Source organism: Rhizobium herbae (assembly GCF_019511375.1).
Classification (GTDB): Bacteria; Pseudomonadota; Alphaproteobacteria; order Rhizobiales; family Rhizobiaceae; genus Pararhizobium; species Pararhizobium herbae_A.
In genome coordinates this window covers 1-115,343 of sequence record NZ_JAEUAO010000003.1, presented here as the reverse complement: position 1 = coordinate 115,343, position 115,343 = coordinate 1, and the positions used below count along the sequence as shown (strand labels likewise).

Genomic DNA, 115,343 nt, shown 5'->3' with positions numbered 1-115,343 from the left:
TGTCCGCGCACGGCTGCAAACCAAGTGACAACACAGGAGTGGGAGACGACCAAGACAGGCGCGGCGGCAACGAGCCCGGCCGCCTGCGAGGGCAGATTAAGATGAAGTAGATCTACCCCCTCCCGCTCGGCAAGGTTTGCGACAAGAGCCGGAACGGCGGCAACGGCGCTTTCCTCTTCGCTCATCCAATCGAGCGGCATATGCATCCAGACGACGCGGCCGATGGATTCCGCTTGCCGCAATTGTTGTGCCGACGGCTCTGGCCCGAAACCGGCGAAGATGGTTTCGCATCCCTCTTGGCGAAGACCGGTTGCGAGATCCAGCGCGTATTGCCATACACCGCCGACAGCGTCGAGCGTCATCAAGATACGCCAGGGTGGAGACTTATGCTGCGTCATGCGGACACCTTGCGCCTTTCCCCGAGGACCGACTTGTCGCCGAATCGCTTGGTCGCAAGCCACTCCGCCAGATCGCGAACGCCCTCGCGCCACTTTATCGAGGCTTGCCAACCGAAGGTCCCCTTCAGCCGCCCTGTGTCGGCGACAAAGTAATACTGGTCGCCAGCGCGCCATTCGTGGAAGCGGGTCTGGACCGGGCGGCCGGTCAGCTTCTCGATCTCACGAAGAACTGCCAGAATGCTCACTGCATTCAGCGGGCCGCCGCCGAGGTTGAAGGCGTGCCCTTTCACCCTATCGATATTTTCAAACACCGCCCGGTACGCCGCCACCGCGTCTTCGACATGCAGGATGTCGCGCACCTGCTTTCCGTTGCCGTAGATGGAAACTGGCTCTCCGGAGAGTGCCTGGATTAGAAAGTGCGCCACCCACCCTTGGTCCTCTGTCCCAAACTGGCGCGGGCCATAGATGCAGCTCATGCGAAGAACTGCAGTCGGCAGTCCATAGGACTTGGCGTAGTCCAGGACATATTGGTCGGCGACACCCTTGGAACAGCCATAAGGGGTGCACAAGTCGAGGGGCCTGCCCTCTCCGACGCCCCTCAAGCGCAGGGCATTGTCGGCAGGGACATAGCGGTCGTTCAGTTCCAACAACTCAAGGTCAGTCAATGCTCCGTAGACCTTGTTGGTGCTCGCGAAGATAATCGGCGCCTTTTTGCCAGCCTTGCGGACGGCTTCGAGTACATTGACTGTACCGCGGGCATTGACTTCGAAATCGTCAACAGGCTGGATGAGGCTGGTCGTCACCGCGGTCTGAGCCGCGAAGTGGAACACGGCCTTGGCATCCTTGAAGGCAGCTTCGATCCCGGCGTAGTCCCTGACGTCGGCAAATGCGGGATGGACATGCTTGCCATGGCGATCGATCAGCCATGCAAGGTTTTGATCAACGCCAGGCCGACAGAGATTGTCGAGGACCACGACATCTTCTCCGTTTTGAAGGAAGCTATCGGCAAGATTGGTGCCGATAAAGCCACAGCCGCCAGTCACCAGGATCGGCGCGGACTTGCAGGCAACATTGGGCATCGCCAGGCGCGTGAACTTCGCAAGTCCTTCCGCCCCGCCCTCGGTCAAGATCCGCGCAAGCAGCTTCGGCTCGTGGTTGAATTTGACCGCGCCGAGATGATAGTGGTGCGGCTCCCGCGACAGCCCTTCGGGCAGAGCCGCGTCGGACGGAAGGTCGCACCAGGAGCACCAGTACATGCGCTCGGCCGGCGCACTAAGTGCAGCCAGGAAGCGTCTTGCCTGCTCGATCTCATCGCCACCCCATGTGGAATAGCCGGTTTCCGTTATCCAGACTTCCGCTCCCGGGTTGTAGCGGTCGAGAATACTGCGCATTTCACCCAAATGCCGGTGCCAGCCATCCGAACGCCCTTTCTGACTACCCCCGGTGCCGGGAAAACCATGAAGGCCGACGGCATCAATCACGTTCAGAACACCGCGCTCGCCCATCACGTTCAGCCAGTACGAATCAAAGGGGCAAGGGACGCCAAGAATGGGTTTCCAACCGCGGTGCTTTGCCCGATGTGCAGCATCGCCGACCATTTCGCAGAAGAGCTGGAGGTCTCCATCTTCTCTCCAGTTCCAATCCAGCAAGTTACTCGGCTCGTTCCATAGCTCGATATGGGTGAAATGGCTGCCGTGGCGCGTGAGGACATGATCGACGAAATCCGCATGGAACCTGAGGTCTTGCGGAGGACCTGACGAGCACTCTGGGCGCGAAAGCGATGGTGTGGTGAAGTGGATGCAGGGCAGGACCTCAATCTCGCGCGCGAGGCGCGGGATCAGCCAATCGAACCAGGCTTCGCCTGCCGATCCCAGATATTCGGCCGATGAAAGGTCCGTGCGCAGATAACTCGCGCGGCTTGCGAGAATATTGGACAGGCTGCGTTCGGTTCGCTCATGATCGCCGGGATGAAACCGCTCGACGAAGCCGTAAGGTTTAGCGGCAGATATGGTCATGATACCAGCCCCTTCTCCTCCAGATGCCGCTTCATCTCGGCAGCACGGTCCACCGCTGCGGTCTGACGAACCCATTCGGCAAACGGTGTCAGGGAATGCTCCAGCCTGTGCTTCGGCTCAAAACCGAGCAATTCGCGAGCCTTGGAAATGTTGGCGAAGCAATTTCGAATGTCGCCGGAGCGCGCCTTGTTCATGATCTCCGGCAGGACTTCCGGGACGCCCATAGCCGCCGCCAGAAGTGTGGCGACCTGCGCGATCGCATAGGCCTGGCCGCTGCCGACATTGATGATATGGCCCGCGGCATTCGGCTTTTCCACCGACAGGCGAAAGGCACGCGCGACGTCACGAACATCTACGAAATCGCGACGCTGCTCGCCGTCTTCGAAAATCATGGGCGCTTGACCGTTGGCGAGCCGGCAGGCGAAATTCGCAAGCACGCCGGTATAGGGGTTTGAAAGAGCCTGCCCCACACCGAAGACGTTGAAGAGCCGCAGTGCCACGGCCTCGACACCATAGGCTTCGCCGAAGATCAGCACCTGCTTTTCCTGCGCATATTTCGTCAGTGCATAGATCGAGGCGAGGTCTACGGGTTTTTCTTCATCCGTTGCAACGGGGATTAGCGGTTTGCCATCGCCACCCACGGGATTCCACTGGCCCGCCTTGATGTTTGCGGGACTGCGCCGCACGTGCTCGATCTGTCGGCCATCCCTTGTCTGGTAGCGACCTTCGCCATAGACGCTCATGGATGATGCAACGACGATCCGGCGAATGGATTGGCCGATCATGGCCTCGAGCAGAACGGCGGTGCCAAGATCGTTGCAGCTCACGTAGCGGGCGATCTCGTACATGGACTGACCGACGCCAACCTCGGCCGCGAGATGGATGACACAGTCGACACCATCAAGCGCCTTCAGCACCGTTGCCTTGTCCCTGACGTCGCCACGAATGACCTCCGCCGCCTCGGGTACATCGATGTCAGCATCGCCGTGGACCTGATCGATGAACGCATCGAGGATACGGACGTTGTACCCGCTTCCAAGCAATTCCTGGGTTACATGTCGGCCGATGAAGCCGCATCCGCCCGACACAAGTACCGATTTCATTGCCTTCCTCGTCCGTTGGAGGTGAAGATGGTTTGCCCAACCGGCGCGGAGCGTAAAAGTTCCTGCATCAATGACATCTTTGTGTCCTTGCCATCATCAATGGCGTCCTCCCCCGGAACCTCGCGACGTTGGTTTGGTTAGTCATGCGGTGACCAAGTTCACATCATGGGAGATCGCCGGTGGCTCAAGAGACGCGAGAGAACAAAGAGGTGCCAGAGCCCAAGGAGGAGAACGGCCCGCTCATTCATGTTCTCGACCGCAATATATCGACGCTGATCAGCCGCCGCGCGAAAGAGGAGAAAGAGCTCGGCGTGCAGGAGCGGATGAGCCTGGCGATTACTCGCTTTACCGGCAGCATGCCGTTTGCTTACCTTCACGTCGCCGTGTTCGGCCTGTGGATCGCCGTCAACAAGGGGTGGCTGCCGCTCGTGCAGGCTTGGGACCCCTCGCTCGTCGTTCTCGCGATGGCAGCCTCTGTTGAAGCGATCTTCATCACGACTTTCGTGTTGATCAGCCAGAATCGGATGGCTGAGGAGGACGGCAAGCGCGCCGATCTTGCCCTGCAGATAGCTCTGCTCAACGAACACGAGACGACCAAGCTCGTGGAGATCACGTCAGCGATCGCTGCCGTTGTTGGCGCACGTCCGGACGTGAGTACCGAAGACGTAGAAGAGATGAAGAAAAGCGTCTCTCCCGAGGCCGTGCTCGAAGAGATCGAGCGTCAAAAAACGCAAACATGAGGGGGAGTTTCTTCATCATCTTCTTCAATGACTATTTTCTTGCGTTTTCCGGAACTCGCCTGCGCGGTTGCAGTTCTGAGGGCTGCATTTCCGCATAGGCAATCGTTCGGTCGTCGCCTGCCTGCATCGCCCGGTGGCAGCCGACGCAGCCGTCCGATGGAAGGAGAAACCGAATGGACAGGCCGCAGACGCCGTGCCGCACGCAAATGATGGCAGCCATTGTCACCGAACCGGGAAAAATCGCTGTACAGGCGCTCCCGCTACCGGAGCCGGGAAGGGGGCAGGTGCGGGTCAGGTTGGAAGGATGCGGCGTCTGTGCCTCGAACCTCGGCCCCTGGGCAGGCCCCGATTGGATGACTTTTCCCACCGAGCCGGGGGGACTCGGTCATGAAGGCTGGGGTTATGTCGATGCCGTAGGCCAGGACGTCCGAAACGTTGCGGTGGGCGATCGCGTGGCAGCGCTGTCTTTTCATGCCTATGCCACCCATGACATAGCCGACGAAAACATGGTGGTCCGGCTTCCGGCCGAACTTAACGACCAACCCTTTCCTGCTGAACCTCTTGGGTGCGCAATGAACATATTCCGCCGCAGCGGCATTGAGGCGGGTCAGACTGTGGCAATCATCGGCGTCGGCTTCCTGGGCGCCTTGTTGACCCAGCTGGCAGCCAAGGCCGGCGCACGGGTTATTGCCATCTCGCGCCGTCTGGTTTCCCTCGACGTCGCCAAGCGCATGGGAGCGTCCGAAACAATCGTCATGGACGACTATTGGCGCGTCATCGAAGACGTCCGCACCTTGACTGGTGGCCGCTTCTGCGATCGAGTGATAGAAGCCGTGGGAAAACAATGGCCCCTCGATCTGGCCAGCGAGCTGACGGCCGAGCGGGGCCGGCTGATCATCGCCGGTTACCACCAGGATGGGCCGCGGCAAGTCAACCTGCAGCTCTGGAACTGGCGCGGGCTCGATGTCGTCAACGCCCATGAGCGGGATCCGCAAATCTATGTGAGAGGGATGAACGAAGCAATCGAGGCGGTGGTGTCGGGTCGGCTGGATCCCTCCACCCTTTATACCCACACCTATTGTCTGGAACAGCTTGATCAGGCGTTGGACGCGACGCGCGATCATCCCGAAAACTTTCTCAAGGCCCTGGTGCTGTACCTATGATTATCTGAGGAAATGCAGCAACAATGGCGGGGCCTGCTCTTGTCGCCGGAAGGCTTGACCTCAAATACCTATCTTGGAGAAGAATCATGTGGGTGAGTTTCGCAGCGGCACTTAACGTGTCGATCTGGCGGCGCAACCGCTTAAAACTACTATCGCAGAGCGCCCGATGAGGCCCCGGTGGATTGTCGTGAATGATCGGATGCAGCAAGGCTACCGCTACGCTCTCGTTGCACCAATCGGACGTGACTATCATCCGGATTTCCGGCCAGACTTGACGCCCGCCGAGATGCTCGCACTCGGCGTGTTCGGCGGCAAGTACATGACCGATTGTCGCGACGAATTCCCCAGCAGCTGGTTTGCAGAGGCCCGGCTGTCGTCGCTGCGAAAAGATCCGTCACTGAACTGGTTCGGTGTCGACGCAAGCCAGCCGCTTAGCGTCTGGCGAGCCAAAGGATGGATACATCCCGACGATCCGCGTGGCTGGTTCCAGTGGTACTGCCGCTACCACCAAGGTCGCCGCATGCGCGGCGAGGACGAGCGACAGATCGCCCGCTGGAAAGCTATCCGCCGCCATGTCATTCAGCTTCGTCGAGCCTGCGAGCCTGGGGATTGCTGGTGCCGGCCGCGTCAGCGCCAGGCTCTGCTGCACTGGGCCTATGACAGCCGTACGATTTAACATTCTGTCCGGAAAAGCGTCCGGTATGTTGGTTGCGGGCTAGAAGCTGCCGGGCAGCACCGAGCCGCTTGCGCGACTTTCCGATGCCCGTTACGCAACGCCGTGCTTTGTCGGCGACTGAAACTTGATTGTGTATTCCCCCGCGCCCGTAGATTTTTTCGCGGAACGAACGCACTCCGCGGACGTTTGCTAATGCAAGGAGTGCAAGCGATGAAAAAGAAGATGGTTGAAGCGACGGTAAAGGTCGGCGGTAAACGCGTGGCTCTTGGAATCATGAATACCGAACAAGCGCTCGATATGCCGGCAGAAAAAGGTATGAAATTCAGCCACCCCGGCGGAAAGCCTGGAGAAACGGATGTACTTCTTACTCCCAAGGCGCTCAAGCAGGCTCTGAGACAACGGCCCGATCAGCGGCCTCCAGACGCAACAACGCCGCCCGAGATGGAATTTGAACCGATCAATGAACTCCTCGAAGAGATGGAGCAGGAGGATATCCCAGAGCGCAAGGAGGAAAAAACTCGGAAGTCGTAATCTGAAAAGACGTGTCCGCGAGAGCGCGTGCCATTATCGCGAAGTTGGCATGGATGCATTTGTAAGATTTCGAACCCAGTAATGCCTTAAGTGATCGCTCATCGAGAAACTACTCAGGGGCCCGACCGCCTGGCAGTCGAATCGGGCCCTGTAGGCCTCCCCATGAAGGGGGCCATTTTCTGTTCCCTGTCGGCAAGTTCGAGCGATCAAGCGTTGCCGACAATGCGATCTCTCGCGCAAGCCCCCACGCTAGCTAATGGGCGGTATAGGCTCCATCCACCAGATGGAAGCTTCCAGAGATGAAACTGGCCTGTTCCGACAAGAGGAAGCAAACAAGAGCGGCGGCCTCTTGCGGCGTGCCGCGCCTGGCCATCGGCTGAAGGGCGTTCATGCGACGGGTGCTCGCTGTGTCTGAATGGTCCGATAGAAGTGGCGTTTCGATCCAGCCAGGACCCACCGCATTGATGCGAACGCCCATCCTGGCGTATTCGATTGCCGCTACCTTCGTGAGCCCGACAACGCCATGTTTGGCGGCGGTGTAGGCCGATGCCGTTGGCAATCCCACACAGCCCAGGATGGAGGACATGTTAACGATTGAGCCTCCGCCGTTTTGCACCATTGCGGCGATTTCATGCTTCATGCAGTAGAAAACGCCGTTGAGATTGACATTCAGCAATCTGTGCCACTCGTCAAGCGGGTAGTCCGCCGTCGCTTTTCTGACTCCATCGGTGCCCGCATTGTTCACCGCCAAATGCAGCGCGCCGCATCTGTCGATAACGAATTCGACGAGCCTTTCCACGGCATCAGGGTCGCTGACATCGACTGCAAGGTGTTGAGCCTGCCCGCCGAGCGAGCGTATTTCGGCGGCAACAGTCTGCGCAGCGTCTCCGTTGATATCGGCAACAACGACTTCGGCCCCTTCTTCTGCGAGTTGTCTCGATACAGCCGCGCCTATGCCAGAACCTGCTCCGGTTACAAGTGCCACTTTCCCGTCGAAGCCAAGCTTCATCATGTCCACCCTTCTTGTTTGTTTTGGTCCAATCGAGCAGACGAAGAAGGCGGGTGCAAGAAGTTTTCATCAGGCAGCGGGCGGGCTCCTCATCTCTTGGAGAACCTCAGTCGTCTCTCGGATCTGTGCCGCGCGCGTTTACGCGACCGTTGAACCGTGTGCCCGCGAAGCCGCCCAATGCAACGTTCCACCGGAGCGAGAGACTTGGTTCATCGGCGCTGGGGTGTTAAAGACGAAATCGATGAGCCACAGCTGGGCAGGTGAAAATGAACAGTGATGATATCGCACGCCGGGCGTTCGTGCTCGGCGGTCTCGCCTTGATGGCCTCCGGATGTACCCCAGCAATAAGGCGACTGGGGGAGCCTGTTTCGACGGCGTTCGCGGCGGCGCCTGATCGTCGTTACCGTCGCCGGTATGTGCGCTATGAGGGAAACGAGCCGCCCGGAACAATCGTTGTCGATACATCGCAACGCTATCTTTATGCCGTTGAGCCAGGCGGCTGGGCCATGCGCTACGGCATTGGCGTCGGGGAGGAGGGGCGCACACTGAAGGGTAAAGCAACCATCGGACGCAAGGCCGTATGGCCCTCGTGGACGCCCACCGCCAATATGATAAGGCGCAAACCTCATTTGCAGCAATATGCCTCCGGCGTGCCCGGCGGTCCGCACAACCCGCTTGGTGCCTCCGCACTTTACCTCTACCGCGGCGGGCAGGACACGATGTTCCGGCTGCACGGAACAAACGAGCCGTGGACCATAGGCCAGGCGGTGTCAAGCGGATGCATTCGACTGACAAATGAAGACATCGTGGATCTTTACGAGCGTACCCCTGTGGGAACGGCGGTATTGGTGATCTGATAATGTGTGCGTCTGCAGATTCAGTATTGAAAGCGATGCAATGTGTCCTAGTTGTCGTGGGGTAGCTCGGTAAGGGCAACCCGGCGCCAACTGTGTTTTTTTTGCACTATGCGCCGGTGTAATTCGACCGTATTACTATAAGCGTTGCCTTCGATAACCTGATTCCGTGCTGAGGAGAGGAGTACTTGATGAGCAGAATTCTGATCGTGATTGTAGCCTTGTTTTCCGTCGCCAGTCTGAGTGCATGCGGAACAATTGGCAAAGGCAAGGGGAAAGCCCCGCCGCCGGCCGTCGACACAGTGGAGCCGGCACCGGTCTACAAGTGATCGCGAGTTTGATCCGCGGGGAAGGGCTTCTTGCCCTTCCCCGTCTGCAATCCGTTGAACGGACACGGTCGCATGCGGCACGGTCCCTAGATCGGAGAAAGCTTGCTGCGTAGGGGTTCGGGAGACAGCGCGTGGCGATAGCGCTCACAACACGACGAATAGCGATCGCAGTCATGCTGGTACTATCGGCCGCAGCCTGCCAGACGCAAGACAAGCACCCTGAACCTCGTTTTGTTTCGGATGCCCGCCCCGCCCTCGAGGCCAAGGAGAGCCGGTATTTCATCGAATTCCGCTCTCGCTATGCCCTCAGCTATGGTCATTCCTATGTGATCTTCGGGCGCGAAGGTGCGGCTGGGGAGATGATTGATCCCGAGGTCGCAGGCCTTGCCCCTGCCACGGCTAGCACGACACCCTATGTCCTGGGCCATTTTTTGCCGGTGCCGGCCGAGACTGGTGCAAGCGATGGCGACTTGGAAGAGGAATATCGGTCGGCAAGCTGGCGCGTTATGTTGACCGAAGCCCAATACAAAAAAACCGTTGCCCACATACGGCAGCTAAAGGCCAAATCCCGGTTCTGGCAGGCGTCGATCTACAATTGCAACGCTTTTGTCGCGGACATTGCACGCTCCATGGGGTATAAGACCCCCAGCATCTGGCTCAGGCCCCAACAATTCATTACGAAACTTCGAGAGATGAACGTGGGGTGAGCGCAGGCGCGCTGACACCTTGTGCGCCACGTTGACGGCAGATGACAGAAAGGCCGGTGACCAAATTGAACGTGTCCGTAGCTGCGGCTGGCGAGATCGTCTGGATGATCGGCATCGTCGTCTGGTACGTAATTCGGTATCCTTTCGAACGCCGCGCAAAGCGCGTGCGGATCGTCAGTCACCGCCGTTCTGGTCTTGACCGGTTTGCGCTTGCGGCGGCCCTTTTCGGCCTCGCCATCTTGCCAGCATTTTATGTCGTGACTGGTATCCCGAGGGCTGCCGACTATCCGGCCCGCTCCTGGGCGATCTTTGTCGGCGCCTCGATGTTTGCTCTTGCAATGTGGATCTTTCGGCGAACCCACAAGGAACTTGGCCGGAACTGGTCCATCACGCTGGAAATCCGTGACCGGCACGAACTGGTGTGTGGCGGGCCATACGCTCTCATCCGCCACCCCATGTATACTTCATTCCTGCTCATGGGGCTTGGACAGGCGTTTCTGCTTTCAAATTGGATTGCCGGGCCAGCAGGCATTATCGGCTTCGCAGTGCTTTTTTTTGCTCGAGCCGACAAGGAGGAGCGTATGATGTTGGAGATTTTCGGCTCACGCTATAGCGACTATATGCGCAGGACCAAGCGAATCATCCCCTATTTGTATTAGAGGTAAACTGATGCGAGGACGAGCCCTCAAGCTTTCCGCACCACGGCGCCTTGTCGGGGATCTGATGCGATTCTCGATCGGGATCCCCCGTGTCACGGTGCAGCGCCAGATGAACCTTCGCCCTCTTCAAGTGGCGCGAATGACGGGGCCGAGCAAACCATCCTGGACGGTTCTTTTCCTAAAGGGATACGCGCTTCTTGCCCGAGAGGTACCGGATCTTCGGCGCGCTTACGTGAAGTTCCCCCGACCCCAGCTCTATGAATACCCGGTCAGCGTAGCCTCCGTTGCCCATGAACGCGAGTATGACGGGGAGCGAGTCGTGCTCTTAAGTACCGTCAAGTGTCCGGAGCGCTTATCCGTCACGGAACTGGAGACGTTGATGCAAGCGACCCGAACCCGTCCAGTCCTTGAGATCAAGGAGTTCCGGCGCGCGTTGAAAATCGCTCATGCGCCGGGACCAATCCGATGGCTTCTCATGTGGCTCGGCTTGAATATCGCACGCAAGCGCGGGCACTATTTCGGCACTTTCCAGCTGTCGGTTTATTCGGGCCTCGGCGCAGAGTCGCTCAATCCCCTTACGCCTTTGACCACCCTTCTCAATTATGGTCCGATCTGCGAAGACGGGTCGGTAAACGTTCGCATTCACTATGATCACAGGGTGATGGATGGTGCGAACGTGGCGCGTGCGTTGGAGCGCTTCGAACAAATTTTAAACAACGAGGTCGCGGGTGAAATCACGAACCTTGCTCAAAGTGAAGCCCTATCCGAGGCAATGCTCCCGGGCGCAGCATTATGACGGCGCACAGCAATGTTCGCATGGCCGTCGTTGTCGTGGGCGCGTCCCAGGGCATCGGCAAGGAAGTCGCCAAAATTGCTGCTAAGGAGGGCACTCCGGTCGTCCTCGTCGCACGTTCGCCTGAAGCGCTGTCGGCGGCCGCTTCGGAGGCGCGCCAGAGGGGAGGCGACGTTTTCACGCTGGAGCTTGATATTGTGGCGGGCGATGCGACCGCGCGCCTTCAGGATTTTCTCACCAATAACGGCTTGGTCTGCGATGTATTGGTCAACAGCGCCGGGTACGGCTTGCGTGGAGCAGCCACGGCACTTCCGCTGAAGGATCAGCTTGGCATCATCGACCTCAACGTCCGCGCTCTCAGTGACCTGACACTCTACTTTCTCCCAGGGATGGTTGCCCGCGGTCGAGGTGGCGTGCTCAACCTTGCTTCTGTAGCCAGTTTCACACCCGGGCCTAATATGGCTGTTTACTACGCCAGCAAAAGCTTCGTGCGATCTTTTTCGGAGGCATTACATCAGGAGCTGCGCGGCACCGGCGTGACGGTCACATGTGTTGCTCCGGGCCCTGTCGCCACAGAATTCCTCCAAAGGTCCGGCGCCAATAAAGCGCCGCTGTTTAAGATATTGCCCCAGCTGAAGCCGGAATATGTAGCCGAACGGGCGTGGAAGGGCTTCAAATCCCGTCGTCGCCTTGTCGTGCCAAGCCTGTCAGCCAAGCTGGTAGCACTTGCCGCTAACCTGATTCCACATGCATTGATGCTTCCGCTTATCGCCCGATTGCAACGAAGAAGCACGGATCCCTGCCCATGTGGCTCGGGTAAGCAATACAGAAAATGCTGTGGTGCGGCGCGCTGACGCACGACAAGATATGAGCGTAGCCAGTTACGCCCATAAGCCGTCGACAATGAAGGTTAGTATCCTGTCATTTCCAGGTAGCCCGACCCCTTTGCACTTCCTTCGAATGTAATTGGTCCCTCCCAGTATGGGGTCGTGGTTGCCATCCATGCCTGGTCATTCAAAGGCCTGGTCGTCACGTCGAACCCGCGTGCCGGGATCTGGACGCGCCAGGCCACTGGAATGTCCTTGTTCCCCACACGGGCAATGCGGACTGGCGTGATCTGCAGTGATCCGACTGGCAGGGGAGTAGGATTACCCGCCGGGGAAATCCAGTTCGCGGATGTGTAGCCGCCGCGAGCGCTGCGAAGCCGAAACGCCATCAGCTTCTCGCCGGAGTTCAGATGGAGAGAAAACCACTCCCACCCGGTCTGGTCCTTGGCCAGGGGCTGCGAGGACCATTCCCGATCAAGCCACGCCTTCCCGCGGACGCGAACAGCCTTGCCGTCGATATCGACCGACCCGGAGACTTCGTAAAAAGGTTGCGAATAATAGTAACTCGCCTGCCCCTCCGCCGATTTCACCGAATAGCCCTGGTCTCCCTGCAGCACAAGGGGACCCTTGGCCGAGAGTTCGAGCCTGTAGCTGAAATCCTTACCGGTCGCGCGCAAGCTGACTTTGTCGAGCTGATCGGCTCCCGAATGTGGTAGGCCCTTCATTTCCCAATCGTCAATCCAGGCGAAAAACGGCTCGGCCACGACACCTGCCTGGCCGACGCCTCCACGGGCAAGCCGTTCGGCTACGAAATGCTTGTCTTTCGTGGTAATCGCGGCATGGCCCATCCAGATCTGCGGGTCCAACCAACCGCTCTCGGTCCTCGGCGCAAGCGCCGAACGAAAGAGTGTCCATTGAACGCCGAATACCGTCCCGTCCTCTGCCTGAAGGTTCGCCGTGGCGTACCACCATTCGATCCGGAAATCGGGATGGGGACCGTGATCGGCGGGAAACGCAAGTCGACCGCCTGGATGGGGGATGGCGAAACTGTCCGCGGTCGAGCCAAGCCCGGCAAACCCTTGCGGGATGCCGGCTTTCGGAAGGACGAGAACCAAGGTTGCGGTCAGCACGCTCGCCACGATACGCCTAACGTTCATTGGCAAACACCCTCAGCAGATCCGACGGTGCGATCGTTGCCAGGCGTCTGAGTGGCACGAAGATGGACACGATCGCCGCCGACAGAGCCACTATCGCAAGGATTAACCAATCCCTCGGGAAAATCCGCATCGGGAGACGCCAGCCGAAGGCTTCGACATTAACAATTGACAGCAGCACCCAGGCCAGCGCCAGGCCGACAGGTACGGCGGCAATGAAGGTGGCGAGCCAGAGCGCCAGAGTGCGCAGCACTTCAAGCAAGGCGAGGTCGCGCCGCCTGATCCCCATGGCCCAGAGAGGCGCAAGCTGAGGCAGCCGAATGCCCGAAAGAGTCAGCAGGCTGGAAAACATCGCAAAGCCCGCAACGCCGAGTGTGAAGGCATTGAGCGCACCGGTCACCACAAATGTCCGATCGAAGACGGCGCGCGATTGCCGTTTCAAGGTGGTTTGGTCGATGACGTTCTGGGCCGGCAGGCCAAATTCGGATATCAGGCGCTCCTTCAAGCCCGCGGCATCAGCCGGCGGAACACGCACGCCGTATCGCAGTTTCGAAACTTGGGGGTAGTGTGCGGCGAACGCGTCTATTCCCACAATAACCTGCCCTTTCGGATTGCCGTAGTCGGAATAGACCCCGACGATCGGCACCTCCCATCCGCCGGGTAATACGAGACCAGTCCCAATACCAACACCCTTCCGACGCCAGAACTGCTCGTTGACAAGGACACCCCGCCCTGCCGCAATACGATCCCACACATCGACAGTACCGGACAGGAGTGGCCAGTTGTCCCGGTAAGTGGGATCGTCTGCCGCCGCGCCGAAGATCTCCAGCCTTTCGCCAAGCACCTCGCCTGCCACGCTCCAGATGGGAAGCACCGATGTCGAACGGGCCGGCAGCCATGCCCGCAACCGAGATGCCTCGCTTTCGTCGCGCGCCATGACATAAAGCTCTGCCGCGAGCCGCTGGTCGAGCCACCCGATGAAGGTCATGCGGAAGCTGGACACCATCGTGCCGACGCCGACATTGGCTGCCAAAGCGAGCAGGAGCGCCATAAGAGCCAGGCTGAGCCCCGGCAGTTGCTGGCGTGTATCGGCCCAGAACCAGGTGACGAGTGCCCTCGACGAGCGCTTCTGCAGGACTGCAAGACAAGCAGACAGCACCCCGGGAAGCATCAGGGCTGCCCCCAGCAGCAGACATCCCAATACAGCGAACCCTGCCATCAGCCCGTGCCCGAACGTGGCCAAAGCGCCTGACATGATCAGCAATAGCAGGCCGACCGTAAGTTGCAGCCGGATGCCGACTGTCGTCGCACGTAACCAGGCGCGTGGCTGCGCTGCGGTCAGCAACGGCATGCTGCGGACCCGCCAGAGGCTCTCAGCCGACGAGACGATCGTTCCGGCAATCGCCATTGCGAGACCGGTTGCCCACCATGAAGGCCGGATGGACAGCGCCGATGGCACGCTCGCTCCGTAGAGGCCCTGCAGAGTTGCCGCCACGTCCGGCAGCAACAGGGAGGCGACAATATATCCTATTCCCACGCCGACCACCCCGGCAACGAACGCCAGCACCAGAAGCTCCGCCACCAGCAGCAGGGTCAGCGACGACAGAGGGAGCCCGAGCGAGCGCAAGGTCCGAAAGGTCGTTCGGCGCTGCTCGAAGGCAAGACCGACCGTCGCGTAGACGATGAAAAGCCCGACAACAAAGGCGAGGAACCCGAATGCGGTCAGGTTGAGGTGAAAACTATCGGTGAGTTGCGCGACATCGGGTCGATCTCCCGGCTCCCTCAGTGCGATCTCGGGTGCGAGCGTGCCGAGCGACGGCAGATCCGGGCGTTGTTCCACAGCAACAAGGAGCCGGCTCAGTTCGCCCCGCCTGTCAAGAACGCTTTCGGCGATGCCTATATCCGTGAATGCGGCTCCATCCGGCATATCCGGCGAAATCTGGAGTTGCATCCGGGTCTGACCCTTGAGCTTCAGAGCCGTCCCCTGCGAGACGATGAGGACGCCGGGCTGCGACATGAAGGCGGTGAGATTGCTTGTGTCTCCGGTTTTGAAGCCGCCCGCTTTCGCCGGCATTGTCAGCGGATCGATGCCGATCAGCCGCACACGCGTGTTTCCGATGCGATGGTCACCCTCGATAACAGGAGAAACATTCCAGCCGGCTCGTCTCAATTTCGTGTAGGTCCCTTGCGGGATGGAGTCGCCGCGGCGTGGCACGAGTTGCGTCAACTCCTTCTGATCAAGCACCGAGGAAGCCCGCGCGTAGCTCGCCCGGGCCTCCGCGTTGATCGCCTGGACCCCCGACCACAGCGCGGTCGCCAGAGAGAGCCCGAGGACAAGCGTAGCGAGTTGCAGGGGTCGACGACGCCAATGCGAGAGGAGAGCCGTAGCGGCGGTCCAGAGCATCAGACGATCTTTCCGCCACTGAGATGAACCTTGCGGTCGAGCATCTGCGCCAACCTTGAAGAATGCGTCACCATCAGCAGCGCGGCGCCGGCACTCTTCGTCAGCGAAAGCATGATGCCGATGACGGCGTCTCCGGTCGATTCGTCGAGATTTCCGGTCGGTTCGTCGGCGAGAACCAGGGGCGGCCGGGCGGCCAGTGTCCTGCCGATGGCCACCCTCTGCTGTTGTCCTCCGGACAACTGCTCGGGGTATCGAGAAAGAAGGGCCTCGACCCCGAGCCGCCCCACAAGCTCCCTTTCCCACTCCCGGTCGTGCCGCCCGGCGAGCTTCGCATGAAAGGAAATGTTGGCTGCGACGTCGAGCGACGGAATCAGATTGAACTGTTGGAACACCAGCCCGACCGCCGCACGCCGATATTCGGCCCTTCCCCGATCATCCAGTGCGGCGATATCCCGACCGGCCGAAAGGATCTGCCCGGTATCGGGATGGTCAAGGCCGCCGGCGAGGTGGAGTAGCGTGCTCTTGCCGCTTCCTGACTCTCCCGTCAGCGCGACACTCTCGCCGGCGTCGAGATCGAAATCGATGGCCTTCAGGATGTCGAGTCGTCCCTCGGCGGTCGTGTACGATTTGCTGACGTTTCGCAGAGAGAGAAGCATTAGGCACAGATCGATCAATGCAGGGACGTGAATGTATGTAGGCTTGGGGACGAGGTTTGTAACCCGTGTTGGGGGGCAATTTTTAGCAAAGACCAGCGACGCCACATCAAGATCTTCGAACGGGCCCCTCGGGAACTTCTTGGTGGAAAGAGAACAATCGACAATTTGAACCGGACATCAAGTGGCAGCGGCGATTGCGCGCCGCTTAGCGGTATCGGGACAATCGAATGTCGCTCGTCACCAAGTCCGTTCCGGTTTTGAGATCCCTGTCGATGGTACGCAGCCTGAGGCGATTGCCGCCGACCTTTTCGATTGTCATCCTGGCGAAGCGGTCGCCGTTAATTTCACGGCCCCAGCGTATCGCAAGGGCGATTGAATTCCCGGTGCGCGTCCCGGACAGCTTCGACGGCACTCCTGATGGCCCAAGATAAGTTCCGCTATATCTTGGGCCGGTGGCCTGAATGTCCGCGGAAACTGTTCGGTGCACAACCACAAGGCCACGGCACGAGCCCCTCATCGCGAGCGATGTGCCGGCGGTGTTGGTTTTGAAATCGCAAAATACATTCAGCGGGGAAGACCCGATCCTCAATGTGACCGTGCCCGTGCCTGACCACGCACCACGCAGCGACCGCAGGAACCCGGCTTCGTCGGCCAGGGCAGGGTGGGGCAGAGCGATCAAGGCCACGGTCGCGGCACGGATCCATGATGTCTTCATTGGACTTCGCCTTTGCTAAGGTGGAAGCCAACAGCCTGAATCGCCACTGCGCGCTGAGGCTGCGGAACACGTCCGTCGTACGCACGGCCTGGTTGGTTGTCTCGGTCAGAAGGGCTCCGGCTCCCGGATGTGACTGCAAGCTGCTTCACATGGACGATCTTGCTGCCTTGGCCCCGGCTGATTCGTGAGCCGCACAACTGATCCGTCCACCGTCCTGGCCAGCATGAACCAAAGTCCGCCACCAATTGTTCCGGAGCGAGGAAAATTTCGGGCTGTGCCGCTTGTGCGAGGGCAAGGTGATCATGTTCCTCGCAATCGACCGGTCGTGCAGCGTCCCAAAAAGGTGGCCCGTTGCGGGATCGCAGCGGGCCAGGAGAAGGGGCATTCACATGAGCCGCTTCGGGGGAGGCGGCAAGTCTCCAACCATGAAAATAGGGTTTCGTTCCCGCTTAAAAAGGCATGCGACCTATGCCGCAAACCGTCAGACCAAAGTCCATCCGTGGATAGGACCTATGGCTGATCCGGCGGGCCTATGGGGGGAGCGCATCGCTCGAATCCACAGTTTACCATCGCACGGTCGACAAGGGCGGCGCGCTTGCGAAACCATCCGATCCGTTCGCGCGTGGCTTCCCAACGGCACGCGCAGATATGACTCGCGTTCTCCCGGGCTTGAGCGTTAACTGGTTTGTTCTGAAGGAGGAGGCAAACCATGGCCATGTATCTCACGCGTTTCAGCTACACGCCCGAGACTTGGGCACGCATGATCGAAAAGCCCGAGGATCGTCGAGAGGCGGCACGTACCTACATTGAATCCGTGGGCGGCAAGCTTCACGGGTTCTGGTACGCCTTTGGCGAGCATGATGGTTGGAATTTATGGGAAGCTGCTGACAACGTATCGATGGCGGCTGTCGCGGTTGCTATTGGCGCCGGAGGTGCGCTCAGCTCTTTTGAGACCACTGTCCTGCTGACGGTGGAGGATACGATGGACGCCCTGGGAAAGGCAAAGTCCATTCGCTATCGTCCACCGGCAGCATAGGCGCAGCCACTTCCTTCATGGATAAAAGCCGCCGATCGAAAATTCTCAAGTGGTCGCTGATGCTACCGGCGTTTCCGTGGAGGATGGTCCGCCGTTTTCGAGGGCGGGGACTACGGATCCAAGACCGGTGCGTTCGAGGGTGTGAGCGTGTTTCACGCCTTCCACCACCGGAGCCGCCTGGGTTGCAAAGAAGCGCCCCGCTGACCTCGCAGCCAAAGAGCAACGCAAGGCGGGTGCCAATTTGCTTGCGGGCAAACAATCGTCGCAAATGCGGAAATTTCATTGACCTCGCTCAAAGACCGGTAGGCGGCCGTGTCTTAGGTTTGCGGCACGATGAACAGCAAAGAGAGCCCGATGGCCCAGGCAATCATGGAAAAATACGGCGAGGCGCGTCTGCCTCGTTACACCAGCTATCCGACAGCTCCGCACTTTGCCGCGATGCCCGACAAGACGATCTATGCCGACTGGATCGCATCCATTCCCACCGGCGAGCCCACGTCGCTCTATCTTCATATTCCGTTCTGCCGCTCGATGTGCTGGTACTGCGGCTGCCACACGACAATCACCCAACGCGATCGGCCGATCCTGGATTATCTCGATGTTCTGCATCGTGAGATCGAACTGGTTGCACAGTTACGCAACCAGAGCCTCTCGGTCGGAGAAATCCATTTTGGCGGCGGTACGCCGACGATTATTCAACCCGGCGAATTCATCGCGCTGATGGACGCCATCCGAAGCAAGCTCGGATGTGCGCCGGCACTCAATACGGCGGTTGAAATCGACCCGCGAACCCTGTCTGGCGAGATGGCCGCTGCTCTTGGCCAGGCGGGTGTCACGCGCGCAAGCCTTGGCGTGCAGAGCTTCGACCCGGTCGTCCAGAAAGCGATCAACCGCATTCAAAGCCTCGAGGTTTCCGCGCTGGCAGTGGAGCGTCTGAGAGATGCAGGTGTTACACGTCTGAATTTCGACCTGATTTACGGGCTGCCTCATCAAACGGTCGATTCCTGCGTCGCAACGGTCGAGGCGGCGATTGCCATGCGTCCGGACCGGTTTGCCGTGTTCGGCTATGCCCATATCCCGGCCTTCAAGAAACATCAGCGGATGATCGACGAAGCCGTATTGCCGGATGCGCATGCGCGAGGTGAGCAGCAGCAAGCCATCGCGAAGGCACTCGTTGCCGCCGGATACGCAAGGATAGGACTGGATCACTTCGCCTTGCTGGATGACGAACTCTCGGTGGCGCGGATGAGCGGCCGACTCCATCGTAATTTCCAGGGTTACACCACGGACGATTGCACCGCGCTCATCGGCCTTGGTGCCTCGGCGATCGGAAAATTTGCGCAAGGCTATGCCCAGAACGAAGTACCCACGGGGCTCTATGCCGACCGCGTTGCCGCTGGCGAGCTTGCCATCGCCAAGGGATATCATCTGACACCTGAAGACCGGTTCCGGGCAGAACTTATTGAGCGGGTCATGTGTGATTTCTCCGTCGATGTCGCGGCGATCGCCGCAAGGCATGGCTTCGATCCCGGGCTTGTCCTCGAAAACAACCCGAAGCTGGACGAGCTGCTTGGCGACGGTCTTGTTCTCATGGCAGGAGGTGCAGTTCGTGTGAACGAGCAATATCGCTTCATCGTCCGGTCCGTCGCTGCGGCTTTCGACGCCTATCTTGGCAGGGAAGGACGAACCTTCAGCAAAGCCGCCTGAAGCCGTCCCTGTAAGCTGCCGATTGCTGGCCTCTCGGCTGACGCAATCGCCCTGGCCGCCGGCTCTACATCAGCTTTTTTCGCTGTTGGAACGAGGGATCGGTGCAGAACCTTCGCCGCAACAATCGTCGCCTCGCGGCCTGCGCGGCGATTGATCGCTCGCAGGGTTGAACACCGAGCACACAGCCCGGGACCCTCAGATCTGGACGGGCTTGATGGTGTCGACGCTGATGTTGCCCTTGAGGACCCCACGTGTGAGATCTGGTCGCGAATGCGCCACCTCAATGACGGTGTAGAGCTTTTCCGACCTGAACGCGCTCGCGTTTCTTGTGGTCACATCCTCGGCGGGAGCTGAGTCAATTTCCATGAAATCGAGCTCACGTTCGGCGGCAACGATGCGCGCATCGCCTGGTGTTCGCGCGGCGACCACCACTTCACCCTGACACGGCGAGTTGTCCCACCGGGGATCGTCGGCTTGCGCTATGGGAACGAGGCGATAGATATTCAGAAGTTCGCGTTCATTGCCCGCTGCGGTCGTCGAGTCGCGGATTTGGGCCCGGCTCTCAACAGACTGACCGAATTCTGTGGGGCTGGTTCCAGGGTCAACATGCTTCTCTTCGTTTCGATTACCTGTGGAGCTCATCGTGTAATCCCGTACAAAAAGCCCAGAAAGCCCGCGGCTATCGCGGCCATGATTGGCTTCGCCTGTGCCTTGCGGCGAAACTCTTTGATCGCCAGACGCCCAGCTCCCGAGGCCGCTTCGCGCAGCGAATCCTGCAACCGCGCGACTTCTGCTCGCAGCGCGCTGAGCTCCTCCTGATTGTGCGCTTTCCGGTCGGTCGCTGCTAGCGCTTCATCAACGAGCGGTGTTGCCTCTTCGATCCGGTTGTCCGTTGCAATCTCGTCATCCGTCATGTCCAACTCCTGGGTGAGGTCGTCCATCGTGTCTTCTCAGTCTCCGCCGTCGCGGCCTGGCCGGCGTAGCCTCCACCACCTTCTGCGCACTCGAAACCGTATCACCGCGTTCGTAACCACTGGCGCGCATGAATGTTCCGCCCAGGTTGGACGAGCGACATCGGCGGGCAGAGTTTCTGCTGGCCCGGCGCGCAGCGGGCGCTCCAAGATGATCCGTCATGGCTCCTCCCACTCGGCATGGAGGCATCACTGCCCGAGCGCTCAAAAGCCCTCAACGCGCGAATGATCATACAACTGGTCTATTTTGGTATGTTGACATGATCTATTTTCCGCCCTAGTCATCGGGCAGCCGAAGAATACGCCACGGGTCGCGGCGTGCATTTCGTTGCCCGTGCCGTCGGCAAGCTGTCGGTGTGGGAAGCCATGCGTCGATCTGGCCTTTTTAGGCGCTGGTATCGTTGTGCTGCAGCTGGTCACATATATTCCGGCACTCTCTCTGGCTGCCGAGCGTTGTTAAACAGGAGATCCATATGGGTGGAAATCCATCTGATATGAGGGTCGAGCGCAAGCCGAAGCTCTTCGAGAACGTCGCGCAAGCCTTGCGGGCGCGAATTCTCGCCGGCGATTTCGACGTTGGGGAAAGGTTGCCGACAGAGCATCGTATGACGGAAATGTTTGGTGTCAGCCGGACGGTTGTTCGCGAAGCCGTTGCGGCTCTTGCGGCCGACAATCTCGTGGAAGCCAGACATGGCGCAGGGGTCTTCGTGCTGGATCATCCGACGCGCAAGATTAGCGCCTTCACCGCGGATATGGGTAACCGCATCAGCCAGGCGGTCAATGTGCTTGAGGTCCGCATGGGCGTCGAGATCGAGAGCGCGGGCCTCGCTGCCCAGCGGCGCAGCCCCTCGCAAGAGGCCCGTATCCAGGAGGCATTCTTCGAGTTCGAACATCTGCTGAAGCTGGCCGAGCCGACAGGCAAAGCTGATTTCGCCTTTCATCGGGAGATCGCTTCAGCAACCAACAACCCGTTTTACGTCGAGATCCTGGACGCCTTGGGTGACCGCACCATTCCATGCGATCCGAATTCCCCCTTGTATTCCGTCGAGGTTCTTTCCCAAGAATATCTCCGCGGCCTGCAACGCGAACATCTGCGCATTCTGCAGGCAATCTCTGCTGGTGATCCCGATGGCGCGCGTGATGCCATGCGCGCGCATCTGGCTGCCGCTCAGGAACGCTACCGCAAGCGCCTTTCGGGCCAGCAGGCAGATTATACCCTACAGGCTTCGCCACCCGCTCGCATCCGAACATTTTGAACGATGGAAGAAGTGACATGACAATTGAATATACTACCCGTTTCGCGATCGACCCCTTCGCCACCGCTGCAATGAGTACGGATGAACTGCGTCACAATTTTCACATCGGCAATCTCTTCGAACCGGGACGGATAAATCTCACCTACACGCACTACGATCGCATGATCGTCGGCGGTGCTGTTCCCACCGATGGTCCGCTCAAGCTCGAGACTATCAAGCCGGTCGGCACGAAATCCTTCCTTGAGCGCCGGGAGCTTGTGGTCGTCAATATTGGCGGCCCGGGTGACGTCGCCGTGGGCGACGGCGCCCATGCGCTCGGCACGCGCGATATGCTCTACGTCGGCCTGGGCGAGGAGGTGGCCTTCACCTCGCAGAGCGCCGCAGCGCCCGCGAAATTCTACTTCCTGTCGGCACCCGCCCATCGCAAGTACCCGACTCGGCTGATTACGCTCGACAACGCCAAGCGTCTCGATCTCGGAAGCCAGGAGACGTCGAACGAGCGCTCCATATTCCAGTTCACCTCCACGATCGAAACCTGCCAGATCGTTGTCGGCATGACGCAGCTTGCAAAGGGGTCGGTGTGGAACACCATGCCCGCCCATGTGCATGACCGCCGCATGGAGGCCTATCTCTACTTCGACCTCGCAGACAACGCCCGCGTCTTCCACTTCATGGGCGAACCTTCGGAGACGCGGCATATCGTGATGGCGAACGATGAGGCGGTCCTGTCGCCGGGCTGGTCGATCCATTCGGGTTGCGGTACTTCCAACTATGCCTTCATCTGGGCCATGGCAGGCGATAATGTCGACTATACAGACGTCGATGCCGTTGCGATCGGAGACATGCGATGAGTGATCTTTCCGCCTTCAGCCTTGCCGGGAAGCGCATCGCAGTGACCGGGGCCAATACGGGCATCGGGCAAGGTATCGCCGTTGCCGTCGCTCGCGCCGGCGGCACCGTGATCGGCATTGGCCGCTCGGCCATGGACGAGACGGCGCGGCTTGTCGAGGCTCAGGGCGCGAGCTTCCTGCCGGCAATGGCGGACATCGCCGATTGCGGAGCCGCGGTTTCCCTGCTCAATGAACTGATGGCGTCCGCTCCGCTCGACGGACTGGTCAACAATGCCGGGATTATCCGCCGCGCCGATGCGATCGATTTTACCGAAGATGACTGGGATGACGTCATGGACGTCAATCTGCGGTCGATGTTCTTTCTCTGCCAGGCCTATGGCCGTAATTGCATCGAGACGCAACGCCCCGGCCGCATCGTCAATATCGCCTCGCTTCTGTCTTTGCAGGGCGGTATCCGGGTAGCGTCCTACACCGCGTCGAAGCACGGCGTGCTCGGCATCACGCGCCTGCTCGCCAACGAGTGGGCAGCCAGTGGCGTCAACGTGAATGCCATTGCTCCCGGCTATATCGAAACCAACAACACCGAAGCGCTACGCAACGATCCGGGCAGGAGCAAGGCCATCCTCGAGCGCATTCCGGCCGGGCGCTGGGGCGTGTCTGATGACATTGGCGATGCGGCAGTCTTTCTGCTCGCCCGGGCATCGAACTACATGCATGGTGTCATCCTTCCCGTAGACGGCGGATGGCTGGCGAGGTGATCACCGTTCAAAGTGCCGATATTTTCGTGCGCGCATCCGAGGCGTCTGGGACAAGACGCCCGACGGAAATCTGCGCCGAATCTTGGGCTACACGGCTGAACTGATGATGGTCGACGGGAAGCCTATCCTCGTCCAAGCGGACTTAATGGGAACGTTCGAGGTTGGATGAGCTGACCTCGGTCATCGACGTTTCAACGCTCGGACCAGGCGCCGCAAAGGCTTCGCCATGCCCAGGAAACAAATCATCTAACCATTCTTATCGCAGGCTGTCGACCGGCTTTCCTGGCAACCAGAATGTGGCCCTAGCTTAAGGTTGCTTGAGGGTGCCCATGCGTCGGCTGTTCAGGTAGTTGAGGCAATCGACCATGTCATCGACTTCATCGAAGTCCAGACAGTCGAGCTGGATGTTTTTATAAAAGGTCGGCTGTCCGGTGAAGATATCGATTACGGACCAGTACTCGTCTCTGTCATTTTTCCTTGCGCTGTACCTGAGGTTACGCATGGGTCATCCTAACATGAGCCTGAAGGTGATACGGTTCGGGCGCCGATTCTGGCGCCGTCCCAGTACCCTGCTGTCGGTCAGAAACGTGAGGATGACCTAATTTGTTCCTTTGAGCCGGACCGTTCACTTTCACGGGTGGGATAGCCCAGCCCAGTAGCCTGCGGAGGCACCATCCGCAAGCACCGGCACCTGTCCGAACGAATTCTTTTGGCCGCGTCCGTTCCGCATGCCGAAGGTGCGACAGGCGGCCGCCAATGAGAACGGCCGCGTTGCACCGTTCATAATTGCAGTTGACGCGATAATTCCAAGGTCCTGGCGAAGTGGCCGCGGCCGCCGCGAAGATCCGCGGCTCGAAGATCAATCACTCGAGCACCCCTTGGAACTCGGCCCGTGCTCCATCGTTGACTGCAACAGGTTCGTGACCGTGGCCGCGGTGCAACGCCCGCCAATGGCGCTATAACCGTTTGTGAAGGAGGCCGAGACAATGGACGTCGATGACAAGAACATTTCTGGAGTGGCTTCCGAAGAAGACCGGGCCAGGGGGCGGGACGCGGAAAAACCACATGAGATCCCGGCCAAAGGGTTCAGGGACGTATTCTGGCGATTGGTGAGCGAAGTGAGCGAGGACCGGGTTACGCTGATCGCCGCGGGAGTGACGTTCTATATTCTGCTTTCACTCTTTCCCGCTCTCGGCGCGCTTGTTTCGCTCTATGGACTCATAGCGGACCCGAGCACGATGGCGAAACAGATCGAGTTCATCTCCGATATACTTCCGCCCGGGGCATTCGACATCATCCTTAACCAGCTCAACGCGCTTGTCCAACAGAAGGCATCTTCGCTAAGCATTAGCTTTGTGATGGGGTTGGCAATAGCGATCTGGAGCGCGAACAACGGGATGAAGGCGACCTTCGATGCGATGAACGTTGCCTACGGCGAGGCCGAAAAAAGAGGTATCGTACGACTGAACCTGATCTCCCTGACCTTAACGCTCGGAGCGCTGATCTTCGCCGCAATTCTGATCGCGGCGATTGGAGGTGTTCCGGCGGTACTTGCCTACGTATGGCTGGACGGTTGGCAGGAAACCCTAATTCGCTTCCTGCGGTGGCCAGTCCTGCTGATCCTGGTCGCCGGAGGGATCAGCCTGATCTATCACTACGGCCCAAGCAGGGAGCCCGCGAAGTTCCGGTGGCTGAGTTGGGGAGCCGTGTTCAGTACCCTTCTTTGGCTGGCGGGCTCCATACTGTTCTCCTATTATCTCGAGACATTTGCCGACTATCAGGCGACCTATGGGGCGTTGGGCGCATTAATCGGCTTCATGGTTTGGACCTGGATCTCGGTCATCGCACTGATCGTCGGAGCGGAGCTGAACGCCGAACTGGAGCACCAGACGGCGCGCGATACGACGACCGGAGCACCCTTGCCAATGGGCGAACGGGGGGCATATGTCGCGGACACGATCGGGCCGCCGGTGGACTGACGCCTATGCCTGAAGTTGGCGGCATCGACTCCAGGAGCGTTGCCGGTCGCCGAAAGCACAGGCAAAGCTGAATGAATGCGCTGCGGTGGGTACATTCCTCCCCGCCTCAACAGATGCGCTCTTCTCATCCGCCCTTGATCTCGCTTCGGGAACAATTCCTCCACGTGCAAGTTCTGCCAGCTAAGTTAGTGGCCGCTAATTAAGTGGAGGTAGACACGATGTCTCAGGATTTTCCCGCCGGCGGGACACAGCCCCCTGATAACAGAAACAGCACTTCAGACGACCCCGCCGCTGCTACAACGGTGGGCTTCAGCGAACTTAAAGACAAGGTCGCTGACGACCTTGATGCAGCTCGGGGTATGATCAACGACGGCGCTGAAGCAGCGGTCGCAAAGGTGAAGGAGTCGGTTTCAACACAGACGAACTTCGCCGCGCGCCAAGCCCAGGGAATCGCCAGCGCACTCGAAAAAGTCGGCGCCGAACTTGAACACGGCGAGCAGCCCCAAGTCGGCCGATATGCCAGGCAGATTGGCGGTAGCATTCAAAGGTTCGCCAGGGAGATCGAAGATCGGGACATTGGCGAGGTTGCCGGCATGGCCGAAGATTTCGGGCGCAGACAGCCGCTCGCCTTTCTCGGTGTCGCGGCAATCGCGGGCTTCGCTGCCAGTCGGTTTCTCATGGCCTCTGCGAAGCGCGGCTCCGGACCGGAGATGGATGTGACCGGGCCGACGATGGTCCCATCGGACACTCAGTCCGGCCGAGCTTCCGGGATCGCGACGGGAGGACAAATCAATGGTTAAGCCAAATGACGATGCACCACTTTCTCAACTTGTGACCGGCCTGCTTTCCGATGTCACGGGATTGCTTCGCAAAGAGATAGACCTTGCGAAAACCGAGGTTTCGGAGAAGCTTTCAAAAGCGATCGGCGGCATTGAAGTGCTGCTCGCAGGTGTTGTCCTGGCAATTGGCGCGATTGGCGTTCTGCTCGGTGCGCTTGTCGGCGTCCTTGCCGCAGTCATGGTCAATCAGGGGATGACCGAGGTGAACGCCGACGCAGCCGCGGCAGTGATGGTTGGCTTGCTTGTCGCCGTGGTTGCCTGGGCGCTGGTCGCGCGGGGCCTCGCGGTATTGCGAGGATCCAGCTTGAATCTGGATCGGACGACCGCATCTCTGCGCCGTGACATGAACGTCGTCAAGGAGAAGATGTGATGGACCATCCTGTCGAAAAAACCTCCGCCGACATCCAGAGAGAAATAGATGTCGATCGCCAGCGAATTGAGGAACGTATCGGCGCAATTCAGGACCGAATGTCGCCGGGGCAAATGCTGGACGAAGTGCTTGCCTACGCAAAGGCAAGCGGGGGCGGAGAATATGTGAGCAATCTTGGCCGGGCGATAAAGTCGAACCCGCTACCCGTTGCATTGATGGGCGTCAGCCTTGCCTGGCTTATGGCAAAGCAGGGGGATACGTCATCGTCGCTGAACACGTCGACCTCCGAGCGCGCCGATGCATATCCACTCTATCCCGCAAAAGGCGACGTTCGCCGGGTCGGTCCGGCCGTGCTCGAAGATGGGGCGAGATACAGCCGGTTCACCGATGAAACCGGTCGGCAGTTCAAGGCCCTGACGGATGCCGAGGGTCGTCGTGCGGGGCACTTCGTGGATGAGGCCGGCAATATGTATCGCGGCTTCGTTGATGCTGGTGGAAGACATATCGAACGTATACTCGACGAGACGGGGAAGATCCTTGATCAGGCTACAGGATGGGGTTCGCAAGCCTGGTCGAGCGTCAAGGAGGCTGTTGGCGAAGCTGGCGAAAAGGCCTCGAGCCTCGCAAGCTCGATCTCTCAAGGTTCCGGAGCCGCTGCCGCGACAATTCAGCACCGTGTCGACGACCTCAATCGCACAATTCTCACCCACTTCCGCAATCAACCGCTCGTGGGAGGGGCATTGGCGTTTGCAGTTGGCGCGGCAATAGGCGCGGCCCTTCCTCCCACCGAACAGGAAGACAGCGCACTGGGAGAATCCTCTGACAAATTGAAAAAAGACGTGACGACCCAGGCTGTGGACGCATTTGATCAGGGCAAGGAGGCTGCTTCAGAAGCTTTTGAAAAGGCAATGGCTGTGGCGTCAGATGTTCATGATGCCGCCAAGGATCGGGTAATGCAGGAGGTAGAACACAGCCGGGATATTGGGGGGGATCATCGCTAGCAAGCTCGATCGCGTTCACGAGAAAAGAACGGAGAGGGTGTTCAAGAGGATGCCGCAACTGCGATTGTACGTCTGCGCCAGTCTCGTCGGCCGGGCTTGGCGCCGGCCTTGCGTCGCAATGACGAAGGATTTTCCGAAACACAATTGTGTCAAGCTGGCCAAGCGTTCGTCAAGACGAGCGTCGTTAAAGCGAGTGCGAGACACGCACCGGGCTCTCGGCCATGGCGGCATCGAGTTTCCGCCGCAGCAGCGCGCGATAGAGCTTGAGGTGTTCGCGCGCGCAGCCGAGGCGGTCGGCGGGTTGTCGCATGGAGACGCGTAGCCGCTCCCAGATTTGGGTGTCACCCAATACTTCGACGATACGGTCAGCAAGATCCTGACTGCTGCCTGCGCGGAAGTGCAGGCCGTCCTTTCCGTCACGCACCTTCTCGGCCATCCCGCCGATGTCGGAGCAGATCATCGGCCTGCCATGGAGCAGGGCCTCCTGGATTACGACGGGCGAGTTTTCCCACCAGACGGACGGCAAAACCACCCAGTCGACCGAACGCATCAGGCGTGGCATGTCCGCATTCTGGTAGGCGCCGTAGAATCGGACGCGGTCGCCGGCGTCGGCGATGAGCTTCTTCATCCGTTCCTGGAATTCGATCGGCTGTCGCTCGAGGTTGCCGCCGAAGATCATCAAGCAGGAGTCTTCACCCCATATCTCCTTCGGGATGCGCGAAACAGCGTCGATCAGGACATCGACCCCCTTGAACGGGGTCATCTGGCCGAAATAGGCAAAGCGGTTGCGGCGCGGGTTGGGACCTTGCAACTCTCGCGGGGGCACAGCTGCTTCCATGGTGATCCCGTTTTCGATGACGCGGAACTTGTCCTCTTCAATGCCCCATTTGACATAGCGCTCGGCCAGAAAGCGGCTCGGGGAGACGAAGGCGTCTGCAAGGCCAAGCATCCCGCGCGCAAACATCTCCCGCTTGAAGAAGCGCGAGACGGGGATTTCTGGAAAGCAGCCGTGGCAGGCGGCGGGGGAGGCTGCTTCGCAGAGCTGGCCGGAAGGCCGTTTCACCATTTGCCCGTGATTGTGGCAGATCGCCAGATATTCGTGGAAAGTGACGAGTATGGCTGCGTGCGGAAATGCTTCTCTAAGGGCGTAGAGCGCTTCGAGGCCGATGCCGAGAACATGATGGAAATGCACGACATGGGGCCTGAGATCGCGCGCGAAACGCAACAGGTCCCGACTGATCGCCTGTGTGTCGCCGTTGGACAAAAGGAAGTGGTCGTAGTCGTCCGTGTGGAACAGTAGCTCGTCTTCGGCAAGGCGAAGGCTCATCAGCGCGGAGGCGGCGTGCCGTGGTACTGGATGGCCGACCCGGGCCAGGTAAGCCGATTCCACGTTCGGTAATGCCTTCAAGCCAAGATGCAGGTTGTGAGACGCGATTTCCGCTCCGCCGAGCGAGATTGTCGGGTGGGCATGCGAGACGACAAGGACGCGAAGCTTCTCGTTCATGCGGGCCTCTCTTCTGAGTGCTGTTCCGTCGCGAGGACAGGCGTCCATTGGCTCTTGAAGATCTTTCGATCGATCTCCTCCACAAGAGCCGCCATCGCCGGACCGTCACGGTCGCATGCGTCGTCGCAGCCCCACATCTGCACCGATGGCAGCAAGTAGGAGTCGATGCCGGACCGGCTGAGGCGGAGGCCGAGATCCAGGCCCTTTTCCTGCGTGCCCAGATAGCCGCCGGAAAAGCCGCCCGCGCGCAACAGGGCGTCGCGGGGCATGACGCAGCACTCGAGCGAGGCTGCCGCGATACGGGTCAGCGTCATGTCGGCAACTGCCTTGAGCGGATATCCAGTATAGCGGCCCACGACGGGTTGGTCGCGGTTGTCTTCGTCGATCCAGTTTCCCGCCCAGCGAATGGAATGGTCCTCGTAAGCTTGGACGGGCGAGATGATGCTTCCTTTCAGGGTCGCGCTCGTGGCCACGAGCTTGCCGTACCAACCCGGCCCCTGCGGGATCAGTGAGGCGGAAAGCGACACGACAGTTTCACAGGAAAGTGCTTGCGTGCCGGCTTTCAGCACGTCGTAGCAGTCGGCCGTACCCTTCGCCGAAACCAGCCTGACCGAAAGCCGATAGAAGCGCGCGAGTTCACCGAGGCGGGCAGCCTGCCTGCGATAGCGCTCGGCAGGCATGACAATCACGATCGGCGCGCGCCGGGTCTCCGGATCGAGCGCAAGCAAGGCCAGCAGCGGGGAAATGTGCTCCTCCGTCTCCCCGGTGCCAATGACGATCGGCGGGCTGCTTTCCTGATCGAAGGGTTCAGTATCCAGGATCGCGTCAATGACCGGCGCCGACCTTCCGGTTTCGCTGAGGAATGGGACAATTTGTGTATCGATGATCGCCGGCAACGCACAGTCGGCGGGATCGATGGAGCCGATGTGGCGCAATGCCGCCAGGCGCGCCGAAACCCGCGTTGGTTTCACCGGCAAAAATGCACGGCGGGAATCGCGCAGCGTCAGTTCGAAGTAGAGAGGGGCACCAGAATCTTCGCTGGGCAATCTGGCGTGGCAGATGAAGCCGTGCGCATGCTGTTCGCTCCGCAGGCTCGACACCAAGTGCTGCTGGTCGTTGAAACTGTCCGCGACATCGGGACGATCGAGCCGCGTCCAGCGTTCGTCGACACGAGTACCAGCACCGCCTCGACGCAGTCTTACCGCGGCAACGTGGTCGTCGGGGTCGTAAAGCCAGCCGGAGACGAGGAGATTTCCTCCATCGGCCTCAAAGGTGTGGTCTGTCCCCATCCGGACGGGATAAGGCAGGCTGGAGACGGTTTCTTTGCCGTCAAAGCTGTTGGCGGCCGCTCGCAGGGACATGAGCACGTCTGGCGCGCCGTGTGAGCGCAGCAGGAGCGACCGGATGTGTTCGGGCGTTTCCAGCGGTCCGGCGATGCGCCTTCGCGGGTGGACCGCGGCATACCTCCAGCCGGCGCGCCCTCGATAGACCAGGCCTTCAATGTCGAGAGCGCGGCCAGCCTGATTGGCCTCGAGCAGACCAACAAAACCTGAGGCGCTATCGGGAGCGTCCGGGCGGGGAAAAACCGCGATGCCGCACTCCTCGACCACCGGTCTCGCGTTGCCTACCAAGGACACCCGACAAGGTCCGGGCACCATGCTGCGGCTCCAGCCCTGCAGGAACGTCGTGCGGTCATGGCTTTCACCGATCAACTCGACGAAACCATCACTTGCGTCGGCAGCCTGCAAAAGGGTCGTGATGGTCAGAAGCCTGCGACGATTAACGTTGCCGACCATCAGAACGTCCACGAGACGGTCAATGACCGCGGCCGACTGAGATCCTGCGGACTCGGTCACGAGCGCGGCTGCTTCCTCCGCAGAGGCAAGTCGGGGCGCAAAGATGTAGCCTGCGCCCGTCTCATCCTCACCGAACCGTATCGTGGTCATGCCCCGGTCCGTGGCCCCTGTCGGCAGGAGTGCCGCGAAGCCGTGCTTGGCCCGTGGTGAGGGCGCGGCCAGTCGCCATTGCGAGACAAACGCGCGTCGCGTGCCCGCTTGATCCCCGTCGACGCCGACCACCACTTCGCCGGCCATGACACGACCGAGGCCGATGATCAGCAAAGTTGTCTCGTCAACGCGGCAGCCCAGAACCCTTCCAGAGCGCATCGCCCTGCTCGCCCTTTGCTTGCCTGCTGCGGGGCCGATAACCGGGGAGGATTGTTCTGTAACCAGCACGGCGTAACCTTCCTGCATCAGATCCTGGCAATCAGCGCAAGGCCTGCGCCCGCGGTAAATCCCACAAGAACGAACAGCAGCAGCAGCAGCGGCTTCAACTCGCCGTTCGCACGTTTCTGCAAGGAATTCATGCTCTTCTCCATTCCTGCCACCACCCCATCCAGCCGCATCAGATGGACATCGAGATCATTGAGCCTTTGGCTGATATCCACCCTGAGGCTGTCGACCGCGTCGCTGATACTGGTCAGTCCGATGGTCTCGGTCTCGGACTTGTCGGCATCGATTTGTGACGTGCGCTGCACCGAGCGCTGTGAGACCTGCAACTGCCGCTGCGCTGCCATCAATACGTCGAGCTTGTCCAGCACTTTCGTCAGCGGCGCGGCGATAAGAGCTTCGGCCGCCTGCTCATCTGGCTGTGGAACGCGCAAGGCTTGCTCGGAACCACTTCCATTTCGCGCCACGACGACTAGATCGCTCGCCCGCGACTGGACGGGTTCGGGCAGGGCGATTTCAAATGCGTGCTTGCCATCGCCGATACCGTTGCGCCGCAAGTCGGGACGATTGCGATCGGCAACCGCCTCGGCAATCACCTTTGAATCCAGAAGCACACGGATGGTCAGCCGCTGATCCGGCGCCATCGGGTCGAATGCCCAGCCGAAGATCCGACCCATGTCGATGGCATCCACCCGGCCGTTCATCGGCTTGGCATTGTCCTGTTCGGATGCGGCATCCGGTCTTTCAGCGGGATTAGCCATGGTGTTCTCCTATGCCTGAACCTGCGCGGGTTCGATCTGCTTGAGATAGCGGCGGGCGGTCGTGTCGATGTCGTCGGGTTTGCGCGCGTTTTTGGAGAACTGGCGCAGCAGGTCGGGCGCTTCCAATATGCTACGCATCGCGGCGGCGAGCGCTCGTGCATCGTTTGGTGGAACAGTTAGGCCGGTGACACCGTGCTCGACCATTTCAGCCATTCCCCCGATGTTGCTGGCAATGACCGGCCGGCCCTGAGCCTGGGCTTCCTGAATGACCAGCGGCGCGTTCTCCCACCAGACGGAAGGAACGATGGTGCAGTCGACCGAGGCCACCAGATCACCTATATCTTCGCGCCGATAGGGGCCGCGGGGCTGCACAGATGTTGCCGTTTCTGCGAAGCGGCGATCGATCTCGTCGACAAAAGCCTGACTCTGGAAGGGCGCGCCGCCATGGACGCGAAGCTCGAATTCCAGGCCATCGGCCAGTAGCTGGCGCGCAGCGTCGAGCAATATAGTCACCCCTTTCCAGGGGTTGAGATTTCCGAAATATCCGAAGACGGGCCGCCCGCCATCGAGCAGCTCCCTTCGCGCGCCAGCATTTCGGATGGGGATACCATTGGGAATGACGCTGATCGCATCTTCGTCCAGCCCCCATTGCACGAAGCGCTCTCGCAAAAAGGCACTTGGCGCGACGAAGTGGTCGACGGTGCTTAGCAGGGCCTTCAGGTGGCGTTCGCGCAAGGCAAAGCGATCGAGCGGAATGTCCTTGAAGCAGCCATGGCAGCGGTCCGGGCTTGCTTGGTGACAAAGCTCCTTGCTGCCGGTGCGCACCATCAGGCCGTCGTGATGGCAGATGGGGTAGTAGTCATGGAGCGTCATGACGATCTGGCAGTCCGGCAGGGTGCGGCGGACAATGTGCGGGAACTCGGCGCCAAGCAGCAGCAGGTGGTGGAGGTGGACCACATCCGGTCGGAAATCGCGCAGCAACTCCGCTATATCCGGCACCACGCCGTAAAGGTCGATCTGGCTCATGAAGAAGCGGTCGAAGTGCCCCGACCACAGCAGGACCTCGTCTCCTGCCGGACCGATGCCCTGAAAGCTCGTGCCCGGCCTGGCCTCGCGATGGATCTGGTTCGTGGCACCGAGAAACAAGGCCTCGTGTCCTGCGCGCTGGTAGGCACGAAACAAGTCATGAGCGAAGATCTCCGTTCCTCCCGGGTGGAGGGACGGATGGTTGTGGGCGGCCACCAGAATGCGCTTGCTCATCGCCCATTTCCCCGACGCTTGGCCACGATGAAGTCCTGATGGTGCCCGGCATCGGTACCGCGCCAGTGGCCAAGCGATTTCAGAGCGACTGAGAGGCCAGCCCGTTCGAGCGCTTTGTCCAGAAAGCCGTCTTCGAAGCCGATCGCGGCAAGCGGTGGCTGGTTTGGTACGAACCAGAATGGGCTTTCGCCATAGCGGTGGAACGCGAGACGCGGATCGCGCCGCCTGTTTTCGTTTGCCGCAGCGATCCCGTCGATGACGAACGCAGTCATGAACAGGCGGCCCCGGGGTGACAGGACTCTGCGGACCTCCGAGAGGTAGACAAGCACCTCCGCAGGCGGCAGATGAGTGACTACGGACGTCATTATGACGAAGTCGAAATGGGAATCCGGAAAGGGCAGGGCCAAGGCCTTCCCGCTGATCTTGCCGCTCGGATTGTAGAGTTCGTGCGCGACGTCCAGTCGCTGGAAGGCGAAATTGGGGTAAGCGGGCGTGATCGTCCGCTGACACCAGCCAATGCCGCCCTCAACTGGATCGATGCCGTCGTAGCGGCTCGCTTGGGGGTCGAGATACTGCGTGAGCGGCACGGCCATCCGGCCAATGCCACAACCAATGTCGAGCACGCGGCTGTCTTCGCGCAGGCCGCCGATGCGAATAAAGTGACCGAGAAACTCCGCTCCTATCGCGCGAAAATCACCGTCTCCCACGAAGACATTGGTCGAATCCGGTTGCGGCAGAAAACGATTGCCCCGAACGGATTCGATCAACCACCGAACACGGTCCTCATCGATCAGCCGGGGGGGCGGCGCGGGGGGCTGCATGAGTGCCGCTTGCGTCATGCTGCGTTCCTTTCCTCGACGTTTCTACCCGCTGCCGAAGGGCGATCCGGGTCGCTACCGAACTGGCTGCTGGCCATCAGTTCGGTGATGTCGTCCTCCCAACGCTGCGTGTGCAGCCATGAATTATATTGGCTCGCAACGCCGCGCATGTAGTCCTGGCTGCGGCGGATCGAGCGACGCTCGAAATGATAGAGGCACGCTGCCGGCTCATAGGCTATCTGGAGCCCAAGGCGGCGGATCTTGAGGCACAGGTCGCTGTCCTCGTAGTCGCCGATCACGTAGTCCTCGGTGTAACCGCCAACGCGCTCGTAGGTGTTCCTGCGGGTCACGAGGCAAGCGCCGGTGACGCCAGGAACGTTGCGGGCGCGTTGCGCCGGCGCGTAGTCGCCGGGCATCCCCTTGTGGAAGTGGTGGTTCAACCAGACCCCGCGCTGGTCGCGGGCGAAGTAGAGCCCGGCATGCTGCAGCGATCCGTCTTCGAAAATCAGCTTCGGTCCGATGGCCCCAAGGTCCTGCCTTTCCAACAACTGACGCGACAGGACCCGGAGCCAGCCTGGCGCGCACGGCACGACATCCGAATTGAGCATCACCAGTATGGCGCCGCGTGCAAAACGTGCGCCGGCATTGCAAGCACGGGCATAGCCTCCGTTGCGATTCATGACCACCAACTTCATCGGTAGCCCGTGCAGCAGGTGCAAGCCACCCAGAAGGTGCTCCGTCTCATCCTGGATTTCCGGTGAATCAAGGACGAAGATGATCTCCGCATTGGCGACGAGCCACGGGTCGGTGGCCATTCCCGACAACTGGAAGCGCAGGAAATCAAGCACCTTGTAGAGGGGCACGACGATCGAAACGAGGGGTGTGGTTTCCGACGGGCTGTAGTCCTTTGTGCTGTCGACCTCTATCGCTTTGCCCAGTCGCCGCTCTACGTCCTGCAAGGCGGGAGCAAGGATTGTACGGAAAGCGCGGTCGACGGCATGTTGCGGTGGCACGGCGCGCAGGATGTGGTTTCGTTGTATAGTCGGCTCGAAAGCCTGTGGCTTCGGTACAAGAGGCCTCACCGCTCCCGAGGCAAGGCGCATCTGAAATCGTGGCTGCAGAAGCGGCCCGGGGGATTCCGCCAGCGGGACCCACGCAATGAAACCGGTCACATCGGTCTTGCTCTTCGCATCCTTGCCTTGCGCCCACGCGGGAAATTCGTAGCTGTTTGCGTCGAGCGGCACCGCCGTGCCGTCCTCTTTGACGTAGTCGATGCCGGCGAACACGGTTGATGGCGCATGGAACCAGCCGCCAGCCAGCAGACCGTCATCGAGCGCCAGGGCGAGATCGACCTCCCCGGACGGGTGCATGGACGACTTGGCGATCCTGCTTGTTGCCAGTGGTGCGCGGACTTGGAGGTCGATCGCCGTGGCGGCTCCGCTTTGCGGCAACGTCGCGAGTCGCCGGACGATCATTTCGCGCAGTTCCTCCGCCGCACGGTTCTTGTCCCACCACCTCTGGAGGCTGGGATGGCGAGGCTTGCCGTCGACAACCTGGCGGATGGCGATGCCGTTCTTGCTCACGAGGACGATCAGAAAGGGAGTGGAAGGGAAAGGCGCCTCCGCGATGAAATGACACGAGTGCAGGCTGTGTTTCGCGTTGCGTCCGATAACCGGCCTTACGGCCATGCGTGTGATCGAAGCCGGCCCGATCGCATAGATCGCTGTGATCTCGCCCAGATCCGGATTGATGGCCGTCTCGATTAAGTGGCACCCTTGCGCTACCGGGCACACGATGCTGGCGGCCTGCGGTTCAGGTACGAGCGCGTGAAGGGCGTCTTCAACCACCATGCTGAAAAGCTGATCGCCGGCAATGCGGAAGGCGCTTCGCCACACAGTCAGTAGGTTGTTGACGAATTTGATACGGGCTTCTGGCGCAAGATTGGCGAACAAGGCCTCCACATCGAGAGGCGCTAGCGCGCGCGCAGGCTGCATTACGATGGTATCGAACGTGTCGCCGTCTTCGGTGCAAATGCCCACAGTCGCCGGCTGCTTTCCTGGCCGCATCGCCCAGAACATGCGTTGGCGTCCATTGGCAAGCGGAAGCATCATGCTGACAAGCGGTATCGGCGACTGGTCCATGGACAACAGGCACCTTGTGGCGGCGGGGAGGGCTGCGGGGAGGTCCCAGACAAGGACGGCAAGCTCTGTGCCGAGCCGAAAGATCCTTGCGCTCCTGAAAACGCCAGTGGCGTCTATCGCATCGTCGAACGTCACACGCTATCCTTCTGAATCGAATAGCGCGCCCCACGGGAGGAGGCAGGGCGCGCCGAGCTCAGGCTCAGTGAACAGTGAAATAGTGGTCGGGATTGGCCTGGATGTCGTCGGCGTCGGCATTTACCAATGTGAGCGTATCGCCATGGCCGAGATCCACGACGACATTGCCGCCAACCTGCGTGACGCGCGAGGCCAGGTCTTCGGGCGAAGACACGTCGAGGCCATTGATGCCCTTCGATATCTGCAGCAGATCCTCGCCCGCGGTAAAGTCAAGAATGACGTCATTCCCGCCGCCGCCGTCGAAGACGAAGATGTCATGGCCGGCACCGCCAGCAAGGGTGTCGTTACCGTCCCCGCCGTCAATGATGTCGTGACCATCACCACCATAAAGTACGTCCTTGCCCTTGCCGCCGGACAAAAGGTCGCTTCCCTGTCCGCCGAACAGGATATCGCTTCCCTTGTCGCCGTAGAGAAGGTCATCACCCCAGCCGCCGACGAGGGTGTCGTCGCCGTTTTCACCGTTCAGCAAGTCGCTGCCTTCGCCGCCGAACAGGGAGTCATTTCCCTTTCCGCCGAACAGCAGGTCATCACCGTCATCACCGAACACGATGTCGTGCCCGTTGCCGCCGCTCACGAAATCATCGCCCCCATGGGCGCGAATGAAATCGCTGAAGCGGGAGCCGAACAGGGCGTCGTCGTATGCGCCGCCTTCCAATGTGGCCATCTGCCTCTCCTTTATCAGGTTTCTATGAACGCGTTTTCGGCGCAAGGGGCGACGATCGCGCGTCTGGACTGTGCATTGCAACAAAGAACAACGCAAGCATCTAAAGGAGAGAATGTGCTCAATCTTGGGAAATAAATTTCCCGATCTGGTTCTTAATGGTACATTATTTCGGCAATTACAAGTTTTATGAAGTAAAGTCCATCTATTTTATTTGCAAATAACTTCAAAAATTGAAACACTTTGCATAAGAAATCTCTCGATTTCGATTCCGCGTGCTAGTCTTCCCTGAAGGCGCGATTGAAACTCTCGACGGCGGGAGAGGTGAGGTAATCGATTGCAAGGCGTGACTTGTGGATAATCAACACCTCCGCGGGCATGCCGGGGTAGAGGCGGACATCGGGATTTGCCTTGAGCGATGCCGCGTCGAGTTTGGCGCGCGCGACGAAGAACGCGGTGTTTGACTTTTCATCTACGGACTGGTCTGCGGCGACATAAGTTATGGCGCCTTCCATTGGCAGGCGGGAGCGCTGATTATAGGCCGTCAACCGGATTTGCGTCCGGGAGCCGATGGCGATGCTGTCGATGTCACGAGGATTGACGCGCATCTCGATCAATAGGGGCTCATTTTCCGGAACGATCTCAAGCAACGGCTGACCGGGCGTGACCGCGCTGCCAGGGGTGCGCAGCCAGATGTCACTGATGATACCGTCCTGCGGAGAGCGGATCTCAAGGCGCCGCAGCACATCCTTCGAGGTGGTGATCTGCTCTTCGACATCCGCGAGCTCGACACGTGTCGTCGTGATTTCGCCCGCAATCGTCGACTGAAACTCGCTTTCGATTCCGATCATCGCGAGTTGCGCGCCAGCTCTGGCTTTTTCTGCCCGGGCCTTGTCGCCGACGAGTTCGCTCCGTTCCCGCGCAAGCTCGCTGAGCCGGGACTCGATCTCGATGAGTTGCGTGCGCGAAAAGGCACCCTTTTTCACCAATGTTGATATCGCCGTCCGCTGCTCGTCGATAAGGTTGATTTGCTGGTCCGTCGCCTGGATCTGGATGCCGAGTGACTTCGCTTGTTCGAGGTGCTCCTCGATGGTTTTTTTCTGGACCTCTATGCGCCCCCCCTGGGTCTCGCGCCGCTTCTCGAAAAATATCGTCTCGGCCATCACGGCGTCGTCGATCGCGGCGTCCCGGGCGTCGTCGAAATCCTGTGGAAAACTGATCCGGGGCGCGCCGGCCTGCTCGGCCTTCAGTCGCGCCAGTTTCGCGATAAGGCCAATGCGCCGAATCTGGAGCGACCGCAGGCCGGAACGGGCTCGCGTATCCTCCAACTCGATCAGGGGCTGCCCGGCAGCGACCTTGTCGCCCTCCTGAACGAGCAGCCGGCTCATCACGCCGCCTTCAAAATGGCTGATGGTCTTTCTCTTTGAATCGACGATGACCGTTCCGTTGGCGACCGTCGCGCTGCTGAGTTCGGTCGAAAACGCCCAGGCAAAGAATCCACCGAAGGACACCAGGATCGTGGCGATGCCCGCGATGACAAGACGGCGGAGCGGCGAGCGGGTATCAGGTTGGTCGAATTCCAAGCGCGAGGGGCCGACCGGCTGATCAAATGGCAGGCGGCGCTCGGTAAGAGCGGGGCGGACCGCAAGAGGCTTCTTCTCCGTCATTTCGCGGCCACCTCGCGGCGCGCCTCGCCCGGCATTGTCGCCGGAATCACGTCCGCTCGCGGCCCGAACTGTGTGACGCGGCCGTTTTCAAGCACGAGCAGCTTGTCGGCGACTTGCATGATGGCTGGCCTGTGAGCGATTATTATGACGATCGCGCCGTCGCCGCGAGCGTGCTGGATCGCGCGGATGAGGGCCTGCTCGCCAATGGCGTCGAGGTTTGCATTCGGCTCGTCGAGCACGATGAGGCGAGGCCTGTTGTAGAGGCAGCGGGCCAACGCTATGCGCTGCCGCTGCCCTCCGGAAAGGGTGAGGTGTCCGTCGCCGACGGGCGTGTCGTAACCGAGTTGTAGGCGTCCGATCATGTCGTGGATGTCGGCCAGTCGCGCCGCCTCCAGCACTTTATATGGATCGCTTTCGGCCATCCGCCCGATGTTCTCTCGAATCGTGCCTTCCAAAAGCGACACGGATTGCGGCAGATATCCGACCACTTGGCCGAACGAGCTGCGCTCCCAGAGATAGGTGTTGTTGCCGTCAAGGAAGACGCCGCCGGACGTGGGACGCAAGATTCCGACCAGCAGGCGCGCGAGGGTCGATTTGCCTGCCGCGGAAGGACCGACGACACCCAGGACTTCGCCCGGCGAGAGGGAGAAAGAAATGCCCTTTATGATTGGCACATCCAGGCCCGGGGCTGCGTAAACCAGCTTGTCGACCACGAGGTCGCCCGACGAATGCGGCGTGGGCATCGTTTGACGGATCGCAAGGTCCGCCTTGAGGGTTGCCTCAAGGCGACGCCAGCCCGCGATCGCCAGAACCCACTGCCGCCAATTGTCGATGATCGAATCGAAGGGTATCAGGAGGCGTCCCACAAGAATGCTCGATGCCATCATCGCGCCGGGCGTGATTGCCTGCTCCAGCACCAGAAACGCTCCGGCAGCCAGAGTGACGATCTGAATGGAGTAGCGCAGGCTGCGGGTGATGGACGACATCGCCTTGCTCCTGCTCCCACTCGTTTCAAAGGCGCCGAGGGCTTGCATTTGCAGGGTGCGCCAACGATTCGCCAGGGCCGGCAGCATACCCATAGCCTCGATGGCCTCGGCATGTCGCAGCGATGCGCCAATCTTTGACACGGCTTCGATATTTGTCTGGTTCGCTTCCTTGGTGAGTTGGCGGGTCAACATGTCCGTGACCAGGCCGCCGCAAAGCAGCATTGCCGCGGATACCGCTCCGATCAGGCCGAAAAGCGGATGCAAAATGAAAAGGGCGCCGAGGAAGATCGGGGACCAGGCCGCGTCGAGCGGCGCGGTCACCGCCGAAGAGGTCAAAAAGCTTCGCAAATCTGCGATGTCGCGAAGCGACTGGGTCGCCCGCGCCAATCCCTGGTCAACCGAGGCTTGAACGGCGGCGGTCAGGACTGGCATGTTTAAACGGCGCACGAGCGCGCCACCGATGACTTGGAAAGAGAGGGCGCGGATGAATTCCAGAACACCGAGCACCACAAGGGCGCCGATCGCCAAGATCGTGAGCATGACGAGCGTGTCCATACTCTGACTATTGAGCACCCTGTCATGAACTTGCAGCATAAAGAGGGGCATCGTGAGTTGTAGCAAATTGAGACACACGCTGAGCGCAGCCGCATACAGTAACCCGGCGAGGAATACACGCTTTGCTTGCGATATCAGCAATCCCGGGTTGGTTTGATCTTTGCCTCCCAAAATTTGGCTCTTGCTTCTTGTCTCATTTTGAACAGTATCACGCATGGCAATTTGCCTTGAGTTAACGTTAGAGCCATCTTCTGGAGGGCAGAAGCGGTTATAACTGGTCGGAAGTGTAGTATTGCTTTTGCCAATCTGGCACAGAAGGGAGGGCTTGTGCAAGCTCGGGGTAATCCGGCGTGATGGGGATATTTGAAGATTACTTCAACTTTTGAAGTATTTTTCCGAAATGGAGCGTGAAGTGAAAGAAAATAATGTGCTCAGTCCGTCCAATCTGAATGATGATCTGGGGACTCGAAATAAGGGGCAGGCAGCACATGCAGACCCCGGCTATCCTCAGGATGCCGAGTTTGGTGACCTCCGGCAGATTACATATTTCGAGCTTGCGCGCCTCATGGAGCGGGCAAGCCGACGGTTTTCGGGCCTCATTCGGGCGGAGCTGACGAAACTTCGTGTCGATGACGTCGGGCCGGCACAGGCGATGATTCTGCTGGCAATCGGCGACTCGGAGCTCTCGGTGGCCGAACTGCTGGATCGCGGGCATTATGTTGGTTCCAATGTTTCCTACTATCTGAAGCAGCTTGCCGACGGCGATTACATTGACCGCGTGGCCTCCCAGCGCGACAAGCGGTCCGCACGCATCAAGCTGACAGAAAAGGGGCGGCAACTGAGGGCAAGTCTCCGCGACGCGGCCATGACTTATGAGCGCGCGGTAAACCGTGGCGACCAGGACCAGCGGATGCTCGAGACGGCTTTCCAGACACTGCACCAGCTCGAACTGGCCTGGGGCACGGCTTCACGGTACGGCGTCTAAGCGGTGGGCCCGGCAATGGCGGACTAGGCGCGATGCACGTGGCGTTTGTACACCGGCGGGGCTTCGGCCAATTCGCGGCCTTGGCCGCCCAGCTCGCGCAGGCCGGAAATGAGGTAAGCCTCATCACCGAAACCATAGATCAGAAGATCCCGGCAGTTCGCGTCGTTCGACATCGAGCGGAATCCGGCCCGCGCGCAAATCCACACATGGCCCGGCACATGGGTACTCCCGATCATCACGCGCGTATAGGCCATCGCGTCGCCGAAACGTTCGATGCGATGGCGCGGCAGGGGCTGGTGCCCGACATTGTCGTCGGGCACATCGGCTGGGGCAGCATGATGTTCTTGAAGGACGTACTGCCGCGGGTGCCCGCGTTGGGATATTGCGAGTTCTTCTACCGGTCGGAAGGGGCGGACATAGGGTTCGCCCCCGACGATCAACCCGATCTGGAGACGCGCAAAAGGCTGCGGCTGCGCAACATCGCGCAGCTCTTGTCCCTTGAGGCCATTGAGGCCGGCATCAGCCCCACCCATTGGCAGAGAAGTCTTTACCCCGCCGACGCCCAGGGGCGCATTTCGGTGTGTCACGAGGGCATCGATACGGCGCGGTTTCGACCTGACCCGACAACGTCGGTCAAGCTTTCGGACGGACGTGTACTCAGGGCTGGTGGTCCTCCAATTGTCACCTTTGTGGCGCGCGACCTTGAGCCATACCGCGGATTCCCGCAGGTGCTGGAGGCTGCCGCGAAGGTTGTGCGGCAACGTCCCGATGCGTTGTTCGTCTTTGTCGGCGGAGATGGCACGAGCTATGGCGTGCCGCCGCCCGGCGGCGGGGCGTGGAAGGACCACCTCTTGGAATCTCTGGACATACCGCGGGAAAATATCGTCTTTCCCGGCGTGGTGCCGCATTCAGTTTTGCGGCAGCTTTTCCAGATCTCGGCCGCGCACCTTTACCTGACCTATCCGTTCGTTTTGTCTTGGTCGGTGTTGGAGGCAATGGCGTGCGGTGCGCTGATCATTGGATCAGATACCGCGCCTGTGCGGGAGGTTATCCGAACCGGCCGCAACGGCCTGTTGGTGCCATTCTTCGACGCGGATGCACTCGCCGAAGCCATTCTCGATGCCCTGAGGAGCCCGGAGCACCATGTCGGGATGCGTGCCGCGGCGCGCCGGACAGTCGAGCGTCGCTTCAGACTGAGGGACTGCCTGGATCGCCAACAAAATATCCTTGAAAGAATGAGTGGGAAATCGCTTATCCGCGAAGGAGCGGTAAAATGACAATTTATTACTTCAATTTTTAAAGTATATATGAAATATTGGTTCCTGTTTTTATTTGATTTTTCTTATTGTGCGTTGCAATAATAGTTGCTAGGTTCTCCTGGGGTGATGCCGGATTATTTGAACTAACAGAAGAGGCGATGCGTGCAAGATACGATATCTTCCAGCATAGGGCGGCGAATAGCGGCAAAAAAACTGGTGGCGGCTTCGGACCGGGACCGGTCGTGCTTCGAGGGAAGCGATATAGAGCATCTGGTCACCTACCTCGAAATGGATGGGCGCCCTCAGGCGACCCTGCAGAACGCCTTTCCGTTAATCGCCATCGCCTTTTCCGATGAGGGCGAGGTGGATCTGCAAGAGCGCCTGGCGCTGCTGGGGTCGCTGGGTACTGTGCCCGCAGTTCCCCTTCAGCGGCTTGATCCCGCCAACAAGTCAGACAGCCTTGCGCTTCTGCGAACGCTGGCGGAGGGCGGCGTGGGCCGGCTCGCCCGATACAGCACATCGATCACCTCGGAGCTGTCAATTCTGCGGCGGGAACGCGAGACGCTGCTGGAAAACTACCGGGCTCTTGAAGATGCGTTCCAGGCGCGAAGCTGGGAGCCGGTTTCAGAGGCATTTTCCCACGATCCCTATGCGGACCCAAAGGATGAAGGGATCGGTCAACTGCTCGCCAACGCCTTTGTCGAACAACTGCTGCCGGTGTCCAGCCTCGGCGTGGTGGGACTCGCGCTTCACCTGCATTCCGTACCGAAAGCCAGTGGAGAGCTCGTCGTTGGATTAAGATATCTTGAAAGCGGGGAGGGCGTGGCCGAGTGGATCGTGCCCTACGCGCAACTCGTCCCCAATTGGAACTTCTTCTCCTTGCCGCGGGCCTGCGGCGGCGCCGCACGGACACTTCGGCTGCGCATATCCGCGACCGGACCCGAGACCGTCGGCCTCTCGCTTGGCTATCCGATCGCCGGCGAGCGCTATTCGGCCCGGTCGGAACTTCCCCATCCGGATCTCGACCTGCGCCCGCTGGCGTTCAAGGTATTCACGGGACTGCCCGGGGTGAAGCCCGCCAGCACACCCAACATGATTGCGCTGAGTAGCCTGCTCGAGGGGCAGTACATCGTCGATTATCGCCTGGCGGTCGACACGTTGAGCCAGATCGCGGACGTTTCCGTCACGCCCATCGTCCCGGAATTCCAGACGGTGCGCTTCCTCGAGCATGAGCATGCCATCGTCTGCCATCCGTTGGCGAGCGGTATCTCGGCGGGCGCGGTCAGTCGCGCTGTCGAGCCCGGAACGATATCCTTCTCGGCAAGTGCCGTTATCGATCATCCGAAAGGTGAGCCGGCGGCGGTCAGCTTCCTGCTTGCCCCGGCGAATTCGAATGCGCGTTCCGAAGTGGCCGAGCTTGCGCGAAAGGGCACGGCCAAGCCATCGGCATTCTTCAGCGGGTGGCGCGAAGTCACCGCAAATCAGGTCGTCAACATCAACATCCAGCTGGACGAGCCTGTGCGCGGCCCGATGGATCTGATGGTCCTCAGCCGCGCAGTCACGGATTCGGTCGATTTCTCCTGGCTCAAGGTGTCCGGCTTCAGGCTGGTCAAGCAATCGACGGAGGCCGCCGATGTCCGGTAACCGGGAGCTCGCTGACCTCGTCGCAGTGGCCATGCCCCTCTACGGTCACGCAGCACTCGCGCTTGAGGCGATCGAGTCCGTACTTGCCTCGAATGATAGCGGCTGCCGCCTCGTCATTGTCATCTCGGTCGACGGCGATCCACGGCACGAGACGTTCGATCAACTGTTGCTCTACGCCGCGGCCCATCCTTCCGTCCATGTTGTGTTCGGCCAGAATGCGGGGCCGGGCGGAGCACGCAATCGCGCTATCGAATTCGTCCTCGAGCGCTTTCCCGAGGCAAAGGCCGTCTATTTCCTCGATGCTGACAATCGCGTTCTTCCCGGCACAATCGAGACGCTTTACCGGCAACTCCTCTCCAGTGGTTGCGGGTGGGTCTACACCAATATCGATACATTTTCGGTAAGCTGGCGCGCCCACTACGGCAACCGCTATTCGCGGCTGGCCCACTGCATCACCGATAATATCTGCGATACGGGCTCGATGATCTCGATCGATGTTTTTCAGGAAGGCGTCCGCTTCAACGACGATAGGCAGAACGGCTTTGAGGATTGGGAGTTCTGGCTGTCCTGCATCGAGCATGGTTTCGTCGGCACGCCCTGCCACGACACGGTCTTCGAATACAGGCTGAGGGCCGAGAGCCGCTTCAAGGAGGCGAACCGAGACCGCGCCACGTCGGTAAGCTTCCTGCGCAAGCGCCATATGCCGCTGTTCCAGCGCCCGATGCTGGTCGATTTCGAGCATGAGGAGTGCCCGCGCTACCTGTTTGCGCGAACGGAAGATACGGCAATCTCCTTCTTCACCGATCCCACCAAGCCACCGACGATGCTTCGCCTCGACGACATTATCCCGGCGTTCTGGGCCAACATCGGCGAGCCCGACAATGAGCATTTCCCGCCGTTCCTGGTGGCAGGAAGCGGTGCGGCGCTCGACCTGCTCCGGCGTTCGCGCATGCTGCCGAACGTTCTTGCCCACCTTGAGCGCCTGAGCGAAAACAGCAACGTCGTCTTCGTCCAACTCGCCAACGATGCCGCACAGCGCAGGATCGAGCCGATCGCTCATGGGGCGGGCGGACAAAAAATCGGCCCGACAGACCTCATTTTCCTTTCGACCCGGCTCGTCCAGGACGTGGTCCAGAACAATGCGGTGGACTGGTTTGCTTCGATCGGCAGCCAGCAGGTATGGCCGACATTGACCGTTCTGAAGGTGCGCTTCCCTTTTCCAAGGAGCCTTCCGCGCCGCTCTCTCATTACGCCTCAGCAGGTGATGATCAATTGCGTCAATGCGATTGCCACCAGTCCCCTGCGCGAGACGGCGGGCAGGCGGTGGACCTGGCGTCCGGCACGGCTCGTGCCCTACGCCGAACTGCACAAGGCGCTGCGCAAGGAGGTCGGGGGATCACCGGTCCTGCCGCTCGGGCACAGCGACGGCAAACGGACCGTTGCGCTGCTCGTGCCGAACGCCTCGTTCGGAGGGGCCGAGAAAGTCGTCTATGCGGCCGCCCGAGAATTGAAGGCGGCAGGCTACGAAACCCATCTCTTCGTACTCGGCACGTCCCGGATGGACGTGATCGATGAATTCGATTCCAGCTTCGACTACATTCACTTCTGGGACGAGGGAGTTCCTGCCTGGGGAGGGTCGGGTTCCTTCCTGGGGCAGGACTTTATTGCCGAGGGGCATTCGGTCGACTGGGAGGCGCTGAAGGGACAGCTTTCCGGTTTCGACCTGGTCATCAACAACCACGTGATGGCCGCCCATCCCCTCATCGCGCGACTGCGCTCCGAAGGCACGCGTACCGCCTGCTATCTTCATGTTGTCGACAACACGGCTTTCAAGAGGCCTGCCGGCCAACCCTTCGCGGCGATTGCCCACGAGCATTGCTACGATGCCTTCCTCACATGCTCCGAACAGCTCAAGATCTATCTGCACAGCTACGGTGTCCCGCACGAGAAAGTCTTCGCCGTGGCGAATGGCGCGAGCTTCTCCGTGCCACCCAAGGTCCTTGCCGAGGTTCTGGCGGTCAGACGGATCGAGCGCAAGGACGACCGACTGAGGCTTCTCTACATGGGACGGCTCGATCAGCAGAAGGGGATCGATCGGCTGGCGGCGGCGCTCGCGGAACTGCGGGCCTCCAACGTCCCCTTCGACGCCCGGGCCATCGGAGGGGAAATCCTCGCCGATTCCAGCGTCTCCTGGAGCGAGCGACTGAAGGACCTGGGCGTCGACGTGCGCCCGCCCGTCTTCGCCAGCAAGGATCTGATCAGGGCCCTGGGATGGGCCGACGTTCTCGTCATGCCCTCGCGCTGGGAGGGCGCGCCGTTGATGATCGCCGAGGCGCAGCAGCTTGGCTGCGTGCCCATCGCAACCGCGGTCGGCGCCGTAGACGAGCTCATTTCCAACGGCGAGGACGGTATACTTATCGACGCCGCTTCCGATCCTCAGGTCGTAAGGGAAATGGCTCGTATCATCGGAGATGTTGCGCGCAATCGCGAGAGGCTCGCTCCACTTATGGAGGGCTGCATCAGGACCGCCGCACGCCGGTCATGGGCTTCCTCCTTCTCGGAGTTCATCTCCTGGAGCGATCGATCCGTGAAGAATTCGTCACTGTCGCGCGCCGCGGTCTTTCGCGAGCAGGCGGCGGCAAATCCCGTGGTCGCGGCGATCGGCTGATGCCGGCCCGCTTCTCTGAAACAGAAAGGTTAGTCGAATGCGTCCACGAATTCTCGTGACGGGTATTCCTGGTCACTACACGCGCCTTGCCAATGGCGCCCAGGGCTTGTCCGTCTCCTATGCGGAGCGGCAGAAGCAGCCGGAAACGAAAGAGGAGTTTCTGCAGGAACTGCGCAACATCAGCAACACCGGCAACTACCTTATCGGTGAGGGTGCCCTGCGTGCGCTCGCGCCGCATGCGAAGCAGGTTCCCTTCTGGCATCTCTACAATTTGAGCAAAAGCGGCAGCGGGTTCGATGAGTTCAACGCCAACTTCGACATCTGTGTCTTCACCTGCGCCAACCTGTTGCGCAAGGGGCTTTCCGCAGACGCCGAGGCGGAGGTCCTGAGCCGGCTGAACATGCCTATCGTCATGCTGGGCATCGGCCTGCAAAACCGCAGGGACCTGGAGAACAATCTTCCGGACGGAACCAAGCGGCTCCTGGCCGTCTTGAAAGAGCGTGAGCACTACTTCCTGACGCGCGGCTATGAGTCGGCCGGCTTCCTGAAGGACCAGGGCTTCTCCTTCGTGCGCCCGACCGGTTGCCCTTCGGTCTATTTCATGCCGGACAACATGCGCCGGTCCATGAAGAGGCTGTCGAGCGTGAAGATTGGCAAGGCGCGGACGATCTTTTCAGGCTACCTCGGCGGCAACCAGGATGCGATCCTCGACGCGAATGCGCTTGCCCCGCAGGACACTGCGCCGCAATACGTGGTGCAGGACGAGTTCCTCCACTTCGATATGAAGGTGGAGCCCCAGGATGAGGGGCGCGTCTATGATTCAGCCTCAGGCCTGATGATCGGCGATCTTGCCTATCCCGGCACGGAACGGGAGAAGCAGCGGTTTGAGGTTCGCACCTTCTTTGACACCAACCAGTGGCGCGCCTGGGCTTCGTCGATGGACTTCAACCTTGGCCGACGTTTCCACGGATCGATCATCGCCATGCAGGCGGCCGTGCCGAGCCTCATGGTGGCCGTGGACGACCGCATGCGCGAGATGCTCGGCTTCACCGGGCTGCCCGCCGTCGACGTCACCGAGATCGACAAGGCGGAGAACCGCGCCGAGTTCGTCGCCGATCATCTGGCAAAACTCAACACGACCGAACTTGTCGACCGGTATTCCGACCGCGAACGCGCCTTCCGCACGACGCTTCGTGAAATTGGCATCGCGAATTAACGGCCCGAAGGCCTCCATTTATCGGTTCAGAGGATAGTTATGCGTATTTTGCTAACGGGAATTCCGTCTTATCTGCAGAGAACGATTGCTCAGGTTTCAGGCACGACTGTCGTCCATCGGCCTTATTTTGACGAAGCCAGCACCAAGAAGGACCTGATATCCCAGGTCAGGCGGATCGCCAATACCGGCAACTACCTGATCGGCGAGGGCGCGGCCGAAAGCCTGCGCGGCCATGACGTCACCTATCTCCCCTTCTGGCACCTCGCCAACAACCGCGGATCGGAAGACCTCTACGAGCGCGTCAACCGCGAGTTCGATATTTGCGTTTTTGCCTCCGCCAACCTTTTGCGACCCGGCTACTCCGCGGACCTGGAAGCCGAAATCTTCGCCAAGCTGAAGATGCCGGTCGTGGTGATGGGCATCGGCATCCAGCGCAAGGAGGGTCTCAAGGAGCTGCTGCCGGCCGGTACGCTCCAGTTCCTGGATGTCTTGAGGAAAAAGGAGAGCTTCTTCCTTACCCGCGGCTATTTCACTGCCGAGTTTCTCAGGGAACAGGGCATGAAGTTCGTCAAGCCCACGGGCTGCCCGTCGCTCTATTTCGCCCCCAACGAGATGAAGCGGTCACTTTCCGCGCTTGCCAATCCGGGATTGGCAGAAGCCCAGAAGATCGCTTTCGGCGGCTATCTCGGCAGTGTTGCCGATACGATCGTCGACGCGCATGCTTTGCTTAAACCCGACAGTGTCGCGAGCTATGTGGTCCAGGACGAGGTGGTTGCCTACAACCTCTCTCTGACCGGCGACGACAATGACATTGTCTATGACCGGGCGAGCGGACGCATCACTGGCGCGACCGAATACAAACATTCGGAAAAATGGCAGCGGAAATCCGAGCTGCTGGTCTATTTCGACACCAATCAGTGGCGGGGCGCGATGTCCTCACGCGATCTCTGCTTCGGCCGCCGTTTCCACGGCTGCATCATCGGTATGCAGGCCGGCACACCCGCGCTGATGATCGCGGTCGACGACCGGATGCGGGAAATGCTGGAGTTCATCGGCTTCCCCTATATGGAAGCGGCGACCTGGAACCGGGAGACGGACAAGCGCGCATATCTGTCGAATTTCCTCGCCAAGATAGACACGCAAGCCGTGATCGATCGCTATTCCGCATGCGAGGCGAATTTCCGAACTGCTCTGGGGCAGATTGGACTTTGAGAGGATGAAAGCGGTGGCGCGAACCCGCGCGCGCCTCGCTTGCGCGATGGCAGCGCTCTGGGCCTTTGCCCCGGCGCCGCCGGCGGATGCAGACGAAGTGTTCCCCGATCGCGTCGGCATTAACCGGGTAAACCTCGCCTGGATTTCCCGCGCCGATCAAGAGCGCGTGCTGAAGGAAATTGCGGCAAGCGGCATCACCCATGTCCGGCTTTCGCTGTCGAGACCGGTTGAAAAGAGCATCGAAGCGCTGGAAATGGCGGACCGACTGGGGCTGAAAATCCTTCTCGAGATCCAGCTCGGCAACAAGGATTACTATCCGGCGGAGGTGCGGCCTCGCGCCGGCTTCGGCCGCATCTGGGATGTCCGGCGGCTTTCGGATCTTGACCCCGATCTTTACCGCACGCACCTGCGGTCGGTGCTTCGCCGCATTGACGGCATGGGCATCCGTATCGACGCCGTCGAGCCGGGAAACGAAATCAACTACAGCGCCTACAATGGCGACCTGGTCGTATACGAAAAACCTGGGCGGCCGACACCGCGCAGCGTTTCGGAAGTCGCAAATCGCCCGGCCTTCGAGCGCGGGCTCGACGCATATGTCGCCGCCGTCCGGATCACCCGAGAGCAACTGCGGTCGACGGTGCATAGCCGCGGCGCGCTTCTGGTTTCTGCCGGACTTTCCGATGTGGGCATCGGCGAGGCAGACCGTCGCGGCATGGAGCGGCTCGAACCTGGCGAGTTCATTTCACTCCTGCGCAAGCGTGGGATCAATGCGCTTGTCGATGGCTACGGCATTCATGTCTACCCGGGGCGCAAAGACGACGCGGCGCTTGGACGCTACGTGACCACGCTTCTCGGCTTTTGCCGGCCTGAAGGGGAAGGCAAGCCGTGCTGGGTGACCGAATGGGGCATTGCCAATCCCAAGCTTTCCTGTCCGGTCGATGACCGCGACAGGGAGGCGGCTGTCCGTACCGTGCGCCGCAGCTTTACGGAGCTGATGGAGAAGGGAAGGCTGAAAGCGGCCTTCTATTATGACTGGGACACCCAACCGGCCTACAGCGTCTGGCGTTGCGGCGCCTTGAGCCCGGCCGGTATTGCGGCCACCGAACCGGTGAGATGACCGATGTGATCTGTCCCATGCTGTGTTCTCGCTCCGAGCGCGGCCGACCGGGAAGGGCAATCAGATCCTGTGCCGCAGAGCAGGCCCGAAAGCCTCCCTGTCACGAAAACAGCTCCCGGAATAGCAGGGGGCCAGCCTCTTCCTCCGCAAGGGCGGCGTGGTTGGCTGCCTCGCGCAGTGCCTGAAAGTCGGCCTGGTCTCCGACCCTGGTACCGCCAAGCCGCACCGTCACCGATATATGGCGCTCTTGCCCGGCTGTGAAGGTGGTCTCGTCTATACGCGCGCGGATGCGCTCGCAGATGTCTCTGGCGTCTTCCGTTGTTGTGCCTGGCAGATAGATCCCGAGTTCGTCGGTGGCAAGGCGAGCGACGAGATCACCATAGCGCACGCAAGAATGTACGATCCGAACGATGGATTGGAGCAGCGTATCTGCCCATTGCGGGCCATAGCGACGACCGATCTCATCGAAATTGCCGACCCTGAGAACGAGCATGACGCCATCCGGGCTTTCAGCGGTGGTCGGGCGCCTGCGATCTATCGCATGCTCGACCGAGGTCGCAAATGCGTTGGCGCGCAGTGTGCCCGTGACGGGGTCATGCCGCAGCGCATGCTGAAGTTCTTTTTGGGTCTCACGAAGCGCTTCGTTGCGCAGACAAAGCGCAAATTGAAGCGGAAAGCTAAAAGCTGCCGTGATCGACGCCACGGCGGTCAATTCTGCCCAAAGCGGACGGTCGGGAACAAGCAGGCTTGTTACGCAAACGGCTGCGCTCGCCCCAACGGCGCAGGCAAGCGCCCCGAGCGCGGCCATCTTGATATGGGGGACGATTGCGGCGTGGCGAAATTGCAGAGTCATCGGTAAACGGAGCTTTTGCACGGGTCGCTATCTTTGAGGCATCTGTGACAATTTCAGGTGAAAAAATCCGATGGCATTTTAGCAATGGTCCACGCAAAACTTGACCTTCACGCCCACCAGATTGCGGGCCTGCGAGAACCAGGGCATGCGATCAAAGATCTCGAACGGCCGCCAGCCCTTGGTCGGCTCGACGCAGACAAAAACGAGTGTCCGATGCTCATCAGCGGGAAGGGGCCGCCGATCTGATGCATGACGTCACGCTCGGCGCCGCGCGGCTCTGCAGAAGGTATCGGTGGGGACGAGGCTGCCTGGAAACGACTTGTTGGAATGCGTCATCAGGAGCCGGTCGCGGTTCGCGCAGGTGTGTGCGGGGATGCCGTTTCCTCGCAATTGGAACAATACGGCGCACCGCGGATTGAATTCGAACCAACAAGGAGGAAGGCCCATGTCAATCCCCGTCAATCCAGGCCCCGATATCCCGAGTCCCATCCCACCTGTCCCACCGCTCGGGCAGCCGGATCCGAGCCCTGACGAACCTGAGCCGGGCCCCCTGCCAGACGACACTCCTGAGCCTGGCCCCGATCTACCAACTATTCGAAAACTGCGTCGGTTGTAGGAAGAACCAGGTGGGTCGGCGAGTATGTGAGGTCATGGCGAACCGCGACTTGGGGCATTAGAGGTTAACCGGTGCGCATGATTTGGGCGAGGCGTTCTGGCGGGAGACTTCCGCTGGTGTTTTGTAGCCGAGGCATTTGCGTGAGCGTCATGCGCCCGGCGGTCACCCTCGACAAAACCTCGATCCGCTGCAGATCGCGCTCGCTCATCGCAATCGATCCCATCCGCAATCTCCCAGGTCATCAAAACCCGGGGAGAGTGACATTCCAACTTTGCAGGATCAGGACACTTCAACTTTGCGGCTACACTCGCTCATCGCATAAGATAGCTTATGGAACTCCGGCAAGGTCCGAGTGGAGCTTGCTTGCCGATATCACCGCGCCGGTGTCGATCGCAAGCTGCGCACAGCTGTCGCGGATTCAACTCGCCCCACCCAGTTCTTCCGCCCGCTCGCGTTTGGCGCAGACCTCGTCATCCATTCGCTGACCAATGTTGCTCGCCCAACTTCCAGAAATTCGGACATCTGCAACTTTCGATCGGTCTGGAGGACGCCGCGGTGCGGGCCTTGATCGTATCGGGAATCCTCATGATGAAGCTCGCCAGCACGTGATCTGCCTCGGGCAGCAGATTGAGCAAACTGCACTGCTCTTTGGTCGATCTGTCTGGTTCCTGCAGAGCAATCCGCATCCCATGCTTAGCCTCATGGACTTCACTGGAGGATCTTATGACCGTTTACAATATCGCTCTCATCGGGTTTGGCGGCGTCAATCGTGCCCTGGCAGAACTCATTGCCGCGAAGAGCCAGCTCTGGGAGCGCGAGCTCGGCTTCCGCCTGAATATCGTCGCAGTGAGCGACCTCTATCTTGGCTCGGTTGTTTCTCCGAACGGGCTTGATGCCAAGACCCTGATAGAGGCGAAGTTCGAAAAGGGTGGCTTTGGACAGCTTTCCGGCGGAAATGCTGAAGCCGACAACGAAACCATCATCAAGATGGCACCTGCGGACATTATCGTCGAAGCAACCTTCACCAATCCCACGGACGGCGAACCCGCCGTCTCGCATTGCCGCTGGGCGCTTGAGACCGGCAAGCACGTTGTCACCACCAACAAAGGCCCCGTTGCCATCGCTGCCCAAGCGCTTAAGGCACTCGCGACAGCCAACGGCGTGCGCTTCGAGTACGAGGGCGCCGTGATGAGCGGCACGCCTGTTATTCGCATGGCGCAGAAGACGCTTGCCGGCGCCGAGTTGAAGGGTTTCGAAGGGATCCTCAACGGCACGTCCAACTTCGTCCTCGGTCGCATGGAAAGCGGTCTGGATTTCGCTTCCGCCGTGAAGGAAGCCCAAGAACTCGGCTATGCCGAGGCCGACCCGACTGCGGACGTGGAAGGTTTCGACGTTCGCTTGAAGGTCGTTATCCTTGCAAACGAGCTGCTTGGCGCAAAACTTAAGCCGGAAGACGTTACCTGCAAGGGCATTTCCGGTCTGTCACTCTCCGACATCGAGCAAGCCGCCAAGGCAGGCAGCCGCTGGAAGCTGGTTGGATCGGCTGTCCGCAATGACGACGGCAGCGTGACCGGCAGTGTTGCACCGAGGCGGCTTGGCCTCGATCATCCCCTCGCAGGCGTCAACGGTGCCACCAATGCAGTATCGCTCGACACGGAACTTCTCGGCGCCGTGACAATCACCGGACCTGGCGCCGGTCGCATCGAGACCGCCTACGCTCTTCTTTCCGACATTGTTGCCATTCATTCGGCCGGTGCCCCGGTCATCGCCGCGGAGGCTGCATGATGCACAATCTTGCACTCACCCAAACGACGGAACCTGACGAAATTGCCGTTAGAAGCCCGTTCGACGGCACGCTGGTTGGAACGGTCGTGGAAACCTGTGCCGCCGGCGTGAACGGGCTGCTGGAGCGGGCAAGACGCGGGGCACAGATTGCCAGGACGCTGCCGCGTCACATGCGGGCGGCGATCCTTGAAAAGGCCGCTGCTGCCATAGAAACCGGCCGCGAGGACTTCGCGCTCCTCATCGTCAAAGAGGCGGGCAAGACGATTAGGCAGGCCCGCAAAGAGACAACCCGGTGCGTCAATACGCTGAAGCTCTCCGCCGGCGAGGCCAAACGCAATGCCGGCGAAGTCATCCCGTTCGATGCTTACGCAGGCTCGGAGTCTCGCCAGGGGTGGTACACGAGAGAACCGCTCGGCATCATTGCCGCCATCACGCCCTACAACGATCCGCTCAACCTTGTTGCCCACAAGCTTGGCCCGGCAGTTGCCGGCGGCAATGCTGTGCTTTTGAAGCCGTCCGAGCTCACCCCTCTCTCTGCCATCAAGCTCGTCGAGGTCCTGGTCGCAAGCGGCCTGCCCGAGGAAATCATAACGGTTGCAATTGGGGGCGCTGAGCTCGGAAAGGCTCTGGTTGCAGCAAGAGACGTTCGCATGATCTCCTTTACCGGTGGATTTGCCACTGGCGAGGCGATTGCCAAAACCGCGGGCCTCAAGAAACTTGCCATGGACCTTGGCGGCAATGCGCCGGTCATCGTCATGGAAAACTGCAACTTCGATGCAGCTGTCGAGGCTTGCCTATCCGGAGCCTACTGGGCGGCCGGCCAAAATTGCATTGGTACGCAGCGAATTCTGATCCAGCGGCCTATCTATGAGCAATTCAAGACACGGTTCGTCGCAGAGACCAGGGCGCTCCGGACCGGCAATCCCATGGATGAAGACACCGATGTCGGCCCGATGATCTCCGAAAAGGCGGTCGTCCGGGCGGTCGCGATGGTCGAACGGGCGCTTGCCGCCGGTGCGACATTGCTTTGCGGCCACAAGCCGACCGGCAATCTCTATCCGCCGACGGTCCTCGAGAATGTTCCAACGTCCTGTGACATCTGGGGCGAGGAAGTGTTCGCGCCGATCGTCATTCTTCAGCCCTTCGATCGACTGGCGGATGCCATCGATCTGGCAAACAGCCCCGAATACAGCCTTCACGCCGGCGTTTTTACCAATGACCTGGAAGGGGCACTCGAAGCAGCAAGCAAGATCGAGGCGGGTGGCGTCATGATCAACGACTCCTCCGACTACCGGTTCGATGCAATGCCGTTTGGCGGCTTCAAGTATGGAAGCATGGGCCGCGAGGGGGTCCGGTTTGCCTATGAGGACATGACCCAGCCGAAGGTCGTGTGTATCAACCGCCTGAAGCCTTGACGACATGATGAGTTCGCGCTGCGCGATCGCATCAAATGGCAAGATAGAGGAAGGTTCTCTTCGGTCTGGTTCGCTGCGGAACGACGGGGAAAGTCACGCGATGGAACCGGTCATCGTCTTGAATATCCTGCTGTCGATGCGCACGCGGACCAGGGGCATGGTGATCTTGAAGGAACGCTGCATGGATGGTATCGAAGTCAACGTGGATTCGTTGCTCGACCAGCCCGTTGCTCTCGCCACGCCGTTGGCGTCGCTCGCCGGACACAGCAAAGCATCCAACCTTTCCAAAAAGACGGTGTTGGAGAAGAGGAACTTCCGCGACGTCCTCGAAGAGGAAAATGTTCTGACTGAAGCTCAAAGCAAGCAGATTTTTAGAGACGCCGCCGAGTTTGCGAATGTCTCAAACAGTGCGTGCGGTCGAGCGGAGGGGAAGATGGCCGTTTTTACTGAAATATCCGACGAGGACCGAAACTCGGTTGCCGCCGAAACGGCGCAGCAGGCGGAGTGCCGTCCGGCATGAAATACCTTCTCGACCGCGTCGATGAACAAATCCTCTGCGCCCTTAAGGCCAACGCGCGGGCTTCTCACGCCGAGCTGTCAGGTAAGGTCAACCTGTCGCGGAATGCTGTTCGGGTTCGGATAGAACGGCTTGAACGCGAAGGCTTCATCAAGGGATACACGATCGTTACCGGCGATGGCGGCGATCGGGGTCCGCTTACCACCGCATTGATGTTCGTCTACCGCCATGATCGCATGAGGGGTGGCGAAGTCATTCAGGCTTTGCGGGCAATCCCGGAGGTCGTCGCCTGTGACGTGATGACCGGCGATTTTGATCTGCTGGTGCGGGTTGAATCTCCTCAAGCCGATCGCATTCGCCAGATTTGGCAATCGATATCGGAACTGCCCGGCGTGAGGGATACGCTCACCGCATTTGCGCTCTCCTCTGTTATTCGCAAGTGAGCGGTCGGGTTCGAACTCAGCCTGCTTGGACAGCAAAACTGTGGAACACGACGGACGGCGATCAGACCCCGTCGCGCTGGGTGCGCAGATTGACGACAACACGCCGGTTCTGCACCTTGCACGAGCGATCTTCGCAGTCGCGGACTTCGCGGTCCATGCCGTAACCCTTGGCCCACATGCGCCCGGCATCTACGCCCTTTGACGCGAGATACGCCATCGCCGCATCGGCGCGCTTCTGCGACAGCGTCTGCATCGTGGACGCAGAACCGGAATCGTCGGCAAACCCCTGCAGTTTGACCAGCCAATTGGGGTTGCTGTTGAGCCAAGCGGCCTGGTTATCCAGTGTTGCCTTGGCGACGGAGTCCAGCGCGGCCGAATCCTGCGCGAAGTAGATCCGCCGGCCGACATTGAGGATAAAGTCTTCTTCGCTGCCAAGCTTGACGTTCTCGAAACCGGGCGCGGGATCGTTGGTCTGACCGGTCATCGGCACAGCAGCAGGTTCTTCCACGGAGGCGATATGGGTAGTGGTGCAGGCGGTGAGCGCTAAGAGCATGGCCGCGGCGACCAGGCGCGCCGCATATCCGATCGTGACAGGCATCAGGGGGATATTCGTCATTCGACCGGGATTGCTTGGCTAACCTGAGTGGCTTTTTCAGCCTGGTCGGCAATATGCGGCAGGACCTGCACGGCGGTGCCGATAGGGCAACGCTGATAGAGATCGATGGCGTCCTCGTTGAACATGCGGATACACCCGCTCGAGGCGTCCTTGCCGATGCTGCCCGGCTCCAGCGTGCCGTGGAAGCGATAGCCGGTATCGACGCCGTCGCGATGCAGGTACATGGCGCGCGGGCCAAGCGGATTCTTTGGTGATCCTCCGTCGACGAACTCAGGCAGTTCGGGATGGCGCTTGCGCATCTCCGGCGGCGGCGTCCAGCGCGGCCACAGCGATTTTGCGTCGATCGTCGCACGGCCGAACCATTTGAAGCCTTCCTTGCCGACTCCGACGCCGTAGCGGATGGCCGTCTTGTTCTCCATGATCAGGTAGAGAAAATGGTGCCGTGTATCGACCACGACGGTGCCGATCGGCTCGCTGCTGAAATATTTGACAACCTGGCGGCGCCATTGCTTATCAATCCTGGCGAAATTGGTCTTCCTGAACGTCACGCCATTGTCGACGGCCGTGCCGTCAAAATAGGACGCCGCCGCTGCGAATGCCGGTTTGCTGACCGCGCCGGCGCCAAGTAACGCGACGCCGCCAAATACAATATCCCTGCGTGTCCCCACCATCGGCAATATCCCCTCACAAGCCAAGCAGCAACACGCACTAAATCACAATTTTCATTTGCTACAACAGAAATAAATATTTCAAGAGCCAAGTTTTACCCATGGAAATATGATCAGCAGTCCAATTGGTCGATCCTCGGGTCGGCGCCCTAAGCGGAAAGTGGTTCACCTGTTCGTTCGTTGCGGAACCGGGCTATGACGTACTCCCGGGCCCTGGCCCTTTACCGGAGAGGCTGCGACAATAATGCGTCTGGATCTATTGGATGTATTAATGTATGCATCGTGCATGCATTCAATAGATAGGGAGAGTACCGTTATGACAGGTGAATATCCACCACTGCCCCCTGCCCGAACCGGCATGCGCGGCCTGTGCCCCCGCTGCGGGCAAGGGCATCTTTTTGAAGGCTTCCTGACTCTAAAACCGAGTTGCGAGGCATGCGGCCTCGACTATGCGTTTGCCGACCCGGCCGATGGCCCTGCCTTTTTCGTGATCTGCTTTACCTGCGTCCCCGCGATTGCTCTAGCGTGCTGGATCGAGGTCACCTATGAACCGTCGCTCTGGGTGCATCTGTTCACGTCTTTCCCGCTCCTGATGCTGGCATGCCTCCTGCCCCTGCGGCCCTTGAAGGGCTGGCTTGTGAACAGTCAGTATTTCTACAAGGCAGAGGAGGGAAAGATCGACTGGGACTATGTCAGACCCGCAGCCACAAGCGCCACAGTGGAGCAGCCAGCGGTCGCACCGCTGCATTCCACCGACCAGACTCAATTTCCGATCACGTCGAAATCGGGGCTTGCGGCTTGACCGTTAGAAGAAAGTGCCTGCCATTTCCGGCGAACCCTCTAGCGCATGGCCCATGAACTCCAGCGCGCCCTTGAGGGTCTCGCGGCGGATCGGACCTCCGAGACACACGCGCACCGCTTCCTCGGCCGGACCGTCGACGGTAAAAGCATCACTTGCGACAACGCCGATGCCGGACGCGCGCATCTGGGTGCCGAACGTCGCGCGTGTCCATCCGTTCGTCAGAGGAAGCCATATGTTGAAACTGATCGGATCGCTCCTGTAGCTTTTCGGCGGCAGCACTTCGGCTACAAGGGCCTGGCGCGCGGCCGCCTCGGTCCGGATGAAACGGAGAATGCTGTCGGCCGTGCCGTCCTCGATCCAGCGCGTTGCAAGAGCAGCCGAAATTGGCGAGGCCATGACATTCGCGGCGCGCATGGCGCTCACGAAAGGCCACGCCGCCCGGGTGTCGGGCACGACGACATACGCAAGCCGCAGGCCGGCACCGATGCATTTCGCCAATCCGCCGATGTGCCAGGTGAGATCCGGCGCCATCGCGGCAAGCGGCGCCGGACCGTGGAGGGGTATAAACCCGTAAGCGTCATCCTCGACAATCGGAACATGATATTTGCGTGCCACGGCGCAGATTTCCTCCCGCCGCTTCTCCGGTATGGTGAGGGTCATCGGGTTCTGCAGCGTGGGATTGAGATACAGCGCCTTTGGCTTGGCTGCCTTGCAGACATCGGCAAAAGCCGCGGGAATAATCCCCTCCTCGTCCATCGGCAGACCGGTCAGATTGAGGCGGAGCTGGGCCGCAATTGACCGCATTCCGGGATATGTGATGTTTTCCGAGAGCACCATTTCGCCCGGCTTTGCCAGAAGCCCGAAAATTGCCAGAAGTGCGGGATGGGCGCCTGGCGTCACGAAGGTGCGCTCCTGGGAGGGAACCAGGCCTCGACGGCTGAGCCAGGAGGCCGCCGCTTCCTTGTCCATCCCGGCGCCGCCGAACCCCTGATATCGCAGAAGCGGGATCATATTGGCGGCGACAGCCGAGAGCCCTTCCTGCATGCGCGCCAGAAGATCGGGATCCTCCGGCTCCGGCGGCATGTTCATGGAAAAATCCACGACGGATGTGCGTGCGGGATCCGCGGCGGCACTGGAGACGAAGCCGCGCCGCTCTCTTTCCGTCCCGCCGATGACGAAGGTTCCGCGTCCGACGTGGGTCGCGACAAGGCCGCGTTTCTGGGCCTCGACATAACCGCGCGCAACGGTAGTGAAATCGATCGCCAGCCGCTTCGCAAGTTCTCTCTGCGGCGGCAATCTGTCGCCCACCAGCAGCTTTCCGCTTTTTAGATCCATCTCTATGACGTCGGCGATCGCCATATAGCGGGGACCGTTGCTGCGGGAGAGGTCGGGAAGCCAGGTTTTCATGAAAACTCATCGATGTTGAACATTGACTGTATATTGTTGCTTTCCGCGGCTGTCACGCAAAAAGCACCTTATCCGATTGCGGTTAGACTGCGGAAGTGCGTGCGCCCTTCTGCTGGCGGGACCGTGACCGCCGCCGAAGTGGCAAAGAATGTGGTAAAGTTCTCAGACCGGAGATCGAACATTATCTTTCGGGATGACGGTTCCGCGATCAAGGTGACGCCTCGCAAATCAAGGAGCGACCGGTGGAGAAGGACACATCTGCCACGGCCCTGCAGGCGCGAGACCTCATCAAGATCTACCGGATGGGTACGGTGGACGTTCACGCCTTGCGTGGCGTCGACGTCGATCTGCGCGAAGGCGAGCTCGTCGTCCTGTTGGGTCCGTCGGGAAGCGGCAAATCGACCTTGCTCAACATCCTTGGCGGTCTCGACAGGCCGACCAGCGGCAGTGTCATGTTTCGCGATCGCGAAATCGATATGAACAACGAGCGCACGCTCAATCTCTACCGCCGCAACCACGTTGGCTTCGTATTCCAATTCTACAATCTCATTCCCAGCCTGACTGCGCGAGAAAACGTCGCCCTCGTGACCGAGATCGCCAGGGATCCCATGCCGCCGTCCCGGGCGCTGGCCATGGTCGGTCTCGGCGACAGGCTGGATCACTTCCCCGCGCAGCTTTCCGGCGGCGAGCAGCAACGGGTCGCCATCGCCCGCGCGATCGCGAAGCGCCCCGACCTTCTGCTTTGCGACGAGCCGACGGGCGCGCTCGACAGCAAGACCGGAGTTCTTGTCCTCGACGCGATCCTGCGGATCAACCGGGAACTTGGCACGACGACCGCGCTCATCACTCATAACGCAGTCATTGCCGAAATTGCCAATCGCGTGCTCTACTTCGCCGACGGGCGGATCGTCGAAACACGGCTCAATTCCGGTCAGCGCGCCCCCTCCGAACTGGCTTGGTGACGGTGATGACCAGCCTGGACCGAAAGCTTATTCGCGAACTTTGGCGGCTGAGAGCCCAGGTGCTGGCCATCGCGCTCGTGATCGCTTCGGGCACGGCGTTGCTCATCATGGCACTGACGACAATCGAGGCGCTCGAAGAGACGACCGCCGCCTACTACGAACGCACCCGTTTTGCCGATATGTTCGCCGAGGCCAAGCGCGCGCCCGAATATCTCGGACGCGATATCGCGGAAATTCCCGGCGTGAGGATTGCCGAAACGCGTATCGTCGAAGGCGCCATTCTCGACATGCCCGGTTTTTCCGAGCCCGTCGTTGCCCGGTTGATGTCGTTGCCCGAACGGGGCCCTGAGCTTCTGAACGCATTGGTGATCCGGTCGGGGCGCTTGGCCGACCCAACGCGGCCCGACGAGGTGGTAGTTAGCGAACCCTTCGCCGAGGCCCACCGGTTGAAACCCGGCGACAGTTTCGATGCCATATTAAGGGGACGCAAGCGCAACCTGCAGGTCGTGGGCACCGCCCTTAGCCCCGAATACGTATATGCCATCGCCCCCGGAGGCCTTATGCCCGACGACGAGCGCTTCGGAGTGCTGTGGATGGGCCGGGATGCACTGGCGGCGGCCTTCGATCTCAAGGCCTCCTTCAACAGTGTGACACTCAGCCTCCTGCCCGATGCGAACGAAAGGGATGTCATCCGTAGGCTCGATGGTCTGCTTTCCCCTTTCGGCGGCATAGGCGCCTATCTCCGTGCCGACCAAACGTCGAACTGGTTTCTGGAAAGCGAGATCGCGCAACAGAAAAACATGTCACGGATCATGCCGGCCATCTTCCTTGCGGTCGCCGCCTTCCTGACCAACATGGTGATGGCTCGACTGATCCAGACCGAGCGCCGCGAGATCGGGCTCCTGAAGGCTTTCGGCTACGGCAACTGGGCGATCGGCTGGCACTTCGCCAAAATGGTTCTTGTCATCGGCACGATCGGCGTGCTCATGGGCTCGGTTATCGGCGCCTGGCTCGGTCATTGGAACACTGAGCTCTACACGAAATTTTATCGCTTCCCGTTCCTGCTCTATCGTCCCGGTCCGGCGGGCTTCGTGATTGCCGGGGCGATCAGTCTGGGAGCCGCACTGGCCGGCAGCCTGGCGGCGGTGCGGAGTGCCGTCCGGCTTCCGCCCGCGGAGGCCATGCAGCCCCCTTCCCCGCCGATCTACCGGCGCAGCTTCGCGGCGCGCACGGTACTGGCCGGCGCTCTGGACGAACCGTCGCGGATGATCTTGCGGCGCATCATCCGATGGCCGGTGCGGGCGTTTCTCGCCAGTCTCGGCCTGGCCATGTCGGTCGCCGTTCTCATCATGGCGCTCCAATGGGTCGACGCCATCGATTCCCTTGCCGAATCCGTCTTTGAGCGCGCGCAGCATCAGGACGCGACTGTCGCGTTCAGCGACCTTCAACCGATCGGCGCGATCAGGGAATTCGAGCATATGCCGGGCGTCCTGGCGGCGGAACCTTATCGCTTTGTCTCGGCGCGCATCAATAACGGACATCTCATCGAGCGGCAGGGCATTGTTGGCGTGCCGACCGGAGCCATCCTGAGCCCCGTCTTTGACGTCGAGCGCGGACGTTTGGAGGTGCCGCCCGGCGGACTGATGCTTTCTGTCAAACTGGCCGAATTGCTTGAGGTCAAGGCGGGCGACACCGTCGTCGTCGAACTCCTGGAAGGGCGCCAGCCGCGGGTCAGCCTGCCGGTGCTACAGATCTTCGAAACCTATATCGGCAAGCCCGCCTATATGGACATGGCCGCGCTCAACAGGATCGCCGGCGACGGACGCGTCATAAGCGGCATCCACATCCGCGTCGATGCATCAAGCCGCACTGCCCTGCTCACAACGCTCAAGGATACGCCCCATATTGCCGCCGTCCTGTTCCGCCACGCCGCCATCGATACCTTCTACAAGACCATGGGTGAAACGATCTTGATTTTCGTCGGCTTCTTCGTCGCCTTTTCGATGACGCTCTCCGTTGGCGTCACCTATAATTCAATCCGCATAGCGCTCTCCGAACGGGCGCGCGAACTCGCGACCTTGCGCGTCCTCGGTTTCAGCCGATGGGAAATCTCCTACATTTTGCTTGGAGAAGTCGGCCTCCTCACATGGGTTGCCATTCCGCTCGGCGCAGTCATCGGCTTTAGCCTTGCGTGGTACATGACGAGCGCCTTTGAGACGGAATTGTACCGGGTGCCGCTGGTGCTGCGGGATGCGACCTACGGCAAGGCCGCGCTGATTGCTCTTGCGGCGACGCTGGCCTGCGCCGCGATCGTGCGCCGGCGGCTGGACAAGCTAGATCTGATCGCTGTGCTGAAGACAAGGGAGTAACCGGTGAGGGTCGCGAAACGCAGGTTGGTTATATGGGGCGGTCTGCTGGCCGTGCTGGTGGCCGGCATCGCTTACGCCTTGCGGCCGCAGCCCGTTCAGGTGGACCTCACCGCCGCCGGAACCGGCCTTCTGCGCGTCACGATCGATGAGGAAGGCGAAACGCGGGTCCGCGACGTCTACACGCTTCATGCACCCTTGCGAGGCCAAATGCAGCGCATCACCGTCGAGGCGGGGGATGTCGTCGAGGCTGGGAAGACCCAACTGGCACAGATCGAGCCTGCACCACCGGCCTTTCTGGACGTCAGGACCGAAGCGGAGCAGCAAGCGGCGGTGGAGGCGGCGCGTGCCGCGCAGAATCTTGCCGCCGCCGAACTCAACAAGGCGAAGGCTGACCTGACCTTCGCCCACGGGGAACTCGCACGCAACCGTCTGCTGTTGCAGCGCAGAGCGATCCCCCAGCGCACACTGGAAGATGCCGAGCGGGCCCACAGTGTCGCGGAAGCCAATCTTGCCACCGCCGAGGCCGCCCTGAACGTCAGGCAGCACGAACTCGCGCAGGCACAGTCGCGACTGCTGTCGCGCCAGGAAATTCGGAGCCGTAGGGGCCCATGCGAATGCGTGCCGGTGACCGCTCCGGTGAACGGCGTCGTTCTAAGGGTCTTGCGCCGCAGCGAAGGCGTCGTCGAGGGCGGCGCCCCTTTGCTCGAAATCGGTGATCCCGCCGACCTGGAGATTGTCGTCAGTCTGCTTTCGGAGGACGCGGTCAAGATTAGGCCAGGGCAGCGGGCCATCATTACCGGCTGGGGCGGCAAGGAGTTGAAGGCGACCGTCAGACGCATAGAGCCCTTCGGTCAAACCAAGGTTTCCGCACTTGGAATCGAAGAGCAGCGCGTCGACGTCGTCCTGGATTTTGCCGATCCGCCGGAACAGTGGCGACCACTTGGACACGGTTATCGCGTCGATGTGCAGGTCATCCTTTTCGAAGGAGAAGTCCTGCAACTGCCGCTCGGCGCCTTGTTCCGGCAAGGCGACCAATGGGCCGTATTCGTCGCGCAAGAGGCGCGGGCGCGGTTGCGCCCCGTTGTCGTCGGCCACCGAAACAACCTTGCAGTGGAGATTCGAGAGGGGCTTCAGCCGGGTGAAAAGACAATCCTTTATCCCAGCGACCGCATCAAGGACGGCGTAGCGATCGTTGAGCGTTAACGGGATAACCATGGCCTGGCATCCCCCGGCATTTGACTTCAAAGATCGTCTCGACACCGCTTGGGCGCACGACCGGCAGCTGATTTGTGCCGACTGGCTTGTCGCCCCGATTGCCGGATCAAAGCCGGCGAACAATTATGCACTATGATTTGCCCTTCCGCTCACCGAAAGGCTGATGCGGGGGGCGTTGGGGCGCCGAGGGCTTGCCACCTTGCCCTTTGACTTCCCCGGGCGAGCGCGAAGCGGTAAGCCGCTCTGACTCTTCGGTATATCGCTTCTCGCCACTGGTCGGCGCATGTAAGTGGCGTTGGCTGCGGGCGACACGCCCACCTTTGAACAGCATTAACGCAGGCCGCATGTGCGATACCGACGAGGTCGGTTCTTGATATTGGCGCCATATGCCATACCTCTAAAATTATAGCCATGGATCAAACCGTTCCAACCGTTCCGGTTTGGCCCGAACGTTAGCCAGCGTCACTCGTCGGGAGGACGATATGAAGCACCATGAACTTGACCAACTGCTGACCCTTGCCAAGATTGGCCAGGATTTCCCTCAACTCCTGTCGCGCGATAAGCGTCTCCAACGTTGGGTGGACCTTCTTGAAGTTGATCCACACCGGGTCCTCACAACGTTGCATGAGACAGAATATCAGCCGGCCAGGGCACGAGCAGCACTGCGTTGCGACAATTCGGCCCTTTCGGTCGCCTTCGCCGATCCTCTGCTTCGGGCGGCCGGGTTGGAGAACGACACTTACGGGGAAGCGAAGCGGTTTTTCCAACTCTCCGACGGCCAGTTGCACGATATCGTCTGCTTCTGTCATTTCGGCACGACGGTAAGCGCAGCACGGACGGCGCGCTTTATCAGGGCAAAACATATTGATCGGACGGCAGGAATCTGGGCACGCCTGTGCGCATTTTTCGCGTGATCCGCCTTCGCTGAGGCGCCGGAGGACGGCCGCGGGCCAGTCGCCCTGGCACGGGTGGCCCTTGTCCGGCGCTTCGAGCGCGCTCAACTGCATTACTCTCGACCAAGGGCGCTTTTTGGCGAGCCGCTTGACTGCGAGGTAGTAGAAGCGGCTGGTACCGAACCGGCTTATGAGCGTACTGCAGCAGGAATTCACGGACAACGCGTTCAGCGGGCGGGGAAATCCACATCAATGCCCAACCCCTCTTGAGGTGGTCCAGAACGTCAACAGCCTGCCTCCTGGCTGCTCCCGGCGGTCCATTTGGGTTGTCGTGAAAGCAGGAGAGCGTTCCACGAACCTGTCCAAGCACAGTAGAAATCGACCCTGAGGCGCTCCCGCACAGTCCAGTCAAGGCACCGGACAGGGTTTGGCGGTCCAGATTTCGGCCGCATATTCGGCGATCGTGCGGTCGCTTGAGAACCTTCCCGAATTCGCGACGTTGAGCAGCGCTTTCCGGGTCCATGCTTGACGATCGCCATAAAGAGACTGCATTCGCCGATCCGCTTCCAGATACGAGGTAAGGTCAGCCAAGTGCCTGAAGACGTCGCCGCTGGTCAAAAGGACATTGCGGAGCATATCGACAATATCGGGATCATAACGGCAAAAATGCCCGGACAGGATCAGATCCAGCACAGCACGGGTTTCGGGTTCGTTGTCGTAGTGCCAGCGCGGACTGTACCAGCCGCGGCTCCCCGCGACCTCGCCCGCCGTCAGCCCGAACAGGAAGAAGTTCTCCTCGCCTGCCGCCTCGGCCATTTCAATCGTCGCTCCGTCGCGGGTGCCGATCGTCAGCGCACCGTTCATCATGAACTTCATGTTGCTGGTGCCACTCGCTTCGTATCCTGCCGTCGAAATCTGGTTGGAGACGTCGCTGGCGGGGATGAGACGCTCCGCCAGCGATACGCTGTAGTCCGGCAGGAAGACGACCTTGAGATGCCGGCGCACCATCGGGTCGGCGTCGATCGTGGCGGCGAGATTGTTGAGGAATTTGATTATCAGCTTCGCCACGTGGTAGGCGGGCGCCGCCTTGCCCGAGAAGAAGAAAGTGCGCGGGACGATATCGAGGCCAGGATTTTCACGGATGCGGTTGTAGAGCGCGACGATCCTCAGCGCGTTCAGCAATTGCCGTTTATATTCATGGAAGCGTTTGACCTGGCTGTCGAAGACGGTCTCGGGATCGACATCGATCCCCGCACTTGACTTGAGCCATTGGGCAAAGCGCTGCTTCGCCATTCGTTTGGCTTCACCAACCGCATCGACAAATCCGCTGTCGTCGACGAGCGGCTTCATCCTTTCGAGCTCGGAGAGATTGGTGATCCATCCATCGCCGATGCCGTCGCTTATGCAGCGGGCAAGGTCCGGATTGGAAAGGAGCAGCCAACGCCGGGGCGTCACGCCGTTCGTCTTGTTGTTGAATCGTCCGGGGAATATCTCCGCAAGGTCCTTCACAGTCGTTTCGCGCAGCAGCCGCGAATGGATCTCGGCGACCCCATTGGTGCTGTGCGAGCCGACAATGGCGAGATTGGCCATGCGAACTAGCCAGTCGCCGCCCCGCTCGATCAGGCTCGCCCGCTCGACGCGGTCCTGATCCTCGGGAAAACGGGCCAGAACCTCGCCCCTGAGCCGTCGATCGATCTCCAGAATGATCTCGCAGTGGCGCGGTAGCATCAATTCGAACCACCGCAGCGGCCATTTCTCCAGGGCCTCCGGCAGAAGGGTGTGGTTGGTGTACGCGAGGCAACGCCTTGTGAGATCCCACGCGTCGTCCCAACCCAAATGCGCGTCGTCGAGCAGGATACGCATCAGTTCCGCAACTGCGAGGCTGGGATGCGTGTCGTTGAGCTGGATCGCCACTTTGTCGGGCAGAAAACGCCAATCGGAGTTATTCGAGCGAAACCGCCGGACGAGGTCGGTGAGCGAACATGCAACCAGGAAATATTCCTGGACGAACCGCAGCCCCTGTCCCATGCTCGTCGTATCGTCGGGGTAAAGGACCCGGGTGACGGTCTCGGCCGTCAGCCTCTGTGCCAGCGCGCTGACGAACTCACCGGCGCTGAAGGCCTGGAAGTCGAAGCTTTCCGGAGTTGCCGCGGCCCAAAGCCGCAGCGTGTTTATGGTCCGGCCGCCATAACCGATAATCGGCCGGTCGTATGGTATGCCAAGCAGGCGGGACGGCATCCCGGCAGCCACGCGCAAATTCCCGCCGCGAACTTCGAAGGAGCAGCCGAGTTTGATTTCGACCGCCTCCTGCGGCCGGGCGACCTCCCAGGGATCCGGCCGGCGCAACCAATTATCGGGCTCCTCGCGTTGCCATCCGTCAACGATCGTCTGCTTGAATATCCCGTACTCGTAGCGCAGCCCGTAGCCCATTGCCGGCAATTGCATCGTCGCCATCGAGTCCAGGAAGCAGGCCGCGAGCCGGCCAAGCCCCCCATTTCCCAAACCTGCGTCGGGCTCTTCGACGAGGATGGCCAATTCGTCTATATGCTCCTCATCGAAAAGCCGCTTGGCTAGTGGGCCGAGACCGAGATTGGCGATGTTGTTGCTGAGAGATCGCCCGATCAGGAACTCCATGGACAGATAGTAAATCCGCTTGGGATTCTCTCTGCCATAGGTCTGTTCGGTGTGTTGCCAGCGCTGCGAAAGCACATCTCTGACCGATCGAGCGATCGCCTCGTATCGCTCGCGGTTTCCCGCGTCTTCCGGGGCGATGACGTTGTCGAAGAGCAGATGACGCTCGTAAAGCCCGTCGTGGCTTCCCCTGAACTGGATCGGACCGCAGCGATAGTGTGTGGGTAGGTCATGAGGTCCAGGAGACATGGAAGTTTGCGGCGGGACTGCTGCCTTTTCGCTGCTCATGGTGGTGCCCCTTCTGGCGGTGCTATAGCGGGACCTTCGGCCCCCAGCGGTCTCAACCGATTGGAATTGCTTTCGGTATTCGAAGGGTGGTGCCGTGTTTAAGCCGCCCCGGCACACAGCCTTCCGATGAACCTCAGTGGCTTGCTTGACGCTGTTGACTGGCGTTGACAACCTGCTTCATCACGTCTCCGACCAGCATCGCGCCAATTTCGTCCCAGAACCCGAGCGTACTACAAAATGGCTCCGTAACAATGCCTGGATGACGGTGTAGTCATCGCCGCATGGGTCGCGCAGCTGAACGCCGGCGTTTGGGACCGAGGCAGCCCCCAGCCTGCTAGTTTCCGGTTGACTTTCTCGAAGAGGGTTTGGCCAAGCCATCGACGGCCGACTCCCATCCGAATACGCTGCGACCGCCGAACAGCGCGGAGTTGTGGAACTCCCCGGCAATGATTTCCTTGAGGTCGGGGCCCGTCACATATCGTTCCAGTTGCCGGGATTGATCGTCCAGCCGCTTCAGCGCCTGTAACTCCTCGTCGCGTCCAAGCCGGCCCTTCCGCACCGCCGATTTCATGACATTGATCGTTTCGTCATAGACCTTCAACGGCACGGGAAACGGGTGGCGGTCCTTGCCGCCATGCGCCAGCGAGAACCGCGCAGGATCGGAAAAACGGTATGGCGCGCCATGCACGACCTCGGCCACCATCGCCAGTGCCTTGACCGTCCTTGCCCCCACGCCCGGCGTCAGCAGCAGGCTCTCGAAATCCACCGGTCCCCGGTCGGCTGCCGCTGCCAGGTTGCCGTACAGGCGGCGCATATTCACATCGCCCTGGCGGACATCGTGATGGGCCGGCATGACGAGATGCGGCAGCATCGGCTGCGCCTGGGTCACCGACATGCCCTTCGGCCCGAACTCGGCCTCCAGCGCGCAAACCTCCCGGACGATCCTGTCCGGCCCCAGGGACGCGAGCAGGTCCAATTGCCCCTGGCGCGACTGGACGGCGCGACGGTCGGCAAGATTGACGATCTGTCCCTGATCGCGGCCCTCGATCGCAGCGTGGGGAGAGTCGACGAAGCTCGTCAGCCCTTCGGACAGCCAGTGATAGCGCCGAGCCTGCCGCCGACCATCGTTCATTCCCTGCTGGACCACCACCCATTTGCCGTCGTTGGTGACGATGAAACCATGCAGGTAAAGGTCGAAGCCGTCCTGGACGGCGGCGCTATCGACCTTTGCGACGAGCCGGCTGGTGGTCGCCAGCGCCAGTCCGTCGATGCCGACACGGTCGCCGATGGACGCCAGTTCATCCGGAGTTTTGCGCGATTGCGCCCCACGTCCACCGCAGACATGGATGCCAAGCTCGCCGGACAGCGGCGTCAGGCCACGCTTCAACGCGCCAATCACGCTGGTGGTAATGCCTGAAGAGTGCCAGTCCATCCCCATGACGGCGCCAAACGACTGGAACCAGAACGGGCTTGCCAGCCGGCGCAAAAACTCGTCGCGTCCGTAATGCTGGACAATAGCCTCGGTGATCACTGCACCAAGACGTGTCATCCGGTCGCCGAGCCATTTCGGCACGCGTCCGCCATGCAATGGAAGATCAGCGCTGCCCGCCCGCTGTGTCAAGGAATCGTCTCCGATTGGCTTGCCGAAAGGTTTAACCGAAAGATCTATACCAGTTCGCTGGCAACATCATATGGACTTCAAGGCGACGTTTTACAGCTTCTTGCTTAAAAATGGCGAGCCCTTGAGGCCGAAACGCCAGGGAACATCGGCCGCCTTCGTGATGCCGATACGCGGTCCAGTGGAGACCGTCTGCGGCTCCACGGGAATGGTGAGATGAAGGGGGTCTTCAGCCAACGAGCAACCGTTGAGATCACCGGTCACGGCGAGCGCCTGGCAGACACGTCCGGGGCCGGAACAGAGCAGAACCGTATTGTCCATGCCCCGCCTCAACCGCATCAGGTCCAATCCTACCGTGGGCTCCAACGCTCGGATCAGGACGGCGCTGCCCGACCGGCAAACGAAATTCAGGCACCAGTGGATGCCATACGACCGGTAGACATAGAGGCTTGCCGGCGGACCGAACATCGCCCGATTTTGAGGGGTTGGCCCCTTGTAGCTGTGGGACGCGGGGTCTTCATCCGAATAGGCTTCGGTTTCGACAATCAGACCACCGACGCCCGCGATGCCGAATGCCGCTCCGATCAAGTCGACCGCGACAGTGTGCGCCGGGCGATCGAAAAACGCATTCATCCAGTTTCGGTCACGTAGCATCGATGGCAATCCAAGTTGATGGTTGCGCGCTCATCGGACGCAATTGACCCCTTCCACAGTAGAAACAGGGAAAAGGTAGAATACCGGAGTCTCCTGTCGAACATCAACAACCCGGCAACCGTCGCTCTCGCCGACGAACTCGCGCGCCAGCGGCTACCGCTTCGGCGACTGGTCTGGCCTATCTGAGCGGCAAGCGCTCCCTGTAGCCCAACTACTCGATTACGAGTGCCGTGGCTGCGACGAAAAATGTGGAGCCAAGCAAGATTACCGCGCCGATGGCGATGCTCTGCACCATGAGCAGGCGCCTCGTACGTTTCCCATCCCAGTCGTAGGTCATCATCGCGTCTCAATGAAGAGGGTTACCTGCCGGCGGGGCAGTGGGGCATCAGTTAGCGGGAGTAGACAACACAAAATTGAAGCGGTCAAGCGGAGTGCCGCTAAGGTAGTTCTCCTGGGGCGGTGGCGCTACGCGAGCAACAGTGTCCTGACCGTGCCCGTGGTGATCGATTTCGCAAGACTTACGCATCTGAAGCAAGACATCCTCGGCCACCAATCGGTCAGCAAGCGGCCGCGCGGCCAGGTTTGCCACTGGACGGCTGCTGGCCTTGCTCCTGGGCCAACGGTTACGGCGCTGGTGAGCGCTCGTGGGACTTGCGCAACTTGATGACCTTGAAAAGCCCGCAGGGAGCCGATGATAACCAATCGATCAGCTCGACGCGTGGTTGTCTGTCGATCCACGCCAAGAGACGCTGAGATCGAAAGGTCGCGCTCCACCCGATCGCCTCGACAAAAGGGGCCATGATCCGCTCGGCAAGACCGACGACCCCGGCCCCGTCACCGATCTTGCCGGCAATTACGATCGTTCCTTCTGGCTTCACGACGCGAAGGCATTCGTCGAGCGCGGCCTCCGGATCAGGCAGAAGGGTCAGAACGAAGGGCAAGATCACGACATCGAAGCTATTCGGTGGGAATTCCAGGCACTGGGCGTTGCCGACGCGCAAGTCGACCTGATCAAGGCCTTGAGCGGCAATCTTTTCTCTGGCTCTCGCCATCATCTCATCCGAAATGTCTATGCCCGTGACGTGGCATTTTCTGGAGTATTTGGGGAGCAATAGCCCTGTTCCGACCCCGACCTCCAGTACGCGCCCGCTTTCCGCCGAGGCCAGTTCAATGATCTTGCCATGGGCATCCGCCAGGATGCCGGCATAGAGGCGGTCATAGACCGGAGCCCAAATCCGGTAAGCGCGTCGCTGACGCTCGATCAGGTTGTCTTGGCTGCGGGAACGAGCTGCGCAGGTCACGGGTAGCATCCTCTGAGCGATCCCTGAAGAGCGGTAGCCAGTGCGGGTCTCGTCCGTCGGACACACCGCACAGCGCCCTCGGGGCTGCGTCGATCAGCGTTCAATGAACTTGTTGAAGCGGCTGGTCTCACCGTCTTTCGTTCTATCCTGGTAGAGGAAGGCCAGCTTGTTTTCGTCGAAGATCTTGAAGAACTCCTCCCAGCTGATTTCGTCGAGGTCTTCTTCCTTTTCGCCAAAGTCGATGCGAAGGACACCGCCCTTTCCTCCCGTGCGGATCACGGAGGGTCGACCGCCTCGCGCTTCGACCCACGCCCGGATTGTCTTGTGGTTCGTTGTTTCGGAACTGCTCATCGGTTACTCCATAGAGATGATGGCTCCCACGCGGTCGCGCGAGGCAGCCCGTTACATGAGAAGATTCCTCTTCTTCCAGTCGCAATAAGGTGCAAGGAGCTGGCCGGGAAAGCGTCGTTCGATCTCGACTTCGATCAATGCTATTCGTGCAACAATCTCGGCTTGGTCAGCGCTTTCGGTGCCCTCGCTCACCGCCTCCAGCGTGCTCATCGCGGTAAAAACCTCGTCATCCGTCATTGCTTCAAGTCGGGAAGCGAGATCTGAAACCGGATCATTCAGCAGGTCATCTGCGGCCATCGGCGTTCCCAGTCTGCGAAACCTACCAACTTTCGAATGACGGTTTAGGTTCCACGTCCGGGTCCGGGCTCGCGGTTTTCGCAACGCAAGGCATCGTCGTTCCGGAACCGGCATCAGCGCCGATCATGCATCGGCAGCCCACACTGTCCGGTTTGAGACAGTTCTGACGCGATTAAAATATTTAATTGTTATGGAGCGTTCACCGAGAAAATATGCGTGGCCCGATCTCTTGGCAGTCTGATCGGGTCTGTGAGGAAAATCTGTTGGCCTCTTCCCCAATCCCCGGGGAAGAGGCCTTTTTTAAGAGCCCTCGAGATCACACGCCGAGACGGATCCTTATCCGTCTGGAGTCCCTTGAAGGACGGATGGCGAAGTTTGCCGAGCTGCGTCAGCGGTGGCGCCGTTTCCTTGCATGACATTGGCCTGTCAGTCTCCCGGCCGGAGAGCGGATTTTCAGAGATTACCGCAGCCACCATGGGCGTGATCGAACCGCATTCCGTGGAACTCGACGCCTTGAAAGTCGTTACCGGCCCAAGAGGAGACCCGATGACCACACCACTTGAAACGCCGCTTCCGGCCGGCCGTACGATAAAAAAGGCACCGACTGGACGGTGGCGCCGGGCCGCTGTTTTCAAGGAGCTGGGTCCCGGCTTGATCACGGGAGCGGCTGACGATGATCCAAGCGGCATCGCGACCTATTCGCAGGCAGGTGCGCAGTTTGGCTTCAACATGCTCTGGACAATGGTGCTGACCTATCCGCTCATGTCAGCGGTCCAGATGGTCAGCGCCAGAATCGGGCGCGTCACGGGCCACGGATTGGCGAGCAACATTGGCGCCATCTGGCCGAAGCCGATGGTTCTTGCGCTCGTCTTTCTGCTGTTCGGAGCCAATACGATCAACATTGGGGCCGATCTGGCCGCCATGGGGGCGTCGGTCGAACTGGCGCTTGGGCTTCCCAGCGCACCGGCAACTGTCCTTCTCGCGCTGTTGTCACTGGCCCTTCAATTGTTCATTCCCTACGAACGCTATGCCCGTTATCTGAAATGGCTGACCATGGTTCTGCTTTCCTATATCGCGGTGCTGTTCGTCGTTCGCATCGACTGGTTGGCCGCACTCAAAGGCTTTATCCTACCGTCTTTCCCATGGAATGCCGACAGTCTGACCGTGATCGTCGCCGTTTTCGGCACCACGATCAGTCCGTATCTGTTCTTTTGGCAATCGAGCCAGGAGGTCGAGGAAATCGAGGAGAAAGACGGTGCAAAGCCCCTCAAAGTGGCGCCGCAGCAGGCCCCTCGGGAACTGCGCCGCGTCCGACTCGATACCTTTACCGGCATGGCCTTCTCGAACGTTGTCGCGGTCGCAATCATGATGAGTGCGGCAGCGACGCTTCACGCGAGCGGCAAATCCGAAATAGGAACGGCAGCCGATGTGGCAGAGGCACTTAAGCCGATAGCCGGAGAACTGGCCTTCGCGCTCTTCAGTATCGGCATCATCGGAACCGGCCTGCTTGCGATACCCGTGCTTGCAGGATCTGTCGCGTACGCGTTTGGCGAAAGCCAAGGATGGAAATGCGGACTGGAGCACAAGCCATGGGAAGCGACGGGTTTTTACACGGTCATTACCGCCGCGACGCTGATGGGACTTGCAATAGAATTCACGGCAATCGATCCGATCAAGGCCCTGTTCTGGAGCGCCGTCGTCAACGGCTTTGTCGCCGTTCCGGTGATGGCCGCGATGATGATCGTCGTTGGACGGCATGACAGAATGAAGGAATTCACCGCCTCAACGCCGCTTTTGTTCTTTGGCTGGGGCGCGACCGCGATCATGGCGGCAGCCGTGATCGCGATGTTGCTGATATGACGTCCGTCATTTCGAGGCTTCAAACATTTCCTGCGCGGGCGCCGACAATCCCTTGCGCGTCTGGGAATTCCGAATGAACGCTTTCCGACCGATCGCGGGAGGAATGTTTGGTTCGCCTCTTGCTGCATGCACCGTCGAAGCTGCGAAGCAGCGACACGAGCTGCGGCTCGTCGACGAGAAGCGCCGCTTCACTGGGGCACAGCCATTTTCGCAGACGCTGTCCCCTTTCCTTCCACCGGGAGAGGATGGTTTGCGCCTTCAGCGGGTAAACCGTTACGCGTACCGGCAGGAAGCAGCTGAGGCCGCGCTTCCAGTAGAAGTAGTTGCCAACCGGACCAGGTTTTATCTTTCCCTTTACCCCGGCTTCCTGTTTTGCTTCGATTGCCGCCGCTTTATGCGGGCTCTTGCCTTTGATCAGCCAACCTTTTGGAAGCGTGAAACGGCGGGTTTCGCGCGTCGTGATCAAAAGGATCTGCACGGAACCGTTCTTGCGAACACGGTATGGCAAGGCGCTGACCTGTTGGAGAACCTTGCCATTCTCGGCTTCCAGTTTGCGGCGTAGATGCTTGTTCATCGCAGCCCTCCGTCCGTTGCTTGAACTAACGGCGCGGGCGAAGGTTCCTTGGAATCCTGTTTCTGTGTCGGCTCTCGGCAGCTATTCGCCCTGACTGGATTACGACTGCCGGATAAACGCCTGGCAGCTTGCTGGAGCAAGGCCTGTTTCACGAGTATCGCCAGTTGGATATACGCGGTTGCCTGTTGTTGCCGGTAGTGCCACGGCGTGCCGCGAAAAGTTCGCCCTGAGCTGCAGCACCTTGCTCCCGAACGTCCAGTCGATGAACACGCACCTGTCCGGGGTATCCGCAAGCACAGTGCCCGAGTAACCGGTGGCTTGCGACAGCAGCGGCACGATGGTCCCACGGCGGATTTCAAGGAGGAGTTTGACGTACTCGGCCCAGGCTATCGCGTCCTCGGTCGCAGCCTCATGCCAGTCGATTTTGCTGCGGACAAAGGTATCGTGGTCATTCGGATCCCGGAGATCGGAGGCCGACATTCCCTCTGGAACGCCACCAAAAATCGCCGCTTCCTTGGGGCGGTTGTCACGGATAGCCTTGGCGATTGCACCCGTATAGTCGGCGAAGAAGTGGAACGGCCGCAGTGAAAGATGATCATCGCCCATAAAAAGCAGTGGTACCTGCGGTGAAAGCAGCAGCATCTCGGTCAGCGCCCTGTAGATATGTCGATCAACGGTCGCATGGAGCCGGTCCCCACGTGCTCGGTTTCCGACCTGATCGTGATTCTGCAAAAAATGGACGAAGGCCGTTGGTGGCAGGGATTCGGTCGGCGGTGAACTGTCGCCGATAATCGCCTTCCCCGGCTTCACATAGCCGTGTGCCATCGCCTGGCGGAGCTTTGCCCAGGTGTTGCGCTTGAAGGGTTCGTAGTATCCGGCGCTTTCGCCGGTCACAGCCACGTGCAGTGCGTGGTGGAAATCGTCGTTCCAGTCAGCTTGATAGAGCCGCCCCTCAGGCAAATCCGCCATAAGATCCGTGCCGTTGGCGGGGTTCTCCGTGGTGAGATGGACGTGCCGGCTGCCGATTTCGCTGCGCACGGCGCGGGCGATCTCCAGGAGGATATGCTCGCCGCCGCTGTCTTCAATCTGGTCGATGGCGTCGAACCGGAGGCCATCCAGGCGAAAGTCGATCAGCCAGTAAAGTGCGTTTTCAATAAAATAACGCCGCACCGGCTCTTGTTCATAAGCGATCGCAGGCCCCCAAGGAGTATCTCGGCCCGTGCGGAAAAACTGCGGCGCGTATCGGCTCAGATAGTTCCCCTCGGGGCCAAAATGATTGTAGACAACGTCAAGAAACACCATCAGGCCGAGCCCGTGGGCAGCGTCGATCAACGCCTTCAAGTCATCGGGGGAGCCGTATGCGGTGTGGGGGGCGAATTGCAGCACGCCATCGTAACCCCATCCGCGCGTACCCGGAAAATGTGCGATGGGCATGAGCTCTACCGCCGTGAAGCCGAGTTCGGCCAACCTCGGGAGCCGTTCGATCGCAGCGCCGAACGTCCCCTCTGGGGTGAATGTCCCGACATGGATTTCGTAAATTACGGCTTCTTCCCAGGGCCTGCCGATCCACTCGTCATTCCGCCAGTGATAGCTGTTGTCGCTTGTCAGTATGGATGGACCATCGAGTTGTCCGACTTGTTGACGCGACGCAGGATCGCCAACGAGCGCGCCATCATCCAGAAGAAAGCCATAGACTGATCCAGGGGGCGCACAGACGTCGACATGGTGCCAACCATCGCCAAAGTTGGTCATCTGCACGTCGGACCCGTTCAGTCGTAGTCCGACCGACCTTTCCGCCGGGCCCCAAAGCTGGAAGCGGATGCTGCCGTCGGGGTTCCGTCGCGGACCCCAGCGTTGCGCACGGGTGAGGGGTGAAGCAGGGCTTGCCGTGTCTCTCATCGCAGCAGCCCCTGCCCGCCGTCCACCCAGATCGGCGAGCCTGTTATGTGCCTGGATTTGTCCGAGGCCAAGAACGCAATGACGTCGGCGACATCCTCGCTTCGCCCGGGCTTTCCTCCCGTAATCGGGACCTGCCCTTCGGGCCAGATAACCGGGATGGAGGTTTCGTCTTCCTTGCGAAGCGCGGTGTTGCTGTCGATATTGGTATCGATTTCTCCGGGGCAGACCGCATTGATACGGATGTGATGACGCGCCAGCTCCAGGGCGAGTTGCTGGACCATGGCGACCTGTCCTGCCTTGGTCACCGTGTAGGCTGTCGCGCCGGGTGTTGTGAACGTGCGCGTGCCATTGATTGACGAAACCACGATTATTGACCCCCCGCCGGCTGCTTTTAGGTGAGGGACGGTCGTGTGAATGGTGAGGTATGTCCCGGTCAGATTGACGGTGAGCGTCCTGGCCCACTCCTCGGGGGTCAGGTCGTCGATAGGTGCCCAGACCCCGTTGATGCCAGCGTTGGCAACTACGACGTCCAGTCGTCCAAATTGCTGGACCAGTCTCGCTACAGCGTGCCGCATCTGGTCTTCCTCGGCAATGTCGGCGTCAAGAACCACCGCCTCGCCATCCGCCGCTGAAATATCCGCGACCGTCGCCACAAGTTCGTCATGGCTGTGCCCAAGCACCCCGATTCGAAACCCGTCTGCCGCCAGAGCCAGGGCCGACGCCCGGCCTATCCCTGATCCACTCCCAGTCACCAACGCCACCCTGTTGCGCATCCCGATCTCCCGCTTTGGATGATGGCCGAAAACGACGCCGGGCTCATTTGGTTCCCGCGTATGCAGAAACGAGGTCATGCCCAGGGTCAGTCGAGCCAACCTGTTCGAACAGCTGCTCGCCGAATTCAGCGGGCTCAGGCTGGGGCAAAAAGCATCAGGCTGCGGGGCGGCATCTGAAGGACGTCCCGGTTCCTGGAGACGGTGTTGGCGTCCTTTGCCGTTGTCAGCGCAAGTGTCCAGATGCCAGACGCGGAACGCGGCATTTTAAAGGGTACCGGACCGTCATGGGGATTAAAGATCAACAGCAGCTCGGGCCAGGCTCCCTCCTCTAAAACCTCGCAGCAGAGATGAAGCCCGATCGTCGTGCTCCCTTCGTCAAGCCAGTGCTCCACTGTCTGTTCCCCGCCGCCCGCATTGACCCAGGTCGCGGTAGCGCCGTCTCGCCAGTTGTCGCGGTGAAGCAGCGGTTGTTGCTTGCGCAGACCAATCAGTTTCTGGACGAACTTTCTTAACGCGTCGGCATCTTCGCGGTCGGTATCCCAATGCAGCCAGCTGATCTCGCTGTCTTGGCAATAGCCGTTGTTGTTGCCCTTTTGAGTACGACCGATTTCATCACCAGCAAGCAACATGGGCGTACCGTGCGAGAAAAGGAGGGTGGCCAGGAAATTGCGCATCTGCTGGCCACGGATGTCATTGATTGCCTCGTCTTTGGTCGGTCCTTCGGCGCCGTAATTGAAGCTGCGGTTGTCGCCGTGGCCGTCGGCATTGCCCTCGCCGTTGGCCTCGTTGTGCTGGCTGTTGTATGAGACAAGGTCGTTTAATGTGAAGCCATCATGTGCCGTGATGAAGTTCACGCTGGACCAGGGGCGTCGTCCGCGCCGATCGTAAATATCGGCCGATCCCATGAATCTAGCTGCGAAATCAGGCGCAGTCCCGTTCTTATCCTTCCAATAGTCGCGTATCGTGTCGCGGTATTTGTCATTCCACTCAGCCCAACCGGGTGGAAAGCCACCAACCTGGTAGCCGCCTGGGCCGATATCCCAGGGCTCACCCACGAGTTTGACCTTGGCAAGAAGGGGGTCCTGCGTCACCGCGTCGAAGAACCCACTGCGCTGGTCGAACCCCTCGGGCTCGCGACCGAGGATGGTCCCGAGGTCGAACCGAAATCCATCGACGTGCATCTCATCGACCCAATAGCGCAGTGAATCCATGATCATTTGCAACACTCGCGGATGCGAGGTGTTGACGGTGTTCCCGGTGCCCGTGTCGTTGATGTAGTAGCGATGATCGTCGGGTAATGTGCGATAGTAGGAGAAATTGTCGATGCCCTTGAAAGACAAGGTGGGGCCAAGCTCGTTTCCTTCAGCTGTGTGGTTATAGACCACGTCAAGAATGACCTCGATACCGCCGTCGTGCAGCGCCCGTACCATGTCTCGAAGGCCGTCCATACCGCGCGGGCCATAGTAGCGGCTCGCCGGCGCGAAGAACGCGAGGCTGTTGTAGCCCCAGTAGTTGCGCAAACCCTTGTCGATCAGGTGTTTGTCGTCGGGAAAGTAGTGGATCGGCAGGAGCTCGACCGAGGTAATGCCGAGAGACCTCAAATAGTCGACGATTCCCTTTTCCGCGAGCCCCTCGAAAGTGCCGCGCAGTTTTTCCGGAACGGCAGGGTGAAGCTGGGTGAACCCTTTCACATGGGCCTCGTAAAAGATGGTACGGGACCACGGTATTGCGGGAGAGCAGTCCGACTTCCAGTCATAGCTGTTCGGTTCGACGATGCGGCACTTCGGCATGCTGGAGGCGCTATCGCTTTGATCAAACGACAAGTCCTTGTGCTGGCTTGCGAGATCGTAGCCGAAATGAACTTTTGACCATGTGATGTCACCGGCCAATTCCCGGGCGTAGGGGTCGATCAGAAGCTTGTTGGGATTGAAGCGATGGCCGGCGGATGGATCGTAAGGCCCATGCACGCGGTAGCCATAGAGGGCACCGGGCTTCAAACCGGGCACATAACCGTGCCAGACCTCGTTGGTGTATTGCGGCAGTTCGAGCCGGGCTGTTTCGTTTGCTCCGGTTTCGTCGAAAAGGCAAAGTTCCACCCTTTCGGCGTGGGCGGAAAACAGGGCGAAGTTGACGCCGTCGGTGTCGGGAATGGCGCCCAAGTGCTGCCAGCGCCCCGGTTCGATTGCAATCGTGCCAGATCTCATGAATCCATTCCGCCGCCCGTCCAGGACTTGACGCGGCACCTCACCTCAGGCACGGGCCGCAAGAAGTACTCCCGGGCCAGATCGGGCGGCGACATCGCCGAACGCAGTGCCGCCCCACCTTCATGGACGTCCATCGGCCAAGCTCCTGCCGTTGATGGAAGCGGGTACTGCTATTTCCTGGTGGGTCGTCTTCGGCAAGGTAAGGTCGACCACTTGCGGCACCATGACTTGTGGTTCCGGGCGGTTCTTGCGTTGCCGACGCCAAGACGTTGACCTCTTCCAATCGGAGAGGCGCTTCATTGGGCGTTTCATCATCAGCATTCTCCGTGTCAGATGCGGTCAGTTGTTGCCGAACAGCTGCCTCCGCTTGGTGTTCTCATCGACCTGCAACCCCAACCCATCGCTATTTGTTCCAAGCAAACGCAAGCTTTGGGAAACTTGAGACGCGGTCCTCATCAATTCGTCCGCCGAGCTATGTGAATACCGTGCTTCCTGGCGCGCGAACGACTGAGCGGAGGCTCGCCGCCGTCCCATTTGCATGGCCGGAAATTGACAACCGCTTACGGAACACGAAGCGGCACGAGCGGGTTGAAGGGGACCGCGAGCAATTCGAGATGCCTCGGGTCGAAAAGGAACATCCTCATGGAGATTCTCGCCGTCTCGGCTGAGCTCTTTCCCTTGGTAAAGACCGGCGGGCTTGCCGATGTCGCCGCATCCCTGCCAAAAGCCTTGATGGCTTTCAATATTCGAGTCCGCACTCTCGTGCCAGGATACCCGGAGGTGCTGGATGCACTGGCGGATCGGACGGTGGTCAGATCATACGATGACCTTTTCGGTGCAGCGGCTACCCTCTTGTCGGGAACGGCTTGCGGCCTGGAGCTGCTCGTTCTCGATGCTCCGGATTTTTTCGCTCGGCGAGGAAATCCATACATGGATCAAGAGTGCCGAAATTACGACGACAACTGGAAGCGTTTCGCCGCCTTCTCGCGGGTTGCCTGTGATATCGCCCTAGGCGCGGTCGTCCATTGGAAGCCTGATATTGTCCACGCGCACGACTGGCATTCGGCGCTCAGCTTGGTCTATCTGAAATACAGCAACGCCGCGCACGTGCCGCGCGTCATGACCATCCACAATCTGGCCTTTCAGGGGCAGTTCCCCGCCCGCCACTTTGCGGAACTCAGCCTTCCCGAAGAAGCGTTTTCGGTTGACTGCCTGGAATATTATGGCGACCTGGGTTATCTCAAGGCCGGATTGATGACCGCGCATTTGATAACCGTGGTGAGCCCGACCTACGCACGCGAGATAATGTCGCCGGCCGGCGGGATGGGTCTGGAGGGCGTTCTGAACGCGCGCCACGATGACGTCGTCGGGATCGTCAATGGCATTGACATGGACGTATGGGACCCGTCTCGCGATCCCTATCTCGACCATTGCTACTCATTCGCAACATTTCAATATCGCGCGCAGAACCGCGCAAAGCTTCTCAAGTCGTTCGGGCTGCCCTTCACCCGCCGACCGGTTTTTGCCAGCGTGAACAGGCTGACGTGGCAAAAGGGAATGGACATTCTTGCCGACGTCGTCGACGAGATCGCCAGGCGGGGCGGACTGCTCATCGTCCACGGCCAGGGCGACGCCGTGATCGAAGATCAGTTTCGGGATGCGGCCAGACGTTATCCGCAGCATATCGGCGTGAAAATCGGTTATGAGGAACGCGTAGCACACCTGCTTCACGGTGGTGCAGACGCAATGCTTGTGCCGTCGCGGTTCGAGCCCTGTGGGCTGACGCAGCTCTACGCCCTTCGCTACGGTTGCGTACCCATCGTGTCCCGGACCGGCGGGCTTTCGGAAACCGTGATCGATGCAAACGACGCCGCCTTGCATGCTCGGGCAGCAACGGGAATTCAGTTTACGCCGATCGACTCCGATGGCCTGCGGCAGGCCTTGCGGCGCGCCTTCGCGCTGTTTCGCAACCATCGTGCCTTCGACCAACTGCGGCGCCAGGCAATGAAGGCGGACTGCTCCTGGCAACGCAGCGCGCAACAATATGCCGAGCTCTACGACCGGCTACTGCGACACCAGCCGGCGCGCACGACACAAAGGACCCGGGAGGCGGCAGCCCTTCGTCTGCCCCACTCCCGCAGACGATCGATTTTGGCGAATCCGTGATGTTTTTTTCGAGGAGGACGGAACGCGCCAACCTCCTGCGCGTTTCCCCACGCATGCAATTGCGGGGGGGTATTCCAATGAATGAATTCCAGCCACTTCACGTCCACTACGACTACCGCAGCAAGACCGCGCTTGTGGAATGCGACGACCGGAGCCACGTCCTCGCCGAACTTTTCGAGGACCGCGAAAGCGCCACGCGGGCGGCCCTGCGGTACGCCGCAACGCATTGGGGCTACCGCCTGCCGGCTCCGACGGACGATCATCGCGCTTCGGGGTAGTCGAATTCAATTGTCGAAGGCTCTTTGCGCCCGTTCCAAGACATGGTCGCGACCGTCGCGGCCTCGCTTCGACTGTTGACGCCAGCGTGCCCCTCTCAGGCGCGGCCATCGTGGATGCGCTGCCCCTCTCGCTCCTCCGGGTGCTCAGGTCCAGGCGTATCGCACGATGTGGAAGAAGACGGGGGCGGCGAAGATGAGGCTATCGGTGCGGTCCAGCATGCCACCATGGCCTTCGATCATGTGTCCCCAGTCCTTGACGCCGCGATCGCGCTTGATGGCGGACGCGACGAGACCGCCAAGAAAGCCCATGATGCACGCGATCCCGGCCAGCACACCGGCCTCGATCGATGAAAACGGCGTCAGCCAAAAGAGCGAGGCACCGAGCAGCGACGCGCTGCCGATGCCGCCGATCAAGCCTTCCCATGTCTTGGAGGGCGAGACGTTGGGCGAAATGCGGTTTCGGCCGAACAGCTTGCCGAAGATATACTGCAACACGTCGCTACCCTGCACCGTTGCGATCAGGAACGCGATCAGAAGCAGTCCGCGGCCCTCATTGCCAGGAATATCGAGCGTGACCAGGGCCGGGACATGGCTGATACAATAGACCGATAGCATCAGGCCCCATTGCTGCTCGGAAATCCGTTCGAGGAACCGCGATGTGTCGCCCCAGAGTGCCGCCAGTGCAGGCATGGCGAGGAAACAATAGACCGGGATGAAGATCGAATAGAGGCCGTACCAGTTCGTCCAGACCAGATAATATTGCAGCGGGATGACGATGAGGAACATGCCGATCAGCACCCAGTGATCGCTGCGTCGCGTGTGGGTGAGCGTCACATATTCGCGCAGTGCGGCAAAGGAAACCAGCATGAAGAGGATGATGACGCCGCTTCTGCCAAAGACGAAAGCGAGCGAGATGGCGGCGACCATGACCCACCAGGCACGGATACGAGCATTGAGGTTCACAAGTGTCGAGGAGGCCGGCTTGCTGCTGCGCCAGGTGAGGATGCCGGCGACCAGGCTGGCGGCGCAGAGGACGGCGATCAATCCGATAAACAGCCTGTAGATGTCAGCCATCAGCGCCCTGCTCCATTTGTAGGCTTGAGATCGAGGAGCGCCTGGCGGGCGCGGTGAAGGAAAAGCGTGCGATCTTCGCCTGGCTCAACGGCGATCGGCGCGCCAAAAATCACCCGGCAAAGCAGCGGCACCGGTAGGAACATTCCTTTTGGCAGAACCCGCGACATGTTCTCGATCCAACAGGGCACGAGTTCGACGCCGGGTCGGGCAATGGCGAGATTGTAAAGACCGGAGCGAAAGCGCAGCAGCGGTTCCTCGCTCATGTTGCGCGTGCCTTCGGGAAAGAAGATCAGCGATTGGCCGTCATCCAGCGCCTTCAGCATGACGTCCAGCGGGTCCTGTGTCCGCTCAACCCCATTTCGCTCGACAAGCACGGTGCGCAGCAGGTCCTCCGCCATGAAGCGGCGAATCCGGTTGCTGCGCCAATAGTCGGCGCCGGCCACGGCGCGCGTGCGTGCACGTTCCTCGGGTTGGAGGCACGAAGCAAGCAGGATGAAGTCGCCGTGGCTGGCATGGTTGGCGAAATAGATCCTCTGGTTTCGCGAGGGTTTCGTGCCCAGCCAGATCGGGATAACGCCCGTGATGGCGCGGGCAAGACCCGCCAGGCACGCGCCGGCCAGCGATTGCATCAACGGCTTGTAGTCGACGTTCAGCATAACGGCTGCCCGCCGGCTGCATCGAGGAGAAGGATGACGAAAAGCACGAGACAGACGGCCAGCACGAAACGCTGCCGCCAGACGATGCGGCGCGATCCGGCAATCCGTCGATCGAGTCCCGGCGGGGCCGCGTCCGGCGTGCGAAGCCGCATGCGAAACAAGACGTCGTCGATGGCGGCAAGGCCCGCCGCTTCGGTCTCGTGGCTTGACGCAAGGCGAAACAAGAGGGCGTCGAAGAGCAGGTGGATGGTCATCGCGACGGCGACGAGCCCGAAGGCGAGCAGGAGGAGCCAGCCGAGCGGTGAAGCAAAGCCTCGATGTCCTGCCGTGACCGGGCCGAGGATCAGTGGCAGTAGGGCTGTCAGCCCGCAAAAGATCGCATTGCGGCCGAGATTGCGTGCAGCCGCAGAGGTTGTCGTCTTCCACTGCGTCATTGCTGGCCCTCCGTCACGGCATGAATGGTTTCCACGGGCAGATGAACACGGCGCCCCGCCCGCTCGATCAGCCGCAATGCCTCGGCTGGATTGTCGCAGCGTCGGCTGACGAGCAGCCAGCGTGCGACGACGCAGGCGCTGCGCTGGAAGCCCAGCGCACAGCAGACGAGGACCGGTCCCTGCGGGCGCAGAGCCTCGACGAGGTTCGCCGCTGCCCGGGTCTGGGCCTTGTCGGGGGCCGTAAGATCAAGCGTCGGGAAGCTGTACCAGCGCGCGACCGTGCCGCGCGGGCGCTGGAGTTCGCCGGTCATGTCGATCACGGCGGCAAAACGGTCGGCCTCGCGGCGATGCGGAAAACGGCCGAGATGGACGCCGTCGGCGATCACCACCGATGCCGGCATCCGCCGGGTCCAAAGCCAGCTGTTGATGAGTGCGCCGAAGCGGTAGGGCGCCAGCAGCCAGCGGCCGGCAAGCGTGGCGCGGCCGCTGGCGCGCTTCTGGAATATCCGCGGGCCGGCGCCAAGATAGCCGACAGCAACGATTGCCAGGGAAACGGCCGGCCACAGAAAAAGGAGTGCCGCAGCCGAGAGAGGCGTGCAGAGCGCCGCAAGGCCAAGACAGGCGATGGCACCGCACAGATAATAGATGCCGAGACGGCGTGATTTTGGGTCGCCGGTCGCCGCGAAATTCGCCATGGGCGAACGGGCATCGCGCGGCCAAAGCCAGGCCGCGAACAGGCCGAGCAGCATGCCGGTCGGGATGTCGATGACATGATGTTGCCACGTGGTCAGCACGGAGGCGCCGATCAGGAAGCACCAGACGTGCCAGAACAGCCGCGCCTGCCGCGGCAGCCGGCCGCGCAGATGGTCCCAGATGACCACCAGAAGGGCGATATGCAGCGACGGAGCCTGATTGAACGGCTTGTCGAAGCCGCCGAGAACGGCGAACATGAAACCGGGCAGGCCGCTCGTTTCCGGCCGCACGAAGATCGCTTCAAGCGGAAACGCGATGAAGCAGGCGACGGCAACGAGCTGGATCGTCAGATAACGCCTTGCGAGCATATCGACATCGCGCGGCGTCGCATTGACGAACAGGCTAAGCGCGTAGAACAGATTGATCGACCAGTACGGAATGATCGTCCATCCGAGAAAGGGAATGGCGCTTTCCCATGCAAAGGCGACATTCGGCACGTGGGCGCGTTGCGATGCCAGCCAATTGGCGCCGCCATAGCTCAGATAGAAGAACGGTGCCAGGAAGGCGAGCCAGAGCGCCGCCCGCTTCAGGACCGGCGCTGCCGGTGTAAGAGTAGCCACTCGCTTCGCCCTCAGGCTCTCTGCGCCAGCGAGACGGTGAAAATGCCCCATTGGTCGATACGCTGTTCGATCTTGCGGAAACCGGCTGCGGCGACCAGCTGGTCCATTTCCTCCTGCGTCCGCCGCCGCATCACCCAGGCCTCGCCGCCGCGGTGTGAGGTCAGCGCGCGGGCGATCATCTCGAGTTGGGGATGCCATGGCTGGTTGGTGTAGATAAGCAGACCACCGGGCTGCATGGCGCGGGCGATCCCATCCAGAGAGGCGGCGATCATCTGATTGTCGGAAAACAGCTCATAAAGGCCGGAGACGATCGTAAGATCCGGGGCCGGCGTGATCGCAGCCAACCCCTCGCCGTCGAAGGCATCCTGCTGGCGGAAACTCACGAAATCACCCAGTCCACGCTCGGCGATGCTCCTGCGGCCGGCATCGACGTTGATGGAGGAATAGTCCTGCAACCGCGCACTATCGGGACGCATGGCCGCAGTCTCGATGGCATCAAGGACATAGCGACCGTGCCCGGCCGCAATGTCGAGCATGTGGGTACTACGGCCGGCTGCCTTCAGGCGCTGCAGCGCCTGGTCGATCAGTTCCTGCAGGTGCAGCTTGCGCTGGCGGATGCCGCGCCAGCCGATCGCCTCGAGGAACACCTTGTCAATCAAGCGACCGACGGGACCGAGCCCCCGCGGCTTGTTCTCGTAGACGTAGTCGAGCGTCGATCCGGAATCAAAGCCGGTCTTGACCCCGGTCTTGATGCCTTCTGACACCAGGGCGCCGATCTTGATGCCGAGGCGACTGAGCGCCCAGTAGATGCCACGCGGCGACGTCAGGTCCAGCGGGCTGGCCAGCCGGTCGGCCTCGTCCTTCGTATAACCCTGGACATGGGCGTTGCAAAGGTCGACAGGCGCCCGGGGCTCGGCGAAACGCGCTTCGATAAAACGGCGGGCCTCGGCGAGCGCAATTGCGCGGTCCTTTTCCCCCAGCGTGTCGTGGTGGAAGCCGGCAAGCACATGTCGCTCCTTGATGCGACTGCCGAGATTTTCGTAGAATCGGTGCTGCGGCGCGTGCCGCACCACCCAGTCGCTCCCGGAGATAAGCAACTGGGTCGGAACGGTGATGGCGCGGGCGTCGCCGACGACGCGATCTGCCGCCTCATAAAGCTGCAACAGGATGTTGGAGGCAATCGGCCGGGTGATCAGCGGGTCGGATTCGAACGAGGCGATACGCTCGGGATCATGGGTCAGAAACCTCGCCTTGACGTAGGAGTTGACGAAGAACGTTCCCTTTATCTTTTGCCAAAGCGCGATGCCTTGTTTGGCAAATGGCACGTAGAGCTTGACGCTGAAGGCCGGCGAGGCCAGCAAGAGCGCGCGGATCGGCGGCGCATAGTCGTGCACCCAGGTGGCGGCCAGGACCGCGCCGACGCTCTGCGCTATGACGGCAATGTTTTCGACGCCAGTACCGCTTGTCTCGCTGACATGGCGCACGAAGCAATCGAGATCCCGCGCCGAGGCGGCAAAGGAGGGAGAATAGCCACGCTCTCCGGGCGAGCGCCCGTGGCCGCGCGCATCCCAGGCGTAGAAGGAAAATTCGTCGAGGCCGAGCTCGGTGGCAAGATGGGCGACACGGCCGCTATGCTCGTGGCCGCGATGGAGAAGAATGATCGCACCCTTCGGTGCAGCGCTCGTCGATGGCCACGTTCGATAGAAGAGCCGAGTGCCGTCATACGAGGCGAATTCGGACTCATGCATTGATCTGGCGGTCGGGCGCCCACTATCTGCAGTTTGCAGCACGGTCTTCTCCAAATTCCTGTTGGCGGAATGACTTGCAATCATTGGAGGGAATAGTGAGTTGTTTTCATTGCAAAAGTCTAGGTGCAAAGTTTAGTCTTTGCGAGACCCGATGCGAATTGTGACCTTCCTCACACGTAGGACGATCTGCAGTTCGACCTAATCTGGGATAGACCGTTCGGATGCCAGGGAAATACACCGAGGTAGTATGTCCGTTTATCGATTGAAGTCCGGTTTCCAGACTATTCTTCGCCCGCTGGTGCGCCTGCTTGCCGCACGCGGTGTCACCGCCAATCAGGTCACGCTGGTGGCCGCCGCCCTCTCGGTTGCACTCGGCCTTTTCCTGAGCCTTGCCCCGCATCCGCGTTGGTTCCTGCTGGTCCCGATTTGGTTTCTCCTGCGCATGGGCCTCAATGCCATCGACGGCATGCTCGCGCGCGAGCATGGACAGAAGAGCCTTCTCGGCGCGTATTTGAACGAGATCAGCGACATCATATCCGATGCCGCCCTTTATTTGCCGTTTGCGCTCATCGATCAGGCCGGGATGTTGCCAGCGCTGGCTGTCATCTTCCTATCGACACTGACGGAATTTGCCGGAGTTTTGGGCCAGGCGGTCGGCGCGAGCCGGCGATATGACGGGCCGCTTGGCAAGAGCGACCGAGCGGTGCTCTTCGGCGCGCTCGGCGTCTTCGTCGCGCTCGGCGGTACGTTTGCAGCATGGACCCCGTGGTTTTGGGCGGCGGTGGCCCTGCTCCTCCTGTGGACGATCGTCAATCGTGTCAGAGCGGGCATTCGCGAGGCCCAGACGTCCGCCGGATAAACCATCGATCGCCGGGCGGCATGCGTACTTTCTCTCAACCGGGCGCCAACGGCATCTTGCCCAAACGGTCAGGTACCTGAGCGGCCGAGGGCCTTCGGCTAACCGATCGGTCGGGACACAAAGTCAATAGCGCATGGTCCGGTAGATTCTTACAAGCGGAAAGTCGCCGCGCTTCGGGGCTACCACAACCTCCGAACCCCCTGCCTCAGGCTGCGCGGGCAACGCGTTGTGTCATATGGGCTCTGATGGCTTCGCGCGCTTCGGAAGTCGACGAAAAACTTCTGCCATCAAGTTCGATGACATCGTATTTCACTGCCATGAAGGCGAGGCAGCCGTCGCGTGGTATGAGAACACCCACTGGAACGCCCTGGTATTCGACAACCTGCTTCATCACTGAATTCTCCGTTTAAGGCGCAATACTGATCGGCACGGATTCGAGCAGAGGGGGCTGCTTCTGGTGGAAATGAGAGGGTTGGAAATGTTCGCGGGCTCAATGATGCTGAAAATACATGAGCTGTCGGCTTTGTCAATTTCAGTAGAATGAAATTTCAATAGTATGATATTTGGCGGGACTTTTGAGGAACCACGTTCCTTCGTTGCCTCTCGCAGCGCAACATAATTCTGTGCGGCGCAATAGTGCCGCAGGAGCATCGATCTGCTGCGGGCATCACGATTGGAGATCATGTTTCCCGTGCATCCCATATCCGCGAGCAATGCGCGTTGCCGCAAGGGGACGCTGAAGTAGTCTCGCAGAGGATCACGCCCGACGCGGAGAACTCACCGTGGCCGACGGGCGCGTGGTCCTTCGTGCAGGACCAGATCCGGGAGCTTCTCGCGGTGCCTGCGTTTCGCAACGGCGTGAATCCGGGGCTCCGTGGGCATTTCTGCAATAATACCCGCTAAGGGAATTGGAAGTTCTTCGGATTGAAGCGGTTGGTTCGAATTGGCCTGAAGCGTTCGAGGGGGTTGTCAATTTCATTCCAGAGGTAGTCGCCGGTGAGCGCGATATGCGCCCACGGAAGCGGTGCGACCTGGAAGAGAAGATCGTCTGGAATGACAATGCCCTGGCCGCTGGCGTTCGCCGATGGCGCCCGGAACTTCCTTTGCTGTGAAAGAATCGGACCCTTGTCGGCTCTCTCGGAGCCCTTCGCCGTGAGCGGCCATCGAACACCGGTTCGACGCCCTCACGCACTTCCAAATCGGCAGGCGAACGTCCTCCGCTGACGGAATTCCCGCTAGCTGATCTTCCCGTCCGCATGCCCCCCGCGGGCCGGAATAGCGCAGCCGACAGCGGCTTTGGCCCTCTCCCATCGCTGCCGTATCCGACGTCGGCACAAGTCGAGCGGCCACTCATGCGCCGCGAAAGCGAGTGACGACCGGCGCGGGGCAATTCTGTCCCTCAGACGACTGCGGGCTGCGGACTGCCTTGATGCCGGCCTCGCTGCGCGTGGTCTGGTGCGGCTCGATCACGCGCGGCCGAGTCTCTGATCTCCGCCGGCGTTCGGCCGTAGGTCCGCCGAAACTCCTTGGTAAAATGCGATGTGTTCACGAAGCCGACGTCGAGCGCGACCTCGATGATGGGCTTCTTGCTCGTCAACAGAATCTGCCGCGCCCGATCCAAGCGCAGGCGCCGGAACGCGAGCCCCGGAGAAATGCCGGCCTTTTCATGAAACAGCCGCTCGAGCTGGCGCCTCGAGAGCCCGACTGAGGCGGCAAGCCGCTCGATGGTGATTCCACCTTCGAGATGCTGCTCCATGGTTATCAGAGCTGCCGCCACACGAGGGTCGTTGACGTAGTCGCGCAGCGGCTGGCGCGTCTGGATGTCGAACTGCGAGCGGGCCTTCTCGATCTGCAGCACCTCGAGCGCATTGCGCTCGGCATCCGCACTGATGTGCCGCCTCACCAGGGCAGCCGCCAGATCGGCGGCACTGCTTCCCCCCGCACAGGAGCCGCGCTTGCGCTCCAGATTGAACAGCCGGTCCGGCCGGGCCTTGTGGTCGGGAAAGCGCTCGCGGAAGTCGTGGTAGTGCAGCCAGCTCACGCAGGTCTCGTGTTCCTTCATCAGGCCCGCTTCGGCGAGAATGAAGGATCCGGTGCAGAGCCCGATCAGCGGGACGCCTTTGGAAGCGGCGAGCTTGAGAAACCGGATGGTGTCGTAATCGACTGGTTGCTGCACGGTCAGCAGGCCGCCGACGACGGCGATGTAGTCGAATTGGCGGGGATCGACGAAGTCCGAGGTGGGCGCGACCTGGACACCGCAACTCGAGGCGATTAGGTGCCTGGTACTGCCGAGGACCTGCCAATCCGCAAGCACGCGACCGGACCGGTCGAGCTGGTCGCTCGCCAGCCTGAGCGTGTCGATAAACATCGCGAAGGCCGACAAGGTGAAGGATCGCGCCAGGACGAAGCCGATTTTCAGCCGGCGCACCGGCGCAATCGCGCCTGACGCCGATAATTGCGCGGTATGTGCCATTTCACCTGCTCCTTATCGCCAATGCGCGCAGTGGAATTGCCGGTTGAGGGGGGCCGCCCCTCTCGTGCCGCTCACCGGATCTGAAAGCCGTGCGCCAAGGGGTCGCGGTCATCGACGAAGATCGTGTTGTGCCCGGTGATCCTCGCCCATGCCCCGATGCTCGGCATGATGCCCTCGTACGGTCCAATATTGACGCCCGCTTCGACGCGGCCTTCGAAGATCGTGCCGATCAGGCTTTCGCTCCGATAGGTGTCGCCGATCTTCAGCCGCCCCTTGCCATGCAGCTGCGCCATTCGCGCCGACGTTCCGGTTCCGCCCGGCGAGCGGTCGATCGCCTTGTCGCCGTAGAAGACCGCGCCGCGGCCATCGGCGCCTTCGCTGTTGGCGCGATCGCACCAGATGGCATGGTGAACGCCGCGGATCCTCTCATCCTCAGGGTGCACAGGATCGCAGACCTCTGCGAGCGCCGTCCTGAGCTTGCCGCTGAGGCTGACGAGCTCCGAAGCTGTCATGCCGTCCAGGCCTGGCCAGTTCCGCTGCGGCTCGACGACCGCATAGAAATTGCCTCCATAGGCGACATCGACGACCAGGCGTCCGACATCGGGAACGTCGACTTCGATATCGGCGCTGTGCAGATAGCTTGCGACGTTGAACAGGCGCACGCTTTTGACGAAATCGCCTTCCATCTCATAGGTGACGTCGACCCTTCCGGCCGGTGTCTCGATCGACAACATTCCCTGCCGTTTCGGCGTCACCAGCCCCTCCTCGATAACGACGGTGGCGAGGCCGATCGTCCCTGCCCCGCACATGGGCAGACAGCCGCTGACTTCGATGAACAGCGACGCGAAATCGCAATCTTCTCGGAAGGCCGGGTAGATGATGGCACCGGACATGACGTCGTGGCCGCGCGGTTCGAACATCAGGGCCTTGCGGATCCAGTCGTATTCCCGAACGAAGATCTCGCGCCGTTCGGAGATCGGCAGATGCGGCAGCAACGGGCCGCCGCCGGCGACGACGCGGACCGGATTGCCGCAGGTGTGGGAGTCGATGCAAAAGAAGCTGCGGCGCATGATAGTCCCTTCCAGTTGTCTGCAGCGCCGTGCGTCACGCCGCGCTGGCTCTCCGGCCGCGCTGGAGGGCGCCGCGCGAGAGTCGGTCCAGCAGAATGGCGACGGCGACGATCGACAGTCCGGCGCGCAAGCCCAGACCCATTTCCATGCGGGTCAAACCACGGGTCACTTCGGCGCCCAGGCCGCCCGCTCCCACCAGCCCCGCCAGGACAACCATCGCCAAGGAGAGAAGGATGCACTGGTTGAGGCCGACGACGAGGGTTGGGGTCGCGGAGGGGATTTCGATCTTGAAGAGGATCGCCCGCGGCGAGGCTCCGGTCGCCTGGCCCAACTCCAATAGGTCCTTCGGCACCTGGTTGAAGGCGAGCGTGGTCAAGCGGAGCATCGGCGGGACGCCGTAGACGATCGTCGCGATGATGGCCGGCACCCGGCCGAGGCTGAAGATCATGACCGCGGGAATGAGGTAGACCCACGGCGGCACAGTCTGCATGATGTCGAGCACCGGGCGGATCGCCGCCTCGAGCTTCTTGTAGCGGGACGCCAGGATGCCGAGCGGAAACGCGATCAGCACCGAGATGGTCACCGCGACCGTCACCAGGGCGAGCGTCTGCATCGACGCCGTCCAGAGACCCACCAGGAAACAAAATGCCAGCGCGATGCCCGTGATCACCGCTACGCGGATGTTCACGAGGACGGCGGCCAGGCCAAAGGCAATGACGATGACGCCGTAAGGCGGCAGAAAAAGCAGTGCGGACTCGATCGCGCCCAGAACCGCCTCGACAAACTTCGTGATGGCGTCGAATAGGGGATGGAAGTTGGTGTTCAGCCAATCCACCGATGGAGCCAGGTAAGTGCCTGGGGAAAACTGAAGGGATTCCGGGTTCATCGTCTGCCTCCGTTGGCGCTGCGTGCCGCGCTCTGGGTCAGTCGGTCGAGCACCATGGTCAGGATGACGATCGCTATTGCGGCGTTGATGGACGTGGCGATGTCGAGCGTGCGCACGGCTCCGTAGATCGTCTCGCCGAGACCGCCCGAACCAACGATGCCGGCAATGACGACCATGCCGAACGCCATCATCAGACTCTGGTTGATGCCTGCCATGATGCTCGGGATGGCGAAGGGCAACCGGATCTTGGTGAACATCTGCCAGGGCCTCAGGCCGCTCGCTTGCCCCAGTTCGATGAACTCGTGCGGGGTCATGCGGATGCCGAGCGAGGTGAGGCGGATCGCGGGCGGCATCGCAACGATGACGGTGGCGACGAGCGCCGTCGCCGGGCCGTAGCCGAGAAGCGCGATTGCGGGCAGAAGGTAGATGTAGGGCGGCAGGGTCTGGATCAGGTCGAGGACGGGTTCGAGCGCACTATCGAACCTCCTGACGAAGCCAGCGACGATGCCGATGGGAATTCCGACGACGAGAGCGAGAATAGTCGCCGTCGCCACCAGCCCCAATGTGCTCATGGTCTCGGCCCACAGGCCCATCAGCGCGCAGAAGACGAGCGCCGCCCCGATGATGGTCCCGGACAGCAGGTTGATCAAGCGCCAGCCGAGCAGCGCCCCTATGATGGCGATGACATAGAACGGGGCAAGCTGAAGCAGCCAGAGGATGCCGTCATAGGTTCCCTCGAGAACCGACCTGATGGCTTCAAACAGCCACTCGCCGTTGTCGCTGATCCAGCTAAGCGTATCGTCCGTCCAAGTGTCGAAAGTATCCGCAATGATCGAGGTGTCCATTTCCCTCCCCCCAACCTACGCCGCCACGGGCTCTCGCGTGGGCGTTCCGGCGACGCCGCGCAGCAGGCCGCGGGTCGTGACGACCCCTACGATGGTACCGTTCTCGACGACCGCGACCGCGTCACGATCGGACTGCATGGTGAGGTCGATCAGTTCGCCGATGTCCGCCTCCGGCGAAGTCCGCAGCAGCGCGTTGACGTCGCAATGCGGATGCGTGCTCTGGAACTCGGCGACCGGCCGCATCACAGAATGCGCCTTGACCAGATGAATCCTCGATATGCCCGCCACGAAATCGGAGACGTAATCGTCGGCAGGCTTGGTGACGATGTCCTCAGCTGTTCCCACCTGGACGATCACGCCGTCCTTCATGATGGCTATCCGGTCGCCGATGCGGATCGCCTCCTCCAGATCGTGGGTGATGAAGACGGCGGACTTCCCGAGCGACTTCGTCAACTGCCGGAATTCGTCCTGGAGTTGCCGGCGGATGAGCGGGTCGAGGGCGCTGAACGGCTCGTCCATCAGGATGATCTCGGGATCGGCCGCAAGCGCCCGGGCAAGGCCGACGCGCTGCTGCATGCCGCCAGACAACTCGCTCGGATAGCGCGCCGTCCAGTCTGCAAGCCCCACCTTTTCGAGAGCGGCGCGGGCGGTCTTGTTGCGTTCGTCCTTGGAGACGCCCCGGACCTCAAGACCGAAGGCGGCGTTTTCGAGGACCGTCCTGTAGGGGAGAAGCGCCACGCTTTGAAACACCATGCCGATGTTGCGTGCCCGCATGTCCCGCAGCTCGGCCGCATTCAGCTTGGCGATTTCTCTGCCCTTCACCGTGATCTTGCCGAGGCTCGGTTCGATCAGGCGGTTGAGAAGGCGGATCAGTGTGGACTTGCCGCTGCCCGAAAGACCCATGACGCAGAAGATTTCGCCACGGCGCACCTGGAGGCTGGCGTCGGACACGCCGACAACGCAGTCGAAATCCTTAAGCACCTGCTTCTTGGACAGCCCGCGTTCGGACACGGCCTTCACGGCTGCGGGAGCGCGGGCCCCGAAAATCTTCCAGACGTTCTGGCAGTCGACCAATACTTCGTTGGAGTCATTCATCGCAGTTTTCATCGCGTTCCCCACGGACCAGCTTGGCGCCGGCCTTCCTGTGTTTGGAGTACCGGGACGGGCCGTCATTCCCGACGACCCGTCGTTTTATGGATTACTCGCTCTTGATGTTCTCCCAGCGCTTCAGGAGGTCGGCATGGCTGTCGGTCCACTCCTTGACGGCCTCGTCCATCGACTTCCCATCGCTGACTGCGCCGTTGATCGCGGTGATGTCGGCAAGCGGGACATAGACGCTAGCGATGACCTCGCGGGCATGCGGGTTTTCCGCGGAAAAGCCCTCCTGGCCAATCCAGTAGTAGCTCTGCGGAGGCGGGAAGACACCCTTCGGGTCCTTGAGGAACTTCACAGGGTACTTCTGCATCATCCAGGACGGCTCCCAGATGGTGACGGCGATCCATTCCTTGCGGTCAATGGCCGACTTGAGCGCCGCGGTCATTGCGGCCGTGCTGCCTTCGACGAGCTGGAGCTTAAGGTCATATTCCTTGACCGCGTTGGCAGCGTCGCGCATCAGGCCGGAACCGGGTTCTATCCCAACGATCTTGCCGCCAAATTTGTCGGCGTGGTCGTTGAGCTGCTCCGTCGAGTCGATCGTCACGTATTGCGGCACGGCAATGGCCTGATAAAGCCCATGCGAAACCGGGGAAATTTTCTCCAGCCGGTTCTTGTTCTTGTCCCAGTAGTCGTGGGCGACATAGTCCGTCTGCGAGGCGAGGATTTGGACATCGCCCTTGGTGAGCGCGGCATAGGCGATGCCCCACTCCGAAAACTCAGTGACCTTCACGGTATAGCCGGAGTCTTCAAGCACCTTCTTGGTGATCCCGGTGATTGGGGTGAGGTCCTCCCAGGACATCGTGCCTATTGTGATCGTCTTTTCTTCCGCATGGGCGGACAGCATGGTCATCCCGACCATCGCGGCAGCGCAGAGCGCTTTCCACACAGTCTTCATCGTCGTTCTCCTGTTTTTCGTTCCCATTCTCATTTGAAGACCTGCGGTCGGCGCAGTCTTCACATTGCGCGGCGCCGGATCATCCCTCGCGGCCTGCGCGCAATTCCTGCAAACGGATCACCGAATTGATGCCCAGCCATGCGAACGGCTCCGGTGGAAGCCGGGACGGTGCGGGGTGATCCATGTATTCTTCGAGATGCCGGGAGTGAGCCCCGGTCGCCAGTTCAGCCGCCATCATGCCGGCAAGCGTGCTCTTCACGGTGCCGAGGCCGTTCTCGCAGCAGGCGGAATAAAGTCCCTCTTCGATTTCGCCGAAGGCGGGCACATGGTTCAGGCTGAGGCAGATCCGCCCGGCCCAGCTATGTTCGAACGGTATTCCTTTGAGGCCCGGAAACCGCGCATCGAGCGACGTCCGATGCGCCTCCGCCATCTTCGCCATGCGCCGTTTGGTCAAGGCGACCGTCGTATCGTAGGTATACTTCGTCCGGATCGCGATGCGCGACTGCCCGCGGGACGTGATCTTGCGCACCGTCGCGCCCATGGCATCGGCGGGAAGCAGCGCCCACCGACTTTGCCCGGAGACCCTGTGGCCGACGTCGTCCGCGGCGAAAGGAGCGGTTATCGACGCGTAAGCGAAGATGTGCATCAGCCGACCGCGGAAGTAGCCAAAGTCGTCGATATGGCCGTTGACGCCCACGATCACCTTGGGCGCGCTCACCGAACCGCGCGGCGAAACCGCCACCCAGATTCCGTGGTCGCGCTTCAAGGCGGTAACGGGGGAACGTTCAAAGATGTCCACGTTTGATGAGAGCCCGGCGGCGAAGTCGCGGATATAGTCGGCCGGCTGGATCAGCACCGCGCCGGGCGTGTACAGCCCGCCGAGATAATAGTCCGATCCGGTGATTTCGCGCATTTCGGCGGCATCGAGGAAGCTGTGCTTCTCTCCGGCCCCTTTCAAGGACTCGCCGAAGCTCCGGTTCAGCTTGATGCCGCGCCCGGTCGCCGCGGCGTTGATCTTTCCGGCGGGATCGAAGGTCTCGCGAGACATCCCGTATTCCGCGGCTGCCTCCTTGGCGAAGGCGATCGCGGATCGGTTCTGGGCCATCTCGAGCCTGGTGGCGTCGGTGCTGCCGCTGGAGTATTCGCTGGAGGAGAGATTGTGCGGGACATCGATCATGAACCCCGAGTTCCGGCCCGACGTTCCTTTGCCCACCTCGCTTGCCTCAAGCACGACGATTTTGTCGACCGGCCGAAGCTGGCGCAGACGACGGGCCGCGGAAAGGCCTGCGAAACCCGCACCGATGATCAGCCAGTCCGCGGTCACGTTGCCTTCCAGGCTCCGGACCGGGAACGAACGCTGACTGATCGCCTCCCAGCCCGAGATGCCGTTTTCAACCGGCAACCGTCTGACGGGCTTCGAGATCATCGGATCGTCTCGTCCACCGAACGATCGGAAACGTCGATCCAGATCGTCTTGAGTTCGCAGTAGTTGTCGTGCGCGAAGATCGACTTGTCGCGGCCGCCGAAGCCGGATTCCTTGTAGCCGCCGAACGGCGTCGTGGCGTCGCCTTCGCCGAAGCAGTTGACGGTGACGAGGCCGGCCCGGATCTCGCGCGACAGCTTGATCGCCTTGCGCAGGCTTCCCGTGTAGACCGACGCCGTCAGGCCGTAATTGGTGTCGTTGGCGAGCGCCAGGGCTTCGTCGAGGTTCTCGAAGGTCGTCACCGACAGGATCGGCCCGAAGACCTCCTCCTTGAACAGGCGGCTCGCCGGCGTGACGCCGTCGACGACCGTCGGCTCGATGTAGGCACCCTTCAGTGTCTCGCCGCCGAAGGCGACCGGGAGCTCCTCGCTCTTCACATCATCGAGGAAGGATTTCACCTTGTCGAAATGGTTCTTGCTGACCAGCGCGCCGAGGCGGTTTTCCGGGTCGAGCGGGTCGCCGGTCTTCCACTCGCGCATATAGGCGCCGATTCGGCTCAGCAGCTCGTCCTTGATACTAGCCTGGACGATCAGCCGCGAGGTCGCCGAGCAGTTCTCGCCCATGTTCCAGAAGGCGCCGTTGACCACCTGTTCGGCGACGAGGTCCAGGTCTTCGGCGTCCTCGAGCACCACAGCCGGGTTCTTGCCGCCGCATTCGAGAACAACCTTCTTCAGATTGGAATCGGCGGCATAACGCAGGAAACGCCGGCCGGTCGGCGTCGAGCCGGTGAACGCCACCATGTCGACATCCATGTGCAGGCCGATCGGCTCGCCGACGTCCCTGCCGCTGCCGGTGACGACGTTGAAGACGCCGGCCGGAATGCCGGCCTCATGCGCCAGTTCGGCGACACGCAGCGTCGTCAGCGTCGTTTCCTGGGCCGGCTTGACGATCACGGAGCAGCCGGCGGCGAGCGCCGGGCCGATCTTCCAGGCGAGCATCAGGAGCGGGAAATTCCACGGCAACACGCAGCCGACGACGCCAACCGGTTCGCGGACGACCATGGCCAGCGCATTCGCCCCGACATTGTTGGTGTTGTCGTAGAGCTTGTCGATCAGCTCGGCATGCCAGCGGATCGTGTGGATCGTGTCCGGCACGTCGACGGTCTGGCATTCGCGCACCGGCTTGCCGCTGTCGAGACTTTCCATGACAGCGAGTTCATGGCGGTTGCGTTCCAGGAGCTTGGCGAGCTTGAGGAGCGTCGCCTTGCGGTCGGCGGGGGACTGCAGACGCCAGCGGCCGTCCTCGAAGGCGTCCCTGGCCTTGGCGACCGCGTAATCGACGTCGCTGGCGTCGCACGCCGCAATCTCGGCCAGGACCTCGCCGGTGGCGGGGTTGGTCGTCGTGAAGGTCTTGCCCGACTTCGCCGGCCGGAAGGCACCGTCGATGAAGGCGTTGGTGGGAAGCTCAAGGTTGGCGGCGATCGCCTTGTATTCGGCGGCGGTCAAGGGTTCATGCATAGTTGGCTCCCGAGGTGATCTGGGCGACCGTGCGCTTCAGGGTGGCGACGACAGTCTGCAGCGTTCGTTTTTCGTCGGAATTGAGGGGGCGCAGCGGCGCCCGGACCGGACCGGCCTTCAGACCGATGATCTCGCAGCCGTGCTTGATCGACTGGACGAACTTGCCGGTCTCGAGGAAATCCATCAGCGGCAGCATCGCCGTCATGATCTGGCGGCCCTTGTCGAAGTTCTTCTCAATGACGCAGGCCTCGTAGAGCGCCACGTGTTCGCGCGGCAGGAAGTTGGAGCCGGCACAGACCCAGCTTCTCGCCCCCCATGCGAAGAATTCGAGCGCCTGGTCGTCCCAGCCGCAGGAGAGCGAAATATGCGGGAACTTGCGGGCGAGCAGGTGCAGATTGCCCATGTCGCCGGAGCTCTCCTTGATCGCCACGACGTTCTTCGACTTGCCGACGCGGGAGAAATACTCGTTTCCCATCATCACGCCCATGCGCGCGGGATAGTTGTAGAGCATGATCGGCAGGTTGGCGGCGCGGTCGATGGTGAGCGCATGCACCGCGTTCTCGCGCTCCGTCGGCAGCGCATAGGGCGGCGACGAGACGAGGATGGCGTCGGCACCGATTTCCTTCGCGGCCTTGGCGTATTCGACCGAATCTTCCGTCCGCGTGGCGCCGGTGCCGACGACGAGCGGCAACCGGTTGCCGATCACGTCCCTGGCATGGGCGGCGAGCTCGAAGCGTTCCTGCGCCGACTGAGCATAGTATTCGCCGGTCGAGCCGCCGACGATGATGCCGTGCACCTTCGCCTCGATCAGCGATTCGAGGACGGCGGCGAACGCCTTCTTGTCGATCTTGCCGTCGGCTGCGTGCGGCGTGACCGCCGGGGTATAGATGCCTTCGAATTTCAAGACGATTTCTCCATCGATGCGGCGGGCACCTCGACGAGTGCATCCGCCTTCATTCCCTGCGGTGCGATGAACATCTCCATGTTCTCGCGCGACAATTCCCAATGCTCGAAAACGAGATCGACGACGGTGTCCTCGTCGTGCGCAGCGATCGCGGCGATGAAGCCGTCGTGATGCTCCACGGCAACCTGCAGGCGGTGTCGCATGTCGTCGTTCCGTGGCCGGAAGAACGTGTGGCCGATCCGCGCGTGGTCGATCAGCAGGCGGCCAAGGCTCGGCTGCAGGTAGGCGTTACCCGACATCTCGCCGATGATCTCGTGAAAGCGATTGTTCTCGAGCACCATCGCCAGGGGGTCGCCGGTCATGCTTGCCGCGCGGAACCGTTCCTGCGTGTCCTTGAGCTCGCCGAGCTGCTTCGGCTTGAAATTCTGGACGGCGAGGCGGCCGATCGCCGCGTAGATCATCGGCGCGACCAGAAAGAAGTGCCTGAGCGTCTGGTGGTTCATGGGGATGACGCGGGCGCCGCGGTTGGCGCGGATGTCGATGTAGCCCTCCCCCTCCAGCCGCCGGAAAATCTCCCGGACCGGCGTGCGGGAGAGACCGTACCGCTCGCCCAGGCTGACCTCGTCCAGGTCCTGGTCCGGGTCCAGTTCCATCGTCAGAATCTGACGCTTGAGATCGTCGTAGAGGCCGTTCTTTCCGCTTTTCACCGAAACCTCCCTCCTGAAATTCCGTGACGGTCGTCCGCAAGGATTTCCGTTGACGGCAGGAAGGTCGCACAGCCCGGCGGCTGAGTCAATGAAATTGTATAATGCACGTACACATTCGTTATTGTACAGTAATACAATGAGGAAATGGACCTTGGCACATCAGCGAGTGCACGCGCTGAAGGTTGCACGAGGCGCTTTGAACGACGCCGTTACAGGTTCATGCCTGCAACTCTCCCCTCGTAAAACGCATAAGGGGCCTGCCGCGGTGCTACGCCGTCGCCGATCTCGACGAAGGCTATCCCCATTTTCGGCAAGCTCGAGTGCCAGCCAGGGGCTCCATGGGAATGTTTACAATCATACAGCTAAGGGAACTTGAGGCTGGAAGGCCATGCGATTGCACAACTCGCCGAGCTGGTGGAGATTTTCTGCTCCCACTCACCCGCGAGAATCGAGCCGTCAAATCTAATCTGCCGGCGGCAGCATCATACATTTCGCGCCGCTGCGTCGGGCTTCGCGTCAGACGTCCACCCACGTTGTTTTGCATTCACAGCCGCCGAGTGCGGCTTTCGATCACGGACAATTCCCCGTGACTGCAAGGCTACGTTCCGCTGATCGATCTCGGAATTTCTAGTTTGACGGCGAGGCCCCCGGTGTCGGCGATGGCGGCGGTGACGCGTCCACCATGCCGCTCGACGGCCTTCTTGGTGATTGCGAGGCCAAGGCCATATCCGCCAAGGGCAACACCTTCCTCGCCGCGCGAAAACGGCTGAAAGATCTTGGAGAGGTCGGAAGTCGGCACTCCCGGTCCTTCGTCAGCGACAAGGACGTATAGTGTGTCGGCCTCCGTGCCGGCGCGGACGAGAACTTCGGAGGAATCGGTCGTATATTTCACAGCATTGCGAATGACGTTCTCCAATGCGCGATAGATCAGCTCTCCGTTGACTTCGGCGACAAATGTCTGAACTCCCTCGTAGTGCACGCGAATGCCGCGAGCCTGTGCTTCAAAAGCTGCGTCAGCGACGATGTCATTCAGGAGATCGATGATGTCGAGGGTCTGCACTTCGAGCGCGTCACTCGATCGATCCGTCAACCGTGCGAGCATGAGTATCTCACCTACCAGTCCATCAATGCGTTCGACCTCGCGAGCCATGCGATCCATCGTGATAGCAAGCTTGGCCGGATTCTGTTGCAGCACGCCAATCGCTGCCTGAAGGCGTGACAAAGGCGAGCGCAGCTCGTGCGACACGTCGTGGAATAGCCGTTGCTGGGTCCTATGGAATTGCTCCAAACGCTCCGCAGTCGTGTCGAAGTCATGGGCGAGCTCGGCAACCTCATCTTTGCGACCGTCAATTCTGTCACTAATTCGTATGTCAAAGTGGCCGCTGGCAAGTGCGCTGAGCCCGCTGCGCAGATGAGCAACGGGTCGGATCAGGTACCGGGCGAGGCAGTAGGCCGCGACCGCCGCAGCCACCAATGCAGAGAGCCAGGGTGCTAGCCTTGTCCACGTGTACGTCACAAGGCCGGTTGCCTGGGGGTGAACAGTGATGCGATAGCAGCCGTCACCACTTTGGACGGTTCGTGCGCTGCCGTTTGCCTCCGCGGAACAGCCGCTGGGAGGTTCGATCCGTGAGAAAGAGAGGTTGACTTGCTCCGGAGCTTTGGCTGCTTCGGTCGCGAAGGCAATCGCCGCCTCTTTGCCGTCGCTCGCCAGGAGCTGCGACGCAACGTCAAGCGCAAACGTCTCTTGTCCCCGTTGAATTTCTTGAGAGAACGGCACGATCTTAAAGACGGTCGTAACCGCGAACAGCGCGGCGATCGAACCCGCCACGGTTAGCCAAATGATAGCGAAAAACTTCCAGAACAGCCGCTGCATTAATGGTTCTGTAGAAGTTGGTAGCCTTGGCCACGCACCGACTGAATCCAGGATTGGCCGTCCTCTCTTGCTCCAAGCTTTTGTCGGACGCTGCTAATGTGAACGTCGATGCGTCGATCGAAGGGTGTCAGTGCTCTGCCGAAGGCTCGTTTTGAGATGTCCTGCTTCGGCACGAGCTGGCCGGCATTGCGCGCAAGGACCTCGAGCAGGCTGAACTCAGTTCCGGTTAGATCGAGCGGCTTGCCCCGCCACTCGGCGACTCTACTTGCGAGATACAGAACAAGGTCACCGGCCCGGAGTATTTCGGGAGCAGGAGCGTAACGACCCGCGCGTCGAAGGATTGCGCGCAGCCGCGCAGCAAGCTCGCCGGGCGAACACGGTTTCGGCACATAATCGTCGGCGCCAAGGTTAAGCCCGGCTATGCGATCGACGTCGTCGCCCTTGGCGGTGAGCATCAGGACAGGGACAGCGCTCTGTCGCCTGATACGCTGAAGCAATTCGATCCCGTTCATGTGCGGCATCATGATGTCGAGCACGACAATATCGACAGAACCCGATGTCGCTTTCCCGATGGCGGCGCGTCCGTCGTGTGCAGTCGATACATCGAAGCCCTCCTCGACAAGGTATTCTGCGAGGAGCGTCGTGAGCTCCTCGTCATCATCGATCAAAAGAACTTTCTCCATATCACCGTGCCCATTGTCCGTGCCGGGCACACATACAGGCTAAGCCCCGCCCAAGCACCGGATTTTACCTATCTTAACACACTCTTAACGGCACTTTACATTCGATCCTGTAGATGCGTCGAACAGAGATCGTGTTTCGTAAAGGGCTGTGATGGCGGCGGCGCATCGCAATATATTGAGTTACAGTACCGTCGTTGCTTGTCTTGTTCTTACGGGTTGCGCCAGTTTCGCCGAACTTGGAACGGCGGGTGTGCAGGTAGCCAATGTCTGGCACGCGACGTTGCCACACGCTGGGCGGACATCCGACCTGGCGACCTGGTGGTCGACATTCAACGACCCGTCGCTCACCTCTCTCATCGGCTACGCGCAGGAGGAGAACCCTAGTCTCGCCTCGGCCGCCGCTGACATCGACAAGGCGCGCGCGACGCTGGCTTCGGCACGGTCGAGCCTGTTTCCGGGGTTGGACGGTTCGGGCTCCGTCACGCGCTCGAGTACCGATGGTGATGCGATCAACCGCGTTGCCGCCTCGACGATCTCCAGCGGCAGCCTCGATGCCTCGTGGGAGATCGATCTGTTCGGCAAGACGCGGCAAAAGAGCGAAGCGGCTCATCTTCGGGTCCATGAGCAGATCGCGAACTGGCATGAAGCGCGAATCTCTCTCGCGGCCGAGGTGGCTGATTACTACGTGCAATATCGTGCCTGCCGCCAGCTTGAGAATGTATACAGCATGGAGCTTGCCTCGCAGCGGCAAACAATGCGCGCGACCGAAGCGGCTGCGACATCCGGCTTCACATCGACCGCGGATCTGGCGCTCGTGCGGGCAAGCGCGGCCACATCCTCGTCAACTCTGACGGCACAGCGCGCCGAATGCGAAGTCCTGGTCAAATCCCTGGCTCAGGTTACCGGCAGTGACGAGACACGGGTCCGCGAGATCATGGCCAAAGGCAAGACTGGCATTCCGACGCCGAAGAGCTTCCTGATCAACGCAGTGCCCGCCGATGTGCTGCGGCAACGCCCGGATATCAGCGCGCTCGAACTGGAGCTTGCCGCATCCATCGCCGATATCGGTGCAGCGAAAGCCGACCTCTATCCCAGCCTGAGCCTCGGTGGTTCGGTGACGATCAGCAGTTCGACGCTGACGGGCGATTCGTTGCCCTGGTCCTTCGGGCCGGCCCTATCGATTCCGCTTCTTGATGGCGGATCGCGCCGCGCCGCCGTCAGGAGTGCGATAGCCGATTACGACACAGCGGTCGCCAGCTACAAATCCGGCGTTCTGAGCGCAATCGCGGAGGTCGAGACGGCTCTCGTGAGAATCGACAGCACCCGCAGGCGGATCGGCGACGCGAGCAGCGCAGCCCGCAACTACAGGACCTACTTCAATTCGGTCGATTCAAACTGGAGAGCGGGCGGCGTCAGCCTCCTCGACCGGGAAGAAGCCCGGCGCTCGGCGCAGTCGGCGGAGATCACGCTTATCGAAACGCGGCGCGACGCCGTCCGCTATTGGATCGCGCTCTACAAGGCCGTGGGAGGCGGCTGGGACGCCACCTCCGCGTTACCGTCACAGCGCCGGACAAAGTCACAAGGAAACTCACTCTGATGCGGTCAGCCCATTTTGTTATTGCCCTCCTTGCCGGGGCGACCCTTGCTTTTGCCGGCGAGCCTTCGCATGCCCAGGAAGAGGCGGCGGCTCTCACCGTGTCCCTCGTGAAGCCGGCGGAACGCCAATGGCCCGAGTCAGTGCCTACAAGCGGCTGGCTGAAGCCCTGGCATGAGGCGATCATCGCCTCAGAAACGAGCGGCCTTCGCATTACCGACGTTCTGGTCGATGTCGGGTCCGTTGTGAAAAAAGGGCAGACGCTTGTCCAGCTCTCACAGGATAGCGTGCTGGCTGACCTTCACAAGCAGGAGGCGGCGGTCAAGACCGCCAAGGCAAATCTGTCGAATGCCGCGGCGGACGCCGACCGGGCGCGGCAACTGCGCCGGTCGGGCGCGCTTTCCGATCAGAGTATCGTCGAGCGACTGACGACCGAGGAGACAGCCAAGGCAACTCTCGAATCGGAGGAAGCCGCGCTGGAAAGCCAGAAGATCAAGCTTGAACAGACGAAAATTGTCGCGGTCGATGATGGGCTGATCACATCCCGCTCAGCCCAGCTCGGCGCCGTGGTTTCGTCGGGCACCGAGCTCTTCCGACTGGTGCGGCAGCAGCGCGTCGAATGGCAGGCTGAAGTATCGGCAAGGTATCTCCCTCGTATCAAGGAGGGACTTGGTGCTGCGATCTTCGGACCTGGCCCCGGTGACAGGCGCGTCGAAGGAACGGTCAGGCTGGTCGGACCGACGGTGAGCAGCGATACCGGGCGCGCGATCGTCTATGTCGCGTTGCCGGCGGATGATCATCCTCCGGTCGGCATCTACGTGACAGGACAGATCGAGCTTCAAACGACGGCTGCGCTCACGGTGCCTGAGACGGCGCTCGTGTTTCGTGACGGCCTCAACTACCTCTTCACTGTCAATAAGGATCGGCGCGCCACACGCATTCGTGTCGAGACGGGCCGCCGCGACGGCGGCGAGGTGGAAATACTCTCAGGCATAGACCAATCGGCCGAGGTCGTGAAATCCGGTGGAGCATTCCTCTCCGACAACGCCCTGGTGAGGGTTGAAGGAGACGCGCAATGAACTTCTCCGCCTGGTCAATCCGTAATCCCGTTCCATCCATTCTGCTGTTTGTCCTTCTGACGGCGGGCGGCCTTCTCGCCTTTGATCGGCTCGGGGTGCAGAATTTTCCTGATATGGATCTGCCGACGATCAAGATCACCGCAACGCTGGAGGGTGCTGCTCCATCGCAACTGGAGACCGAAGTCGCCCGTAAGATCGAGGACAATCTCGCCTCGCTCAGCCTTCTGGATCATATCACGACGACGATCACAGACGGGTCCGTGTCGATCAGTGTTTCCTTCGAGTTGGAGAAGAACGGCGAGGCGGCCCTGAACGAGGTTCGCAACGCCGTGGACAGCACGACGGATCTGCCGTCCCAGATGGAATCGCCGAGCGTAACGAAAGTCACGGTGCAGGACTCGCCGCTCCTTACCTATGCCGTGCGCTCGACTCGACTCGACGAGACGGAACTTTCCTGGTTCGTCGACAATGACATGACGAAAGCCCTGCTCTCTGCCTCCGGCGTCGGCGAAGTGAGCCGTGTCGGCGGAATCGATCGCGAGATACATGTCGATCTCAACCCGCAAATCATGGGATCGCTTGGAATTACAGCCGCGACGGTCTCCTCGCGCCTGAAATCTGTTCAGGCCGACACCTCGGGCGGCCGTGGCGAGATCGGCGGCAACAAGCAGACGATCCGGACGCTGGGCGCGGTCGCGTCGGTGGAGGAACTGAAAGCGCTCGCGATCCCGCTTCCGAGCGGGAAGCTGGTGCGCCTGGACGAAATTGGCACGGTAACAGACAGTTTCTCCGATCGCTCCTCGCTCGCCTATCTCGACGGAGAGCCGGTGATCGGCGTGCAGGTCAAGCGTTCGAAGGGCTTTTCGGACACAGGCGTTGCAGCCGACGTCAAGGTGGCGATGCAGAAGTTTGCCGCCGCCAATCCCGACGTGGAGATCGTCGAAGCCTACAGCACGGTCGGGCCTATCATCGAGAATTATGATGGCTCGATGCACATGCTCTACGAGGGCGCGATCCTGGCCGTCGTCGTGGTCTGGCTTTTCCTGCGAGACTGGCGGGCGACCTTCCTGTCCGCCGTGGCTCTGCCGCTATCGATCATCCCGACCTTCCTGGCAATGTATCTCGCGGATTTCAGCCTGAATACATTCACGCTGCTTGCGCTCTCACTGGTGGTCGGCATCCTCGTCGACGACGCCATCGTGGAAGTCGAGAACATCGCCCGTCACCTGAATATGGGGAAATCGCCAATGGATGCGGCGCTCGAGGCCGCCGACGAGATTGGCCTTGCCGTCATTGCCACGACCTTCACGCTCGTCGCCGTCTTCCTGCCGACTGCCTTCATGGGCGGTATTCCTGGCATCGCATTTCGCCAATTCGGTGTGACGGCGGCCGTCGCAGTACTGGCCTCGCTTCTGGTCGCGCGCCTGCTGACGCCGATGATGGCCGCCTACATGATGAAGGCGAATCCGGTGGAGGAGAAGGACGGCCGGATCATGCGCGCCTACATGGCGCTCATGAAGGCCTGCCTGCGCCACCGTAAACTGACGATCCTCGCCGTCTGTGTATTCCTCGGCCTGTCCCTGTCGGCGATCCCCCTCCTCAAATCGGGCTTTCTGCCGGCGTCCGACGACGCGCAGACGAAAGTCACGCTCACGCTGCAACCTGGAAGCACGATCGAGCAGACGGATGCGACGACGCGCCAGGCCGCGGACATCATTGCGAAGCTGCCGGACGTCACCCGCGTGTTCTCCGCGGTCGGCAGCGCCTCGTCAGGACGCGGACAGGACGCATCGACAACAAGCGATGTGACCTCGGCAACCCTCGTTGTCAACCTGACACCGATCGGCGATCGCGACCGGAAGCAATCCGAGATCGAGAATGACATCCGGCAAGCTTTGGCGTTACTGCCTGGAACCAGGGTGGAAGTGGGGTCAGGTGGCAACGGAACAACGCTTCAGATCACGCTGGCCAGCGACGATGCCGCAGCCCTCGATCGGGCAGGCAGTGCCCTTGAAGAGCAGTTGCGCACGCTTCAAGGCATCGGCGCGGTGACCTCCAGCGCGTCGCTCCAGGCGCCCGAGGTCCAGATCGTGCCTGATTTCATACGGGCTGCCGCACTCGGCGTAACATCGGATGCAATTTCCGAAGCGGTTCGCGTGGCGACGAATGGCGACTATTCGTCGTCCATGTCGAAGCTCAATCTGCCGCAGCGGCAAATCTCCATCCGCGTTCGACTGGACCCCAGAAATAGAGTGACACTGGACGATATCGCAAGCCTTCGCGTGAGCGGCACGAACGGCAACGTGGACCTCGGCTCCATCGCGGACATCCGCATCGGCGGCAGTCCGTCCGAGATCGACCGCATCGATCGATCGCGAAACATCACGCTCTCGGTCGAGCTTAATGGCCGGATCCTCGGCGATGTCAATCGTGAAGCCCAGGCCCTGCCTGCGCTCAAGAACCTGCCCCAAGGCGTCCGGCTCGTCGAACAGGGTGAGTTGCAGCGCAGTTCCGAGCTGTTCGCAAGCTTCGGCATCGCCATGGCGATCGGCGTGTTCTGCATCTATGCCGTGCTGGTCCTGCTCTTCCACGATTTCTTGCAGCCTCTGACGATCCTCATGGCGCTGCCACTGTCGCTCGGTGGGGCGCTCGTGCCACTCATTATTACCGACACGAGCTTCTCCATGCCGGCGGTGATCGGGCTGCTCATGCTGATGGGCATCGTGACGAAGAATTCCATCCTGCTGGTCGAGTATGCCATCATGTCGAGGCGCGGGGGCATGGCGCGGTTTGATGCCCTCGTCGACGCTTGCCACAAGCGGGCGCGGCCCATCATCATGACCACGCTCGCCATGGGGTGCGGCATGCTGCCCGTGGCCTTGAGTCTGACCGGTGGCGATGGGAGCTTCCGGCAACCCATGGCGATCGTTGTGATCGGCGGGCTGCTAACATCGACATTCCTCAGCCTGCTCGTCATTCCCGTCATTTTCACATTCGTTGATGACTTCCTCGTACTTCTCAAGCGATTGGTTCGTCGACACCGGGATGAAGCAAACGAGATGTTCGAAAAGGGCTATGTGAAAGATGACGGAGATGGACGCGAAGCCGTTCTCACCCTCATCGATCGAAGACGGTAGTCCTCTGCGATCACTCGGCAGTCATCCGGCTGGAGGGCATACGGGGCTGCTATGCGCTGGACCGTGTTACCCGCTAAGGAATTTTGCTGAGTGACGGGAAACAGGTGATTTCCGCGCAATTTCCGCGAGGGTCAAGGTGATCTCGTAAAGAGGGCGATTTTCTGCGCGACAAACCCCGTCGGAATGTGAGATTGTACGACAAATTCAGATTTGGGGTTTGTCGTACATGCTGATCGGTTACATGCGGGTATCCAGTAGTGACGAGCGCCAGTCGGTCGCTCTGCAGCGTGATGCACTGCTTGCGGCTGGCGTCGATGAACGTCATCTGCATCAGGATCGCGCCTCCGGTGCGCGTGATGATCGACCTGGCCTGAAGGCCTGTCTGGAGGAACTGCGCAGGGGCGATGTTCTGGTCGTATGGAAACTCGACCGGTTGGGGCGCTCGCTTTCGCATCTGATCCGGATTGTCGAGCAACTGAAGGCGCGCGGTATTGCTTTCCGATCTCTGACGGAGGCGATGGATACCACGAATTCGCATGGCGCATTTTTGTTCAACCTGTTTGGCGCGCTTGCCGAATACGAAAGAGCGCTGATCACGGAGCGGGTCAATGCCGGCCTAGCTGCGGCGCGCCGGCGCGGTCGCAAGGGCGGCAGGCCACCGGCGATCGACGCCGAAAAGGTTGAGCAGATTCTTGCGGCCCTGGAGGGCGGCGCCAGCAAGGCGTCCGTTTGCCGGACTTTCAAGGTGCCGCGCTCCACGCTGATCGACACACTGAGGCGGATTGGATGGACCGGGCCCGGGAAGAAAGATGTGCCCGACGCCTCGCTTTAACGGCGGGGATGATCGATGTCCTTCCTCGACGCGCAGTCGCGTGCCACACTGTTTGAGCCACCCGAAGCTTATGAAGAGGCCTTGGCGCGCTATGCGCTCTCGGTCGAGGATATTGCCTTCGCCAAGGGGCATCGCCGCTCGCACAACCGGTTGGGCTTTGCGATCCAGCTTGCATTGGTCCGGGATTTGGGTCGGCCGCTGCGGGCGGGCGAAGCGCCGCCGCAGGCCATTATCTCGATCGTTGCCGATCAACTCGGCATCGACCCTGCTGTTTTCGCCCTCTATGCGCAACGTGAGGAGACACGCCGGGAACATGCGCGCGAGATCGTTGCCGCTCTTGGGCTGCGTGCTGTCCGGGCGAGCGATTACCGTAGTCTGATCACTGCGGCCGCACGCGAGGCGGCCGCTACCGAGAAGGGTATGCCGATCACACAGGCGGTTATCGAGGCGCTGAAGGACGGGAAGCTCCTCGTTCCTGGCCCCGAACTGCTGATACGCCTGGCGATGGCCGGTCGGGCAGCGGCGCGCAGGCATGCTTATCGTGAGTTGATCCGGGGTTTGGGCCAGCCCTCCGTTGAGGTCCTTGACCAGCTTGTCGCTAACCGGATTGGCGATCGAAGCAACCTCGGCTGGATCGCGGAAGCACCTGAAGGGGCGAAGCTGAAGAACCTCAAGGGTTTGATCGCCCGCCTTGAGGTTTTGCGTTCCGCCGCCATTCCCGATGAAAGGCGCAAGACGGTCCATGCCAACCGCTATGGCATCATCGCCCGGGAAGCCCGCATCCTGCATGCGCGTGAGATACGGCGCCTGAAGATCGAGCGCCGCTACGCCACGCTGACCGCCTTCGTCATCGAGAAGCAGGCGTCGATCACCGATCTTGCGGTCGACATGTTCTGCAAACTCATTGGCAGCGCCCGCCGCAAAGCCGAGAACAGCCGTAAGGAGCGGCGGCTGAAGGAAGCGGAAATTCTTGCCGATGTGGCGCTCAATCATCTTCAGCTCGGTGGGGCGCTTGTGGCGGCTCGCGAGGGCAACGCTGATCTTGCCTCCGCGATCACATCCAGCATCGGCTGGGACGGATTGGTGGCCAGCATGACCGCAGCCACATCCGTTGTTCGTCCTGATCGCAGTGACGAATTCGACGAACTGGTGGAGCGGCACAAGTCGATGCGCAAGCTGGCCCGGCTCCTGTTCGACACGTTTTGTTTCCGGTCCTTTCGTCCAGACGATCCGCTTCTGGCCGCAGTGGATCATCTGCGCGCGCTCTACGGCGGACGAAAGCTGCCCGCGCACGTGCCACTTTCTTTCTTGAGCCGCAAATGGCGGCGACGTGTCCGGTCCGGCGGCGGCGAGATCGACTTCCGCGCCTGGGAAGTTGCGGTGCTCGTCCACCTTCGGGATCGTCTGCGGGCCGGCGATATCTGGGTCGATGGCAGCCGGGCATGGCGAAGTTTCGAAGATTATCTGTTGCCGCGCGCGACCTTCGCCCTGATGCGCGCGGAAGGAAGACTCGGGCTTGCCATCCCGGATAGTTTCGCGGCCTGGCGGGCCGAACGCACTGCCACGCTTGACGCCAAACTGAGAGCCTTGGCTCAAGCGGCGGCGTCCAACGCCATTCCGGATGCGGTGATTTCCGACAAGGGTCTGTCAATCTCGGCTATTCGCGAGGAGGAGCGCGATAGGGTCGTGGCGCTCAGTCGGCGTCTTTATATCCTTGTTCCACGGATCAGGATCACCAGCCTGCTCGCCGAAGTTCACAGCTGGACCAGATTTCTCGACAGCTTCACCCATTATCGCACCGGTGAGACCGCGAGCGATGAGGCGGCGCTGATGGCCGCGATCCTTGCCGACGCGACCAATGCGGGCGCTGAGCGCATGGCCGAAAGCTCGCGTGGTGTCACCATCCATCAGATGATGCTGATGGTGGACCGGCATCTGCGCTCGGAAACCTATGCCACGGCGACCGCCGTTCTGGTCGATGCGCAGCAAGTCCATCCCTTTGCCGCGATCTGGGGCGATGGCCACATCTCCTCCTCGGACGGTCAGTTCTTTCCGGCCGGCGGCCGCGGCGAAGCCAGCCTCGATTACAATGCAAAGCATGGCAAGCGGCCCGGCGCCTCGCTTTATGGTTTCCTGTCCAACCGCTTCGCCTCCTTCTTCTCCCGCATGATCCAGGCATCCGAGAGCGAGGCGCCCTACGTGCTCGACGGGCTCCTTCACAACGAAAGCTCCATTGAAATCCATGAGCACGCTACAGACACCGCCGGCGCGACCGAAACGACGTTTTCCATGTTTCATGCCTTCGGCTACAGGCTCATTCCGCGGATCCGCAATCTCGGCAATCGCAGGCTGTTCGTCATCGATCCAGATCCGGCATACGCCCCGCTTGACGCGCTGATCGCGGGAACCGTCAATATGGATGCCATCGAGCAGCACTGGGATGAGGTATTGCGCCTCAAGGCTTCGATCGGCGCAGGTCTGGTGCCGCCCTCCGTGATCCTCAAGAAGCTCGCCGCATCGCCCCGGCAAAACCGGCTCAATCAGGCGCTGCGCGAAATGGGCCGCATCGAGCGCTCGATCTTCATCTGCGACTGGTTGCTCGACACGAAGCTGCGACGCAGATCGCACGCCATCCTCAACAAAGGCGAAAGTCGTCATGCCCTTGCCCGCGCCGTCTTTCTCCACCAGCTTGGCGAGCTGCGCAATCGCGTCGCTGAAACCATGGCCTACCGGGCTTCCGGCCTCAACCTCGTCGTCAACGCAATCATCCTGTGGAACACGGTTTATCTCGGCCGAGCCGTCGATTACGTGCGCGGCCAAGGCATCGTCATTCCAGACGATTTTCTCTCCCAGGTCGCACCGCTTCCATGGGCGCATATTGCGCTCACCGGCGACTATCTCTGGAATGAAATTGACAGGCCCCTCGAACGCTTCAGGCCAATTCGAACCAACCGCTTCAATCCGAAGAACTTCCAATTCCCTTAGCGGGTATTATTGCAGAGATTCCCACGGAGCCCCAATCCGAGCCGCCCCGCGGCCCTGGCGGCTTACTGCATAATTGCCTGCATTCAAGGACGGGCCACGCCAGAAAGCCAAAGGCGACAACCGTCGCCTTTGGCAGTGCAGATCAACAGATCAGGCCGAATGCAGCAGCCTTATCGTATCAAAGGAGGAAGTAATCCTTCGACAGAGACGCCGCATCATCATGATGAACGGCTAAATCGGCATTCCTGTCACCATTGGTGCCACCATATACATAGGTGTCAGAGTCCTGCTTGTCGCAATGCGACTCGCCGGCCTTGCCAGTGAAGGCAGCAGTACCGAGGTCGGTGAAAGTGTGATCGGCGAACGCTGCCCAATTGGCACCGATGTCGGCCAGATCAATCCTGTCACCATGGGAACCCGAGAAGTCGAACATCGAATCTCGGCCGCCCGTCGGACCATTCGTGCTGGCATCGGCCGTCTCGAAGACGAAGGTATCGCCGCCCAACAGATCATCCGCGCCAAGCGCACCAGTATGCACGTCATCGCCGCTGCCGCCGTGGCGATGGCTGTCGCCTTCGCCCGCGCGCGACGAATGGTCGTGCCTCGTGCCATGGTCCTTGTCCACAAAATCCGAGCCGGTTGTTTGCTCGATCGGTTCGTCGCCGCCATCCACGGTGTCGCTGGTGCTGCTCGCGGCAGTGGCCACGCTTTCCGCAACATCGGTTGCACCCGTGTCAGCCTCACTGTCCGCCGTGGTTTGCGCGCTGAGCGACAAACCGTCGTCGCCGAGGTCGCCGCTGGACGAAGTACTCTGCGTAGTGTCGGCCTGCGTCGTGTCGGCTTGCGTCGTGTCGGTCTCCGTCGTGTCGACCGGTACGGTGGTGTCCGTTGCCGTGTTGTCGGCTGGCGCCGTATCGGTTGGTGTCGTCGGCGCGGTGTCCGTTGGCGTGTCGATGACGGGTGTGGTATCCGCTACCGTCTCGTTCGAGGTCGTGTCCGTCGGCAAGGTGTTCAGGTCGGTATTCCCGTACATTACCGGGTTGTTGCCATAGAGCGCGAAATCACCCCATTGGCCATCGCCGACCTGGTTGTTGATGATTTTTATGGAGCCATCGTCGACGGCGCCGCCACCAAAAGTGTCGTCCAGATAGACGGTGTAGCCACCGCCGGCGAGGCGATTGTTTTCAACCGTAATGTTCGACAGGCCGCCGAAATAGTTGTCGAGCATTACCGCCGAGGTCTGGCCGTGATCGACCACGACGGTGTTGTGGACGATGTCGATGTCGTGACCGGCATTGACCTCGATGCCGTCGTAATGGGCTTCGGCGGTGCCGAGGAAGTTGTGGATGTAGTTGTCGCGAATATCCGACGGGCCGCTGACGGTGATGCCGTTTTCGACGCCATAGATGTCGTTGCCGACAAAGGTGCCGTGACCGTAGACGCCGTTCTGGCTGAGGCCCTTGCCGTCGATTTCACTGTTCTGCAGCGTGAAACCGGTCGCACCGTCCATGACATTGACCGCGCTCCATGCGCCGGTCGAGGTCAGCTTGATATTATTCAGCGTGACGTTATCAGCGTCGATGACGATATCGCCGGTGATGTCCATGTTGCTGATGACGGCGTTGTCTTCGGTGATGTGAAGCGTGCCGTTATACTTGGTCATCGCCGCTCCGGACGTGACGCCTGTGTTGGTTGCATCTGGAAAATCTGCCACTGTTGTATAGCCTTTCTCCTCAGCCCTCAAACCCCGTTTCAAGATGGTCTACTGCTAAGCCGACTATTGCTGAGCCGAGCTTACGAAACGGAGACCTATTGCAACTTCGAACGTTGTGCAATGCAGTAGATTTGACTGAAAAGTTGCGAGTATATCCGCCCTATTGTTGCCGCAAATAGTTGAATTGGACCTCGCACGCCTGAAATAACTAGCTAAATTCAAGGCAATTTAAAGAAACGTAAACTTCTCAAAATTTTTAAATAATCACACAAAAGCGCAACCTGCAGTCTGACTACTTCGCTGAAACTATTTGGAAAAAAAATTCAAACTCCGCGCGATCGCCTCGTCGGTCAAATCAGCCAACTTTTTTTCCTAAAAATTTTCGCGGCAACCTATAAGTATAAAATCCGCGACTGCACCTGGTCCCGGGCCAACCTGCCCGGCATCGTTCCATCGGTTTTGCCGTGCCAGAGCCGGGAATCGATCGGCCTTTCCCCTCCCATGGTGCCCTGCTTCGCCCGAGGGGCCCAAGCCCAACTTGCTCGCGATCACCCCTGGACCGAATGGCCCCAGCGGCTCGCCCCGCGCCTTCGTATTTTGCAACGTCGACCATCGAAACGGCTGCGGCCCGCCGCTTCGGCGAAGAGCAGAACCTTACATGGTTGCGCCAAACGAGTTCCGCTTCGCGCAGCGATGCAATATATCCGGGGCAGACGGCACGGTATGACGAGAGCCCGAATACCTCTGTCACTTCCTGGCAGATCACCCTTGAAGGGGAAATGCCGGCAGGCAAAGGCCGGTGAAGGGGGCTTTCGTATCGCAAACGGACGCAAGAGGACCGAGATGGCAGACCAACCGCAACGACCAAGACAGGATCCTCTGCGCGCCAGACCGGGCCGCAAGGCCAATGAAAACGCCGCCCCCTCCTCCGTCCAGGTGCTCGACCGCAGCCTGAAGCTGCTCGAGCTGGTGGCCGGCGCCGACGGGGCGGCACTGACCGACCTCGCCGACAGGTCCGGCATGGCTCCCTCCACCGTCCACCGGCTGCTCACCGCCCTTTCCGGTCACGGCATGGTCGTCCATGACGCCGAGACCGGCGCCTGGACGATCGGGCTGAAAGCCTTCGAGATCGGCAATGCCTTTCTGCGCTTCCGCAAGCTCGGCACGATCAGCCGCCCCTTCCTGCAGCAACTGATGGAACGCTCCGGCGAGACCGCCAATGTCGGCATCGAGGACGGCGGCGACGTCGTCTTCATCTCGCAGGTCGAGAGCCACGCCCCGATGCGCGCCTTCTTCCGGCCCGGCCGGCGCGGCCCGATCCACGCGTCCGGCATCGGTAAGGCCATCCTTTCGACCTGGGGCCAACCGGCTGTCGAAAGGCTGTTTGCGACCCGCCCGCTCACCCGCTTCACCGAGAACACCCGCGACACCCTGCCCAGGCTCATCACCGACCTTGCCGCCATCCGCAGCCGCGGCTTCTCAATCGACGACGAGGAACACACGCTCGGCATGCGCTGCCTCGCCGCCCCGATCTTCAACGAATATGGCGAGGCGATCGCCGGGATTTCGGTGTCGGGCCCGGCGGTCAGGCTGCCGGACGCGCGGCTCGCAGAACTGGGGCCGGTGGTGAGAGACGCGGCCGAGGGGGTGACGC

The 115,343-nt window shown here is 60.7% G+C and carries 97 protein-coding genes and 1 pseudogene (1 of these 98 running past the window's edge); 46 read left to right on the top strand and 52 right to left on the bottom strand.

Features of this window, described 5'->3' with window-relative positions; translation table 11 throughout:
- The 3 genes in view from JNB71_RS13680 to JNB71_RS13670 are tightly spaced (at most 32 nt apart) and all read right to left on the bottom strand, a layout consistent with a single transcriptional unit that may run on beyond the window.
- Window positions 1-362 carry the start of a glycosyltransferase family 4 protein gene (locus JNB71_RS13680; RefSeq protein WP_220372362.1) on the bottom strand. 718 nt of this gene lie to the left of the window's left edge, so the window shows 362 of its 1,080 coding nt (coding positions 1-362); the start codon lies at window positions 360-362; the stop codon falls past the left edge of the window.
- Between the two features lie 32 nt (window positions 363-394).
- Entirely contained in the window at window positions 395-2,413 is a 2,019-nt protein-coding gene (locus JNB71_RS13675; protein ID WP_220372361.1) for an NAD-dependent epimerase/dehydratase family protein, read from the bottom strand.
- Window positions 2,410-3,516, bottom strand: a complete 1,107-nt coding sequence (locus tag JNB71_RS13670; protein ID WP_220372360.1) for an NAD-dependent epimerase/dehydratase family protein — start codon at window positions 3,514-3,516, stop codon at window positions 2,410-2,412. Before JNB71_RS13670 ends, JNB71_RS13675 begins: the two co-directional genes overlap by 4 nt.
- Before the next feature lie 179 nt (window positions 3,517-3,695).
- Here JNB71_RS13670 and JNB71_RS13665 point away from each other — a divergent pair, with 179 nt between their 5' ends.
- The 4 genes from JNB71_RS13665 (at window position 3,696) to JNB71_RS13650 (ending at window position 6,626) form a co-directional block, all read left to right on the top strand.
- Window positions 3,696-4,256 carry a DUF1003 domain-containing protein gene (locus tag JNB71_RS13665; RefSeq protein ID WP_346657267.1) on the top strand — a complete coding sequence of 187 codons (561 nt, stop codon included), beginning with the start codon at window positions 3,696-3,698 and terminating at the stop codon, window positions 4,254-4,256.
- Between the two features lie 173 nt (window positions 4,257-4,429).
- Complete coding sequence (locus JNB71_RS13660; protein WP_220372359.1) at window positions 4,430-5,419, top strand: MDR/zinc-dependent alcohol dehydrogenase-like family protein; 990 nt, start codon at window positions 4,430-4,432, stop codon at window positions 5,417-5,419.
- 166 nt (window positions 5,420-5,585) lie between these two features.
- A complete protein-coding gene (locus tag JNB71_RS13655; RefSeq protein WP_220372358.1) occupies window positions 5,586-6,095 on the top strand; it encodes a hypothetical protein in 510 nt (169 codons plus the stop codon).
- A 210-nt stretch (window positions 6,096-6,305) separates the two neighbouring features.
- Window positions 6,306-6,626 (top strand): hypothetical protein, encoded by a 321-nt coding sequence (locus JNB71_RS13650; RefSeq protein ID WP_220372967.1) that lies wholly within the window; start codon window positions 6,306-6,308, stop codon window positions 6,624-6,626.
- A 253-nt stretch (window positions 6,627-6,879) separates the two neighbouring features.
- Here the strand turns inward: JNB71_RS13650 and JNB71_RS13645 are convergent, their stop codons facing one another.
- On the bottom strand, window positions 6,880-7,635 hold the full coding sequence (locus tag JNB71_RS13645; protein ID WP_220372924.1) for an SDR family NAD(P)-dependent oxidoreductase: 756 nt from the start codon (window positions 7,633-7,635) through the stop codon (window positions 6,880-6,882).
- Window positions 7,636-7,901: 266 nt separating this feature from the next.
- Between JNB71_RS13645 and JNB71_RS13640 the strand changes: the two genes are divergently transcribed.
- From JNB71_RS13640 to JNB71_RS13615, 6 genes are all read left to right on the top strand, one after another.
- The gene (locus tag JNB71_RS13640; protein WP_220372357.1) at window positions 7,902-8,492 is read left to right on the top strand and encodes a L,D-transpeptidase; all 591 of its coding nucleotides are present in this window, start codon (window positions 7,902-7,904) and stop codon (window positions 8,490-8,492) included.
- Window positions 8,493-8,680: 188 nt separating this feature from the next.
- Complete coding sequence (locus JNB71_RS13635; RefSeq protein WP_220372356.1) at window positions 8,681-8,818, top strand: ABC transporter; 138 nt, start codon at window positions 8,681-8,683, stop codon at window positions 8,816-8,818.
- A gap of 173 nt (window positions 8,819-8,991) precedes the next feature.
- Window positions 8,992-9,525, top strand: coding sequence for a hypothetical protein (locus tag JNB71_RS13630; protein ID WP_220372923.1), 534 nt, complete (start codon window positions 8,992-8,994; stop codon window positions 9,523-9,525).
- Between the two features lie 71 nt (window positions 9,526-9,596).
- A complete protein-coding gene (locus JNB71_RS13625) occupies window positions 9,597-10,184 on the top strand; it encodes a protein-S-isoprenylcysteine O-methyltransferase (RefSeq protein ID WP_220372922.1) in 588 nt (195 codons plus the stop codon).
- A 10-nt stretch (window positions 10,185-10,194) separates the two neighbouring features.
- The gene (locus tag JNB71_RS13620; protein ID WP_220372355.1) at window positions 10,195-10,980 is read left to right on the top strand and encodes a 2-oxo acid dehydrogenase subunit E2; all 786 of its coding nucleotides are present in this window, start codon (window positions 10,195-10,197) and stop codon (window positions 10,978-10,980) included.
- On the top strand, window positions 10,977-11,831 hold the full coding sequence (locus tag JNB71_RS13615; RefSeq protein ID WP_220372354.1) for an SDR family NAD(P)-dependent oxidoreductase: 855 nt from the start codon (window positions 10,977-10,979) through the stop codon (window positions 11,829-11,831). Before JNB71_RS13620 ends, JNB71_RS13615 begins: the two co-directional genes overlap by 4 nt.
- Before the next feature lie 56 nt (window positions 11,832-11,887).
- On the opposite strand, the gene JNB71_RS13610 is transcribed toward JNB71_RS13615, so the two are convergent.
- The 4 genes from JNB71_RS13610 to JNB71_RS13595 all read right to left on the bottom strand — a co-directional run bounded on the left by JNB71_RS13610 (window position 11,888) and on the right by JNB71_RS13595 (window position 16,733).
- The gene (locus tag JNB71_RS13610) at window positions 11,888-12,961 is read right to left on the bottom strand and encodes a lipocalin-like domain-containing protein (protein WP_220372353.1); all 1,074 of its coding nucleotides are present in this window, start codon (window positions 12,959-12,961) and stop codon (window positions 11,888-11,890) included.
- Window positions 12,951-15,362, bottom strand: a complete 2,412-nt coding sequence (locus JNB71_RS13605) for an ABC transporter permease (RefSeq protein ID WP_220372352.1) — start codon at window positions 15,360-15,362, stop codon at window positions 12,951-12,953. Before JNB71_RS13605 ends, JNB71_RS13610 begins: the two co-directional genes overlap by 11 nt.
- On the bottom strand, window positions 15,362-16,018 hold the full coding sequence (locus JNB71_RS13600; protein ID WP_220372921.1) for an ABC transporter ATP-binding protein: 657 nt from the start codon (window positions 16,016-16,018) through the stop codon (window positions 15,362-15,364). Before JNB71_RS13600 ends, JNB71_RS13605 begins: the two co-directional genes overlap by 1 nt.
- 205 nt (window positions 16,019-16,223) lie before the next feature.
- On the bottom strand, window positions 16,224-16,733 hold the full coding sequence (locus JNB71_RS13595; RefSeq protein WP_220372351.1) for a hypothetical protein: 510 nt from the start codon (window positions 16,731-16,733) through the stop codon (window positions 16,224-16,226).
- Window positions 16,734-17,442: 709 nt separating this feature from the next.
- On the opposite strand from JNB71_RS13595, the gene JNB71_RS13590 reads away from it, so the two are divergent.
- Both JNB71_RS13590 and hemN read left to right on the top strand, forming a co-directional pair.
- The gene (locus tag JNB71_RS13590) at window positions 17,443-17,769 is read left to right on the top strand and encodes a GYD domain-containing protein (RefSeq protein WP_220372350.1); all 327 of its coding nucleotides are present in this window, start codon (window positions 17,443-17,445) and stop codon (window positions 17,767-17,769) included.
- A 354-nt stretch (window positions 17,770-18,123) separates the two neighbouring features.
- Window positions 18,124-19,476: an oxygen-independent coproporphyrinogen III oxidase gene (hemN, locus tag JNB71_RS13585; RefSeq protein ID WP_220372349.1), complete on the top strand. Its 1,353-nt coding sequence runs from the start codon at window positions 18,124-18,126 to the stop codon at window positions 19,474-19,476.
- Window positions 19,477-19,671: 195 nt separating this feature from the next.
- Here the strand turns inward: hemN and JNB71_RS13580 are convergent, their stop codons facing one another.
- Window positions 19,672-20,118 carry a hypothetical protein gene (locus JNB71_RS13580; protein ID WP_220372348.1) on the bottom strand — a complete coding sequence of 149 codons (447 nt, stop codon included), beginning with the start codon at window positions 20,116-20,118 and terminating at the stop codon, window positions 19,672-19,674.
- Window positions 20,115-20,417, bottom strand: coding sequence for a hypothetical protein (locus JNB71_RS13575; RefSeq protein WP_220372347.1), 303 nt, complete (start codon window positions 20,415-20,417; stop codon window positions 20,115-20,117). Before JNB71_RS13575 ends, JNB71_RS13580 begins: the two co-directional genes overlap by 4 nt.
- A 503-nt stretch (window positions 20,418-20,920) precedes the next feature.
- On the opposite strand from JNB71_RS13575, the gene JNB71_RS13570 reads away from it, so the two are divergent.
- Genes JNB71_RS13570 through kduD form a run of 3 tightly spaced genes read left to right on the top strand, consistent with a single transcriptional unit; the run spans window position 20,921 to window position 23,312 of the window.
- Window positions 20,921-21,703, top strand: coding sequence for a FadR/GntR family transcriptional regulator (locus JNB71_RS13570; protein ID WP_220372346.1), 783 nt, complete (start codon window positions 20,921-20,923; stop codon window positions 21,701-21,703).
- Window positions 21,704-21,720: 17 nt separating this feature from the next.
- Window positions 21,721-22,554 carry a 5-dehydro-4-deoxy-D-glucuronate isomerase gene (gene kduI / locus JNB71_RS13565; RefSeq protein ID WP_220372345.1) on the top strand — a complete coding sequence of 278 codons (834 nt, stop codon included), beginning with the start codon at window positions 21,721-21,723 and terminating at the stop codon, window positions 22,552-22,554.
- The gene (gene kduD, locus JNB71_RS13560; RefSeq protein ID WP_220372344.1) at window positions 22,551-23,312 is read left to right on the top strand and encodes a 2-dehydro-3-deoxy-D-gluconate 5-dehydrogenase KduD; all 762 of its coding nucleotides are present in this window, start codon (window positions 22,551-22,553) and stop codon (window positions 23,310-23,312) included. Before kduI ends, kduD begins: the two co-directional genes overlap by 4 nt.
- Before the next feature lie 307 nt (window positions 23,313-23,619).
- On the opposite strand, the gene JNB71_RS13555 is transcribed toward kduD, so the two are convergent.
- Entirely contained in the window at window positions 23,620-23,814 is a 195-nt protein-coding gene (locus JNB71_RS13555; protein WP_220372343.1) for a hypothetical protein, read from the bottom strand.
- A 484-nt stretch (window positions 23,815-24,298) separates the two neighbouring features.
- Between JNB71_RS13555 and JNB71_RS13550 the strand changes: the two genes are divergently transcribed.
- The 4 genes from JNB71_RS13550 to JNB71_RS13535 all read left to right on the top strand — a co-directional run bounded on the left by JNB71_RS13550 (window position 24,299) and on the right by JNB71_RS13535 (window position 27,501).
- Complete coding sequence (locus tag JNB71_RS13550; protein ID WP_220372342.1) at window positions 24,299-25,291, top strand: YihY/virulence factor BrkB family protein; 993 nt, start codon at window positions 24,299-24,301, stop codon at window positions 25,289-25,291.
- A gap of 218 nt (window positions 25,292-25,509) precedes the next feature.
- Window positions 25,510-26,091 (top strand): nutrient deprivation-induced protein, encoded by a 582-nt coding sequence (locus tag JNB71_RS13545; RefSeq protein ID WP_223215851.1) that lies wholly within the window; start codon window positions 25,510-25,512, stop codon window positions 26,089-26,091.
- Window positions 26,084-26,500 carry a phage holin family protein gene (locus JNB71_RS13540; protein ID WP_220372341.1) on the top strand — a complete coding sequence of 139 codons (417 nt, stop codon included), beginning with the start codon at window positions 26,084-26,086 and terminating at the stop codon, window positions 26,498-26,500. Before JNB71_RS13545 ends, JNB71_RS13540 begins: the two co-directional genes overlap by 8 nt.
- Window positions 26,500-27,501 (top strand): DUF3618 domain-containing protein, encoded by a 1,002-nt coding sequence (locus JNB71_RS13535; RefSeq protein ID WP_220372340.1) that lies wholly within the window; start codon window positions 26,500-26,502, stop codon window positions 27,499-27,501. Before JNB71_RS13540 ends, JNB71_RS13535 begins: the two co-directional genes overlap by 1 nt.
- A 184-nt stretch (window positions 27,502-27,685) precedes the next feature.
- Here JNB71_RS13535 and JNB71_RS13530 read toward each other — a convergent pair whose 3' ends face one another.
- The 9 genes from JNB71_RS13530 to JNB71_RS13490 form a co-directional block, all read right to left on the bottom strand.
- Window positions 27,686-29,005 (bottom strand): glycosyltransferase family 4 protein, encoded by a 1,320-nt coding sequence (locus JNB71_RS13530; RefSeq protein ID WP_220372339.1) that lies wholly within the window; start codon window positions 29,003-29,005, stop codon window positions 27,686-27,688.
- Window positions 29,002-31,170, bottom strand: a complete 2,169-nt coding sequence (locus JNB71_RS13525) for a glycosyltransferase family 2 protein (protein WP_222857315.1) — start codon at window positions 31,168-31,170, stop codon at window positions 29,002-29,004. Before JNB71_RS13525 ends, JNB71_RS13530 begins: the two co-directional genes overlap by 4 nt.
- Before the next feature lie 86 nt (window positions 31,171-31,256).
- Window positions 31,257-31,994 carry a hypothetical protein gene (locus JNB71_RS13520; RefSeq protein ID WP_220372337.1) on the bottom strand — a complete coding sequence of 246 codons (738 nt, stop codon included), beginning with the start codon at window positions 31,992-31,994 and terminating at the stop codon, window positions 31,257-31,259.
- A gap of 9 nt (window positions 31,995-32,003) precedes the next feature.
- Window positions 32,004-33,254: a glycosyltransferase family 4 protein gene (locus JNB71_RS13515; RefSeq protein WP_220372336.1), complete on the bottom strand. Its 1,251-nt coding sequence runs from the start codon at window positions 33,252-33,254 to the stop codon at window positions 32,004-32,006.
- Window positions 33,251-34,093, bottom strand: a complete 843-nt coding sequence (locus tag JNB71_RS13510; RefSeq protein WP_220372335.1) for a class I SAM-dependent methyltransferase — start codon at window positions 34,091-34,093, stop codon at window positions 33,251-33,253. Before JNB71_RS13510 ends, JNB71_RS13515 begins: the two co-directional genes overlap by 4 nt.
- Window positions 34,090-36,348 (bottom strand): glycosyltransferase family 2 protein, encoded by a 2,259-nt coding sequence (locus JNB71_RS13505; protein ID WP_220372334.1) that lies wholly within the window; start codon window positions 36,346-36,348, stop codon window positions 34,090-34,092. The genes JNB71_RS13510 and JNB71_RS13505 overlap by 4 nt, the downstream gene beginning before the upstream one ends.
- Before the next feature lie 64 nt (window positions 36,349-36,412).
- On the bottom strand, window positions 36,413-37,072 hold the full coding sequence (locus JNB71_RS13500) for a calcium-binding protein (RefSeq protein WP_220372333.1): 660 nt from the start codon (window positions 37,070-37,072) through the stop codon (window positions 36,413-36,415).
- A gap of 275 nt (window positions 37,073-37,347) precedes the next feature.
- Window positions 37,348-38,736, bottom strand: coding sequence for an HlyD family type I secretion periplasmic adaptor subunit (locus tag JNB71_RS13495; RefSeq protein WP_220372332.1), 1,389 nt, complete (start codon window positions 38,734-38,736; stop codon window positions 37,348-37,350).
- Window positions 38,733-40,493: a type I secretion system permease/ATPase gene (locus JNB71_RS13490; RefSeq protein WP_220372331.1), complete on the bottom strand. Its 1,761-nt coding sequence runs from the start codon at window positions 40,491-40,493 to the stop codon at window positions 38,733-38,735. Before JNB71_RS13490 ends, JNB71_RS13495 begins: the two co-directional genes overlap by 4 nt.
- Before the next feature lie 166 nt (window positions 40,494-40,659).
- Here JNB71_RS13490 and JNB71_RS13485 point away from each other — a divergent pair, with 166 nt between their 5' ends.
- From JNB71_RS13485 to JNB71_RS13455, 7 genes are all read left to right on the top strand, one after another.
- Window positions 40,660-41,262: a MarR family transcriptional regulator gene (locus JNB71_RS13485; protein WP_223215849.1), complete on the top strand. Its 603-nt coding sequence runs from the start codon at window positions 40,660-40,662 to the stop codon at window positions 41,260-41,262.
- Window positions 41,263-41,294: 32 nt separating this feature from the next.
- Complete coding sequence (locus JNB71_RS13480; protein WP_220372330.1) at window positions 41,295-42,539, top strand: glycosyltransferase family 4 protein; 1,245 nt, start codon at window positions 41,295-41,297, stop codon at window positions 42,537-42,539.
- A 144-nt stretch (window positions 42,540-42,683) separates the two neighbouring features.
- Window positions 42,684-44,165 carry a DUF6212 domain-containing protein gene (locus JNB71_RS13475; protein ID WP_346657266.1) on the top strand — a complete coding sequence of 494 codons (1,482 nt, stop codon included), beginning with the start codon at window positions 42,684-42,686 and terminating at the stop codon, window positions 44,163-44,165.
- Complete coding sequence (locus JNB71_RS13470; RefSeq protein WP_220372329.1) at window positions 44,155-46,833, top strand: glycosyltransferase; 2,679 nt, start codon at window positions 44,155-44,157, stop codon at window positions 46,831-46,833. Before JNB71_RS13475 ends, JNB71_RS13470 begins: the two co-directional genes overlap by 11 nt.
- A 37-nt stretch (window positions 46,834-46,870) precedes the next feature.
- Window positions 46,871-48,049: a polysaccharide pyruvyl transferase family protein gene (locus tag JNB71_RS13465; protein ID WP_220372328.1), complete on the top strand. Its 1,179-nt coding sequence runs from the start codon at window positions 46,871-46,873 to the stop codon at window positions 48,047-48,049.
- A gap of 39 nt (window positions 48,050-48,088) precedes the next feature.
- Window positions 48,089-49,261 (top strand): polysaccharide pyruvyl transferase family protein, encoded by a 1,173-nt coding sequence (locus JNB71_RS13460; protein WP_220372327.1) that lies wholly within the window; start codon window positions 48,089-48,091, stop codon window positions 49,259-49,261.
- Window positions 49,262-49,307: 46 nt separating this feature from the next.
- Entirely contained in the window at window positions 49,308-50,378 is a 1,071-nt protein-coding gene (locus JNB71_RS13455; RefSeq protein ID WP_220372916.1) for a glycoside hydrolase, read from the top strand.
- A 100-nt stretch (window positions 50,379-50,478) separates the two neighbouring features.
- Here JNB71_RS13455 and JNB71_RS13450 read toward each other — a convergent pair whose 3' ends face one another.
- Window positions 50,479-51,231: a GGDEF domain-containing protein gene (locus JNB71_RS13450; RefSeq protein ID WP_220372326.1), complete on the bottom strand. Its 753-nt coding sequence runs from the start codon at window positions 51,229-51,231 to the stop codon at window positions 50,479-50,481.
- A 1,339-nt stretch (window positions 51,232-52,570) separates the two neighbouring features.
- Between JNB71_RS13450 and JNB71_RS13445 the strand changes: the two genes are divergently transcribed.
- From JNB71_RS13445 to JNB71_RS13430, 4 genes are all read left to right on the top strand, one after another.
- Window positions 52,571-53,632: a homoserine dehydrogenase gene (locus JNB71_RS13445; RefSeq protein ID WP_220372325.1), complete on the top strand. Its 1,062-nt coding sequence runs from the start codon at window positions 52,571-52,573 to the stop codon at window positions 53,630-53,632.
- The gene (locus tag JNB71_RS13440; protein WP_220372324.1) at window positions 53,629-55,047 is read left to right on the top strand and encodes an aldehyde dehydrogenase family protein; all 1,419 of its coding nucleotides are present in this window, start codon (window positions 53,629-53,631) and stop codon (window positions 55,045-55,047) included. Before JNB71_RS13445 ends, JNB71_RS13440 begins: the two co-directional genes overlap by 4 nt.
- A gap of 100 nt (window positions 55,048-55,147) precedes the next feature.
- Window positions 55,148-55,567, top strand: coding sequence for a hypothetical protein (locus JNB71_RS13435; protein ID WP_220372323.1), 420 nt, complete (start codon window positions 55,148-55,150; stop codon window positions 55,565-55,567).
- Window positions 55,564-56,007: an Lrp/AsnC family transcriptional regulator gene (locus JNB71_RS13430; RefSeq protein WP_220372322.1), complete on the top strand. Its 444-nt coding sequence runs from the start codon at window positions 55,564-55,566 to the stop codon at window positions 56,005-56,007. Before JNB71_RS13435 ends, JNB71_RS13430 begins: the two co-directional genes overlap by 4 nt.
- A 61-nt stretch (window positions 56,008-56,068) precedes the next feature.
- On the opposite strand, the gene JNB71_RS13425 is transcribed toward JNB71_RS13430, so the two are convergent.
- Together JNB71_RS13425 and JNB71_RS13420 are read right to left on the bottom strand one after the other, a co-directional pair.
- Window positions 56,069-56,605: an OmpA family protein gene (locus JNB71_RS13425; protein WP_220372321.1), complete on the bottom strand. Its 537-nt coding sequence runs from the start codon at window positions 56,603-56,605 to the stop codon at window positions 56,069-56,071.
- Between the two features lie 14 nt (window positions 56,606-56,619).
- Window positions 56,620-57,294 carry a L,D-transpeptidase gene (locus JNB71_RS13420; protein WP_220372320.1) on the bottom strand — a complete coding sequence of 225 codons (675 nt, stop codon included), beginning with the start codon at window positions 57,292-57,294 and terminating at the stop codon, window positions 56,620-56,622.
- A gap of 313 nt (window positions 57,295-57,607) precedes the next feature.
- On the opposite strand from JNB71_RS13420, the pseudogene JNB71_RS13415 reads away from it, so the two are divergent.
- Window positions 57,608-57,970: pseudogene (locus tag JNB71_RS13415) on the top strand (DUF983 domain-containing protein); the annotation flags it as partial.
- 126 nt (window positions 57,971-58,096) lie between these two features.
- Here JNB71_RS13415 and JNB71_RS13410 read toward each other — a convergent pair.
- Window positions 58,097-59,500 (bottom strand): PLP-dependent aminotransferase family protein, encoded by a 1,404-nt coding sequence (locus JNB71_RS13410; RefSeq protein ID WP_220372318.1) that lies wholly within the window; start codon window positions 59,498-59,500, stop codon window positions 58,097-58,099.
- A 242-nt stretch (window positions 59,501-59,742) separates the two neighbouring features.
- Between JNB71_RS13410 and JNB71_RS13405 the strand changes: the two genes are divergently transcribed.
- The 4 genes from JNB71_RS13405 (at window position 59,743) to JNB71_RS13390 (ending at window position 64,960) form a co-directional block, all read left to right on the top strand.
- Window positions 59,743-60,462: an ABC transporter ATP-binding protein gene (locus JNB71_RS13405; RefSeq protein WP_220372317.1), complete on the top strand. Its 720-nt coding sequence runs from the start codon at window positions 59,743-59,745 to the stop codon at window positions 60,460-60,462.
- Window positions 60,463-60,467: 5 nt separating this feature from the next.
- Window positions 60,468-62,831: an ABC transporter permease gene (locus JNB71_RS13400; protein ID WP_220372316.1), complete on the top strand. Its 2,364-nt coding sequence runs from the start codon at window positions 60,468-60,470 to the stop codon at window positions 62,829-62,831.
- A gap of 3 nt (window positions 62,832-62,834) precedes the next feature.
- Window positions 62,835-64,034, top strand: a complete 1,200-nt coding sequence (locus JNB71_RS13395; RefSeq protein WP_220372315.1) for an efflux RND transporter periplasmic adaptor subunit — start codon at window positions 62,835-62,837, stop codon at window positions 64,032-64,034.
- A gap of 494 nt (window positions 64,035-64,528) precedes the next feature.
- Window positions 64,529-64,960, top strand: a complete 432-nt coding sequence (locus JNB71_RS13390; protein WP_220372314.1) for a hypothetical protein — start codon at window positions 64,529-64,531, stop codon at window positions 64,958-64,960.
- 387 nt (window positions 64,961-65,347) lie between these two features.
- Here JNB71_RS13390 and JNB71_RS13385 read toward each other — a convergent pair whose 3' ends face one another.
- From JNB71_RS13385 to JNB71_RS13360, 6 genes are all read right to left on the bottom strand, one after another.
- On the bottom strand, window positions 65,348-67,819 hold the full coding sequence (locus JNB71_RS13385) for a glycogen/starch/alpha-glucan phosphorylase (RefSeq protein WP_220372313.1): 2,472 nt from the start codon (window positions 67,817-67,819) through the stop codon (window positions 65,348-65,350).
- Window positions 67,820-68,192: 373 nt separating this feature from the next.
- Entirely contained in the window at window positions 68,193-69,479 is a 1,287-nt protein-coding gene (locus JNB71_RS13380; protein ID WP_220372312.1) for a DUF763 domain-containing protein, read from the bottom strand.
- Window positions 69,480-69,569: 90 nt separating this feature from the next.
- On the bottom strand, window positions 69,570-70,130 hold the full coding sequence (locus JNB71_RS13375) for a DNA-3-methyladenine glycosylase (protein WP_223215848.1): 561 nt from the start codon (window positions 70,128-70,130) through the stop codon (window positions 69,570-69,572).
- A gap of 623 nt (window positions 70,131-70,753) precedes the next feature.
- Window positions 70,754-71,440, bottom strand: coding sequence for a class I SAM-dependent methyltransferase (locus tag JNB71_RS13370; RefSeq protein ID WP_220372311.1), 687 nt, complete (start codon window positions 71,438-71,440; stop codon window positions 70,754-70,756).
- A gap of 84 nt (window positions 71,441-71,524) precedes the next feature.
- Complete coding sequence (locus JNB71_RS13365) at window positions 71,525-71,782, bottom strand: hypothetical protein (protein ID WP_220372310.1); 258 nt, start codon at window positions 71,780-71,782, stop codon at window positions 71,525-71,527.
- Between the two features lie 51 nt (window positions 71,783-71,833).
- Complete coding sequence (locus JNB71_RS13360) at window positions 71,834-72,079, bottom strand: hypothetical protein (RefSeq protein ID WP_220372309.1); 246 nt, start codon at window positions 72,077-72,079, stop codon at window positions 71,834-71,836.
- A gap of 546 nt (window positions 72,080-72,625) precedes the next feature.
- Here JNB71_RS13360 and JNB71_RS13355 point away from each other — a divergent pair.
- Together JNB71_RS13355 and JNB71_RS13350 are read left to right on the top strand one after the other, a co-directional pair.
- Entirely contained in the window at window positions 72,626-73,939 is a 1,314-nt protein-coding gene (locus JNB71_RS13355) for an Nramp family divalent metal transporter (protein WP_223215847.1), read from the top strand.
- A gap of 73 nt (window positions 73,940-74,012) precedes the next feature.
- Window positions 74,013-74,501: a hypothetical protein gene (locus JNB71_RS13350; protein ID WP_220372308.1), complete on the top strand. Its 489-nt coding sequence runs from the start codon at window positions 74,013-74,015 to the stop codon at window positions 74,499-74,501.
- 111 nt (window positions 74,502-74,612) lie between these two features.
- Here the strand turns inward: JNB71_RS13350 and treZ are convergent, their stop codons facing one another.
- The 3 genes from treZ to glgX all read right to left on the bottom strand — a co-directional run bounded on the left by treZ (window position 74,613) and on the right by glgX (window position 79,389).
- A complete protein-coding gene (treZ, locus tag JNB71_RS13345) occupies window positions 74,613-76,271 on the bottom strand; it encodes a malto-oligosyltrehalose trehalohydrolase (RefSeq protein WP_346657265.1) in 1,659 nt (552 codons plus the stop codon).
- A 137-nt stretch (window positions 76,272-76,408) separates the two neighbouring features.
- Window positions 76,409-77,185, bottom strand: coding sequence for an SDR family oxidoreductase (locus JNB71_RS13340; RefSeq protein ID WP_222857310.1), 777 nt, complete (start codon window positions 77,183-77,185; stop codon window positions 76,409-76,411).
- 134 nt (window positions 77,186-77,319) lie between these two features.
- Complete coding sequence (gene glgX, locus JNB71_RS13335; RefSeq protein WP_220372306.1) at window positions 77,320-79,389, bottom strand: glycogen debranching protein GlgX; 2,070 nt, start codon at window positions 79,387-79,389, stop codon at window positions 77,320-77,322.
- A gap of 642 nt (window positions 79,390-80,031) precedes the next feature.
- On the opposite strand from glgX, the gene glgA reads away from it, so the two are divergent.
- Together glgA and JNB71_RS13325 are read left to right on the top strand one after the other, a co-directional pair.
- Window positions 80,032-81,555 (top strand): glycogen synthase GlgA, encoded by a 1,524-nt coding sequence (gene glgA, locus JNB71_RS13330; protein ID WP_220372305.1) that lies wholly within the window; start codon window positions 80,032-80,034, stop codon window positions 81,553-81,555.
- A gap of 77 nt (window positions 81,556-81,632) precedes the next feature.
- Window positions 81,633-81,833 (top strand): hypothetical protein, encoded by a 201-nt coding sequence (locus JNB71_RS13325; protein ID WP_220372304.1) that lies wholly within the window; start codon window positions 81,633-81,635, stop codon window positions 81,831-81,833.
- A gap of 144 nt (window positions 81,834-81,977) precedes the next feature.
- Here the strand turns inward: JNB71_RS13325 and JNB71_RS13320 are convergent, their stop codons facing one another.
- From JNB71_RS13320 to JNB71_RS13300, 5 genes are read right to left on the bottom strand one after another with little or no spacing between them, the layout of a single operon-like run.
- A complete protein-coding gene (locus JNB71_RS13320) occupies window positions 81,978-82,907 on the bottom strand; it encodes a phosphatidate cytidylyltransferase (RefSeq protein ID WP_220372303.1) in 930 nt (309 codons plus the stop codon).
- Entirely contained in the window at window positions 82,907-83,563 is a 657-nt protein-coding gene (locus tag JNB71_RS13315) for a lysophospholipid acyltransferase family protein (protein WP_220372302.1), read from the bottom strand. The genes JNB71_RS13320 and JNB71_RS13315 overlap by 1 nt, the downstream gene beginning before the upstream one ends.
- Entirely contained in the window at window positions 83,557-83,997 is a 441-nt protein-coding gene (locus tag JNB71_RS13310; protein ID WP_220372301.1) for a hypothetical protein, read from the bottom strand. The genes JNB71_RS13315 and JNB71_RS13310 overlap by 7 nt, the downstream gene beginning before the upstream one ends.
- The gene (locus tag JNB71_RS13305; protein WP_431028844.1) at window positions 83,994-85,310 is read right to left on the bottom strand and encodes a phosphatase PAP2/dual specificity phosphatase family protein; all 1,317 of its coding nucleotides are present in this window, start codon (window positions 85,308-85,310) and stop codon (window positions 83,994-83,996) included. Before JNB71_RS13305 ends, JNB71_RS13310 begins: the two co-directional genes overlap by 4 nt.
- 11 nt (window positions 85,311-85,321) lie before the next feature.
- A complete protein-coding gene (locus tag JNB71_RS13300; protein WP_220372300.1) occupies window positions 85,322-87,100 on the bottom strand; it encodes a bifunctional alpha/beta hydrolase/class I SAM-dependent methyltransferase in 1,779 nt (592 codons plus the stop codon).
- Window positions 87,101-87,305: 205 nt separating this feature from the next.
- Here JNB71_RS13300 and JNB71_RS13295 point away from each other — a divergent pair, with 205 nt between their 5' ends.
- Window positions 87,306-87,917, top strand: a complete 612-nt coding sequence (locus JNB71_RS13295) for a CDP-alcohol phosphatidyltransferase family protein (protein WP_220372299.1) — start codon at window positions 87,306-87,308, stop codon at window positions 87,915-87,917.
- A 205-nt stretch (window positions 87,918-88,122) separates the two neighbouring features.
- On the opposite strand, the gene JNB71_RS13290 is transcribed toward JNB71_RS13295, so the two are convergent.
- The 13 genes from JNB71_RS13290 to JNB71_RS13230 form a co-directional block, all read right to left on the bottom strand.
- The gene (locus JNB71_RS13290; protein ID WP_222857290.1) at window positions 88,123-88,308 is read right to left on the bottom strand and encodes a hypothetical protein; all 186 of its coding nucleotides are present in this window, start codon (window positions 88,306-88,308) and stop codon (window positions 88,123-88,125) included.
- 1,008 nt (window positions 88,309-89,316) lie between these two features.
- Window positions 89,317-90,390, bottom strand: a complete 1,074-nt coding sequence (locus JNB71_RS13285; RefSeq protein ID WP_220372297.1) for a GlxA family transcriptional regulator — start codon at window positions 90,388-90,390, stop codon at window positions 89,317-89,319.
- A 71-nt stretch (window positions 90,391-90,461) separates the two neighbouring features.
- Window positions 90,462-91,460, bottom strand: a complete 999-nt coding sequence (locus JNB71_RS13280; RefSeq protein WP_220372296.1) for a 4-hydroxyproline epimerase — start codon at window positions 91,458-91,460, stop codon at window positions 90,462-90,464.
- 34 nt (window positions 91,461-91,494) lie between these two features.
- Window positions 91,495-92,346, bottom strand: a complete 852-nt coding sequence (locus JNB71_RS13275) for an ABC transporter permease (RefSeq protein ID WP_220372295.1) — start codon at window positions 92,344-92,346, stop codon at window positions 91,495-91,497.
- The gene (locus JNB71_RS13270) at window positions 92,343-93,191 is read right to left on the bottom strand and encodes an ABC transporter permease (RefSeq protein ID WP_220372294.1); all 849 of its coding nucleotides are present in this window, start codon (window positions 93,189-93,191) and stop codon (window positions 92,343-92,345) included. The genes JNB71_RS13275 and JNB71_RS13270 overlap by 4 nt, the downstream gene beginning before the upstream one ends.
- Before the next feature lie 15 nt (window positions 93,192-93,206).
- A complete protein-coding gene (locus tag JNB71_RS13265) occupies window positions 93,207-94,286 on the bottom strand; it encodes a quaternary amine ABC transporter ATP-binding protein (RefSeq protein ID WP_431028838.1) in 1,080 nt (359 codons plus the stop codon).
- Window positions 94,287-94,389: 103 nt separating this feature from the next.
- Entirely contained in the window at window positions 94,390-95,241 is an 852-nt protein-coding gene (locus tag JNB71_RS13260) for a glycine betaine ABC transporter substrate-binding protein (protein ID WP_220372292.1), read from the bottom strand.
- A gap of 79 nt (window positions 95,242-95,320) precedes the next feature.
- The gene (locus tag JNB71_RS13255; RefSeq protein ID WP_220372291.1) at window positions 95,321-96,667 is read right to left on the bottom strand and encodes an NAD(P)/FAD-dependent oxidoreductase; all 1,347 of its coding nucleotides are present in this window, start codon (window positions 96,665-96,667) and stop codon (window positions 95,321-95,323) included.
- Window positions 96,664-98,181, bottom strand: coding sequence for an aldehyde dehydrogenase (locus tag JNB71_RS13250; RefSeq protein ID WP_220372290.1), 1,518 nt, complete (start codon window positions 98,179-98,181; stop codon window positions 96,664-96,666). Before JNB71_RS13250 ends, JNB71_RS13255 begins: the two co-directional genes overlap by 4 nt.
- Window positions 98,174-99,085: a dihydrodipicolinate synthase family protein gene (locus tag JNB71_RS13245; RefSeq protein WP_220372289.1), complete on the bottom strand. Its 912-nt coding sequence runs from the start codon at window positions 99,083-99,085 to the stop codon at window positions 98,174-98,176. The genes JNB71_RS13250 and JNB71_RS13245 overlap by 8 nt, the downstream gene beginning before the upstream one ends.
- Window positions 99,082-99,792: a GntR family transcriptional regulator gene (locus JNB71_RS13240; RefSeq protein WP_220372288.1), complete on the bottom strand. Its 711-nt coding sequence runs from the start codon at window positions 99,790-99,792 to the stop codon at window positions 99,082-99,084. The genes JNB71_RS13245 and JNB71_RS13240 overlap by 4 nt, the downstream gene beginning before the upstream one ends.
- A 598-nt stretch (window positions 99,793-100,390) precedes the next feature.
- A complete protein-coding gene (locus JNB71_RS13235) occupies window positions 100,391-101,665 on the bottom strand; it encodes a sensor histidine kinase (RefSeq protein ID WP_220372287.1) in 1,275 nt (424 codons plus the stop codon).
- Window positions 101,665-102,348 (bottom strand): response regulator transcription factor, encoded by a 684-nt coding sequence (locus JNB71_RS13230; protein WP_220372286.1) that lies wholly within the window; start codon window positions 102,346-102,348, stop codon window positions 101,665-101,667. The genes JNB71_RS13235 and JNB71_RS13230 overlap by 1 nt, the downstream gene beginning before the upstream one ends.
- A gap of 151 nt (window positions 102,349-102,499) precedes the next feature.
- Here JNB71_RS13230 and JNB71_RS13225 point away from each other — a divergent pair, with 151 nt between their 5' ends.
- The 5 genes from JNB71_RS13225 (at window position 102,500) to JNB71_RS13205 (ending at window position 111,975) form a co-directional block, all read left to right on the top strand.
- Window positions 102,500-103,945, top strand: coding sequence for an efflux transporter outer membrane subunit (locus JNB71_RS13225; RefSeq protein ID WP_220372285.1), 1,446 nt, complete (start codon window positions 102,500-102,502; stop codon window positions 103,943-103,945).
- Window positions 103,945-105,021 (top strand): efflux RND transporter periplasmic adaptor subunit, encoded by a 1,077-nt coding sequence (locus tag JNB71_RS13220; RefSeq protein WP_220372284.1) that lies wholly within the window; start codon window positions 103,945-103,947, stop codon window positions 105,019-105,021. Before JNB71_RS13225 ends, JNB71_RS13220 begins: the two co-directional genes overlap by 1 nt.
- The gene (locus tag JNB71_RS13215) at window positions 105,018-108,158 is read left to right on the top strand and encodes an efflux RND transporter permease subunit (protein WP_220372283.1); all 3,141 of its coding nucleotides are present in this window, start codon (window positions 105,018-105,020) and stop codon (window positions 108,156-108,158) included. Before JNB71_RS13220 ends, JNB71_RS13215 begins: the two co-directional genes overlap by 4 nt.
- 226 nt (window positions 108,159-108,384) lie before the next feature.
- A complete protein-coding gene (locus JNB71_RS13210; protein WP_220372282.1) occupies window positions 108,385-108,990 on the top strand; it encodes a recombinase family protein in 606 nt (201 codons plus the stop codon).
- A gap of 15 nt (window positions 108,991-109,005) precedes the next feature.
- Window positions 109,006-111,975 (top strand): Tn3 family transposase, encoded by a 2,970-nt coding sequence (locus JNB71_RS13205; protein WP_220372281.1) that lies wholly within the window; start codon window positions 109,006-109,008, stop codon window positions 111,973-111,975.
- Between the two features lie 178 nt (window positions 111,976-112,153).
- On the opposite strand, the gene JNB71_RS13200 is transcribed toward JNB71_RS13205, so the two are convergent.
- Window positions 112,154-113,638 carry a hypothetical protein gene (locus JNB71_RS13200; protein WP_222857289.1) on the bottom strand — a complete coding sequence of 495 codons (1,485 nt, stop codon included), beginning with the start codon at window positions 113,636-113,638 and terminating at the stop codon, window positions 112,154-112,156.
- 894 nt (window positions 113,639-114,532) lie between these two features.
- Here JNB71_RS13200 and JNB71_RS13195 point away from each other — a divergent pair.
- Window positions 114,533-115,343 (top strand): IclR family transcriptional regulator (locus JNB71_RS13195; protein ID WP_220372279.1); only part of this gene is annotated, 811 nt, incomplete at its 3' end.

Bases quoted from the DNA above. Each gene is read 5' to 3' on its own strand.
- JNB71_RS13675 (WP_220372361.1), bottom strand. From the start codon at position 2,413: ATGACCATATCTGCCGCTAAACCTTACGGCTTCGTCGAGCGGTTTCAT.
- JNB71_RS13670 (WP_220372360.1), bottom strand. From the start codon at position 3,516: ATGAAATCGGTACTTGTGTCGGGCGGATGCGGCTTCATCGGCCGACAT.
- JNB71_RS13660 (WP_220372359.1), top strand. From the start codon at position 4,430: ATGGACAGGCCGCAGACGCCGTGCCGCACGCAAATGATGGCAGCCATT.
- JNB71_RS13655 (WP_220372358.1), top strand. From the start codon at position 5,586: ATGAGGCCCCGGTGGATTGTCGTGAATGATCGGATGCAGCAAGGCTAC.
- JNB71_RS13650 (WP_220372967.1), top strand. From the start codon at position 6,306: ATGAAAAAGAAGATGGTTGAAGCGACGGTAAAGGTCGGCGGTAAACGC.
- JNB71_RS13645 (WP_220372924.1), bottom strand. From the start codon at position 7,635: ATGAAGCTTGGCTTCGACGGGAAAGTGGCACTTGTAACCGGAGCAGGT.
- JNB71_RS13640 (WP_220372357.1), top strand. From the start codon at position 7,902: ATGAACAGTGATGATATCGCACGCCGGGCGTTCGTGCTCGGCGGTCTC.
- JNB71_RS13635 (WP_220372356.1), top strand. From the start codon at position 8,681: ATGAGCAGAATTCTGATCGTGATTGTAGCCTTGTTTTCCGTCGCCAGT.
- JNB71_RS13630 (WP_220372923.1), top strand. From the start codon at position 8,992: ATGCTGGTACTATCGGCCGCAGCCTGCCAGACGCAAGACAAGCACCCT.
- JNB71_RS13620 (WP_220372355.1), top strand. From the start codon at position 10,195: ATGCGAGGACGAGCCCTCAAGCTTTCCGCACCACGGCGCCTTGTCGGG.
- JNB71_RS13615 (WP_220372354.1), top strand. From the start codon at position 10,977: ATGACGGCGCACAGCAATGTTCGCATGGCCGTCGTTGTCGTGGGCGCG.
- JNB71_RS13610 (WP_220372353.1), bottom strand. From the start codon at position 12,961: ATGAACGTTAGGCGTATCGTGGCGAGCGTGCTGACCGCAACCTTGGTT.
- JNB71_RS13605 (WP_220372352.1), bottom strand. From the start codon at position 15,362: ATGCTCTGGACCGCCGCTACGGCTCTCCTCTCGCATTGGCGTCGTCGA.
- JNB71_RS13600 (WP_220372921.1), bottom strand. From the start codon at position 16,018: ATGCTTCTCTCTCTGCGAAACGTCAGCAAATCGTACACGACCGCCGAG.
- JNB71_RS13595 (WP_220372351.1), bottom strand. From the start codon at position 16,733: ATGAAGACATCATGGATCCGTGCCGCGACCGTGGCCTTGATCGCTCTG.
- JNB71_RS13590 (WP_220372350.1), top strand. From the start codon at position 17,443: ATGGCCATGTATCTCACGCGTTTCAGCTACACGCCCGAGACTTGGGCA.
- hemN (WP_220372349.1), top strand. From the start codon at position 18,124: ATGGCCCAGGCAATCATGGAAAAATACGGCGAGGCGCGTCTGCCTCGT.
- JNB71_RS13580 (WP_220372348.1), bottom strand. From the start codon at position 20,118: ATGAGCTCCACAGGTAATCGAAACGAAGAGAAGCATGTTGACCCTGGA.
- JNB71_RS13575 (WP_220372347.1), bottom strand. From the start codon at position 20,417: ATGGACGACCTCACCCAGGAGTTGGACATGACGGATGACGAGATTGCA.
- JNB71_RS13570 (WP_220372346.1), top strand. From the start codon at position 20,921: ATGGGTGGAAATCCATCTGATATGAGGGTCGAGCGCAAGCCGAAGCTC.
- kduI (WP_220372345.1), top strand. From the start codon at position 21,721: ATGACAATTGAATATACTACCCGTTTCGCGATCGACCCCTTCGCCACC.
- kduD (WP_220372344.1), top strand. From the start codon at position 22,551: ATGAGTGATCTTTCCGCCTTCAGCCTTGCCGGGAAGCGCATCGCAGTG.
- JNB71_RS13555 (WP_220372343.1), bottom strand. From the start codon at position 23,814: ATGCGTAACCTCAGGTACAGCGCAAGGAAAAATGACAGAGACGAGTAC.
- JNB71_RS13550 (WP_220372342.1), top strand. From the start codon at position 24,299: ATGGACGTCGATGACAAGAACATTTCTGGAGTGGCTTCCGAAGAAGAC.
- JNB71_RS13545 (WP_223215851.1), top strand. From the start codon at position 25,510: ATGTCTCAGGATTTTCCCGCCGGCGGGACACAGCCCCCTGATAACAGA.
- JNB71_RS13540 (WP_220372341.1), top strand. From the start codon at position 26,084: ATGGTTAAGCCAAATGACGATGCACCACTTTCTCAACTTGTGACCGGC.
- JNB71_RS13535 (WP_220372340.1), top strand. From the start codon at position 26,500: ATGGACCATCCTGTCGAAAAAACCTCCGCCGACATCCAGAGAGAAATA.
- JNB71_RS13530 (WP_220372339.1), bottom strand. From the start codon at position 29,005: ATGAACGAGAAGCTTCGCGTCCTTGTCGTCTCGCATGCCCACCCGACA.
- JNB71_RS13525 (WP_222857315.1), bottom strand. From the start codon at position 31,170: ATGCGCTCTGGAAGGGTTCTGGGCTGCCGCGTTGACGAGACAACTTTG.
- JNB71_RS13520 (WP_220372337.1), bottom strand. From the start codon at position 31,994: ATGGCTAATCCCGCTGAAAGACCGGATGCCGCATCCGAACAGGACAAT.
- JNB71_RS13515 (WP_220372336.1), bottom strand. From the start codon at position 33,254: ATGAGCAAGCGCATTCTGGTGGCCGCCCACAACCATCCGTCCCTCCAC.
- JNB71_RS13510 (WP_220372335.1), bottom strand. From the start codon at position 34,093: ATGACGCAAGCGGCACTCATGCAGCCCCCCGCGCCGCCCCCCCGGCTG.
- JNB71_RS13500 (WP_220372333.1), bottom strand. From the start codon at position 37,072: ATGGCCACATTGGAAGGCGGCGCATACGACGACGCCCTGTTCGGCTCC.
- JNB71_RS13495 (WP_220372332.1), bottom strand. From the start codon at position 38,736: ATGACGGAGAAGAAGCCTCTTGCGGTCCGCCCCGCTCTTACCGAGCGC.
- JNB71_RS13490 (WP_220372331.1), bottom strand. From the start codon at position 40,493: ATGCGTGATACTGTTCAAAATGAGACAAGAAGCAAGAGCCAAATTTTG.
- JNB71_RS13480 (WP_220372330.1), top strand. From the start codon at position 41,295: ATGCACGTGGCGTTTGTACACCGGCGGGGCTTCGGCCAATTCGCGGCC.
- JNB71_RS13470 (WP_220372329.1), top strand. From the start codon at position 44,155: ATGTCCGGTAACCGGGAGCTCGCTGACCTCGTCGCAGTGGCCATGCCC.
- JNB71_RS13465 (WP_220372328.1), top strand. From the start codon at position 46,871: ATGCGTCCACGAATTCTCGTGACGGGTATTCCTGGTCACTACACGCGC.
- JNB71_RS13460 (WP_220372327.1), top strand. From the start codon at position 48,089: ATGCGTATTTTGCTAACGGGAATTCCGTCTTATCTGCAGAGAACGATT.
- JNB71_RS13455 (WP_220372916.1), top strand. From the start codon at position 49,308: ATGGCAGCGCTCTGGGCCTTTGCCCCGGCGCCGCCGGCGGATGCAGAC.
- JNB71_RS13450 (WP_220372326.1), bottom strand. From the start codon at position 51,231: ATGACTCTGCAATTTCGCCACGCCGCAATCGTCCCCCATATCAAGATG.
- JNB71_RS13445 (WP_220372325.1), top strand. From the start codon at position 52,571: ATGACCGTTTACAATATCGCTCTCATCGGGTTTGGCGGCGTCAATCGT.
- JNB71_RS13440 (WP_220372324.1), top strand. From the start codon at position 53,629: ATGATGCACAATCTTGCACTCACCCAAACGACGGAACCTGACGAAATT.
- JNB71_RS13435 (WP_220372323.1), top strand. From the start codon at position 55,148: ATGGAACCGGTCATCGTCTTGAATATCCTGCTGTCGATGCGCACGCGG.
- JNB71_RS13430 (WP_220372322.1), top strand. From the start codon at position 55,564: ATGAAATACCTTCTCGACCGCGTCGATGAACAAATCCTCTGCGCCCTT.
- JNB71_RS13425 (WP_220372321.1), bottom strand. From the start codon at position 56,605: ATGCCTGTCACGATCGGATATGCGGCGCGCCTGGTCGCCGCGGCCATG.
- JNB71_RS13420 (WP_220372320.1), bottom strand. From the start codon at position 57,294: ATGGTGGGGACACGCAGGGATATTGTATTTGGCGGCGTCGCGTTACTT.
- JNB71_RS13410 (WP_220372318.1), bottom strand. From the start codon at position 59,500: ATGAAAACCTGGCTTCCCGACCTCTCCCGCAGCAACGGTCCCCGCTAT.
- JNB71_RS13400 (WP_220372316.1), top strand. From the start codon at position 60,468: ATGACCAGCCTGGACCGAAAGCTTATTCGCGAACTTTGGCGGCTGAGA.
- JNB71_RS13390 (WP_220372314.1), top strand. From the start codon at position 64,529: ATGAAGCACCATGAACTTGACCAACTGCTGACCCTTGCCAAGATTGGC.
- JNB71_RS13385 (WP_220372313.1), bottom strand. From the start codon at position 67,819: ATGTCTCCTGGACCTCATGACCTACCCACACACTATCGCTGCGGTCCG.
- JNB71_RS13375 (WP_223215848.1), bottom strand. From the start codon at position 70,130: ATGCTACGTGACCGAAACTGGATGAATGCGTTTTTCGATCGCCCGGCG.
- JNB71_RS13370 (WP_220372311.1), bottom strand. From the start codon at position 71,440: ATGCTACCCGTGACCTGCGCAGCTCGTTCCCGCAGCCAAGACAACCTG.
- JNB71_RS13365 (WP_220372310.1), bottom strand. From the start codon at position 71,782: ATGAGCAGTTCCGAAACAACGAACCACAAGACAATCCGGGCGTGGGTC.
- JNB71_RS13360 (WP_220372309.1), bottom strand. From the start codon at position 72,079: ATGGCCGCAGATGACCTGCTGAATGATCCGGTTTCAGATCTCGCTTCC.
- JNB71_RS13355 (WP_223215847.1), top strand. From the start codon at position 72,626: ATGACCACACCACTTGAAACGCCGCTTCCGGCCGGCCGTACGATAAAA.
- JNB71_RS13350 (WP_220372308.1), top strand. From the start codon at position 74,013: ATGAACGCTTTCCGACCGATCGCGGGAGGAATGTTTGGTTCGCCTCTT.
- JNB71_RS13340 (WP_222857310.1), bottom strand. From the start codon at position 77,185: ATGCGCAACAGGGTGGCGTTGGTGACTGGGAGTGGATCAGGGATAGGC.
- glgX (WP_220372306.1), bottom strand. From the start codon at position 79,389: ATGAGATCTGGCACGATTGCAATCGAACCGGGGCGCTGGCAGCACTTG.
- glgA (WP_220372305.1), top strand. From the start codon at position 80,032: ATGGAGATTCTCGCCGTCTCGGCTGAGCTCTTTCCCTTGGTAAAGACC.
- JNB71_RS13325 (WP_220372304.1), top strand. From the start codon at position 81,633: ATGAATGAATTCCAGCCACTTCACGTCCACTACGACTACCGCAGCAAG.
- JNB71_RS13320 (WP_220372303.1), bottom strand. From the start codon at position 82,907: ATGGCTGACATCTACAGGCTGTTTATCGGATTGATCGCCGTCCTCTGC.
- JNB71_RS13315 (WP_220372302.1), bottom strand. From the start codon at position 83,563: ATGCTGAACGTCGACTACAAGCCGTTGATGCAATCGCTGGCCGGCGCG.
- JNB71_RS13310 (WP_220372301.1), bottom strand. From the start codon at position 83,997: ATGACGCAGTGGAAGACGACAACCTCTGCGGCTGCACGCAATCTCGGC.
- JNB71_RS13295 (WP_220372299.1), top strand. From the start codon at position 87,306: ATGTCCGTTTATCGATTGAAGTCCGGTTTCCAGACTATTCTTCGCCCG.
- JNB71_RS13290 (WP_222857290.1), bottom strand. From the start codon at position 88,308: ATGAAGCAGGTTGTCGAATACCAGGGCGTTCCAGTGGGTGTTCTCATA.
- JNB71_RS13285 (WP_220372297.1), bottom strand. From the start codon at position 90,390: ATGGCACATACCGCGCAATTATCGGCGTCAGGCGCGATTGCGCCGGTG.
- JNB71_RS13280 (WP_220372296.1), bottom strand. From the start codon at position 91,460: ATGCGCCGCAGCTTCTTTTGCATCGACTCCCACACCTGCGGCAATCCG.
- JNB71_RS13275 (WP_220372295.1), bottom strand. From the start codon at position 92,346: ATGAACCCGGAATCCCTTCAGTTTTCCCCAGGCACTTACCTGGCTCCA.
- JNB71_RS13270 (WP_220372294.1), bottom strand. From the start codon at position 93,191: ATGGACACCTCGATCATTGCGGATACTTTCGACACTTGGACGGACGAT.
- JNB71_RS13265 (WP_431028838.1), bottom strand. From the start codon at position 94,286: ATGAATGACTCCAACGAAGTATTGGTCGACTGCCAGAACGTCTGGAAG.
- JNB71_RS13260 (WP_220372292.1), bottom strand. From the start codon at position 95,241: ATGAAGACTGTGTGGAAAGCGCTCTGCGCTGCCGCGATGGTCGGGATG.
- JNB71_RS13255 (WP_220372291.1), bottom strand. From the start codon at position 96,667: ATGATCTCGAAGCCCGTCAGACGGTTGCCGGTTGAAAACGGCATCTCG.
- JNB71_RS13250 (WP_220372290.1), bottom strand. From the start codon at position 98,181: ATGCATGAACCCTTGACCGCCGCCGAATACAAGGCGATCGCCGCCAAC.
- JNB71_RS13235 (WP_220372287.1), bottom strand. From the start codon at position 101,665: ATGCAGCGGCTGTTCTGGAAGTTTTTCGCTATCATTTGGCTAACCGTG.
- JNB71_RS13230 (WP_220372286.1), bottom strand. From the start codon at position 102,348: ATGGAGAAAGTTCTTTTGATCGATGATGACGAGGAGCTCACGACGCTC.
- JNB71_RS13225 (WP_220372285.1), top strand. From the start codon at position 102,500: ATGGCGGCGGCGCATCGCAATATATTGAGTTACAGTACCGTCGTTGCT.
- JNB71_RS13220 (WP_220372284.1), top strand. From the start codon at position 103,945: ATGCGGTCAGCCCATTTTGTTATTGCCCTCCTTGCCGGGGCGACCCTT.
- JNB71_RS13215 (WP_220372283.1), top strand. From the start codon at position 105,018: ATGAACTTCTCCGCCTGGTCAATCCGTAATCCCGTTCCATCCATTCTG.
- JNB71_RS13210 (WP_220372282.1), top strand. From the start codon at position 108,385: ATGCTGATCGGTTACATGCGGGTATCCAGTAGTGACGAGCGCCAGTCG.
- JNB71_RS13205 (WP_220372281.1), top strand. From the start codon at position 109,006: ATGTCCTTCCTCGACGCGCAGTCGCGTGCCACACTGTTTGAGCCACCC.
- JNB71_RS13200 (WP_222857289.1), bottom strand. From the start codon at position 113,638: ATGACCAAGTATAACGGCACGCTTCACATCACCGAAGACAACGCCGTC.